Source organism: Pseudomonas sp. 008 (assembly GCF_016861935.1).
GTDB lineage: Bacteria > Pseudomonadota > Gammaproteobacteria > Pseudomonadales > Pseudomonadaceae > Aquipseudomonas.
The window spans coordinates 1-112,777 of the sequence record NZ_BOMA01000009.1 but is presented as its reverse complement, the minus strand read 5'-3'; the positions used below and the strand labels follow the sequence as shown (position 1 = coordinate 112,777).

Here is a 112,777-nt window from a genome sequence, read left to right as displayed (position 1 = left end):
TCGGCATTCGCCAAAAGCATGGTCAGTTGACCGGAGCAATTTGTCATGTTGATCTAAAGTGGTTCGCAGGGAGGTCAAGCCCCCCACTCGAAAAACTATAAATCCGATGAACCCAAGGAGAGTCTCAATGCCCTATGTTCCAGTTGCAGAGCTCAAAGATTATGTCGGCAAGGAACTCGGATGTTCCCAATGGCTCACCATCGACCAGGAACGCATCAACCTGTTCGCAGAAGCCACAGGCGATTATCAGTTCATCCATGTCGACCCGGTCAAAGCCGCGCAAACGCCTTTTGGCAGCACCATCGCCCATGGTTTCCTGTCGTTGTCGCTGATCCCCAAACTGATGGAAGACATCCTCATCCTGCCCGAAGGCGCGAAGATGGTGGTCAACTATGGCCTGGACAGCGTGCGTTTCATCCAGCCTGTGAAGGTTAATTCCAGGGTTCGACTCAAGGTCGACATGAACGACGTCACCGAGAAGAAACCCGGCCAATGGCTGCTCAAGGCCACCGCTACGCTTGAAATCGAAGGATCGGACAAACCGGCCTATATCGCCGAGCCACTGTCCCTCTGCTTCGTCTGACACATGCCTGATTGCGAAGCAGCTCATGCTGTTTCGCGCTGTGTCTGTGCCGTGTCTCTATAAATGCGACACATAGCTGCGGCATACTCCGTCGCCTAATTGCCCGGATCCCGCTATGCGCTCACTTGCACTCCTTGCCCTGACTCTGATGCTCACCGCTTGCGGCGATGGCGAATCGCTGTTGCCCCCCGACGCCCGCCTGCCGGACGGCGGACGCTATCGTGGTGATCTGGTCAACGGCTTGCTGCAAGGCGAGGGTCGCATCGATTACCCGAACGGCAGCTGGTACGCCGGTCACTTCGACAAAGGCCAATGGCATGGCCAGGGCGAATGGCACGGCAGCAACGGCGAGGTCTATCGCGGGCAGTTCCAGCAGGGGCTGTTCGACGGCCAGGGCACGCTGACCACCACCGGCAGCAGCTACACCGGCGGTTTCAAGGCCGGTCGACGGGACGGTGAAGGCACCCTCAAAGAAAACGCCATGACCTATCGTGGCGAATTCAAGGCCGACCAATATTCAGGGCTCGGTCGTCTGGAACTTGAAGACGGCAGCCAGTACCAGGGTCAGTTCGCCCACGGCAAACCCAACGGCGAAGGCCAGCGCAGCGATGCCAGCGGCAATCAGTTCACCGGGCATTTCGTCGATGGCCAACTGGAAGGCAACGGTACTTTCAACAGCGCCGATGGCGATATCTACGTCGGCGGTTTCAAGAATAATCAACTGCATGGCAAAGGCCGCTACGAAAACGCCGATGGCGATGTCTGGATCGGTCAGTTCAAGGAAGGCGTGCTGAACGGCAAGGGCGAGTTGATCGGCGCCGATGGCAGTCACTACATCGGTCAGTTCAGCGACTGGCGCTTCACCGGCCAGGGCCGCTTGAACCTGGCCGATGGCAGTTTCTATATCGGCCAGTTCGACGGCGACAATTATCAGGGCAAAGGCACGTTGGTACTGACCGATGGCACAGTGCTGAGCGGCACCTGGATCAACAGCCAGCGCGTGCGCGACGCCGACGGCAAGCTGCTGCCCGACACCCTGGAACTCGGCTTGCTGGCCCAGGGCCGCTTGCTCGACGAAGCACTGGCCAACGTGCCGGCCTCGACTCCGGCGGTCGAACTGTACACCTTGACCCTGGGCGGTGACGGCAAGCAGAGCGTGTTCCTGCGCGAATCCGACTACGTCGCCAACATGCTCGCCAGCCGTTTCGGCGCTTTCGGCCAGATTCGTCTGGTCAACCATCGCGACCACCTCGGCGACCGGCCGATGGCCACCCGGGAAAACCTGCGCCGCGCCGCCCAGACCCTGGCCGAGCGCAGTGGTCCGGAGGACTTGCTGTTCATTTACCTGACCAGCCATGGCTCCAGTGAACACGAGCTGGTACTCGACCAGCCACGCATGGAGCTGGCCGACCTGCCGGCCGACGAACTCGCCGCCGTCCTCGCGCCCCTGAAGAAGCGCGACAAGATTATCGTGATTTCGTCCTGTTATTCCGGCGGCTTCATCCCTGCCCTCAAGGATGAACACACCCTGATCATGACCGCCTCGCGCGCCGACCGGGTGTCCTTCGGGTGCTCGGAAGAAGCCAACTTCACCTATTTCGGCGACGCACTGTTCGCCCAGGCGCTGAACCAGACCGACGATCTGGAGCAAGCCTTCAAACGGGCCAGCGCCACCGTGGCCGAGCGTGAGCTGGCCGACAGCTTCGAAGCTTCCGAACCACAGATCTGGGCGCCGAAAGCCGTGCTTGCCCATTGGCAATTGTTACGCAAGCAGCAGGCACGAAAGGCATTGCAAAGTGTCTCTATCAGCAAGGATGAAAAGAGCAACTAAGCTGAACAGTATCAAGGGGGAATAACTATGTACTTGACGCCTCAGCATGTATTGCTTGCCGGAGCTACCGGGTTAACCGGTGAACATTTGCTTGACCGTCTGCTCAACGAGCCAACGATCGCACGCGTATTGGCCCCCTCACGCCGGCCACTGGCCGAACATCCTCACCTGGAAAACCCGGTCGGTGACCCGACTGTGTTTCTGCCGCAATTGAACGGTCGCGTCGACGTCGCCTACTGCTGCCTTGGCACCACGATCAAGCAAGCCGGCTCCGAGGAAGCGTTTCGCGCGGTGGACCTGGACATGGTCGTGGCCTTCGCCAAACGTGCCCGGGAAATGGGCGCACGGCACCTGATCGTGATCAGTGCCTTGGGGGCCGACCGCAGATCCCCGATTTTCTACAACCGGGTTAAAGGCGAGATGGAACACGCATTGCGCGCGCAGAATTGGCCGCAGCTGACCATCTGCCGGCCTTCGCTGTTGCTGGGCGATCGCGCCGAGCCGCGACTGGCCGAACGGGTTGCCGGTCCGTTGTCGAAATTGATTCCGGGCAAATACCACGGCATCGAAGCCTGCCAACTGGCCCGCGCCATGTGGCGCCTGGCGCTGGAAGAGCAGGATGGCGTACGGATTGTCGAGTCGGATGAGTTGCGCAAGTTAGGCAAGTAATTTCAGGTCGACATCGGACCGCGAGGGGGCGCAGCTACCCTTACAACCCTCCGGTCGCCTGAAACCCAACACCTAAAACCGTCAACAATGACAACGGCAACAGCAGCGTGTCGAGCAACGCACTGGCCGGCAGATCAACACCGGGATAACTCGGCGCTTCTGCGCCAAATCTGTCCTTGGCGCAGCAACCGCCGTTCATTGCATACAAATCCAGACGCGTCCCCGAATACACCACCGGCGCCCCAGGTTTGGCGGCATCGAGGGTGCGCGCCGTGGCGCAGCCCGCCAGTTGCACCGCCAGCAGAATGATCAGCAGCTTATTCATCACTGCTCAAATGGTGTTCACCCCAGCGCGGCAGCATGTCTTGCGGAATGTTCAGCAGATTGAGAATTCGCGCCACGACGAAGTCGATCAAGTCATCAATGGTTTGCGGCTGATGATAGAAGCCTGGCGATGCCGGCAGAATCGTCACGCCCATGTTCGACAGCTTGAGCATGTGCTCCAGATGAATGCTCGAATACGGCGCCTCGCGCGGTACCAGAATCAGCTGGCGGCGCTCCTTCAACGTCACGTCGGCCGCCCGCTCGATCAAGTTGTTGCAGGCACCGGTCGCGATAGCCGACAAGGTTCCGGTGGAACACGGCACCACCACCATCGCCGCCGGCGAGCCGGAGCCCGATGCCACCGGCGACATCCAGTCTTCCTTGCCGTACACCCGAATCTGCCCAGCGGCGGCGCCGGTGTATTCAGTGAGGAAGGCTTGCATCATCTGCGGCTTTGACGGCAGCGAGACATCGGTCTCGGTGGCCATCACCAGTTGCGCGGCCTTGGAAATCAGGAAGTGCACCTCGCGGTCTTCACGCACCAGGCAGTCGAGCAGGCGCAAGCCGTACTGAGCGCCCGAAGCGCCGGTCATCGCCAGCGTGATGCGTTCCGGACCATTGTTCATTGCAGCGCCTCGGCCAGTTTGCCGTGCAGGCCGCCGAAGCCGCCGTTGCTCATGATCACCACGTGAGTGCCGGGCTGGGCCTGGCTCTTCACCCGCTCGATGATGCCTTCCAGCGAATCGCTGACAATCGACGGCACGGTGCACAACGCCGCCGTGGCGCCCAGGTCCCAACCGAGGTTGGCCGGCGAATACCAGATCACCTGATCGGCATCGACTACGCTTTCCGGCAAGCCATCACGGTGAGCACCGAGCTTCATGGAGTTGGAGCGCGGCTCGATGATCGCGATCAGCGGCGCATCGCCGATGCGCTTGCGCAAACCGTCGAGGGTGGTGGCGATGGCGGTCGGGTGGTGGGCGAAGTCGTCGTAAATGGTGATGCCACGGACTTCCGCGACTTTTTCCATCCGGCGCTTCACGCTTTTGAACGCGCTCAGTGCCGCGATGCCCATCGACGGCACGACGCCGACGTGACGCGCGGCGGCCAAGGTGGCCAAGGCGTTGGCGACGTTGTGCTGACCGGTCATGTCCCACTCGACCACGCCTTGAGCCACGCCTTCGAACATCACTTCGAACTTCGAGCCATCTTCACTGAGCAGTTTGACCTGCCATTGACCGCCGGCGCCGGTGGTTTGCACCGGAGTCCAGCAGCCCATCTCGATCACGCGCTGCAAGGCCGGCTCGGTGGTCGGATGGATCACCAGGCCTTCGCTCGGAATGGTCCGCACCAAATGGTGGAACTGTCGCTCGATGGCCGCCAGATCAGGGAAGATGTCCGCGTGATCGAACTCCAGATTGTTCAGGATCGCCGTGCGCGGGCGGTAGTGAACGAACTTGGAGCGCTTGTCGAAGAATGCGCTGTCGTATTCGTCGGCTTCAATCACGAAGAACGGCGTATCGCCCAGACGCGCCGACACCGAGAAATTCTGCGGCACTCCGCCGATCAGGAAACCCGGGCTCATGCCGGCGTGTTCCAGGACCCAGGCGAGCATGCTGCTGGTAGTGGTTTTGCCATGCGTGCCGGCAACCGCCAGCACCCAGCGGCCTTGCAGCACGTGATCGGCCAGCCATTGCGGGCCGGAGACGTACGGCAGGCCTTTGTTCAACACGTACTCGACCGCCGGGTTGCCGCGGGACATGGCATTGCCGATCACCACCAGGTCCGGGGCCGGATCGAGCTGCGCCGGGTCGTAACCTTGCGTCAACTCAATGCCCTGGGCTTGCAGCTGAGTGCTCATCGGCGGATAGACGTTGGCATCGGAGCCGGTCACATGATGGCCTAGCTCTTTGGCCAGAACCGCCATCGAACCCATGAAAGTGCCGCAAATACCAAGAATATGAATGTGCATAGTCGACCTCGTAAAACATGGCCGCAGGTTAGCGTAGGGAGGGGAAAATCGCACTCTTTAGCTGAACGTGACACAACCGCTTGGCTGATCGAGCGCATTTTTTTGTGGCGAGGGAGCTTGCTCCCGCTCGGCTGCACAGCAGTCGTAACGTTGGCAGCCGTGATCCGGCTAATACACCACGTTGGCTGGTTTTGGGGCTGCTTCGCAACCCAGCGGGAGCAAGCTCCCTCGCCACAAAAACGCTTATCGGGCGATACCGTGTTTGCGCAGCTTCCGGTAGAGGGTATTGCGGCTCACACCCAACTGTTCGGCGGTGTGGGTCATGTGCCAGCGCTGCTGTTCCAGTGCGTTGAGCAACGCCAACCGCTCGGCATCGTCCAGCGGATACTCGGACGGCGCTTCAATCGTCGCCACCGTCACCGGCCGGGCCTGACGAATCATCGCCGGCAAATCTTCCAGCCCGATCCGACCGCCGTCACACAACGCCGCCAGGGTCCGCAGCACATTGCGCAACTGCCGCACGTTCCCCGGCCAGGCAAAATCCAGCAAGGCCTGCCGCGCCGCTGCATCAATCAATACCGTCTCCCCGCCCGCCTCTTCGGCCAACAGAAAGTCGAGCAACTGTGATTTATCCGTGCGCTCGCGCAACGCTGGCAATGCGACTTCCAGCCCATTGAGCCGGTAATACAAATCCTCGCGGAAACTGCCGTCCTGCACCCTTTCGAGCAGGTTACGGTGAGTGGCGCTGATGATCCGCACATTGACCGATTCCGGCTCGCCGCCAATCGGCACCACCTGACGGTCTTCCAGCACCCTTAATAGCCGGGTCTGCATGCTCAGCGGCATGTCACCGATTTCATCCAGGAATAAAGTTCCGCCATCGGCCTGCTGCAACTTGCCACGCATGCCCTCCTTGCGGGCACCGGTGAAGCTGCCGCCGCGATAGCCGAACAACTCGCTTTCGATCAGGCTTTCGGGGATCGCCGCGCAATTGAGGGCGACGAACGATTTTTCCGCCCGTTGACTGGCCTGATGCACGGCCTTGGCGAAAGCCTCCTTGCCTGAGCCGGTTTCGCCGTTGATCAGCAACGGCACGTCCCGTTCGAACACCCGCAAGGCCTTGCGGAAGTCTTCCTGCAACGCGGCATCGCCCAGGCAAATACCCGACAGCCGTGGACGCTCGGCCACTGCCGGGCGTTGCACCACGGGTGCAGGAATGCTGCGCGGCTGCCCGCGCAACACGGCAAACAGACGGCGCCCGTCGCGGGTGCGCAACGGCCAACTGGCGCTGGCATTGGCGCTCGCGCGGCCGAGCAACTCATTCAGCGAGCAGTCGAAAAACGCCTCCACCGGCTGGCCCAACAGCCCGCCACGAATATGCCCCAGCAAATTCAGCGCGCTCTGGTTGACCGCACAGATCCGCCCTTCCCCGTCGAACGCCAGCAGCCCTTCGCTGAACAGTCCGACGGATTCGGCCTGCAAGTGAAAACGCAGCAGCCATTGATTGTCGAAGTAACGCAGGAAATAACAGCTCTCGATCATCTTCGCCGACAGATTGACCAGGGCCATGGTGTGAAACTGGCTCTGCCGCGAAACCTCATGACGCGCCGAAGACACGTCAAGCACCGCCAACAGTTCACCATGAGGGTCGAACACCGGGCTTGCCGAGCAGGTCAGGCCGGTGTGGCGGCCACGAAAGTGTTCGTCCTGGTGAATGGTCAGGGACTGGCGCTCCACCAGGCAGGTGCCGATGCCGTTGGTACCTTCGCAGGCTTCGCTCCAGTCGGCGCCAAGCCAAAGGCCGGCGCGTTCGAAAATCTTTCGTTCGGCGGGCGCGGTGACGCAGTTGAGGATCACCCCGCGAGCGTCGGTCAGCAACACTGCGTGGCCGGCGCCGGAGAGTTGCTGGTGGAGGCTGGTCATTTCGTTGCCGGCGATCTGCAGCACTTGCTGCAAGCGTTCGCGGCTTTCCAGGATGCGGGCATGTTCCAGCACCGTCGGCGCCATGGTCAGGGCCGGGTCGAGGTGATAGTCCTCAAGGCAACGCAGCCAGGAGCGGGCAATGGACGGATCGCTGCCGGGACCGTGCAGGTGGGACTTACCCTGGGTCACGGTCAACACTTGCTGGGCATGGCGACTCAAATGGTTGTCGTGCATTTCTTATTATTCTCCCCGATAGGTGAGTGCCTACCTATAACCACTTCCTGTGGCGAGGGGGCTTGCCCCCGTTCGGCTGCGCAGCCGTCGTAAATCCTGAGCATGCGGTGTATCTGGTAAATCGAGGTGAATGGTTTGGGGGCTGCTTCGCTGCCCAACGGGGGCAAGCCCCCTCACCACGCAAGCTCCCTCGCCACAGAGGATTACCTGTGGGCCATTTGAGGCCCAGCATCCTCCAGCCATCGACGCATTGCAATGCTGGCAAGACCCATCGGTCACAGGTTGTGCCACAAGCGGTACAAAGTGTCACACGGGTTGTACCGCAAGCGTCACAAGCCCCGCCCAGCCGTCCGACAAAAAACACACAAGTCCTTGATTTAACTGACCTGCAAGGCGGTGGCCCAACCTTTGCTCTACGCTTGTTACCGCGCTCTGGCGCGTCCTCCCTTATAAGCACAAAAGCCAAGGAGAAACCCATCATGCGTTACGCTCACCCAGGCACTGAAGGCGCTATCGTTTCGTTCAAGAGCAAATACGGTAACTACATCGGCGGCGAGTTCGTCGCGCCTGTCAAAGGTCAGTACTTCACCAATACTTCGCCGGTCAACGGCCAACCGATCGCCGAATTCCCACGCTCCACTGCCGAAGACATCGAAAAAGCCCTGGACGCCGCCCATGCCGCCGCCGATGCCTGGGGCGCCACGTCCGCCCAGGCACGCTCGCTGGTGCTGCTGAAAATCGCCGATCGCATCGAACAGAACCTGGAACTGCTGGCGATCACCGAGTCCTGGGACAACGGCAAGGCCGTGCGTGAAACCCTCAACGCCGACATCCCGCTGGCCGCCGACCACTTCCGCTACTTCGCCGGTTGCATCCGCGCCCAGGAGGGCAGCGCCGCCGAGATTGACGGCAATACCGTGGCCTATCACATCCATGAACCGCTGGGCGTGGTCGGGCAGATCATCCCGTGGAACTTCCCGATTCTGATGGCCGCCTGGAAACTCGCTCCGGCCCTGGCCGCCGGTAACTGCATTGTCCTCAAACCTGCCGAGCAAACCCCGCTGGGCATTACCGTGCTGATGGAACTGATCGGCGACCTGCTGCCACCTGGCGTGCTCAACGTGGTGCAAGGCTTTGGCAAAGAAGCCGGTGAAGCCCTGGCCACCAGCAAACGCATCGCCAAGATCGCCTTCACCGGTTCGACTCCAGTCGGCTCGCACATCATGAAATGCGCCGCCGAAAACATCATTCCGTCCACCGTGGAGTTGGGAGGCAAGTCGCCGAACATCTTCTTCGAAGACGTCATGCAGGCCGAACCGTCCTTCATCGAGAAAGCCGCTGAAGGTCTGGTGCTGGCATTCTTCAACCAGGGCGAAGTTTGCACCTGCCCGTCCCGCGCCCTGGTACAGGAGTCGATCTACGACGAGTTCATGGAAGTTGTCATGAAAAAAGTCCTGCAGATCAAGCGTGGCGACCCGCTGGACACCGACACCATGGTCGGCGCCCAGGCGTCCGAGCAGCAATTCGATAAAATCCTTTCGTACCTGGACATCGCCAAGGGCGAAGGCGCCGAGCTGCTGACCGGTGGCAAGGTGGAAAAACTCGAGGGCAGCCTGGCGACCGGGTATTACATCCAGCCGACCCTGCTCAAGGGCACCAACAAAATGCGCGTGTTCCAGGAAGAAATCTTCGGCCCGGTGGTGAGCATCACCACCTTCAAGGACGAAGCCGAGGCCCTGGCCATCGCCAACGACACCGAGTTCGGCCTGGGTGCCGGCCTCTGGACCCGCGACATCAACCGCGCCTACCGCGTGGGCCGCGCCATCAAGGCCGGTCGCGTGTGGACCAACTGCTACCACCTGTACCCGGCACACGCCGCGTTCGGTGGTTACAAAAAGTCCGGCGTCGGCCGTGAAACCCACAAAATGATGCTCGATCACTATCAGCAGACCAAAAACCTGCTGGTGAGCTACGACATCAACCCGTTGGGCTTCTTCTAAAAACCGGGGGCGATACAGGTATTTCTGTGTCGCCCTTCAGAAGGCCATCGCGGGCAAGCCCGCGATGGTGTCCTTAAACCCTCCTTCATCGCCCTGCCGGTCTGGCATGGGCTTTGCGTGCCCGCTCTACACCTGAACGCCACACCCGAAAGTCCAACAGATCAAACAATAAAAAAGACAGAGAGGACTTATGACTTCTACTACACAGCTCAAACCCACACTCGGCACCCTGCATCTATGGGGCATTGCCGTCGGCCTGGTGATTTCCGGCGAGTATTTCGGCTGGAGTTATGGCTGGGGCACCGCAGGTACCCTGGGTTTTCTCGTCACCGCATTGATGGTGGCGACGATGTACACCTGCTTCATTTTCAGTTTCACCGAATTGACCACCGCCATTCCCCACGCTGGCGGGCCGTTTGCCTACAGCCGCCGAGCCTTCGGCGAGCGAGGCGGACTGATCGCCGGCATCGCCACCCTGATCGAATTCGTCTTTGCGCCACCGGCAATTGCCATGGCCATCGGCGCCTACCTCAATGTGCAATACCCGGAACTGGACCCGAAGATCGCCGCTGTTGGCGCCTATTTCGTGTTCATGACCCTGAATATCCTCGGCGTCAGCATCGCGGCCACCTTCGAACTGGTGGTCACCGTGCTCGCCGTCGCCGAATTGCTGGTGTTCATGGGTGTGGTCGCACCGGGCTTCAGCTTCAGTAACTTCGTGCTCAACGGCTGGTCGGGCGCCAATGAATTCAGCATGGCCTCGATTCCCGGCATCTTTGCGGCCATCCCGTTCGCGATCTGGTTTTTCCTCGCTATTGAAGGCGCAGCCATGGCCGCCGAAGAAGCCAAGGACCCGAAACGCACGATTCCCAAGGCTTACGTCAGCGGCATTCTGACCCTGGTGTTCCTCGCCATCGGCGTGATGGTCATGGCCGGCGGTGTCGGCGACTGGCGCCAACTGTCGAACATCAACGACCCGCTGCCTCAGGCGATGAAAGCCGTGGTCGGCAACAACTCGAGCTGGATGCACATGTTGGTGTGGATCGGTCTGTTCGGCCTGGTGGCGAGCTTCCACGGGATCATTCTGGGTTATTCGCGGCAGTTCTTCGCCCTGGCTCGCGCCGGTTACCTGCCGGCTTCCCTGGCCAAACTGTCGCGCTTCCAGACCCCGCACCGGGCGATCCTGGCGGGCGGCGTGATCGGCATCGCGGCGATCTACAGCGACGGCCTGGTCAACCTGCAAGGCATGACGCTGACGGCTGCAATGATCACCATGTCGGTATTCGGCGCCATCGTGATGTACATCATCAGTATGCTGAGCCTGTTCAAACTGCGTAAAACCGAACCCAACCTGGAGCGCACCTTCCGCGCGCCGGGCTACCCGATCGTACCGGGGATCGCGCTGTTTCTGGCGGTGGTGTGCCTGGTGGCGATGGCCTGGTTCAACGCGCTGATCGGCTGTGTGTTCCTCGGTTTCATGGTGGCCGGTTACCTGTATTTCCAACTGACCGCCAAGCAACGCGCCGATGCGCCGGCAGATGCGATGCTCGAAGGCGTCTGAAATGCACCGGCGCCGGGCTGACTCCCGGCGCCCGCCCTATTGAAGTGCACCAGAACCCGCTCCCACAGGGGTTTTAGTGGTGCATTTGAGATATTTATTGAATCAGGAGGACACCGTCCCATGGCCGTATTTGCCCATACCGTCGGCGCCCAGACCTACCGCTTCGACAGCCTCAAGGAGGTCATGGCCAAAGCCAGCCCGGCGCGCTCCGGGGACTTTCTGGCCGGCGTTGCCGCCCTCAACGATGGCGAGCGGGTGGCCGCGCAGATGGCCCTGGCCGACACCCCGCTGGCCCACTTCCTGGAGGAAGTGCTGATCCCTTACGAGGCCGATGAGGTCACCCGACTGATCATCGACACTCACGACAAACAGGCTTTTAAAGCGGTCAGCCACCTCACCGTCGGCGGTTTCCGCGACTGGCTGCTCAGCGAAGCCGCCGATGAACAAAGCCTGCGCGCCCTCGCCCCCGGCCTGACCCCGGAAATGGTCGCCGCCGTGTCGAAGATCATGCGCGTGCAGGATCTGGTGCTGGTGGCGCAGAAAATCCGCGTGGTCACCAAGTTCCGCGGCACCCTGGGCCTGCGCGGCCGGCTCTCGACGCGCCTGCAACCCAATCACCCCACCGACGAACCGGCCGGCATCGCCGCCAGCATTCTCGACGGCCTGCTGTACGGCAACGGCGACGCGATGATCGGCATCAACCCGGCCACCGACAGCATCGCTTCGATCTGCGCCATTCTGGAAATGCTCGACGCGATCATCCAGCGCTACGATATTCCGACACAGGCCTGCGTGCTGACCCACGTCACCACCTCCATCGAGGCAGTCAATCGCGGGGTTCCGCTGGACCTGGTGTTCCAGTCAATTGCCGGCACCGAAGCGGCCAACGCCAGTTTCGGCATCAACCTCAACGTTTTACAGGAAGGCTACGACGCGGGTTTGAGCCTGAATCGCGGCACATTGGGCCAAAACCTGATGTATTTCGAGACCGGCCAAGGCAGTGCCTTGTCGGCCAACGCCCACCACGGCATCGATCAACAGACCTGTGAAACCCGCGCCTACGCCGTGGCACGGCATTTCAAACCGTTTCTGGTGAACACCGTCGTAGGCTTCATCGGCCCGGAATACCTCTATAACGGTAAACAGATCATCCGCGCCGGGCTCGAAGACCACTTCTGCGGCAAGCTGCTGGGCGTACCCATGGGCTGCGATATCTGTTACACCAACCATGCCGAAGCCGACCAGGACGACATGGACACTCTGCTGACCTTGCTGGGTGTAGCCGGGATCAACTTCATCATGGGCATCCCCGGCTCCGACGACATCATGCTCAATTACCAGACCACCTCGTTCCACGATGCCCTCTACGCCCGGCAAACCCTGGGCCTGAAACCGGCGCCGGAGTTTGAACAGTGGCTGGCGAACATGGGCATCTTCACCCAGGCGGACGGCAAAATTCACTTCGGCAACAGCCTGCCACCGGCGTTCCGCCAGGCATTGGCGCAACTGGGATGAGTGTTTATATGGATAAGCCCCCCGTCGATCCGCAAAATCCGTTGCTGGAACTGCGTCGCCTGACCCCGGCGCGCATTGCACTGGGTCGCACCGGCACCAGTATGCCGACCAGCGCGCAACTGGACTTCCAGTACGCCCATGCCCAGGCCCGGGATGCGGTGCACCTGCCTTTCGATCACTCGGCGCTCAGTTCGCAACTGACCGAGCGTGGGCGTGAGAGTTTGCTGCTGCACAGTGCCGCCACGGATCGGAACAGCTATTTGCAGCGCCCCGATTTGGGGCGCAAGTTGAGTGATGAGTCAGCGCAGACTCTGCGTGATTACGCGCGAGCCCATCCAGGCGGGGTGGATCTGGCTGTTGTGGTGGCCGATGGTCTCTCGGCACTGGCCGTTCATCGCCACACCTTGCCGTTTCTGGCACGCATGGAAGAACAGACAGCTATCGAAGGCTGGTCCCTGTCGCCGGTGATTCTGGTGGAACAAGGCCGGGTTGCGGTGGCTGACGAGATTGGCGAGCTGCTGGGCGCAAAAATGGTGGTCATTCTGATCGGGGAACGCCCTGGATTAAGCTCTCCAGACAGCCTGGGGCTGTATTTCACCTATAATCCCAAGGTCGGACTGACAGATGCCTACCGCAACTGCATCTCGAATGTCCGGCTCGAAGGCTTGAGTTACGGCATGGCGGCACACCGTTTGCTGTATTTGATGCGCGAAGCCTGTCGGCGGCAGTTATCGGGGGTCAGTCTGAAGGACGAAGCCCAGGTTCAGACGCTGGAGTCGGACACAGGAGCAGGTTTGAAAGGTAATTTCCTACTCAGCCCGCCGGATGCCTGAACCGTTTCCGCATTGCGTTTCTATTCCGGTTTAAGGCAGGATCGATGCACGGCCGCCAAGGGTTTCCTATCGCCGTCACCATGTAAGACAGCCACTTGAAGACGAGACCTACCATGCGGATTATTCAAGCGACCCTCGAACACCTGGACCTGCTGACCCCGTTGTTCGTCAAATATCGCGAGTTTTACGGTTCCCTGCCGTATCCGGACTCGTCCCGAGCGTTCCTCGAAAAGCGCCTGCGGCGCAAAGAGTCGGTGATCTACCTGGCCCTGGCCGATGACGACAACAACAAACTGCTGGGTTTCTGTCAGTTGTACCCGAGCTTTTCGTCTCTTTCGCTCAAACGCGTATGGATCCTCAACGACATCTACGTCGCCGAAGACGCCCGACGCCAGTTGGTGGCCGACAACCTGATCCGCACCGCGAAGAAAATGGCCAAGGAAACCAATGCCGTGCGCATGCGCGTTTCCACCAGCAGCAACAACGAAGTCGCGCAGAAGACCTACGAATCCATCGGGTTCAGGGAAGACACCGAGTTCAAGAGCTACGTGTTGCCGATCAGTGACGAACTTTAAAGTCACCAAGAAGATCGCAGCCTTCGGCAGCGCCTGCATTGACCGAGGCAACCTCGAACCTGTAGGTGCTACCGAAGGCTGCGACCTTTTCCGACAAACCCCGTAACACATCGACATTCCTCGCTACAAACTCGACGCGTTTTTCACTTTTCACCCCGTATAATGCCCACACCTCACGACTCGTAAGAAAAATCACACCCCGCTGTAGTCTTACGCGAAGCTATCCGCACAGGCCTGCTGAGTCGGGCCATCACCACAGGTGCTTTCCATGGATTTCAACCCGATCGACGTTATTCTGCATCTCGATGTTTACCTCGAGATGCTGGTGAACAACTACGGAGCATGGATCTACGCCATCCTGTTCATGGTGATCTTCTGCGAAACCGGGCTGGTGGTGATGCCGTTCCTGCCGGGCGATTCCCTGCTGTTCATCGCGGGCGCCGTGGCGGCCGGTGGTGGCATGGATCCGGTACTGCTGGGCGGCCTGCTGATGCTGGCGGCGATCCTCGGCGACAGCACCAACTACGTGATCGGCCGCACCGTCGGCGAACGGCTGTTCAGTAACCCGAACTCGAAAATCTTCCGCCGCGATTACCTGCAACAAACCCACGATTTCTACGACAAACATGGCGGCAAAACCGTGACCCTGGCGCGTTTCATGCCAATCATCCGTACCTTTGCCCCGTTCGTCGCCGGCGTAGGCAAAATGCCTTACCCGCGTTTCTTCGCCTTCAGCATATTCGGCACCATCCTCTGGGTGGGTGGCTTGGTAACCCTCGGCTACTTCTTCGGCAACGTACCGTTCATCAAGAAAAACCTGTCGCTGCTGGTGGTGGGTATCATCCTGGTGTCGCTGCTACCGATGATCATTGGCGTAATCCGCAGCCGTCTCGCTAATGGCGCGTCCAAAGCCGAACCCCGCTGACTGACGATGTGGTCCCTTAGCGCCTGGCGACGCCGGCGCACCCTGGCCAGGCATCCGATTGCCGACGACATGTGGCAACGGGTGCGCCATCACCTGAGCTTCCTCGATGGCATCAGCGCGGCCGAAGACCAGTGGCTGCGCGAAGCCAGCGTGCTGTTCCTGCAAGACAAACACCTGACCGCCCTGCCCGGCGTCGAACTCCACCAGGAGCAGCGCCTGCTGCTCGCCGCCCAGGCCCAATTACCGCTCATGCATTTGGGTGATCTGAACTGGTATCAGGGCTTTCACGAAGTCATCCTCTACCCCGACGATTTCCTCAGCCCCCAGCGCCATCGCGATGCCAGCGGCGTCGAACACGAATGGGACGGCGAACACAGCGGCGAAGCCTGGCAGCAAGGCCCGATCATCCTCGCCTGGCCCGGCGTGATGGCCAGCGGTGGCTGGGAAGGCTACAACCTGGTGATCCACGAACTCGCGCACAAACTCGACATGCTCAACGGCTCCGCCAATGGCCTGCCACCGCTGCACGCCGACATGCGCGTCAGCGACTGGGCCAAGGTCATGCAGGAAGCCTATGACGACCTCGACCGGCAACTGGAGCGCAACCCGGACGCTGAAACCGCCATCGACCCGTACGCCGCGGAAAACCCCGCCGAGTTCTTCGCGGTCACCAGCGAATACTTCTTCAGCGCCCCGGATCTGCTGCACGAGGCTTATCCACAGGTCTACGAGCAGTTGAGGCTGTTTTACCGGCAGGATCCCTTGGCAAGGCTTAGGCAACTTCAGGCCAATGATCCGGTCTATCAAGCTCACGACTAAGGTCTACACGACCTCTGGCACATAGCAACGGTGGCGGAATATGCCTATAATCGCCGCCACTTTTTGGTCAATCCGGCCAAGTGTTTTTGGTCAACTAACGGGGGCACCGCCCAATGAGCTACAGCAAGATTCCGGCTGGCAAAGACCTGCCGAACGACATCTACGTCGCGATCGAGATCCCGGCCAACCACGCGCCGATCAAATACGAAATCGACAAAGACAGCGACTGCCTGTTCGTTGACCGTTTCATGGCCACCCCGATGTTCTACCCGGCCAACTACGGTTACATCCCGAACACCCTGGCTGACGACGGTGATCCCCTCGACGTGCTGGTCGTGACTCCTTACCCGGTTGCTCCAGGTTCGGTGATCCGCGCGCGTCCAGTCGGCATCCTGAACATGACCGACGACGGCGGCGGCGATGCCAAAGTCATCGCAGTCCCACACGACAAGCTGTCCCAGCTGTACGTGGACGTGAAGGAATACACCGACCTGCCAGCCCTGCTGATCCAGCAGATCGAGCACTTCTTCGCGAACTACAAAGACCTCGAAAAAGGCAAATGGGTGAAAATCGAAGGCTGGGACGGCGCAGACGCCGCCCGCGCCGCGATCACCAAGTCGGTTGCCGCCTACAAAGGCTGAGAAGCAACGGTTAGTTTCTAGCCTCACGCTTCAAGAAAAACCCCGGTTGATCCGGGGTTTTTTGTGCCTGCCTGGAACGCTTTTAACAATGAGTTTTGAGCATTTCGGCCTGGGTGTTTGCCTGTTTATTTTTTACGAAAAGCGTCTTACATCCGGTCTTAAATTTCCCTCGAAATTTGAACGGGTCGTTTATTCAAACCCCCAGCCTGCGCCCGTAGACTCGTGTTTATGAAAAAGAACACTAGCGGCCCACGGTTCAGAGCGCTCCTCGAAGCAGCCAACATCACAACGACAGGATTTGCCGCTTTCTTCGACACGGAAGCGCAAAATATCCACAACTGGTACACCCGTGGTGTGCCCGCTTATCGCATGGAAGAAGTCTCCCGACTTCTGTCTGTAAACAGTGACTGGCTGAAAACCGGCGAAGGCCCTAAAGAGTCCTCGCGCCTGCGTGTGCTCGACGAGTCTGGCAACACCTTCGACGCCCAGGCCATCCGGGGCATCTACACGGTGATCGAGCCCATCGACGTCGAACTGCCCTTCTTCAAAGAGACCGCCACCGCCCCAGGCTCCAACAAAACCCACGTCGTCGAAGACCCAGGCCAATCCATCCGCCTGCCCCACAGCCACCTCGACTCCCTGGAAGTCAAACATGCCAATGCCATCTGCACCCATATGATCGGCAACAGCATGGCCGAAAAGATTGAAGACGGTTCTACCCTCGCCATTGATCGCGGGCTTACGCAGATTATCGATGGCGAGATCTATGCGATCGAACATGACGGGATGTTGCGAATCAAGTACCTGCACCGGATGCCCGGGAATGCGCTGCGGCTGCGCAGCCACAACAGGGCTGAGTATCCGGATGAGATCTTCAATGCCGAACAGATCGACAAGCAGAACATCAGGGTATTGGGATGGGTGTTCTGGTGGTCCACGCTCAACAAACGCAGACCATCCGTACCGTTCCTGTAAATACGAAGCCCTGGGATCCAATGTGGCGAGGGGGCTTGTCGGAACGCCGCACCGCCCCGTTCGACTGCGCAGCAGTCGCAAACCTGAACATGCGGTGCTTCGGGATTACCCACTTCAGGGACGCTACGCGCCCCAACGGGGGCAAGCCCCCTCGCCACAGGGTCAAAGCGGCCACACAAAATCATTCCCGCAAAGCTCTACCCCGCACGCCAAGCTGGGAATTCCTCAAAAAAATCAGTATGCTGCGCCCCACATTTGCGCATCGACCCTTTCCAAGGCTCAGATCGCACCGACAAGGCAGATCACTTTCTCGCCAAGTCCCACAGCCGGACGCAAGATCCGGGTGTACGTTTTGAAGGCTGGCGCGGTTTACCAAAAATAAACCAAGCCAGTCCCCGAGAAGCCGGCCACAAGCCGGCTTTTTAATGCCCGGAATAATCCCGCGCCCTCCCTTCGAACCAACCTCAGCCCCCTCATCAAGCACCGCACTCCTTGTAGCAGCTGGCGAAGCCTGCGTCCGGCTGCGAAGCAGTCGTAAAATCAGGCAACCGGTTCTTTCAGGAAGACCGTGTACAGCGGATATGCGAGGACTTCGGTCGAGCGCGACCCCGGCTCGAACGCAGCCTCGCGGCCTCGGCAGCTGCTACGGATTGGATAGAGGTCTCAGCAGTGCCGAGACGATCTCCCCTCACGGATAACTAAACCCCTTAACCAACGTCAACTCCCCCACCGCCCGCATCGGCACCAGGAACGTTTCCATCTTTTCATCAGGCGTCCCCTCCTCCGTAATCACTGTCATTTGCGCGGTGGTCAGCGGCTGAACCGCATCCTCCTGCCCTTCGTCATCACTGCGATACCCACCACCGTAGTAGTTCACGTACACCAGGTATTGCCCCTTGATCGGCGCCGGCATGGCGAAGATTTCCGGGCCGTAGCCAGTGGTCACGTCCACATCCAGCGCCGCACCATTGGGCGCGACACGGTCGCCGTACCAGATGTGTGCGCCATCGGGGGTGATGAGGTGCAGGTCCAGGTCCGTGCCGTCGCTGTCCCAAGCCAGCAGCACGCGCAATTTGGCTGGGGTGGCGCCGCCGTTGGCGTTGAGGAACTGCGCGCGGTGGCGTTGTTGGCCATCGGGGCTGCGGACTTCAACGCTGTTGCTGCCTTTGGGGAATGAGAACGGGCGGTCGAAGCGACCGGCGGGGTCAATTTTCAACGGCATGCTGACGCCGTTGACGATCAGCTTGCCGGGTTCATTGCTCTTGGGGGTGGATTGGATCTGGCCGGTAATGCGCGCCGTGTTGGCCTGGCCCACCGGGGTGTTGACCGACGAGGCCGGGTAATTGACCGTCTGACGAAAGCTTTCGCCTTCGCCTTCAGGGGCGCCGGTACGCCAGCCGCCAATGGGCGTATCAAGTTTGACGGCGGCAAATGTCGCTGGCAGTACGCAAAAAGCGCAAAGCAACAGCAAGACCTGTGGATAACGGAGTTTCATGGCCTATTCCAGCAAGAGGTGACGGGCGAGCCCTTCGATGTAGGTTTCATCCTGGCCGTTAGGGTGTGCTTCGAAGGCCAGGTGCAGGTATTCGTGGGTCAGGTCGAGGCGGTCTTGCAACGACAGCACGCCGCGTACGTAGATGCGCTGGCGTTCACGGTCGACAAACGGACGACCAAAGGCCAGGCGGCAGACGGCGAAAGTGCTGACTTCGTTGTAGCCAACTTCGCTTTCGAGTCGTTGGCGCCAGCCGCGGCGCTGGTTTTGCAGCCAGTCTTGCGCGGCGGGCAGCGCTTCGCAGGAGGCGACCGGGTTGTCCCAGCGACTGAGGCTGGCGCGCGGGTAGGCATGCAGCAGAATGGCGTCGTAGCGTTGACCGGCATTGGCTTGTTCGACGGCTTGCTGCCAGGAGAGTTTGTCCGGCCCCGGTTGGTCGGAGTGATAGGTGACGTTGCTGCCGGCGAGAACCAGATCGCTGGTCCACGAGGCAATGTTGCGCGATTCAGTGGCGGCCGGACGTGGCGCGACGCGCTGTCGACTGCTGCTGTCATCGATGTTCAGGCAGTCGCCGTTGCGAGTGGCGTTCTGCAGCAGGTAGGTGCGGATCGCTACGGCCAGGGCTTTGGCCGCTTCGACGGGTTCAGGCCTGGCTTCACGCTGCAGGACGCGGGCGACGTATTCTTCACGATCGAGGCGCGCGACGAGCTTGTCTTTGAGCAAGAACAACTCGCCGTCGCTGTGGATATCGAGTTGATTGCCGTTGGCGAACTCGACGCGGTAGTCGCCTTGCAAAGGGCCGGGCGCTACAGCGCGATCCCCCGACAGCACGCGTTTCAGTGGATAACGCGCGAACAGACCGACCTCAACGCACTTCCCTGCCTCGGCTGGCCATGACGACGGCAGCACCGTCGCCAGCGCCTGCCCATAGGTGCGCAAGACCATCTGACTGGTGCCGCGCCCACCAGCCCAGATCGGCGTGCCGTCTACCGTCCAGCCCGCGAATCCGCCTTGGCGCGACGAAGGATCCTGATCCCCCAGCCAGCTCCAGGTTTTCACCCGCAACCGACCACCGAGTTCACCCACGACATTGCCGTCCGCGGCATTGAGCAAAACATCGAGCAACACCCTTCGGGCCTGATCCTGCGCGGGCATTACGGCCAGCACCTTCAGCAGCTCAGCCACCGAAACCCGGGTCTGGGGTTGCAACGACGGCAAGTCCAGCAACCACTTCGGCGCTTGCTTCGCCTGCCAATACTCGCGCCACTGCGTGCCGGTAATGCCCAGGCGTGCAGGCTCAAAGTACAACCCGCAGGACTTCACCAACGCCTGATCGCGCCCGATCGTACCGCCCGCCGTGCAGCAATAAACTTCTTCCTTCGATTGCCCGCGACATTCATAAGCGGGCTCGCGCGCGCCGGTGTCCACCAGCCAACCGTAGACAAACAGCTTCCACAAGCTGCCCAACGGCGTCTGCAAATCATCAGGCAATGGCTCACGCGAGATCACCTGAGTCTGGCTCAACGCAAGCAGCTCACCCTTGAAACCCAGGCGCAGCGGCTCGTCCTGCGCTGTCGCCAGCGCAGGAATCAAACACAGCAACCACCAGACCAGACACCGGGTCATGTCAGTTGACCGTGACCTGACCGAGTGCCGGTTTCTGTTCCTGAGCCTGATGCTGTGGCGCGTAGACCTGCGTGAAACGCACCGGCGGCAGGTTGAACTGGCCTTTTTGCGAGAAGCGCACCAGATGACGCAGGCGCAACTCACCGCTCAGCGCATCCACTGGCACCGCATAGGCCATTTGCCCCGGCTCGAAACGGGCCTTCTCCAGCGCGGTCGGCTCGGTGCCGGCCTTGCCCATCAGCTTGATGCCCCACGTGGTGCGCTCGACGTCCGCACCCGGTGGCAGCGGCACTTCGAGCATGCCGTAGCGCAGCGGTTTCGCCGCTTTGCTGGTGATGATCACTTCGTCCAGGTACAGGCTGTCGCTGGACAACGGCTTGGTGCCGACTGCTTCGAGTTTGAATTCGAACGCTTCATCACCCGGCACCAGACGCGACAGGCGACGGGTGATGGTCACAGCCATCGGATCGATTGCCGGTTGTTTGGTCTGGAAGCTCAACACGGCGCGTAGCGGGCGCTCTTGCGTTCCGGTCAGCGACAATGCCGCCGGCACTGGCGAAGAGCCCTGCCACGTCCAATACATCTCACCGGTATCACTGTAACGTTTCTTCCAGCCCTCACCCGGTGCCAATGCGATGGTCGGAGAGGCCTGCTCGATGCTGCGTTGCAACCAGGTCAGCGCCAACGCGCGTTCCAGGGTCGATTGCTGTGGCAACAGGCGTTGCAACAACGCTTGCGCATGAGCCTGATCGAAAGTCTGCAGCGACAGGTTCAGGGCTTCGACAAACGGTTGAGCGCTGGCGGCCACTTGCTGTTGCGCAGCATCCACTTGACGACTGAACGCCGGCGGCAGATTGACCTTGGCCTGACGCGCCAAAGACGCGGTCAACACCCGAGCACTGGCCAGCCCCAAGGCCGAATCCGGATCGTTCATGACCAGGCTCTCTGCGCCATCGTCCATCACGCTCGCGGCATTGCCTTCGCCGGCTTTCACCAGGTCGTCGATCAAACCGCTGAGCAGCGTGTTCACCGGCAATTGCATCTGTTTGGCAAACGACAGAATCAACGCCCGCTGCAACAGCGGCGTGTTCTGCGCCTGTTTCGCGTAGACCTCCAACACCCGCTGCCAGTGCTCCGGCGGCAGGCTCAGTTCCAGCACTTTGCTGGCGTGCCAGTCGGCGTAATAGGCGTAAGCGGTGAGGAACGCATCCGGCTCGCCGTCAAAGCCCCACCAAGTGAAGCACGCCGACGGCCCGGCCATTTGCACCAGACGCAGGCGGCTGTTCTGCATGATCAAACGCAAGCGATCACGGATCTGCGGGTTCGACGACAGCGTTGGATAGGCGATGCTCAGCGGCAGCAGACGGCTGGCGGTTTGTTCGACGCCGCCATACGGATAGCTCAGCAGATCATCGAGGGCTGAACGGAACACTGCTTGCGGGCTGTCATCCAGACGCAGGCGAATATCCGTGGCGTCCGCCGGCAAAGCCAACGGCGTGTCGCCGCTGAGCGCGTCCAGGCTTTGGCTCTGGGTCACCTGCCAGCCTTCGCCAGTCGCGGTCAGGCGTACGGCCAAGGCGTCAGCGGTTTTGCCATCCTGCACCAGCTCGGCGGTCCAATCGCCATTGGCCAATGTGAACGCCGGCAATGGGACGTAGTTGACGCCGTTGTTCAGTGTGACCGGCACACGTTGCTCGGCACCCGCGTAATGAATCACCAGCTCAGCCTTGACCGGTTTCTCGGCCTGACTGAAAGCGAATACGCCAAGATCCGGTTTGTCGCCGTTACGGAATTTGGTCGGGCCGCTCCACTTCAGGTACAGCGGTTTTTCCGAGCGCACGAATTGCTTCTTCTGCCCGACCTGACCGTCATCGGCGATGGCGCGGGCGGTGATGCGCCAGCGAGTCAAGGAGTCCGGCATCTTGAAGGTGAAGCGGGTTTTGCCGTTGGCGTCGGTGATCAATTCCGGCTGCCACGCGGCGGTGTCGACGTCTTCACGACGCGGCCGCTCCAACACTTTCACCCCACGCTCGCTGCGGTTGGCTTTGCCCGGCGCGCCCGGGCTGCCCGGCAGTGCCACGTCGTAGCTGATGAACGACAAACTGGCGCTGGTGCGCACGTTGTTGCGGCGCGGGTGGTAGAAGAACTGGTCGATGGTCGGCGCCACTTCCGGCTGCAGCGCGTAGATCATTTCGTCGACCACGCTGACCGTCAGGTGAGCCGGAATCGGCTTGCCGGCGAACTGGGTGGTGAGGTCCACGGACACGGTATCGCCGGGCTGATACGCCTCTTTGTCGGTAGTGATCGCCACATCGATCTGTGGCGCGACCACCTTGATACCGGCGTTCTGGAAGCTGTACTGACCGCCCTTGGTATAGAGCACGGAGAACGTCAGGTTCGGCGCGAAGTTGTCCTTCACCGCGATGCGCGCGCGGTATTGGGTGTCGCTGAGTTTTTCCATCTTCAGCCAGTCGGCGCCCTTGGACAGCAACGCCGTGGCCTCGACCTTGTCGCGCTCCAGCGACAACAACGCATCGCTGACCGGCTCGGGGAAAGTGATCAATGCGAGGGCTTCGTCGCCGGCCTTGTACTCGGGTTTGTCGAGGACGATTTCCACGGTGCCGGGCACCGCTTTGACGCCATCGCCGGTGACCGAATGGCCGGTCGCACCAAGCACGCGGCCATGATCATCCTTCAACGTCAGGTTGTAAGTACCCGGACGGTCGAAGGCCAGGGTGAAGCCTTTGTCTTTGGCGGCGAGTTTACCTTCGCCAGTGGTCTGATCTTCGAGTCGCACCCAGCTGTAGCTGCTCGGGTTGACTGCTTTGCTTTGCTCGCTGCCACCTTCGTTGGCATAGCTGAAGGCAACCTTGCCGCCCACCGCGCTGAACCGTTGCGGCGCGCTCAGGCGGAAACTGGCGGCACCACGGTCGATGAGGATTTCCTTGGTGGTCTTGACCCGATACGCCGCACCATCGCTGGCGAATACGGTGAGCATGTAGCGGCTCGGTTTCTCGGCGGCGGGCAGGTCAAGCGTCGCGTTGCCCTTGGCGTCGGTGGTCAGTTCGGCGCTGGTCAGCTCCACCGGGAATTGCCCCAGGTATTGCAGTTCGTTATCGACCATCGACAGTTGTTGGGCGCGCAGGCTCAGGCTCACCTTGGCGTCGGCCACTGGTTTACCGTCCGGGTACAACAACACCAGACTGCCCTTGACCGGTTCGCCGGTGCGGTAATCCTGCTTGGCCAGGTTCAGGGAGATCTCGAAGTGCGGCTTGATGTACTCAGCCACGCGGAAGGCACTGCTGTAGGCCTGATCCTTGTAGCTGAAACGCAGCTCATAACCACCTGCCACCGCATTGTCCGGCAACTGGAAACGGCCCTGAGTACCGGCCTTGGAATCGAGCTTCAACGCCAACGATTGCAGCGCAGTACCGGTGGCATCGAGCACCGTCACATTGACATCGGCAGCGGTCGGCGCCACGGAATCCCGGGCATTCTTGAACTCGCGACCGACGATTTTCAACGACACCCAATCACCCGGCCGGTACAGCGGCCGATCGGTAAACGCATAGAGTTTGGTGTCGTAGATTTCGCTGTCGTAGTAGAAGTTCTCGGAGACGAACACCCCGCCCTCTTCGTCCTCGCCGATCACGAACGAACGCTCCGGGCTGACGTGTTTCAGGCGCAGCAAACCATCGGCATCGGTCGCGCCACTGCTCATCACGCCCAGGCCATCGGTCCACAGCACATTAACCTTCGGCACCGAACTGCCTTCATGTTTGCGCGCGGCCCATACCAGCAATTCATCACCGGCAATCTTGCTCACGGCCACGGTATTGGAGACGAACACCATGGTGGTCGCGCGGTACTTGCCGATCAGCGCTTCCACCAGGTACAGGCCCGGTTTCAGGTTGCCCAACGGGATATAAACGTTGCCCGGCGAGACGCTGACGAACTCACTGGAAGAACCAACCAGTTTCACACCTTCAGGCGGCTGGATCGGTTTGGCTTGCCATAGCGGATAACGGAATTGGCTGACCACCGGCAGACCCGGAATCAACGCGAATTGCGGCTGTGCGTCGTAGGGCGTTGGCGCGGCGATGGCGGTGCCCATCTTCAGTTCCGGCACTTCCTCGGTGACTTGTTTACGCGACTCGTAGGAAAACGCCCGCTGCATCACCCGACGGGATTTGCGGTACCAGTTGTCCCACAGGTACGCGAGGGTGTTCGACAGGCCTTCGCCCTTGAACTGGCCGTCGCTGACCACACGGTGCAGGTTCTTCTGGCGCTTGAGGAAATCCAGCGGCTTGTCGATGCGATACACCCGAATGTCCGCACCGCCGTAAGGCTCCATACGGAACCGGCGATAGTCACGACCCGGCGCTTCGAGGCGTACCACCGCCTGTTCGTCGCTGGCGAAACTGCTGTCGGCCAACAGGAAAAAGCTTTCACCGGCCACCGGCGTATAGCCGCTCGGCTCGACGGTGTCTTCGGCGTTGACTGCCGACAGCGGCAGAACCAACGCAAGCAAAAGAGGCAGTTTTGAGCAAATGCGCAGCATGCGGGCACCGATCATTGGGAGAGAAAGTTCAGTCGATAGACGCCGATGAAGTTGGGGTTGGCTGCGTCGGGTATCCATCGGGTGTCCTTCCATGTCATGAGTTGCTGCAGGCTTGCGGAGCGCATGCCGTTGTCGGTGGGGGTAGTGGTGCCGGTGTGATAGGCAATGAAGCGGCCCATCCAGATCATCAGGTGCTGGTCGTCGCCCTGATCGAAAAACATCAAATCGCCGGGCCGGGCCTGGGCCAGATCGCGGCCGACCAGATGGCTGTTGAACTGAATCAGTTTGATCGCGTTGACGTAGGGCCCGACCTTGCCGCCGCCCTGCTGCCATTGCTGGGCGAGGCCGCGCTGGGCGTCACTCAGTTGCAACTCCGGCGGCAGGTAGCGGTTGGACAGGCCATTGCTGCGCAGCCATTTGTCGTCATGGACTTTCAGCGCTTCGTTGGCGGCAAATCGCACCAGCCCGGCGCAGTCCTGCTGATACCAGCGCGGGCTCGGGCCTTGGGTCAATTGTTCCTGGGCGATGCGCACGAACCAGGCGCGGAATACCTGGGATTGCTGCGGGTCGAGCGCGGCGGCTTCGCTGGCGAATGTGCGGGTCCCCAGCAGCAACGCCAGCAAGCCGAGGCCTCGGATGAGTGCGGTCACAGAGCTTTCCACTCCAGCGGCAGCCATTGCCAGTGGCCGTCGGGCTCGCTGCCTTTGGGCAAGGTCAGGGCGTATTTGCCATAGCCGCCGAGGGTGCGCAGTTTCGGGATCAGGTAGGTTTGCGCGGCGTTGTAGAACACCGGCTCCATGTCCTGCGGCAGGCTGTCGAGGGTTTCCTGCTGTATCAGTTGCGCCATGGAATCGGGGCCGAAATAGATCGGCATCAGCAGGTCTTTCGGCAGCACATCAGCCAGCGGCGGGAAGCGTTTGTCGAGAGTGCCCAGCGCTTTGTCGACGAGTTTGTCGTCGAGGGAGAACAACAGCGTCGAACCGTGGCGCGCGAGACTTACGCGCATGAAAGCTTTGCCGGTGATCGCGTCTGGCTGCTCGGCATCCTTGGCTTTGTAGGGGCCGAAGTTGGAGCTGACCTGGCGCTGCCACTGATGGGTTTTACCGTCCTGTTTTTCGACCACCGGGAATGCGTGCTCGGCAACATTGCCTTCGTAGGCACCGACCATCGAGCCGAACAGGTTGCCCAAGTCACCATCAAGTTTGGCGCTGTCATCGTCATTCAGGCTGGCCACCAGCAGCGGCGTGTACAGCCGCGAGTCGGCATACCAGCACAGGCCGGCGGCACCGGCCATGTGTTCAGTCAGGGCCTGGGCCACGGATTCTTCGGCGCCGAGTTTCACCAGCAGCGGTTTCTGTTGTTCGGCGGCCAGTGGCAAGGCTACGCAAGCGCTGGCGCCCATCGGCATGGCTTGCCAGATCGGTTTGAAGTCGAAGTCCGGTTGGTTGTCCAGTTCGTCCATGGCGAGGAAGCTGTGCCAGCCCTTGTCGTCCATGTCGAAACGCAGGCCGGCAAAGTTCGGGATGAAGCGCTGATAACCCATGGCCAACACGCTGGAGTTGACCGAGAGGCGTTGTTTTACCTCGGGCGCACGCGGCGGCAGGCCGAAGGCTTCGGGGAACAGTTTGTCGCCGTTGAGCAAGGCGGCGATCGCCTTGGTCGAAACGCCGCCAGTTTCCTCCAAAGCCCCGTTATCCGGGTCGTAGAGTTTGGCCGGATTGGACAGCACCACCAATTTGTCGCCATGGGAAGCGAACACCAACGCCTTGCTGGCGTTGTAGTTGAGCTGATAGAGGGTGACGGCGTCGGCGCCGACTTTCACTTCGCCGAGCTTGCTCAGCTGCGAATCATCCAGCGCCACTTTCGCCAACGGCTCCAGCACCTTGGCCAGACCGCCGCGATCCATCACCAACAGGAAATCCTTGAGACGCCCATCCGCCCCGCGCCACAGCGCCACATCCGCCGGTTGGTCGAAGAGCTGCTCGATCAGGCTGTCCTGCAACTTCAGGTCATGCTCGTAAATGATCCGCCGCAGGCTGCCAATCAAACCGAGACGGTCGGCGTGAGCTTCGTAATAGAAGACGAAATCTTCGGTCAGGGTTTCCTTGAGGAACGGCACGGCCAGCAGATCCTTGGGCAACTGGCTCAGGGAATGGGTTTCGAGCAGACCGTCCGGGCGGCTCATGCCCAGTTTGTCGCTGGCCAACTGCGCAGGCGGAGCCTTGGGTTTGTGCAGGAACCAGCCTAACCCGCCCGCTACGCCTGCCGCCAGGCACAGCCCGATCACTAGCGCTGGCCAACGACGTGGAGTTTTGGCTGCTGGTACGTCGGCGGCCGGAGTCACAGTGTTATCGCTCATGTTCACAAAACCCGATTTCATCCGTGGTGCGGGATGTTTAATAGTTGAAAGTCTTGACCAGCAGCAGGTCGCCGATTGCCCGCAAGGGCACGATGAACGTCTCGCGTTTTTCGTCGACGGTGTTTTCATTGAGCACCAGATTGATTTGCGAGGTGATCACCTCGTTCTGGTTGCTGTTCTCATCGAAGTTATAGCCGCCGCTGCCGTAGTTGCCCCAATAGTTCACGTAAACCAGATAGGTGCCGTGCATCGGCGCAGTCATGGTGAACATTTCCGGACCGGGGCCATCGACCCCGTCCGGGTCCAGCCCACCGCCGTTGCTCATCGCCGGACTGGCCCAGAACGCGTGCTGGCCGTCGGGGGTAATGATGTGCAGGTCGAGTTCGGCCTTGGGATCGTCCCAGCCCAGCACCACGCGAATCCGCGCCGGGGTGCGCAGGTTATTGGCTTCATAGAATTGAACGCGCTTGAGCGACTTGCCCTCGGAACTGCGCACTTCGACGCTGTTGGAACCGGCGCCGAACGCATACGGGCGGGCAAAACGCCCTTGATCGTCGGTGTACAGATTCAGGGGATTGCCGTTGACCGCCAGGCTGTGGGGCGGACGGAGCGTGCCGAGGGCCTTGAGCTGGCCTTCGATCATTGTGCGATTGCGCTGCACGCCACGGTCGATGGGCGGTGTGGGATAGGCGACGCGAGGGTTTTCACTGCGGTCCAGCAAGCCGTGATAGCGCCAACCACCCACCGGTTCCGATAGCTCGGCCGTGGGCTCGGCCCGCGCAACTTGAGCGCAAACCAGCGTAATCAGCAGTGAAAGAACCCAACGCATGTGACGCCTCCTGCCATGCATAACGAAACCCTGCGCCTGATCCTCGGCGCGTTACAGATCAAAAAAACTGTGTTTCGTCAGAATGACCCTGAATATAGGGTCGTTGAAGGCGCGAAGATTAGCCATTCGGCAGTTTTTTAACAATCAGATACATCTATATTTGCGGTGAGAATCACGGTGTTTGTTGGGCGTGAGCCGAATAGCGATCTTATTCGGCTCATAAAGTGAGCCGAATAATCCACACAACCTATATAGACGACATACATCTGTGGCGAGGGAGCTTGCTCCCGCTGGGTAGCGAAGCGGCCCCAAAACCATACATCGCGTTTATTCAGGCCTACCGTGTCCAGAGGTTCGCGACTGCTGCGCAGCCGAACGGGGACAAGCCCCCTCGCCACAAGGTGTGTTGTCACCCCGGAACTGCTGCTCCAAATGGCCCGCTCATTTGCCCATACCCCCCATGTCTGCTAGTGTCGCGCCGGTTTAACGTCAACCGGAAATAGCCGCCATGGCCCGCAAAAAAGCTGCACTGGATTTCGAACAATCCCTCGCTGACCTGCAAACGCTGGTAGAGCGTCTGGAGAACGGTGAATTGTCGCTGGAAGACTCGCTGACCGCTTTCGAGCAGGGCATCGGGCTGACCCGTGACTGCCAGGCGGCGCTGGCCCAGGCCGAGCAGAAGGTTCAAGTGCTGCTCGAGCGTGATGGCGAGTTGGCCGAGGAACCCTTCGACGCGGATCAGCCAGAATGATTGCAGCGTATTCGGCAGCCAGCCAGGCCCGCGTCAATGCAGCACTGGAAACCCTGTTCAACCCGCCGAGCCCTGAGCTCGCCCGCCTCTATGAAGCCATGCGCTACAGCGTGATGAATGGCGGCAAGCGTGTACGTCCGCTGCTGGCCTACGCCGCGTGTGAAGCGCTGGGCGGCAAGGCCGAGCAAGCCAACGGCGCAGCCTGCGCGGTTGAGCTGATCCATGCCTATTCGCTGGTGCACGACGATTTGCCGGCCATGGACGATGACGACCTGCGTCGCGGCCAGCCGACCACCCACAAGAAATTCGACGAAGCCTGCGCAATTCTCGCCGGCGACGGTTTGCAGAGCCTGGCCTTCAGCGCCCTGCTCGACCCGCGCCTGAGTGCGTCAGACGCCGAAACCCGTCTGCAGATGGTCAGCGCCCTGGCGCTGGCGGCAGGTCCGGCGGGCATGGTCGGCGGGCAAGCCATCGATCTTGGCTCGGTGGGTCTGAAGCTTGATCAAAAAGCCCTTGAGTACATGCATCGGCACAAGACCGGCGCGTTGATCGAAGTCAGCGTCAAACTCGGCGCCCTGGCCAGCGGTCATGCCGAGAAGGACGAACTGAAGTCGCTGCAAAGTTATGCACAGGCGATCGGCCTGGCATTTCAGGTCCAGGACGACATTCTCGACGTCGAAAGTGACACCGCCACCCTCGGTAAACGCCAGGGCGCCGACATCGCCCGGGACAAGCCGACCTACCCGGCGCTGCTCGGTCTCGACGCGGCCAAGGCCTATGCTCTGGAACTGCGCGACCAGGCCCTGCACGCGCTGCGACCGTTTGACGCGGCAGCAGAGCCCTTGCGCGATCTGGCCCGGTACATCGTTGACCGCCGCAACTGACGGCGTATCCGCCAAAAAAGACCAACGCGTGGGCAGGGGGCGATGCATCAGGTAAACTGCCGCATCTTTTATACCTATAACGATTCGCCTGATGCCCACGACGTTTCATGAGATTCCCCGTAAGCGCCCGACCACGCCCCTGCTCGACCGTGCCAACACGCCGGACGGCCTGCGCCGGTTAGGCGAAGCCGAGCTGGAAACCCTGGCTGATGAGTTGCGCCTGGAATTGCTCTACACGGTCGGCCAGACCGGTGGGCATTTCGGTGCCGGCCTGGGCGTGATCGAGCTGACCATCGCGTTGCATTACGTCTTCGACACCCCGGACGACCGGCTGGTGTGGGACGTGGGTCATCAGGCCTATCCGCACAAAATCCTCACCGATCGTCGCGCGCGCATGAGCACCCTGCGCCAGAAGGATGGCATCGCCGCCTTCCCGCGTCGCTCCGAGAGCGAGTACGACACCTTTGGCGTCGGCCACTCCAGCACCTCGATCAGCGCAGCGCTGGGCATGGCGATTGCCGCCCGTCTGCAACACAGTGATCGCAAGGCGATCGCGGTGATCGGCGACGGTGCACTGACCGCTGGCATGGCCTTCGAGGCGCTGAACCACGCGCCGGAAGTGGACGCCAACATGCTGGTGATCCTCAACGACAACGACATGTCGATCTCGCGCAACGTCGGTGGGTTGTCGAACTATCTGGCGAAAATCCTTTCCAGCCGCACTTACGCGAGCATGCGCGAAGGCAGCAAAAAGGTCCTGTCGCGCCTGCCCGGCGCCTGGGAAATCGCCCGTCGCACCGAAGAATACGCCAAAGGCATGCTGGTCCCCGGCACGCTGTTCGAAGAGCTGGGCTGGAACTACATCGGCCCGATCGATGGCCACGACCTGCCGACCCTGATCGCCACCCTGCGCAACATGCGCGATCTGAAAGGCCCGCAATTCCTGCACGTGGTCACCAAGAAAGGCAAAGGTTTCGCCCCGGCGGAAGTCGACCCGATCGGTTACCACGCCATCACCAAACTCGAACCGCTGGACGCTCCGGCCGCCGCGCCGAAAAAAGCCAGCGGGCCGAAATATTCCGGTGTGTTCGGTGAGTGGCTGTGCGACATGGCGGCGGCTGATCCGCGTCTGGTCGGGATCACCCCGGCGATGAAGGAAGGCTCCGATCTGGTGGCCTTCAGTGAACGCTTCCCGACGCGCTATTTCGACGTGGCGATTGCCGAGCAACACGCCGTGACCCTGGCAGCCGGCATGGCCTGTGAAGGCGCCAAACCGGTGGTGGCGATCTATTCGACCTTCCTGCAACGCGGTTACGACCAGCTGATTCATGACGTCGCGGTGCAAAACCTCGACGTACTGTTCGCCATCGACCGCGCCGGTCTGGTGGGCGAAGACGGCCCGACGCACGCAGGCAGCTTCGACCTGTCGTTCCTGCGTTGCATCCCCGGCATGCTGGTGATGACCCCGAGCGACGAAAACGAACTGCGCAAAATGCTCAGCACCGGCCACCTGTACAACGGCCCGGCGGCGGTGCGTTACCCGCGTGGCACCGGCCCGAATGCGCCGATCGAGAAAAACCTCGAACCGATTGAGATCGGCAAGGGTGTGGTTCGCCGTCAGGGCAACAAAGTCGCCCTGCTGGTGTTCGGCGTACAACTGGCCGAGGCACTGAAAGTCGCTGAGAAGCTGGATGCAACGGTGGTCGACATGCGCTTCGTCAAACCGCTCGACGAAGCACTGGTTCGCGAAATCGCCGGCAGTCACCAATTGCTGGTGACCGTCGAAGAGAACGCGATCATGGGCGGCGCCGGTGGCGCGGTCAGCGAATTCCTCGCCCGCGAGAACATCCTCAAGTCGGTGCTGCACCTGGGCTTGCCAGACATCTACGTCGAACACGCCAAGCCTGCGCAAATGCTCGCCGAATGCGGGCTGGATGAAGCCGGGATCGAAGAGGCGGTGCGTCAGCGCCTGCAATTGCTGAATATCTGATCCTCTGGCTACATGCAAAACCCTGTGGCGAGGGAGCAAGCTCCCTCGCCACAGGTTAAAGATCGGGTGCGATCAACTGACAGAGCTTGGCCGTCGCTTCGATCATCTGCCCACTCGGCCGTTCCAGGCCTTTATCCGTCACCAACAGCAATTGCCCCTGCGCCACCGCCGTCACCTGGGGCCAAGCCTTCCACGCCTCGAGCTGCGCCTGATCGCTGGCCAGAATCAACTCGGGATTGCGCTGCAACACCGCCTCAACACTGACCTGCGGTGCAGGCTGTGGCAGGTCGGCAAACACATTGCGCGCCCCGCAAACCTGTAGCGCATCGCTGATGATCTGCCTTCCGCCCACGGTGTACAGCGGCCGATCCCAGACTTGATAAAACACCCGCAGCGGCTCCTCCCTTCGATAGCGCTGGCGCAAGGAATCGAGTCGCTGACGCAGTTTTTCGGCCAATGCAACGCCCCGCTCCGCTCGCCCGAGTTGCGTGGCTATCGCTTCGATCTGCACAGTGAGTTGTTCGAAGTTATGAGGTTCGGCGACGTAGGTGGGAATGTTCAGCCGTTTGAGCTGTTCACGCTGAGCCGGCCCCACACTGCCCGGCCAGAGCAGCAGTAAATCGGGTTTGAGGCTGAGCAACCGTTCGATGTCCAACTGACCGTAGCGGCCCACCGAAGGAATATCTTTGAGCTCCACCGGACGCTCACCGGCATCCAGCACTCCGACCAGCAGGTCAGCCGAATTCAGTTCAATCACGATTTCGGAAAGCGACGGTGCCAGGCTGACAACCCGCTCGGCCGCAGCGGCCGGACCACCGATGGCCAGCAACAGGACTGCCAGCCAGACACAGCGCATCAGCCGAGTTGACGCGGGATACGGTAGAGGTAGAACAGCACCGCCGTCGACAATGCCAGCAGCATCAGCGGCACGGCTTCCAGACCAACGAAGACTGCCAGTGCGCCGATCCAGGCGGGCAGGCCAGCGACCAGAAACGCAGCACGGCGTTTCGCGGCCAGGGCGATCCAGGCGGCGGGTTCTTCAGGGGTGTCGAGGGCTTTTTGGGTCGCGATCAGCGCATGTTTGTAACCGCCAAAGAACTTCAGGCTGACAAACATCGACGCCACACCGGCAATGAAAAACGGCATGGCCAGCACCGGCAGAATCGCCTCGCTTTGGCCGAATAAGCCATTGACCACGAACAGCGGCAGCAAGGCCAACGCCAGATATTGCCACCAGTTGACGGCCAGTCGTCGCCGTACCTGACCGCGGGTCACGCCCGGTCAACCTCGCCCTGATGCTCGTTGCCCATCATGTGGTCGAGCTTGCTGGCCTTGGTGGCCAGGTAGAGTTTGTTGTGCGGGTTGTGCCCGGTGTGCAACGGCACGCGCTCGGCAACCACGATGCCCATGTCGGTCAAGGCTTTGACCTTGCGTGGGTTGTTGGTCATCAGACGCAGGGACTTCACGCCCAGGTGCTCCAGCATCGGCAGGCACATGGCGTAGTCGCGCTGGTCGGCGGCGAAGCCCAGACGTTCGTTGGCTTCAACGGTGTCAGCACCGCCGTCCTGCAATTCATAGGCGCGGATCTTGTTCAGCAGGCCAATGCCGCGACCTTCCTGACGCAAGTAGAGCAATACGCCACGGCCTTCACGGGCGATCGCCTGCAACGCCGCCTCGAGTTGCGAACCGCAGTCGCAACGCTGGCTGAACAAGGCATCGCCGGTCAGGCATTCGGAGTGCAACCGGCCGAGTACCGGAGCACCGTCGGCGATCTCACCCAGGCTCAGCACCACGTGCTCGCGCCCGTTTTCCTCATCGAGGAAACCGTGCATGGTGAATTGCGCAAAAGGCGTTGGCAGCTTGGAAGCGGCGACAAAAACGACAGGCACCGGTGTGCTCCTGATCTATAAGTACTGAAGATTCGCAGAGGCGGCATTGTAACAGCACGCTCCTACAGACGCTTAGGCTGAATTATCGGCCATAACGATCAAAAAGTTTGATATCTGCCCCGCGCCCGCATTGACCGCTTTCATTTCGAGCCGAACGGATAGGGCTGTTTCCAGCGTTCGAAGACCGGTTTCAGCTGACCGCTTTTTACCAGCAACTCCATACGCTGGTCGAACAGCACCATCAACTGCCGTGCCCGAGGGGTATCGGCAAAGCACAGGTACAGCGGTAAATCCGCGATGTGCGTGCGGCGAAACTGCGACGGATCCTTGGCTCGGCTGACGATAGAGTTAACCTCGTCCAGCGCGTCAATGTAGTAGTCGACGTGGTTGTGGATCAGCATCGACAGAATCCCGGTACGCCGCGCGACTTCGTTATAGCGCTGCACGTTGGGCAGGTAAGCCTGGTACTTGTAGCCACGCAGCCAGGCCAATCGATAATTACCCAGGGTTTGCGCGGTCGGCGCCGGATTGGTGGCCAGGCCCAGCGCATAGATCGGATCGGTATCGAAACTCCAGCGCGGATAGAGCACGTCACTGACTTCATCCCGATAGGCACCGACACACGCGTCCACTTCGCCACGCTGTGCCAGGCCCGCGGCACGCGTATACGGCTCGATTCGAATATCCAGCTTAACGCCTGCCGGTTCGAACACTTCGCGCAACACGTCCCAGCCCAAACCATGGCCATCGGCGGCAGTAAAGTCTTCCCACGCTTCGCTGGCCAGATGAATCACGGACGGCGTCGTCGGCGCATCCCCCGCCTGGGCGAACGAGCAAAACGTCGCGAAAACCATCACCATCAACCAGCGAACCATCTTTTATCCTCGGCTGCATTCTTCAGGCGAAGAACCACACCAGCCCCTGCATCGCCAACCACGCAAACACCCCGGCCAGCACGTCGTCGAGCATGATGCCGACGCCACCGTGCACATGCCGGTCGATCCAGCGAATCGGCCACGGCTTGAGGATGTCGAAGAAGCGGAACATCAGGAACCCCGCCAGCAACCAATACCAACCTTCCGGCACCAGCCACAGGGTGATCCACATCCCGACCATTTCGTCCCAGACGATGCCTTCGTGGTCATGCACGCGCAAATCGTCGGCAACCTTGCCGCACAGCCAGAAGCCGAACAACATGGTGATGCCGAGCATCAGCCAGTAGCCCCAGTCAGGCAGCATCTGCCACAACGGAATAAAGGGCAGCGCCACCAACGAACCCCAGGTGCCCGGCGCTTTTGGCAGGGTGCCCGAGCCGAAGCCGAACGCCAGGAAATGCCATGGATTGCGCCAGACCGACGGCGGTACGAACTCCGACGGAACCTGTTTGGGATGATCTGTCACGGTGTCTCCCGAAAATGTTGGTAACCCCGGATTGGCGGGGTGATGTCGTGTCCGTCGGCGTCCAGCAGAATCACGCCCTGCCCTGCAACCACCTGCCCGAGCACATGGATCGGCCAGCCGTCCGCCAGTAACGATGGCAACTCGGCAGGCGGCAAGGTGAAGGCCAGCACGTAATCATCACCGCCGCTCAAGGCGGCTTGCTCAGCGCCGGATTGACCGAGGAAAGCCAGCAGCGCCTTCGACAACGGCAGCCTGCTGCGCTCTACCCGAATCCCGACTTTCGACGCCAGGGCAATATGCCCGCAGTCGGCGAGCAGGCCGTCGGAGATGTCCAGCGCAGCGGTGGCCTTGCCACGCAAGGCCTGGCCCAACGCCAGTTGCGGTTGCGGCGACCAGTAGTGGGCCAGCAATGGATCGGCGATGGCCGCTTCGGCAGTCCGCTGGCCGAGCACCAGCGGCAATGCGCCCGCGCCGTTACCGAGATCACCGCCCACACAGAGCAAATCACCCGGCTGTGCGCCGCTGCGGGTCAGCGGCAGACCGGTCGGCACCCGGCCGAACACGGTCATGGTCAGGCTCAACGGCCCGCGAGTGGTATCGCCGCCCACCAGTGCCACACGGCAATTCTGCGCCATGAGGTTCAAACCACGGGCGAACGCTTCCAGCCAATCGGAAGTCCCGGTCGGCAAGGTCAAGGCAAGGGTAAAGGCAACGGGGGTGGCGCCCATGGCGGCCAGGTCGCTGACGGCCACGGCCAGCGAGCGCTGGCCGAGCAGAAACGGATCGCAGGGGTCGGCGAAATGCACACCGGCCACCAGCGTATCGGTAGAAATCGCCAACTGCTCCCCGGGAGGAATAGCCAGCAAGGCGCAGTCGTCGCCGATCCCGAGGGCAACGCCTTCACCGCCCTGCGCGCAAGGCGCGGCGGCGAAGAAGTTGCGGATCAGCTCAAACTCACCCATGGCAATGGCAATTCAAGCGCCGATCAGCGCTTGAACGCCTTCACTTCGGCTTCACGCAGACGCGGGGCCAGCTTGTCGAGCACACCGTTGACGAACTTGTGGCCGTCGGTGGAACCGAAGACCTTGGCCAGTTCGATACCTTCGTTGATCACCACGCGGTATGGCACGTCGACACGCTTGAGCAGTTCCCATGTGGACAGGCGCAGAACCGCCAGTTCAACCGGGTCCAGCTCTTCGATGGTCAAGTCCAGGCAAGGCTTGAGCGCGGTGTCGATCTCGGTCTTGAACTGCGGAACCCCGTGCAGGATTTCGCGGAAGTACGCGCCATCGACATCGGTAAAATCGTTATCGACCCGGAACTGCGCTTCGATCTCGTTCAGCGACTGCTTGGCCATATGCCATTGGTACAGTGCCTGGGTCGCGAGCTGACGGGCTTCGCGACGCTTGGCGCTTTTCGATGGCTTGCCGGCATCCGCAGGCTTTGGATCGCGCGGGTTGAAACGATCGCTATCGTCGCTAATCACTTGGCCTCCAACTGCGCCAGCAGGCTGACCATTTCCAGAGCGGACAGGGCAGCTTCAGCACCTTTGTTACCGGCCTTGGTGCCGGAACGTTCGATGGCTTGTTCGATGGAATCAACGGTCAGTACGCCGAAAGCGACCGGTACGCCGAACTCCATGGACACCTGGGCCAGGCCCTTGGTGCACTCGCCAGCCACGTATTCGAAGTGCGGAGTACCGCCACGAATGACCGCGCCCAGGGCGATGATTGCCGCGAACTCGCCCTTCTGAGCGACTTTCTGCGCAACCAGCGGGATTTCGAAGGCGCCAGGCGCACGGATGATGGTGATGTCGCTTTCGCTCACGCCATGGCGAACCAGGGCATCAACTGCACCGCTGACCAGGCTTTCAACCACGAAGCTGTTGAAACGGCCCACTACCAGAGCGTAGCGGCCTTTAGGGGCGATGAAGGTACCTTCGATGGTCTTCAGGGTCATTCGTTAGATCTCTTAAAGAGCCGGGACGCGTTTTCTACGCATCCCTCAGTGATGTGTTAGCCGCGAATCAAGGACTGGAAACAACCGGTCATTATTCGGAGGGCACGTATTCTACAACTTCCAGATCGAAACCGGATATCGCATTAAATTTCATCGGCGCAGACATCAGGCGCATTTTACGCACGCCCAGGTCCCGAAGGATCTGCGAACCGGCACCCACAGTGCTGTAGGTGGTCGGCTTTTTCACCGCCAGGTGGTCGGCGGTTTCGCGGATGTGCGCCAGCAACACGTCGCCATCGAGCGGGTGACCGAGCAACAGCACCACACCGCTGCCAGCCTCGGCAACCGCGGCCATGGCGGCGCGCAGGCTCCAGCGGCCCGGTTGCTTGACCATCAGCAGGTCACGCAGCGGGTCCATGTTGTGCACCCGAACCAGGGTCGGTTCTTCGGCGCACACGTTGCCCAGGGTCAGGGCCATGTGCACGTCGCCTTCCACCGAATCACGATAGGTCACCAGGTTGAACTGGCCCAGTTCGCTGTCCAGCGGCTGCTCGGCAATCCGCTGAACGGTACGTTCGTGGATCATCCGGTAGTGGATCAGGTCGGCAATGGTGCCGATCTTGATGTTGTGCTCGGCGGCAAACGCTTCGAGTTCGGCGCGACGGGACATGGTGCCGTCGTCGTTCATCACTTCGCAGATCACACCGCTCGGTTCAAAACCGGCCATGCGTGCCAGGTCGCAGGCCGCTTCGGTATGGCCGGCGCGGGCCAGGGTGCCGCCGGCCTGGGCCATCAGCGGGAAGATGTGGCCGGGGCTGACGATGTCTTCAGCCTTGGCGTCTTTGGCGGCAGCGGCTTGTACGGTACGCGCACGGTCAGCCGCGGAGATACCGGTGGTCACGCCTTCGGCGGCTTCGATGGACACGGTGAACTTGGTGCCGAAGCCGGAACCGTTGCGTGGCGCCATCAATGGCAGCTTGAGCAGTTCGCAGCGCTCGCGGCTCATCGGCATGCAGATCAGGCCACGGGCGTGCTTGGCCATGAAGTTGATGTGCTCAGCCTTGCAGCACTCGGCGGCCATGATCAGGTCGCCTTCGTTCTCGCGGTCTTCGTCATCCATGAGGATGACCATCTTGCCTTGGCGGATGTCTTCAACCAGTTCTTCGATGCTATTGAGCGCCACAAGGCACCCCCTTGAGTCAGGATTTGAGGTAGCCGTTTTGGGCCAGAAAGCTTTCAGTAATAGTGCCGCCAGACTTTTGTGAAGAGCCCGGTTCAGCAGCTTTGTCGCCCAGCAACAGGCGTTCCAGATAACGTGCCAGCAAGTCCACTTCCAGGTTCACCCGGCGACCTGGCTTGTAAGAAGCCATGATGGTTTCGCTCAGGGTGTGCGGAATGATCGTCAGCAGGAATTCGGCACCATCGACCGCGTTCACCGTCAGGCTGGTGCCGTCGACGGTGATCGAACCTTTATGGGCGATGTACTTGGCCAGTTCTTTCGGCGCACGAATGCGAAATTCCACGGCGCGGGCATTATCGGTGCGCGAGACCACTTCGCCGACACCATCGACATGACCGCTGACCAAGTGCCCACCGAGGCGGGTGGTCGGGGTCAGGGCTTTTTCCAGATTCACTGGGCTGCCGCTCTTGAGGTCATTCATGGCGGTGCAGTCGAGGGTTTCGCGACTGACGTCCGCCGCAAAGCCATTGCCCGGCAGTTCAACCGCCGTCAGGCACACGCCGTTGACGGCAATGCTGTCGCCCAGTTTGACGTCGCTCAGGTCGAGCTTGCCGGTTTCTACGTAAACCCGCACATCTCCGCCTTTTGGGGTCAATGCACGAATACTGCCGATGGATTCGATGATGCCGGTAAACATGGAGTCCTCCTCGAGAACAGGGCCTTCTGGGCTGCAGCCGGGAATTATACGCTGACCGTTGGGACAGGTATGGCAATGACTCGCCAGTCATCGCCAACCGCGCGGATTTCGGTAATTTTGAGCTCGGGCGCATCTTTCATCTGCGCCAGCGGCCAGTCCAGTAACGGGCGCGCCGTGGAGCCGAGAAACTTGCCGGCAATGAAAATCTGGAACTCGTCCACCAACCCTTGCTGAGCAAACGCCCCGGCCAGACGCGGACCGGCTTCGACCAGTACCTCGTTGACGTCACGGGCAGCCAGTTCAACCAGCAACTTGCGCAGGTCGACCTGGCCATCGTCGCCCGCCACGATCAGGCATTCCGGACCGTTGGCGTATTGCTCTTCGATCGCCATGCACGTCGCGACCAATGCCGGGCCGGCCTTGAAGAACGGCGCGTCCAACGGCACCCGCAGGCGACCGTCGATCAGCACGCGCAGTGGCGGACGGCTCATGGCCAAGGCGGTTTGTTCGGGATCGAGGCCCAATTCATCGGCACGCACGGTCAAGCGGGCATTGTCCGCCAGCACCGTGTCGGCGCCGGTCAGCACCACGCTGGCCTGCGCGCGCAGCCGTTGTACCGCCGAGCGCGCCGCCGGGCCGGTAATCCATTGGCTCTCGCCGCTTTCCATCGCTGTGCGACCGTCGAGGCTCATGGCCAACTTGACCCGCACGAACGGCAAGCCGTGTTCCATGCGCTTGAGGAAGCCTTCATTGAGCTTGCGCGCCTCACCTTCCAGCACGCCGCTTTCGGTGGCGATTCCCGCCTGGGCCAGACGTTGCAGACCGCGACCGGCAACTTCCGGGTTCGGGTCCTGCATCGCCGCAACGACGCGCGCCACACCGGCATTCACCAGCGCATCGGCGCAGGGCGGCGTGCGGCCGTGGTGACTGCACGGCTCCAGGGTCACATAAGCCGTGGCGCCTCGCGCCTTGTCACCGGCGGCACGCAAGGCATGGACTTCGGCATGGGGCTCGCCGGCGCGCACATGCCAGCCTTCGCCGACAATCTGCCCGTCGCGCACCACCACGCAGCCAACCCGCGGGTTGGGGTGCGTCGTGTAATGACCTTTGCGCGCCAGTTCCAGGGCACGGGCCATGTAATGGGCGTCGAGGATGGCTTGTTCCGGGGAGGTGGTCATTCTTTCACCGGTTCACGGGCGAGGCGATCTATCTCTTCGCGGAACTCGTTGAGGTCCTGGAAGCGTCGATACACCGAAGCGAAGCGGATATAGGCGACCTCATCAAGCTTTTTCAGCTCGGCCATCACCAGTTCGCCGACCACGAGGGATTTGACCTCGCGTTCGCCGGTGGCGCGCAGCTTGTGTTTGATGTGCACCAGCGACGATTCCAGGCGCTCGACACTCACCGGGCGCTTCTCCAGCGCTCGCTGCATGCCGGCACGAAGCTTTTCTTCGTCGAACGGCTGGCGACTGCCGTCGGTTTTGATCAGGCGCGGCAACACCAGTTCAGCGGTTTCGAACGTCGTGAAGCGTTCGCCGCAGGCCAGGCATTCACGCCGGCGGCGCACCTGTTCGCCCTCGGCGACCAGACGCGAGTCGATGACCTTGGTGTCGTTGGCACCGCAGAAGGGACAGTGCATGGTGGCAGGCAACAAAAAATGGGAGGGCCATGGTAGCGCATCCCCGTGGCAAGACAAGCCATAGGGTTTGCGGTATACAGACGGGCTATAATGTTTTCACCTTGCTGGAGCCGCCAATGTCGTTACGACCGCTCGTTTTGCTCAGTCTTTTCAGCCTGCTGGTGGCCTGTGGCAGCGATGCACCCAAGCCCCAGCCACCAACACCAGGCCCAGCGCCGCAACAGGCGCAGAAGAAAGCCAAGGCGTCTGCCGAGCTCGGCCCGCTGCCGGCTTACCAACGTGAAATCAGTGGCACCCTGATGGGCGTGCCGGCCGACGCTGAAGTCGAACTGGCGCTGCTGGTGATCGACGAAAAGGATCGCCCGCAACAATTGCTCGCCAGTGCCAACCTGATCGGCACCAATCAGGTGTTGCCGTTTCGCCTGCGTTTCAACCCTGAATCCTTCCCGGTTGGCGCTCGCGTTGAACTGCGCGGCCGCGCCAGCCAGTCCGGGCAGTTGATTCTGCATCTGCCGGCGCAACTCATCACCCAGCCGACAACCCAGGCCCTGGGTCAGTTGCAATTCGTCAAAGCGCCATGATTGCACCGCTCGACCTGCAACAGGCGTTGGGTGAACTGCTCGGTGACGCACAGCTTGTAGCCTGTGAGTTACCGGGCACCGAGCTGAAACTCTGGCTGATCGACGGCGACAACATGGACCGCGCCTTCAGCCCCGAAGAAACCCGACGAATTCTCCACGAGCCGCCGTACTGGAGTTTCTGCTGGGCCAGTGGGTTGGCCGTGGCCCGCTATCTCGCCAAACACCCGCACTGGGTCGAAGGCAAACGGGTGCTGGATTTCGGTGCCGGTTCCGGCGTGGCTGCGATTGCGGCTGTGAAGGCCGGGGCGCTGGAAGTGGTGGCCTGTGACCTGGACCCGCTGGCGATTGCCGCGTGTCGGGCGAATGCCGAACTCAATGATGTGCAGCTGCGCTACTCGACGGATTTTTTCGCCGAAGCGGATCGATTTGATCTGATTCTGGTGGCCGACGTGTTGTACGACCGGGAAAATCTGCCGCTACTCGACGAGTTTCTCAGCCGTGGCCGGGAAGCATTGGTAGCGGATTCACGGGTGCGGGATTTTCGCCATCCGCTGTATCAGCGCATCGAGATGCTGCAGGCGATGACCTTGCCGGACCTGGCCGAACCCGAAGAGTTTCGGCATGTGAGCCTTTACCACGCCACCCGGACATGATCACGATCACCCCGCTTTCAGCCGCCCCCCACCAAGCCTTATAGTGGCCTCATCCACGCTTTTACGAGATCCCCCATGAGTCAGGAAACGCCGTACATCTTCGACGCCACGACTGCCGATTTCGACCAGTCGGTGATCGAGAACTCTTTCCACAAACCGGTACTGGTGGATTTCTGGGCCGAATGGTGTGCGCCGTGCAAGGCCTTGATGCCGATGCTGCAAACCATCGCCGAGAGCTATCAGGGTGAGTTGCTGCTGGCCAAGGTCAACTGCGACATCGAGCAGGACATTGTTGCGCGTTTCGGCATTCGCAGCCTGCCGACCGTGGTGCTGTTCAAGGATGGTCAGCCGGTGGACGGTTTTGCCGGTGCGCAACCGGAATCCGCTGTGCGCACGATGCTCGAACCTCATGTGCAAATGCCGCCTCCAGCCGTCGCCGATCCGTTCGAACAGGCTCAGGCGCTGTTCGATGACGGTCGTTTCGCCGACGCCGAAGCCACGCTCAAAGTCTTGCTGACTGAAGACAACACCAATGCCAAAGCACTGATCCTCTACGCCCGCTGCCTCACCGAGCGCGGCGAACTGAGTGAAGCGCAAACCGTACTCGACGCGGTCAAGACCGATGAGCACAAGGCCGCGCTGGCCGGCGCCAAGGCGCAGATCCAGTTTCTCGGCCAGGCCAGGGATTTGCCGGATGCGGCAGACCTGAAAGCACGCCTGGCGAAAAACCCGCAGGACGATGAGGCGGTCTATCAATTGGCGATCCAGCAACTGGCCCGTCAGCAATACGACGCGGCGCTGGATGCCTTGCTGAAACTGTTCATCCGCAATCGCAGCTACAGCGAAGGCTTGCCACACAAGACCTTGCTGCAAGTGTTCGAACTGCTGGGCAACGATCACCCGTTGGTGACCACGTACCGTCGCAAGCTGTTTGCCGCGCTCTATTAAGCTCTTTTTTGCGGCTTACTCGATCCAGCTGTAGAGCGGCGTATCCCCGCCGCTCACTACTTTGACCTCTGCGCAGTGGCGCAAACGCACCAATAAGCGCTTGCCTGCCGCTGCACTGCCGGTCAGCCCTTCCAGTTGTTCCAGCAAATCCGGCCCGCTCAATTGCCCGGCCTTGCGCAGCAGTTCTTTAGCGATCTGCCACAGCGCCTCGTCCTGATTCACCGGTTTGGCCGGTGTCACACTCGCCTCGGGTTTGGCAGCCTGCAACTGCGCACCGAGCTGCGCCCAGTCGCCCTCATCCAGTTCCAGGGTCAAATCCACCGGCCAGTCGCCGATGCTTCCGCGTATTCGCAACATAAGTCTGCTCCAGCACATACCTGACTCGCATGCTCCCATGGGTCTTGCGCAACGCCAAGCAGACGGTCAAACTCTCGGCACTTTCGTTATAAGATTACATAACAAATTTTTCATTTTACTTTTCGGAGACCCGCCATGCGCCGTCTGCTGCTCGCTTTGCCGTTTGCCTTGTTACCGCTGGCTGTCGCCCACGCGGCTGTCGAGCAAGATCACGACCATGAGCACGGCAGCCTCGGCGCCCACGAACATGGCGTCGGTCGTTTGAATGCTGCGCTGGACGGCCAGACCCTGGAGCTGGAACTGGAAAGCCCGGCAATGAACCTGGTGGGTTTCGAGCACGCCGCCACCACCGACGCCGACAAGGCCAAAGTCGCCGCGGTCCGTGCCCAACTGGAAAAACCGCTGACGCTGTTCAACCTGCCGAAAGTAGCCGGTTGCGTGGTCGCGACCCAGGAACTGGAAAGCCCGTTGTTCGGTGACAAACCGGATGCCGACGATGAGCATGAAGAAGCCAAGGACGGTCACGAGCATCAACATGACCACAGCGAAATCCACGCCCGTTACCAATTCAGCTGCTCGGCCCCGGGCGCGCTGAAGACCCTGGACCTGGCGACTGTCTTCAACACGTTCCCGGCTACCCAGAAGATTCAGGTACAACTGATCAGCCCGAGCGGACAGCAAGGGGTTGAGGTGACGGCCAAGGCGGCTGCCCTGAAATTCTGATCCGACACCGCTCCCACAGGGTTCACCACCAACCTGACCGGTTTCACATGACCCAAGCACTCATCGAATTGTCCGACCTGGGCTTCAGCTGGCCCGGTCACCCGCCGCTGCTGGACATCCCGGCGTTTCGCCTGGAGCCAGGTGAAACCCTGTTCCTCAAAGGCCCCAGCGGCAGCGGCAAGACCACTCTGCTCGGCCTGCTTGGCGGTGTGCAAAAGCCTGATCGCGGCAGCATCCGGCTGCTCGGCCAGGAATTGACCGAACTGTCTGCCGGGGCTCGCGACCACTTCCGGGTCGATCACACCGGCTACATCTTCCAGCAATTCAACTTGCTGCCGTTTCTGTCGGTGCGGGAGAACGTCGAACTGCCCTGTCACTTCTCGAAACTGCGCGCCGAGCGGGCGAAACAGCGCCACGGCAGTGTCGATCAGGCCGCCGCCACCCTGCTCGCCCATCTGGGCCTGAAGGACGAAAACATTCTGGGCCGCCGCGCCGATTCGCTGTCCATCGGCCAGCAGCAACGGGTCGCTGCCGCGCGTGCGTTGATCGGTCAGCCGGAACTGGTGATCGCCGACGAACCGACCTCGGCACTGGACTACGACGCTCGCGAAAACTTCATTCGCCTGTTGTTCGCCGAATGCCGCGAAGCCGGCTCGAGCCTGTTGTTCGTCAGCCACGATCAGAGCCTCGCGCCGCTGTTCGATCGCCACCTGTCGCTGGCCGATCTCAATCGCGCCGCCACCCCGTCCGAGGTTTGAGATGTATTTGTTTCGTCTAGCCATGGCCAGCCTCGCTAACCGTCGCTTCACCGCGATCCTCACCGCGTTCGCCATCGCCCTGTCGGTCTGTCTGTTGCTGGCGGTAGAACGAGTGCGCACCGAAGCCAAGGCCAGTTTCGCCAGCACCATCAGCGGCACCGACCTGATCGTCGGCGCGCGTTCCGGCTCGGTGAACCTGCTGCTGTATTCGGTATTCCGTATCGGCAACGCCACCAACAACATCCGCTGGGACAGCTTCGAGCAGTTCGCCAACAACCCGAAAGTGAAGTGGGCGATCCCGATGTCCCTCGGCGATTCCCATCGTGGTTATCGGGTGATGGGCACCACTGAGGCTTACTTCGAGCATTACCAGTACGGCCATCAACAGCATCTGGAACTGGCCGACGGCCGTGCCTTCGCCAGCGATCCGTTCGAAGTGGTGCTCGGTGCCGAAGTGGCCGATGCGCTGCACTACAAACTCGGCGACAAACTGGTGCTGGCCCATGGCGTGGCGGCGATCAGCCTGGTCAAGCACGACGACAAGCCGTTCACCGTGGTCGGCATCCTCAAACGCACCGGCACCCCGGTGGACCGCACGCTGCACATCAGCCTCGGCGGCATGGAAGCGATCCACATCGACTGGCACAACGGTGTACCGGCGCGGGGTAACGGTCGGGTCAGTGCCGATCAGGCGCGCAACATGGACCTGACGCCGCAAGCGATCACCGCGTTCATGCTCGGCCTTAACAACAAGATTTCGACCTTCGCGCTGCAACGTGAAATCAACGAATTCCGTGGCGAACCGATGCTGGCGATCCTGCCGGGTGTGGCGTTGCAGGAGCTGTGGAGTTTGATGAGCACGGCGGAAAAAGCCTTGTTCGTCGTCTCGCTGTTCGTGGTGCTGACGGGGTTGATCGGCATGCTCACGGCGATTCTCACCAGCCTCAACGAGCGACGCCGGGAGATGGCGATTCTGCGTTCGGTGGGCGCGCGACCATGGCATATCGCGACTTTACTGGTGCTGGAAGCGTTTGCCCTGGCGCTGTCGGGGGTGATTGTCGGCGTGGCGTTGCTGTATGTGGGCATCGCCGTGGCGCAGGGTTACGTGCAGTCGAATTACGGTTTGTACCTGCCGCTGGCCTGGCCAAGCGAATATGAATGGACGCTGCTCGGTGGCATCCTGATCGCCGCGCTGCTGATGGGCAGCGTGCCGGCCTGGCGCGCTTATCGCCAATCCTTGGCCGATGGCCTGTCGATCCGCCTGTGAGGACGTTGAACATGCCCCGCGCTCTGCTTGCGCTGTTGATGCTGGTTGCTCTGCCGCTGTGGGCGGCCGAGCCGAAAGACCTGACCTGGTCGGAAATGATCCCGCCGGATGCCCCGCCGGAAGTGCCGAACATGACGCCGCTGCACGACCTGTCGAAGATGAGCGACGCGTTGTCCGCGGAGTCGGCCCCGGCCGCCAAACAGGACATGCCGAACGCGCCGGTGGTGAAAAGTCTCGATGGCCAGAACATTCGCTTGCCGGGGTACATCGTACCGCTGGAGGTCAGTGAAGAAGGCCGCACCACGGAGTTTCTGCTGGTGCCGTATTTCGGCGCCTGCATCCATGTACCGCCTCCGCCGTCGAACCAGATCGTGCACGTCAAAAGCGAAGTCGGCGTGAAGCTCGATGAGCTGTACCAGCCGTACTGGGTCGAAGGTGCGTTGCAGGTCAAGGCGTCCACCAGCGAATTGGCGGATGCCGGGTATCAGATGGAGGCGCAGAAGATTTATGTGTATGAACTGCCGGAGTGAATCCGGTGGTTATTTGTCGCCTACAAGACTGCCATCGCGGGTTTGCCCGCGATGAGGCCCTCAAAATCAGCCCATCACTGTTTCATTGAGCTGAGTCAAAAGACCGTATCAGTTGGATCCCTACCATTGGACATCAAGCATTTTTAACGTCCTTTGGAGCCCCCATGCACAAGTCCCTGCTCAGCGCTTCACTGCTTGCCCTCGCGCTCGCAGCCCCGCTCGCCCATGCCCACACCGCCGGCGACATCATCGTTCGGGCCGGTGCGATCACCGTGAATCCGACGGCCGACAGCTCCAGCGTCAAGGTCGATCAAGGCCCGCTGAAGGGCGCCGATCTGGGTGGCAAGGCCACCATGAGCAGCGACACGCAACTGGGCCTGAACTTTGCGTACATGATCAGCAACAACCTGGCGATCGAGCTGCTCGCGGCTTCGCCGTTCGAGCATGAGGTGAAGCTCAAAGGCACCTCGCTCGGCGCCGCCAACGGCAAACTCGGCACCCTGAAACACCTGCCGCCGACCCTGAGCCTGGTCTACTACCCGCTGGACGCCAAGTCCGCATTCCAGCCGTATGTTGGCGGCGGTATCAACTACACCTGGATCTACGACGAGCACGTCGGCAGCGAAGCCAGCGCCAACGGCTTCAGCAACTTCAACGCGAAAAACTCCTGGGGCCTGGCCTGGGAAGTCGGGGCCGACTACATGCTCACCGATAAGGTGATGATCAACGCCCAAGTGCGCTACATCGACATCGACACCCGTGCCACCGTGGAAAACAACGCCGTGGCTCCGGGCACCCGCGCACGGGTGAACGTGGACGTCGATCCGTTCATCTACATGGTCGGTCTGGGTTACAAGTTCTAAAGAACTGTGGCGAGGGGGCTTGCCCCCGTTCGCCCGCGCAGCAGGCGCCATCCAACCGATGAGGACGTCAGGCGAAATGCAGTGGGGCTGCTTCGCAACCCAACGGGGGCAAGCCCCCTCACCACAAAGAACTGCACCGGTCATATTCGACACACAAAAAAGGCGCCTTCAAGGCGCCTTTTTCACAACTGTGTAAAACCTCAGCGCCCCAGCAAACGCGCCAGGCCAACGCTCATCGGCGTCTGCTCCGGGTAGGTGAACCGCTCCAGCAAACGCCGGTTATTCGCTCGTGAATGGCGGATGTCACCGGAACGCGCCGGGCCATAGCTCACGGGCGGCAGCTTGCCGACCACGGCTTCAAGGGCTTCAAGCATCTGCTTGAGAGTCGTCGCCTGATTCCAGCCGACATTCACCGCGCCGACCTCAACCTGCGGTTTCTCGATGGCTTGTACCAGCACGTCCACCAGGTCTTCGACGTAGACAAAATCCCGAGTCTGCTCGCCATCACCGAACACGGTGATCGGCAGGCCTTTCTGCGCGCGCTCGCTGAAAATGCTGATCACCCCGGAGTACGGCGAGGACGGATCCTGGCGCGGGCCGAAGATGTTGAAGAAGCGGAAAATCACCGGTTCCAGACCATGCTGGCGGCGATAGAAATCGAAGTAATGCTCGCTCGCCAACTTGTCCGACGCATACGGCGTCAACGGTGCCTTGGGCGTGTCTTCGTCGATCGACTCGCCTTCACCGTTGTTGCCATAGACCGCTGCGCTGGACGCGTACAACACGCGTTTGACACCGGCCTGACGCATGGCTTCGCAGACGTTCAGCGAGCCGATGAAGTTGCTCTGGTGAGTTTTCACCGGGTCATCCACCGAAGCCTGCACCGAAGCCACCGCGGCCAGATGCGCCACCGCGCTGCAACCGAGCATCGCCTGCGCCACCAGGGCGGCATCAGCGACATCGCCTTCGATCAGTTCGACGAGGGGATTGTCCATCGGCAGGTTGCTGCGCTTGCCGGTGGACAAGTCATCGAGAATTCGCACCGAATGCCCTTTGGCGAGCAAGGCATCGGTCAGGTGCGAACCGATGAAACCGGCGCCGCCGGTGATTAAAACAGGGCCGTCAGCCATGGCGATAAAACCTATCCAGTAAGCCCGGGAGTGCCGCGCGCCAGGCGCGGGGTTTGATCCCGAAAGTGTGCAGAATTTTCTTGCAGGCCAGCACCGCGTGTTGCGGTTCTTCGGCTGCGTCGGGACGTGCGGCGTGAGCCTGGGCGGTCGGCGATTCGATGGCCAGCGGGTGCAGCGCGCGTGCTTCGGTAAGGATTGCCTGCCCCAGTGCCAGCGGTGTGGTCGCCTCATGCCCGGCGTAGTGGTAGGTGCCCCACAGCGGCGCCGCACAATCGAGTTGCTTGAGCACCGAGATGATCACTCGGGCGGCGTCGTCCACCGGCGTCGGATTACCGCGACGATCATCCGCCAACAGCAGTTCTTCAGCTTTCTCGGCCCGGGCGAGGAATCGCCCGAGGGTGCCCTCGGGGCTGTCATCGAGCAACCAGCCGAAACGCAGCAACACATGCTGTGGACAAGTGGCGCGCACGCTTTGCTCAATGCGCCACAAAGCTTGACCGCGTAGACCCAACGGTACCGGTTCGTCTTTTTCGCTGTAGGCGGTCGCCCGGGAGCCATCGAACACGCGATAACTCGACGGTTGCACCAGCACGATGTTGTGATGCTGGCACAATTCGGCCAGACGCTCGATGGCGCGCTCCTGCCCGGCCAGACGCTGTTCGCTGACGGTCTCCGCCTGGAACCAGTCGAAATAGTAGGCGAGATTGATCAACGCATCCGGACGGGTATCGTCGAGCAGTTGCGTCAGGCTCGCGGCGTCCCAGCCGTCTTGTGGTGGGCGGGGGGCGAGGAAACCGATGTCTTCCTCCGCACCGAGGCGAATCAGCGCCTGCCCAAGGGCATTTCCGCCGCCCAGTAACATAAGGCGCATTCGCATAGAGTCAGCAGGCCCAGTCTGATTGGAACGATGGCTTTATCGACAGCGCCCGCAGGCGATGTCCTCAATAATTGCCGGAATCGTTGCATTTTGCGGGTTTAGTGCGCAACCGTCACCCGTAAAGTGTAGTTCCCGGGGATTTGTGGTGCAGCTACTGGCCTCAGGATCAACACAGAGCCTGAGCGGTACTTGCAACTTCCCGTCCCCACCCGCATAAATTGGCTCATGAACCTGCCCATCCCCGCAGACAGCGCTCTGAACGGTTTCCACCCCGCCGTCAGCGCCTGGTTCAGCAACACCTTCGCGACGGCTACCGCCGCCCAGGCCCGGGCGTGGCCGTTGATCCGCCAGCGCCGTTCAACGCTGATTGCCGCGCCCACCGGCTCCGGCAAAACCCTCACCGCGTTTCTGGCCGTGCTCGACGATCTGGTCCATCGTGGCCTGGAAAACCCGGATGGCCTGCCAGACGAAACCCTGGTGGTCTACGTTTCGCCGCTCAAGGCCCTGTCCAACGACATCCGGATCAACCTGCAAAACCCGCTGGCCGGCATCACCGAGCAGTTACGCCTGATGGGCCTGCCCGACGTGCCGATCAGCACCGCCGTGCGCACCGGCGATACGCCGCAAAAAGACCGCTCGGCCATGCGCAAAACCGCGCCGCACATTCTTGTAACCACCCCGGAATCCCTTTACGTACTGCTCGGCTCCGATTCCGGCCGGAAAATGCTCGGCACCACGCAAACGGTGATCGTCGACGAAATCCACGCCATCGCCGCCAGCAAACGCGGCAGTCACCTGGCCCTGAGCCTGGAGCGCCTGCAAGCGCTTTGCCCGCAACCGCTGGTGCGGATCGGCCTGTCCGCCACGCAAAAACCCATCGAAGCGGTGTCGCGTTTTTTGGTTGGTCGTGATCGCGACTGCGAAATCATCGACATCGGCCATGCCCGCCCACGGGATCTCGATATCGAAGTGCCGCCCGTGCCGTTGTCAGCGGTGATGGCCAACGACGTGTGGGAACTGGTCTATGACCGCCTCGCCGCCCTCGCCCGCGAACACCGGACCACGCTGATTTTCGTCAACACCCGGCGCCTGGCCGAACGCCTGAGCCGACACTTGAGCGAACGCCTCGGCAAAGACGCGGTGGCCGCCCACCATGGCAGCCTGGCCAAGGAATTTCGCCTGGACGCCGAGCAACGGCTCAAGCGCGGCGAGCTGCAAGTGCTGATCGCCACCGCCTCGCTGGAATTGGGGATTGATATCGGCGACGTCGACCTGGTGTGCCAGATCGCTTCGCCACGCTCGATTGCCGGTTTTCTGCAACGGGTCGGCCGCTCCGGGCACCAGGTCGGCGGCACGCCCAAGGGCCGATTGTTCGCCACCACCCGCGACGACCTGATCGAATGCGCCGCTTTGCTCGATTGCGTGCGCCGTGGCGAACTCGACACCTTGCTGATCCCCGAAGCGCCGCTGGACGTGCTGGCCCAGCAGATCATCGCCGAGGTCAGTTGCCAGGAATGGCACGAGCAGGCGTTGCTGGAGATGCTGCGTAAAGCCTCGCCTTACGCCAAGCTCGACGAAAAACATTATCAGGCGCTGCTGCACATGCTCGCCGAGGGCTACAACGGTCGCCAGGGCATACGTAGCGCGTACCTGCACCGGGACGCCGTAAGCCGAACCTTGCGCGGTCGTCGGGGCGCCAAGCTGACCGCCGTGACCAGCGGCGGGACGATTCCCGACAACGCCGACTACAGCGTGTTGCTGGAGCCTCAGGGGCTGAACATCGGCAGCGTCAACGAAGACTTCGCGGTGGAAAGCATCGCCGGGGATATCTTTCAGCTGGGCAATACCTCGTACCGAATCCTGCGGGTCGAAACCGGCAAGGTCCGGGTCGAAGATGCTCAGGGCCAGCCGCCGACCATTCCGTTCTGGCTCGGTGAAGCACCCGGTCGCAGCAATGAACTGTCGTTCGCCGTGGCCCGCCTTCAAGCGCAACTCGATGAACTGCTCGCCGCCACACCCGGCGATCTGCAACCAGCCCTCGACTGGCTGACCGACACTCTCGGCTTGAACCTCGCCAGCGCCGAGCAACTGGTCGACTATCTGGTCCGAGCCCGCCTGACCCTCGGCGCCTTGCCGTCGCAAGACACACTGGTGATGGAGCGTTTTTTCGACGAGTCAGGCGGTACGCAACTGATCATCCACTCACCGTTCGGCAGCCGCATCAACCGCGCCTGGGGCCTGGCCCTGCGCAAGCGTTTCTGCCGCACCTTCAACTTCGAATTGCAGGCCGCCGCCAGCGAGGACGCCATTGTGTTGTCGCTGTCCACCAGCCACAGCTTCGAGCTGGACGACGTCTGGCGCTACCTGCACAGCAACAGCGCCGAACATATCCTGACTCAAGCGGTGCTCGAGGCCCCGCTGTTCGGCGTGCGCTGGCGCTGGAATGCCGGGGTCGCCCTCGCGCTGCCGCGCTACAGCGGCGGCCGCAAAGTGCCGCCGCAGATCCAACGGATGAAAAGCGAAGACCTGATCGCCAGCGTGTTTCCCGATCAGATCGCCTGCGTGGAAAACCTCGCCGGCGAGCGCGAGATTCCCGACCATCCGCTGGTGGAACAAACCCTCGACGATTGCCTGCACGAGGCCATGGACAGCGAAGGCTGGCTGGCGTTGTTGCGGCGCATGGAACAGGGCGATATCCGCCTGATCAGCCGCGACCTGCCGGCGCCTTCGCCACTGGCGGCGGAAATCCTCAGTGCCCGCCCCTACACCTTCCTCGACGACGCGCCGCTGGAAGAACGCCGCACTCAGGCGGTGCTCAACCGCCGCTGGAGCGATCCGCAGTCCACCAACGACCTCGGTGCGCTGGACGCCGAGGCGATTGCCGCGGTGCGCGACGAAGCCTGGCCAATGCCAACCGGCCTCGATGAAATGCATGAGGCCTTGATGAGCCTGGCGTGCATCACCGACGCCGAGGCCCGGGCCAACCCCAATTGGCTCGAATGGCTGAATACCCTGGCCGACAGTGGCCGCGCCAGCCGTTTGCAGATCAACGCCAAGCAATCGCTGTGGCTGCCACTGGAGCGACTGACCTGCCTGCGGGCGATTTATCCACAGGCCACCTTGTTTCCGTCGTTGGAGGCGTTGCCCGGTTTCGATGAAACCTGGGAGCCGGACGAAGCGGTGCTGGAAGTGATCCGCGCGCGGCTCAGCGCGTTTGGTCCGTTGTCGCTGAAGGCGATTGCCGAACCGCTTGGTTTACCGGCACTTCAAGTCACTCAGGCCCTGGCCCAACTGGAACGTGAAGGTTACGTGCTGCGCGGGCAGTTCAGCCCGGACGCCCGCGAAGAGGAATGGTGCGAACGGCATCTGCTGGCGCGGATTCATCGCTACACGGTCAAACGGCTGCGCCGAGAAATCGAGCCGGTGGCGTTGCAGGATTTCATGCGCTTTCTGTTCGACTGGCAGCATCTTTCCAGCATGAGCCGAGGCCAGGGCAGCGCAGTGTTGCCGGCGATCATCAGCCAGTTCGAAGGCTACCCCGCCGCCGCTTCGGCATGGGACAGCGACATTCTGCCGGCGCGGCTCAAAGACTATTCGGCGAGCTGGCTGGATGAGTTATGCCGCAGCGGCAAACTGGTCTGGACGCGCCTGACCGCGCGCAACAAGAGCACCGGCACGGCATTGCGCAGCACGCCGATTCTGTTGCTGCCGCGTAGTCAGGTCGGGTTGTGGAGCAGCTTGACTGAGCAGACACCGGTCAACGAACTGTCGCCCAAAACACAAAAGGTCCATGCAGCACTCAGCCAGCACGGCGCTCTGTTTTTCGATGAGCTGATGCACGAGGCCCATCTGCTGCGCTCGGAACTGGAAATCGCCTTGCAGGAACTGGTCGGCGCCGGACTGGTCAACGCCGACAGTTTCGCCGGATTGCGGGCGCTGATCACCCCGGCCAGCAAACGCCAGAATCGCAGCAGTCGACGCGGGCGTGGAGCGTTTGTCGGCGGGATGGACGACGCCGGGCGTTGGGCGTTGCTGCGCCGCAGTGCGGTCGCGCCGGTTGTGGATAAGCCGGTTGTGGATAAACAACGCCCTACGTCCACACCCACAGAAGCCCTGGAACACATCGCCATGACCTTGCTGCGCCGATACGGCGTGGTGTTCTGGCGCTTGCTGGAGCGCGAGGCGGACTGGTTGCCGAGTTGGCGGGAATTGTTGCGCACGTTCCATCGGCTGGAGGCCCGGGGCGAGATTCGTGGCGGGCGGTTTGTCAGTGGTTTGGCCGGCGAACAGTTTGCCCTGCCCGAGGCGATCCCGTTGCTGCGCGAAGTCAGGCGGCGCCCCCATGACGGTAGTTTGATTGCGGTGTGCGGGGTGGATCCGCTGAACCTCGCCGGCACCTTGCTGCCGGGCGCGAAAGTGCCGGCGCTGGCGAGCAATCGGCTGGTGTATCGCGATGGCTTGCCGGCTGCCGCCGAGATCGCCGGCAAGCAGCAGTTCTGGCTGGAGCTGGATCAGCAGGCCAGTGCTCAGGTCCGTAGCAAACTGATCCAGCATTGATGTTGTCTGGCCCTGCCCGCGATGGGGCCATCCGCGCCAACACAAATCAGCCCTCGCGATATTTGACCTGCACGCAAATATCAAATGCCCATCCCTGTATTTTTCCGCACGCCCCAAACCCCGACACTGCGCTCCATCAATCAATCCACCGGAGTTGCAGCCATGCCCATTGCCTTGCTGGCGCTGACCCTCAGCGCTTTCGCCATCGGGACGACGGAGTTCGTCATCGTTGGCCTGTTACCCACCATCGGCGCCGACCTCGGCGTCAGCCTGCCGTCCGCCGGTTTGCTGGTCAGTTTGTATGCACTCGGGGTGGCCGTCGGCGCGCCGGTGCTGACCGCCCTCACCGGCAAAGTCCCGCGTAAATTGCTGCTGTTGTCGCTGATGGTGCTGTTCACCCTCGGCAACTTGTTGGCCTGGAAAGCGCCGAGCTACGAGTCGCTGATCATTGCGCGGATCGTCACCGGCCTGGCCCACGGGGTGTTTTTCTCAATTGGCTCGATCATCGCCACCAGCCTGGTGCCGAAGGAAAAAGCCGCCAGCGCGATTGCCATCATGTTCACCGGCCTGACTGTGGCGCTGGTCACTGGCGTGCCGCTGGGGACGTTTATCGGTCAGCATTTCGGCTGGCGTGAAACCTTCCTCGCGGTGTCTGCACTGGGTGTGATCGCCTTCATCGGCAGCCTGCTCTACGTACCGAAGAACATCGCCCACAGCAAACCGGCTTCGCTGTTGCAGCAGTTGCAAGTGCTCAAGCAACCCCGCCTGTTGTTGGTGTATGCCATGACAGCGGTCGGCTACGGCGGCTCGTTCATCGCCTTCACCTTTCTGGCACCGATTCTTCAGGACATTGCGGGCTTCAGCGCCAGCACCGTCAGCCTGGTGCTGCTGGTGTACGGCATCTCGGTGGCCGTCGGCAACATCTGGGGCGGTAAGCTGGCGGACAAACGCGGCCCGATCGGCGCCCTGAGAATCATCTTCGCCCTGCTCGCCGCCGTGTTGTTCGTGCTGACCTTCACCGCCGGCAATCCATGGCTGGCCCTGGCCACTGTGCTGGTCTGGGGTGCGGTGGCGTTCGGCAACGTGCCGGGCCTGCAGGTGTATGTGGTGCGTCAGGCCGAACATCACACCCCGCATGCGGTGGACGTGGCGTCGGGCTTGAACATTGCGGCGTTCAACCTTGGCATTGCCGGTGGTGCGTGGGGTGGTGGTTTGATCGTCGCGCACATGGGGCTGATCCATACCGCGTGGATCGGTGGCCTGGTGGTGTTGGTGGCGTTGGCACTGACCGCCTGGAGTGGTCGCCTTGATCGATTGGGCCCGGTGTATGCCGAGCCGGCTGAAGGTTCGGCCCGGATCGTTGTCGGGCACTGATAGATCAAATGATCGTCGCTTTCGGCAACTCCTGCGCGCCTGTGGGAAGCTGCCGAAGGCTGCGATCTTTTGCTTTTACCGTCCGTAGCCCCGTCGAAACTTTCTCGCCCGCCTGGCAGTCATCAAAAGACAGGGCTGTCCGAGGATGGGAGGCGACATGGCGGCGATTCATATCGGTATTTCAGGCTGGCGCTACACGCCCTGGCGGGGAGGTTTCTACCCGAAGGGGCTGACCCACAAACGCGAATTGCAATTCGCGTCACGGGCAGTCAACAGCATCGAAATCAATGGATCGTTCTACGCCCTGCAACGGCCCGAACGTTACGCCCAGTGGTACGCCGAAACCCCGCCAGGCTTCGTGTTCAGCGTCAAGGCGCCGCGCTTCATCACCCACATCAAGCGTCTGCGGGAGATCCATAAACCCCTGGCGAATTTCTTCGCCTCCGGGGTGCTGGAGCTCAAGGAAAAACTCGGCCCGATCCTCTGGCAGTTTCCGCCCAGCTTCAAATTCGACCCGGAGCTGTTCGAACATTTCCTTGAACAACTGCCCCACGACACCGAACAGGCCGCCGCCCTCGCCCGCCAGCACGAAACACGTCTGAACGGTCACGCCAGCATGAAGGCCTACGGCAAAAAACCGGTGCGCCATGCCGTGGAAATTCGCCACGAAAGTTTCGTCGATCCGGCCTTCGTCCGGCTGCTCAAACGCTACAACACCGCGTTGGTGATTGCCGATACCGCCGGTAAATGGCCGTACCGCGAAGACCTCACCAGCGACTTCGTCTACCTGCGCCTGCACGGCGCCGAAGAACTCTACGCCAGCGGTTACACCCCTCAAGCGCTGCAACGCTGGAGCGAGCGGATCGAGGCCTGGCATCACGGCCAGCAACCGGCAGATCCGCAATTGATCGCGCCCCGGCAAAAACCCAAGACTCGCAGATCCCGGGAAGTGTTCTGCTATTTCGATAACGACATCAAAGTCCGCGCGCCCTTCGATGCCCGCCACCTGCTTGAGCGTTTGCATCTCGACAAAGACCTTGTCACGGCCCCCGGCGAGCCGGTTGCCGAAGGAGCGCTGCCATGAGCATTCCCGAGCCGGTCGGTGGGACGGATGAACAGCAACCCATCATCAATGCCGTGAGCCGCTTCACCGTGCTGACGGTCAACACCCACAAGGGGTTCACCGCACTCAATCGGCGCTTCATCCTGCCCGAGTTGCGCGAAGCGGTGCGCAGTGTGTCCGCCGATGTGGTGTTTTTGCAGGAGGTCCACGGCACCCACGAACAGCATCCCCAGCGCTACAACAATTGGCCGGCGATGCCCCAGTACGAATTCCTTGCCGATAGCCTGTGGCCGCAATTCGCCTACGGGCGCAACGCGGTCTACCCGGCGGGCGATCACGGCAATGCACTGTTGTCGAAATTCCAGATCATTCGCCACGACAATCTCGACGTGTCCATCAGCGGCCATGAAAACCGTGGAATCCTGCATTGCGTGTTGCGCATGCCCGGCGATGGCCGGGAAGTGCATGCCATTTGCGTCCATCTGGGGCTGCGCGAAAGCCACCGGACGGCCCAGCTCAAGCTGCTGATCCGACGCCTGGAAGAGCTACCGCAAGATGCCCCGGTGGTGGTCGCCGGCGATTTCAACGACTGGCGCCAGCGCGCCGATGCGTTGCTCAAGCCTTGCGGGTTGCGTGAGGTGTTCACCGAGTTTCACGGCAAACCGGCGCGCAGTTTCCCCGCGCGTTTGCCGGCGTTACGCCTGGACCGCATCTACGTGCGCCATCTCAAGGCCAGCCATCCGCAAGTGCTGGCGGCACGCCCCTGGTCACACCTTTCCGACCATGCGCCCCTGTCGGTGGAGATCGAGTTATGAGCAGCCCATCGATGGAAAAAACCACGGTCGAACGCATCTCCACGCCTCCACCCGTGCGCGAGCCTGCGGTGACTGAGGTTGAGTACGGCTGGCACGGTAACAACCGGGTCCAATTGCTGGAAAACGGTGAGGCGTACTTTCCACGGGTGTTTGAAGTGCTGCGCCAAGCCCAGAGTGAAATCCTGCTGGAGACGTTTATTGTGTTCGAGGACAAGGTCGGCAACGAGCTTCAACAGATCCTGATTGAAGCGGCGCAACGCGGCGTGCGTATTACCGTCAGTCTCGATGGATTCGGCTGTGGCGAACTGAGTACGGCGTTCCTCGCCGCCCTGAGCAATGCAGGTGTGCGCCTGCAAATATTCGACCCCGCCCCGCGTCACCTGGGCATCCGCACCAACTGGTTCCGCCGTCTGCACCGCAAGATTGTGGTGGTCGACGGCACGATTGCGTTCCTCGGCGGAATCAATTTTTCCGCCGACCATCTGGCCGACTTCGGCCCCGAGGCCAAGCAGGATTATTCGGTTGAAGTGCAAGGCCCGGCGGTGGCCGATATTCATCATTTCGCCTTGCTGCAAGGCGGTCGACCGGCCCGGGCCAAATACTGGTGGCAACGCCGCCGGCAGCGGCATGCTGAACTGGCGGTCGACGATCATGACGGTCAGGTACGACTGGTGTATCGCGACAACGCAGAACACCCAAAAGATATCGAAGAGGTGTATTTACAGGTGCTGCGCAGTGCCCGGCGTCGCGTGGTGATCGCCAATGCCTACTTCTTTCCAGGCTATCGGCTGCTGCACGAGATCCGCAATGCGGCACGCCGGGGGGTCGAGGTGCGCCTGATTCTTCAGGGACAACCGGACCTGCGGGTGGCCAGACTCGCCGCGCGCATGACCTACGACTACCTGCTGCGGGCCGGGGTGGTGATCTACGAATATTGCGACCGCCCCCTGCATGGCAAAGTCGCCCTGGTCGACGAGGACTGGAGCACTGTCGGCTCAAGCAACCTCGATCCGCTGAGCCTGTCCCTGAACCTGGAAGCCAACGTGCTGATCCGCGACCGTGCCTTCAACCGCGATCTGTACGAGCGTCTCGACGAGTTGAGCAGCAACCATTGCAAGGTCATGTCGGTGGACACAGCCCCTCGCGGGCGGATCTGGGACATGACCATCGGCTTTCTGGTGTTTCACTTCCTGCGGCATTTCCCCGCATGGGCCGGCTGGTTGCCGGCGCATAAACCGCGCCTGAAGCCCTTCATCCATCCACCCGGGAGCGCCAAGGCATGAGCCATTCCGAAGCGCAGCCTGCGTCGCACTCCGACACGCCGGGCAAACACCACTGGCACCGCTGGAAAAGGCCGCTGACGATGCTGTTCTTCCTGGCGCTGATCGTGTTGTTCACGATGCTCGCCCAGCGTATCGAATGGAACGAAGTGCTCGATACCCTGGCTGATTTCAAAGTGCGTACGTTGATCATTGCGTCAGGTGTGACCCTGGCAAGTTTTCTGGTCTATGCCTGTTTCGATCTGATCGGACGCACCTACATCCGGCAGAACCTGACTTGGCGGCAGATCCTCCCGGTGGGGATCATCAGCTATGCCTTCAACCTCAACCTGAGCGCCTGGGTCGGCGGCGTCGCCATGCGTTATCGGCTGTATTCGCGGCTCGGAGTGAGCAAAGGCAACATCGCAAAAATCCTCGGGCTGAGCCTGGCGACCAACTGGTTCGGCTACATGGTGATTGCCGGCGCGGTGTTCAGCAGCGGCCTGATGCGAATGCCGCCGGGCTGGAAAGTGAGCAGCAATGCACTGCAAGACGTGGGGATTTTGTTGCTGCTGTTGAGCACCGGATATCTGGCAGCCTGCCGGTATTCCAGGCGCCGGAAATGGTCGGTTCGCGGCGTGGAAATCATTCTGCCGTCGCTGCGCATGGCAATCCTGCAACTGGCCCTCGGCGCACTGAACTGGGCGCTGATGGCGGCGGTGATCTTCACGTTGCTGCCGAGCAAACTGGATTATCCGCTGGTGCTTGGTGTGTTGCTGATCAGCGCCATTGCCGGGGTCATCACCCATATCCCGGCCGGGCTCGGTGTGTTGGAGGCGGTGTTCGTGGCGCTGCTGCAGCACGAAGTATCGCGGGGCAGCCTGGTGGCGGGGTTGATCGCTTATCGGGCGATCTATTTCATTCTGCCGCTGCTGATAACCGTGGTGATGTACCTGGTGGTGGAAGCCAAGGCCAAGTCGTTGCGGATCTCGAAGAAACCTCGGTGAGATGTGGTTTGCCTGCGAACGACCGCAAGACCACCGCCTCTCTCAACTCGATTGAATGATGCTCAACCGCTCACCCACCACCATCTCGGTGATCCAATCCACCAGAATCGAGGTGTACGCCTGTTGCGAAACCGGGTCGCTCAAGGCGTGATCCGCACCATCGATGATCCGGTGAGTCAGCGAGTGAGTCTGCTGACACGCGGCGCGGTAACTCATGATCGTCGCGTGGGGTACATAGGCATCGGTCTCGGACTCCACCAGCAACACATCCCCGGTGAATTGCGAGCAGGCGTGCAACGCGCGATTGCTGTCGGCGCGCACCAGCGTGCCGCGATAGTCGCGCAAGTCGGCTTTGTCCAACTCACGCTTGGGCGTGTGCCACAAGTCGTCGCGGTACAACGCCGGTACCCGCAGCGCCAACCAGCGCACCGGACGCAACGTCGTCAGGATCGCTGCCAGATAACCGCCATAACTGGTGCCGACCACCGCAATCGCGGAGGTGTCGAGCGCCGGGTGGGCGAGCAAGCGGTCGTAGGCTGCCAGCAGGTCGCGCAGGTTGTCTTCGCGGGTGACCCTGGACAACGGAATGCCGGTCCCGCCGGTATGACCTCGCAAGTCGAACGTCAGGCACACACAACCCAACCCGGCGATGCCTTTGGCGCGCTCCAGGTCGCGCTCCTGGCTACCGCCCCAACCGTGGACGAAAAGCACCCCCGGGACTTTCGATTTGGGGCTGAGGAAGGTCCCGCTCATCTGTTCATCGTCGATGTCGATCTGAATGGTTTCGCTTCTAGCCGTCATAGGATTTGACCGTCACGTACTTGAGAAGAAAATCACTGCGCTCCGCCGGCCCGCGGTAAATCTCGATGGCGTTCTCCGGCAGCGATTGATCGCTATAGGTTTCGACCGACGACACGCGAATCGCACGCAGGCCGGGGTCGCTGACAAAGCTCTGCAACGCCGCGACTTCGGCACTGCTGGCACCGCCCAAACGCCAGGATTGTTCGAGCACGCCGCTGCGTTGTCGGTCGTTGCAATCCAGCCCCTGGGCGATGTCGTAGTTGCGCCGCGAAGCATAGAAACCGGGGTAGGCTTCATCCGCCGCACTGTCGAATACCTGTGCCTGCTGGATCGCCAGCCTCACCTCATCCAGCAGTTCCAGCGCCAGCAGGTCCTCGTAATAACCCTGCACCACCAACAGGTTGGACCCTCCATAAACCTGCTCGCCCTGAGCGTCTTCGGTCAAGTATTGATCACCGCAATAACTCAGCACTTTGTCGCCGATGAAGCTTTGGCCGACGCTGTGGGTGATCACCTCGGTCAAATCCTGCTCCAGCACAACGCCTTCGGTGAACAGTGCCTTGGCCTCGGGGCGAGCGAGGATGGCGTCGAACTGGTCGAGGCTCTTGATCACTTCCTGACCGCGCCCGGCGCAGGCGTGAATAGGCTTGATGCGGATCGGGCCGCTGTAGAGCAGGTGCTCCGCCGCCGGGCGCGCATCGTCCAGGGAGAACACGCTGAGGCCGTCGAGCACGACGCTGCGCACCCGTTCGCAAAACAACGGTGCCCAGCCTTCGGGCGCGAACGCATCGCGGTTCAACAGCCCATGACTGATGGCTTTGGTACCGATGAAATCGTGGTCGACGTAACCGCCCCACAAATCCTCCGGCCCTTTGACGCCCAGCTTCCGGGCGGTAGCGGCGCCCACCAGCGTCTGGGTCGGCAACAGATAGCGGTCACGACCGCTGTGCAGTTGCGGGTCGTAACTGCCGCCGTATTCGAGCCCGACGATCTGCGCCAGCCAGCGGGCCAGCGCGCGATTGGTTTCAACTTCGTGCAGCGGGGGCATCGGGCCGTACCGAATGGGCGAGTACCAGTTTCTTGCGATTTGTTGGGGTCATGCGTCCCCCCTTCAATCTGCGTTGGATAAATGTAGCTGGAGGGGTGCAGGGATCAGGCCAATGGCGGCTGATGAAGAACGACTGTTAAATCAGCCGGTTGCCCAGACAGTAATGGCATTACGCCTGTTTGATTCTGCACGACGCCCTTCAGGACTCCGGCATTTTGCACGACTCAAACCGCCCACATTTTCTTGATCTGGCGTGCTCTGGCTACCGGGCTACAACGGCTGGCGGCGTCACGCCAAACCGCGTCCGGTAATCACTCGGCGCCAGCCCGGTAATCTTTTTGAACGTCGCCCGAAACGCACTCGGGTCCTGATAACCCACGGTCCAGGCAATGTGATCAATGGTGCCGTTGGTGAATTCGAGCATCTCGCGCGCCTTGCCGACGCGCAGGTGCTGGCAGTACTCGGTGGGTTTCAACCCGGTCGCCGCGCGGAATCGCCGCAGGAAGGTGCGCTCTTCCAGCCCCGCCCGTTCGGCCATTGCCGCCAGCGAGACATCGACCGCCCCGGTGCTTTGCAGCCAATGCTGGACCTTGAGAATCGAGGCATCGCCATGGCTGAGAATCGGTGAAAAATTACTGCCGCATTCGCTCGCGCTGTCGCTGTGCTCCACCACCAGAAAGCGTGCCGTGCTGGTGGCGATGCTCGGCCCCAGTAAACGGTTCACCAGGCGCAATCCCAGCTCTGACCAGGCCATCAGCCCGGCGGTGGTGATCAGATCGCCGTCATCGACGATGGGCGTGTCGGCCTTGAGCTTGATCGCCGGGTAACGCTCGGCGAAGGCTTTGGCCGAGGTCCAGTGGGTGGTGGCGCTCCGACCGTCGAGCAGACCGCTTTCGGCCAACAGTATAGAACCCACGCAAACTCCGCCGAGGGTCGCGCCGCTGGCGTGTTGCTGACGAATCCAGCGAATCAGTCCCTGCGGTGCCTGGCCCTTGGAAAAACCCCCAATCGAAGGCGGGATCAACACCGCCACCAGCGCGCCGTCCGGACCGGGTTGACTGTCGTAGACCCGCTCGGGCGCCTGATCGCCCTCGACCCGCCAATGGCTGATCCGCAACAACGGCAACTGCGCCGTCTGATGCTCGGCGGCAATCCGGTTGGCCACCCCGAACAGATCCGTCAGCCCATGCACCGCCGCCATCTGCGCGCCGGGATAGATCAGCACGCCCAATTCGACGACTGCCCTTTCTACGCCCATTGTCAGTTTTCCCCCTTCTATTGTCGGTGCGGCCAATCCTCGGACGGCCTGCAGAACCTGATACTTGAATCACACCCAACAAGCACTTCGAGGAAACACTCATGGCCAAGCAAGCACTCATCGTAGTCGATATCCAGAACGACTACTTCCCCCAGGGCAAGTGGCCTTTGGCGGGCGCCGAAGCCGCCGCAGACAACGCTGCACGGCTGATCCAGGCCTTTCGCGAGGCCGGTGACGCGGTGGTACACATCCGCCACGAATTCACCTCCGACGCCGCACCGTTCTTCACCCCGGGCTCCGACGGCGCGAAGCTGCACCCCAAAGTCCTGAACCGCGCCGATGAACCGGTGGTGCTCAAGCACTTCGTCAACGCGTTCCGCGAAACCGAACTCAAGGACATCCTCGACCAGCAAGACATCGAGCACCTGGTGGTGGTCGGCAGCATGAGCCACATGTGCATCGACGGCGTCACCCGTGCCGCAGCAGACTTCGGCTATACGGTCACGGTGATCCACGACGCCTGTGCCACCCTTGACCTGGAGTTCAACGGCGTCACCGTCCCGGCCGCCCATGTGCATGCCGCGTTCATGTCGGCCTTGGGGTTTGCTCATGCGAGCGTGGTGTCCACCGATGAGTTTCTGGCTGGTTAGATGAGAGGCCCGTTCCACAGGATTACGCTTAACTGACCGGAATCATGCTGCTTCCCTTCTTTTTCATACACCTGCGCAACCGTCGAAAAAATCTCACGCGTGAGCTATTGAGGTCCGCAAATATTGCCTGTAGTGTTTCTCACGCGTGAGTTTTTTCACAACGGGATCAGCACCATGAAAAGCAGCTCTCCATCAGATCCGCCTACCGGGTCTGTTACCGATTCAGCGAGCCGCAAAGGAGAGCGCTCGAAACCCTCCGCGAAAAAACCATCGAGCTTCTACATGAAGCAGATGCGCGCGGGCCTGGGTGCCGCCGGCTATGTGAAACACGAGACTTGGGTGCTTCCCGAAAATCGAAGCCTGCTCAAGCAGATGGAGAAACAGCTACGCCAACCGATTCTGGCTGGCTCATTCATGTCGGAGAATTACATGAGCGCAGGTAATAACTGGAACATCGATCGCCTCTACAGCGCCCTCCAGGCCCTCGACGAAGTGGTTGCGAACGAAATCACCCTCTCCCTCGTTCAAGGCTCCGAATCCAGCATCAAGCTGGAAATGAACGATTTCGGTGGCTTGCCGATTTACATCGCGGTGGTTGGCGATCAGATCATCGTCGATACCGTTCTGGTCGATGTCGAGTCGATCAACGACGTCCCGGCCTTCAACGATGCCGTGCTGCGCAGCCGGGAAATGTTCCCGCTGTCCTCGATCGGTATCGAGTCCATGCCCAACGGGCAGGTCGTTTACAACATGTTCGGCGCGCTGAGCTCCGACTCCAGCCTGACCAACGTCGTGACTGAGATCAAAACCCTCGTCGACAACGTCCAGCGCGCCAGCGAAGCCTTTGAACGCTTCTTCAATTAATTATTCGGGAACAGGATATATCCAATGACTCAGTCCATCTGGAGCAAATTGTTCACCGCGTTGCGTGGCGGTGCCAATGAAGTCGGCGAATCGATCGTCGACCAACAGGCCCTGCGCATTCTCGACCAGGAAATTCGCGATGCTGACAGCGCGCTGGCCAACGCCAAGCGTGAGCTGGTCACCATCATGGCCAAGCACAAACTGTCGGCTGACCGCGTCAGCGAGTACAACGCCAAGATCAAGGACCTGGAATCCAAGGCCCTGGCCGCCATCCAGGCCAACCGCGAAGACCTGGCACTGGAGGTGGCCGAAGCCATTTCGACCCTGACCAATGAACTGGATGTCGAGCAAAAGCAGGCCACCGAATTCGGTGGATACGCCGACAACATGCGCAAAGACATCACCAAGGCTGAAAACCGCATCAAAAGCCTGCGCCAGCAAGTGGACATGGCCAAGGCTCGTGAAAGCGTACAGAAAGCCCAGGTCAGCGCCTCGATCGCCAGTGGCGGCGCCAACGGCAAGCTGGAAACCGCCGTCGGTACACTGAACCGTCTGCAGGCCAAGCAGCAGCAACGCGCCGCTGAACTGCAAGCCCAGGACGAACTGGCCGATGCGTCGACCGGCACCGACCTGGAACGCAAGCTTCGCGAAGCCGGCATCACGCCGGATGAAGGCAGCGCCAATGCGATCCTGGAACGCCTGAAGAAAAAATCGGCCGAGTAAGCAATACCCCAGCAGAAAGGGCATTCATTGCCCTGATGCCAGTCAGTCAAGTGCGCTGACCCTGTGGCGAGGGAGCTTACTCCCGCTGGACTGCGCAGCAGTCCCTTCTTTTTGGGGATAAGAGGGGCCGCTTCGCGGCCCAGCGGGAGCAAGCTCCCTCGCCACAACTTTACTCAGTGCTTGTTCTATCTCTTAACTGGCAGGCATTAATTGATCGCCCTTCTTTACTGCCGAGTCGAGGTCAAGGATGGATGCCCTGAAGGGTTTCAAGACAATCGCTGGCCTGGCCATCTTCATGGTTGCGCTGCAACTGCTCAATGTGGCGACCGGCTACAGCCTTAACGCCTTCGGCCTGGTTCCGAGAACCCTGCACGGACTGGTCGGCATCATCACCTCGCCTTTCTTGCACACATCCTTTGCGCACCTGAGTGCCAACCTGATTGCCTTTTTGATCCTCGGTACCCTGGTCATCGTCGAAGGGCTCAACCGGTTCATGGCCGTCAGCGCTATCATCATTTTGCTGGGCGGTTCGCTGATCTGGCTGTTCGGTTTTGCCGGCGTGCATATCGGTGCCAGCGGCTGGGTGTTCGGGCTGTGGGCGTATCTTCTTTCGCGCGCCTGGTTCCAGAGGAGCTGGAGCAACCTGATAACGGCCAGTGTCGTGGCCCTGCTCTATGGTGGGCTGATTGTTGGCTTCCTTCCGCGCCGGGGCATTTCCTTCGAAGGGCATATTTTTGGTGCAATCGGCGGTTTTATTGCAGCCAAGGTACTGTTATCTACGCCGCGCAGCAGGTTTAATGCCGCCCGGTAACCGCACTCGAGCACTCAGATGCCCGAGCGATTACGTCGCCAGGAATGAGCCCCCAAGGAGTCAGGGATGTAATGTCGATTTTCCTTTTATTGCGCGCGTACGCTGCGTCCTTCTTCCATCGCTTCGGCTGGGCCGGCCTGGCCATTGCGTTGGGCGTACACCTGAGCACGGCCTGGCTCGGCCTGGCGTTTCTGGGCGAACAACACCTCATCGCTCCCGCCACGTTCACCTACTTCTATCTCACCACTACGCTCACCGTCGGCTACGGCGATCTTGCGCCACAGACAGCCGCGGGACGGATTTTCGTGGCCACCTGGGTCATGCTCGGGGGCATTGCGCTGCTGACGGCAGCCATCGGCAAAACCACCAGCAGTGTCATCGATGTATGGAGAAAAGGCATGAAGGGCAAAGGCGATTTCACCGGCAAGGTCGGCCATACCGTTCTCATCGGCTGGGAAGGCGCGTCCAGCGAGCGGGTTATTGAGTTGCTGCTGCAGGACGAAACGTCCAATGACAACCTGATCGTCATTTGCGATTGCGACCTCGAAGAAAACCCCATGCCGGGCAAGGCGGCCTTTATCAAAGGTGAAAGCCTGTCATCTGCCGCGCTTTTGCTGCGTGCCGGCGTGCCTGGCGCCGAACGCGTACTGGTGCGTACCCATTCAGATGATCTGACCCTGGCCACCGTTCTGGCGGTCAATCAACTGAGCCCGGTCGGGCATGTGGTCGCCCACTTCAATGAAAGTGAAATCGCCGCGCTCGCCAGCGCCTACGCGCCCAGCCTGGAATGCACCTCAAGCATGGCCATCGAGATGTTGGTGCGCGCCTCTCAGGATCCGGGCTCGTCAGTGGTCATCAATGAATTGCTGTGCGTGGGCCAAGGCGCCACCCAATACCTGATGAGACTGCCCGAAACCTTTGAAGCAACGTTCGGCGATCTGTACGCACAAATGAAGGAACACCATAACGCGACCCTTATCGGCTACCGCGCCAAAGGCGCCCGACAGCCTTCGATCAACCCGCCCGGCGCCACTCGCGTCAAGGGCGGCGAACTCTTCTACATCGCCTCTACTCGCCTCAAGGAAATCTCCAATGGGATGGTTTAAACAGTTGCTGGGGCTTGAGGCCCCGTACGCGAATACCGAATCGAAATGGACAGCCAGCGAAACCTCGCCTGTCGCCGGGCCTCTGGGCCTGGCATTTGGCAAAGGGGTTATGTTCGACACCACCCTGAAGCTGTTGCTCGACGGCAACACCAACGTGATCATCCCTGGCTCCCAACAGATCTGGAGCGCCGGCACCGTTGATCTCGGGCAGTCGAACTGGCTGTCGCGCTATTACATGAACGACGAGGATTACTGGCTGCAAGTGCACACCACCGGCGACATTGCCGGACAGGTCGAGTCGGTGATCCTGTTCAACTACCTCAGTTACGTCACCATCAACAGTGAAGCGGAGCTGCGGCGGCTGGCCGGTCCTCAAAGCCTGATCGGCCTGCCGACCTACACCCTAAACGGGGTCGAATACACCCGCGAATGGGGCACCGAGAACGGCCAGACCGAACTGGTGCCGTTGAGCGAACACCTGAAGAATCCGGATGAGACCTACAGCATCGGGCACCGTTCGATGTTGTACGCCCGCGAAACCGGCCTGACCGATCGCCGGGAATTCCTGCTGTTTTCCGTCGAAGAAGACGCCGAAGGCACCATCAGCTTGAGCACTTCGCTTGGTATTTCGCTGTACACCACCGACCTGAACACTTTTTAAAAAGGAAGAAGTCCATGCTTGAAGCGCTCTCTATCTCCCTGAACAAAGCCGCCGTGCTCGGGTTTGTTTTGTACATCCTCGGCGCCGCCGTGCTGTTCGCGCTGTTCCAGTTCATCTACACCCGAATCACACCGCACCGGGAATTCGAATTGATCCGTGCGGGCAACGTTGCGGCCGCCATCGCCCTGGGCGGTGCCATCATCGGATTCGCCATTCCGGCCAGCAATGTGATCGCCTACTCGATCAGCATTCTGGACTTCGTCGTCTGGGCGGTGATCGCCGCTTTCGTACAACTGCTGGCGTTCCTGGTAACCAGCCTGGTGCTCAAAGGCGCCTCTGAACGCATCAAGAACGGCGAAATCGCTGCGGGTATCTATGTCGCGGCAGTGGCCATCAGCGTCGGCATGTTGAACGCCGCGTGCATGACCCCTTCCCAGAACTGATTACGCCACGGAGATTGCGATGAAACGAAGCAAGTACGTTCAGCTCTCGCTGGCGGCATCGGTCGCCATGGCCATATCAGGCTGCGGGCCGACGGAAAAAACCTACGAGATACACAAAAAGTACAATTTCCAGTCCGTTCAGCAGTGCGCCGATGAAAAGCTCCCGGTCGACATCTGTTCTGACGCCTATATGAAGGCCATGGCCCAGCATCGAAGCATTGCGCCGGTGTACGACAACCAGGCTGATTGCGACGCCGACTTTGTCGCCGACTGGTGCCAGCAGGATTCCGCCGGCAAATTCATCCCCAAGCTCGGCGGCTTCGAACTGAGTGCCGATGGCGAGGTGACGCAGTCCGAAGTGGACGCGGCCAAGGCTAAATTGCCCGCATCGGAAGCCAATGCCGCAGGGTCGGGCTTCTCCGGCAGTAGCCTGCTGACGGGACTGTTGATCGGCAACATGCTCAGCAACAACCGCAACAGTTACTACTCCGAGCCGGTCTACCGCTATCGCGATGATCGCGGTGACTACTCGTCCTCGACACTCAGTCAGCGGGTATCGTCAGGTTCAACCTTCAACAGGTCCAATCAGGCGCGGTACGGCAGCAGTGGCAGTTACACCGACACCATCACCCGCAGCAAGCCAGTGTCCGTTGCATCATCCACTTCCCGCGGCGGCTTCGGCAGCCAGGCCAGCGCACGCAGTGGCTGGGGTGGATCAGGCAAGAGCTTTGGCGGTTCAAGCAGCTAAGGGAACAAGGCCATGAAGAAAATCCTCTGCGCAGAGCGTCATGACTGGAAACAGACCGCCGAAAGTCTCGGCTTTCTGTTCCATACCATCGACGACGAACCCTATTGGGACGAGAGCGCGTACTACCAGTTCACGCTCAAGCAGATCGAGAACGACCTCGAAGACCCGACCACCGAAGTTCATGAGATGTGCATGGACCTGGTGGCGCGAGTGGTGCAAAGCGAAGAGTTGCTGGAGCGCCTGAGCATCCCCGCGCCGTTCTTCGACATGGTTCGCACTTCATGGCTCGAAGGCCACCCGCACCTGTATGGGCGCATGGACTTCTCCTACAACGGCAGCGGGCCAGCCAAGCTGCTGGAACTCAACTACGACACGCCGACCAGCCTGTATGAGGCCGCGGCGTTTCAGTGGGGCTGGCTGGAGCAATGCATCGAGCGCGGCTTGCTGCCCAAGCATGCCGACCAGTTCAACAGCATCGACACCAAGCTACATCAGGCTTTTGCCCAACTGCAGCTCAAACAGCCCTTCTATTTCGCCTCGATGAAAGACTCGGTCGAAGACAAGGGCACCACCGACTACCTGCGCCTGGTCGCGGAAAAGGTCGGCATCGAATCGCGGCACATCGATATCGAGGACATTGGCCTCACCAGTGACGGACGTTTCGTTGACCTCGAAGATCGCTGGATCCCTCACCTGTTCAAACTGCATGCCTGGGAGTTCATCTTCCACGAACCCTTCGGCACAGCGATTGCGCAGAGCGATACGCAGTTTTTCGAACCACCCTGGAAATCCATCATCTCCAACAAGGGCATCCTGCCGCTGCTGTGGGAGTTCAACCAAGGTCACCCGAACCTGCTCGCGGCGCATCTGGACTCCGATCCGAGTAAAGCGGTGCCCAAAGGTTGGGTCCGCAAGCCGTTCTTCTCACGGGAAGGCGCAAACATTGAGCTGCAAACCGCTGAGGGTCTGATCGTAAAAGAGGACGGCCCCTACACTGATGCGCCGTTTATCCTTCAGGAGTTTGCCCCGCTGCCGAAATTTGGCGACAGCTACACGCTGATCGGTTCCTGGGTGATAGGGGATCAGGCAGCCGGCATCGGCGTGCGTGAGGACAACAGTCTGATTACCAAGGATTCGAGCCGGTTCTTGCCGCATCTGATACTCGACTGAGCCCTCCATCGCCCACTAAAAAGGACTGGTGTCGACATATCGTCAGACACCCACAAGACTTACTGCGCAAATGCCGGATAATGGCGGCCATTCGTTTAGCCGTTATTCTGGTAATCCCCCATGGAAATCAAGGTCAACTTTCTCGACAACCTGCGACTTGAAGCCAAGTTCGATGACTTCACGGTGGTGGCCGATCAACCTATCCGCTACAAGGGCGATGGCTCGGCACCGGGTCCGTTCGACTACTTCCTGGCTTCGTCGGCGTTGTGTGCGGCGTATTTTGTGAAGTTGTACTGCAACACGCGCAATATCCCCACGGATAACATCCGCCTGTCGCAGAACAATATTGTTGACCCGGAAAACCGCTACAACCAGATTTTCAAGATCCAGGTCGAGTTGCCGGCGGATATCTCCGACAAGGACCGCCAGGGCATCCTGCGCTCCATCGACCGTTGCACCGTGAAAAAAGTGGTGCAAGCCGGGCCTGAGTTTGTGATCGAAGAGGTGGACAACCTCGACGCCGATGCCCAGGCGTTGTTGATGCCTGCTTCCAACTCAGGGGCGAGCACCTATATTGCCGGCAAGGATCTGCCGCTGGAGCAAACCATCGGCAATATGTCGGCCATTCTGGCGGACCTGGGCATGAAGATTGAAATCGCCTCGTGGCGCAATATCGTGCCCAATGTGTGGTCGCTGCATATCCGCGATGCGCACTCCCCGATGTGCTTTACCAACGGCAAGGGTGCGACCAAGGAAGGCGCGTTGGCGTCGGCGTTGGGCGAGTTTATCGAGCGACTCAACTGCAACTTCTTCTACAACGACCAGTTCTGGGGCGAAGACATCGCCGACGCAGCGTTTGTGCACTACCCGGACGAACGCTGGTTCAAGCCTGGCCGTAAAGATGCACTGCCGGCCGAAATCCTCGACGAGTACTGCCTGAAGATTTACAACCGCGACGGCGAGCTGCGTGGCTCCCACCTGATCGACACCAACTCGGGCAATGAAGAGCGCGGCATCTGCTCGCTGCCGTACGTGCGCCAGTCCGACGGCGAGGTGGTGTATTTCCCATCCAACCTGATTGAAAACCTGTTCCTGAGCAACGGCATGAGTGCCGGTAACACGCTGGCCGAAGCCCAGGTGCAGTGCCTGTCGGAGATCTTCGAGCGCGCGGTAAAACGCGAAATCATTGAAGGTGAATTTGCCCTGCCGGATGTGCCGGCTCACGTGCTGGCGAAGTACCCTGGAATACTGGCCGGGATTCAGGCACTGGAAGAGCAAGGGTTCCCGGTGCTGGTGAAGGATGCGTCCCTGGGAGGTGAATTCCCGGTGATGTGCGTCACGTTGATGAACCCGCGTACCGGCGGGGTGTTCGCCTCGTTCGGCGCGCACCCGAGCCTGGAAGTGGCGCTGGAACGCAGCCTGACCGAATTGCTCCAGGGCCGCAGCTTCGAAGGCCTCAACGACCTGCCCCAGCCGACGTTTGAAGGTCATGCGGTGACCGAGCCGAATAACTTCGTCGAGCACTTTATCGACTCCAGCGGCGTGGTGTCGTGGCGTTTCTTCAGCTCAAAATCGGATTACGAATTCGTGGAGTGGGACTTCTCCGGCCAGGGTGAAAACTCGAATGCCGAGGAAGCCGCGACCTTGTTCGGCATTCTCGAAGGCATGGGCAAAGAAGTGTACATGGCGGTCTACGAGCATATCGGTGCAACGGCCTGCCGTATCCTGGTGCCAGACTATTCGGAAATTTATCCAGTAGACGATCTGATCTGGGATAACACCAACAAAGCGCTGTTCTTCCGCGCCGACATCCTGAACCTGCATCGCCTGGACGAAGAGGAACTGCAAGCACTGGTTGAGCGCCTGGTGGAAAGTGAGCTGGACGACTACACCGACATCACCACCTTGATCGGCATCGAATTTGACGACAATACCGCTTGGGGTCAGCTGACGATCCTGGAGTTGAAGCTGCTGATCTATCTCGCCTTGCAACAATTTGAAGAAGCGAAAGAGGCGGTGGAAATGTTCCTGCAGTACAACGACAACACGGTTGAGCGTGGCTTGTTCTATCAGGCGGTCAATGTGGTGCTGGAGATGAAGCTGGACGAAGACCTGGAACTGGAAGACTACGAGGCCAACTTCCGCCGGATGTTTGGCAACGAGCGGATGGATGCAGCGATCGGATCGGTGGACGGCAGCGTGCGCTTCCATGGCTTGACGCCGACCAGCATGAAGCTGGAGGGGCTCGATAGACACTTGCGCCTGATCGACAGCTACAAAAAACTGCACATGGCGCGGGCCAACATGACCGCTCTGTAGGAGCCGGCTTGCTGGCGATCCAGGCGCCGCGGTTAACCAGACAAACCGAGTTATCGTTCATCGCCAGCAAGCCGGCTCCTACAATCTGGTGCGCAAAAGAAAACCCCCGACCAGTCGAGAGGACTGATCGGGGGTTCCAGACCTAAACTTTACAAAATAGTCTTAGGTAGGAATTAGAACGGAATATCGTCATCAAAGCTGTCGAAATCCGGAGCCGGTTGCGGTGCGGCCTGCGGAGGAGCCGGGCGCGACTGTTGCGGTGCCGACTGCTGCGGACGCGGAGCCTGCTGGCGTGGGGCTGGAGCGGATTGCTGGTAGTTATTGCCCCCGCCTTGTTGGTCGCCCTGCTGTGGACGGCCGCCCAGCAGTTGCATGGTGCCTTGCATGTCGACCACGATTTCAGTGGTGTAACGCTTGATACCGTCTTTTTCCCACTCGCGGGTCTGCAGCTTGCCTTCGATGTAGACCTGCGAACCTTTACGCAGGTATTCGCCGGCGATTTCGGCCACTTTGCCGAACATCGAAACACGGTGCCATTCGGTCTTCTCGACCTTCTGACCGGTTTGCTTGTCGGTCCACTGTTCGCTGGTCGCCAGACTCAGGTTGGTCACGGCGTTACCGTTAGGCAAGTAGCGAACTTCGGGATCCTGGCCGCAAGTGCCGACCAATATGACTTTGTTAACCCCACGGGCCATAACGTTCTCCTAGGCTACGCACGCTGCCTCGGCCGGGTTGTTCACCAGGCGCTCAAGGGTCGTGCGATCCAATAGTTCTGTGTCCAATTTGATGTAAATCGCCGCTTCATCAGCAACGATCACCGCATCTGTTACCCCTACGACGGCCTTCAGGCGCTCAACCAGACCCGCTTCGCGGATCGCCTCGGGCGACAACGGCAAGCGCAGGCTCGTGACGTAAGGTGGTTCGCGCATGGTAACAGCAAAGGCCAGCCAAAGTGCAGCCAGCCCGGCACATCCCAGGAACACAACCGACAAACCGCCGTGCTGAAACAGCCAGCCGCCGAGGATCCCGCCCAGTGCCGAACCGAGGAACTGACTGGTGGAATAAACCCCCATCGCCGTGCCTTTGCCGCCTGCCGGTGAAACCTTGCTGATCAGCGACGGCAAGGACGCTTCCAGCAGATTGAACGCGGTGAAAAACACCACCGTGCCGATTACCAGAGCCCGCAAGCTGTCGCCGAACTGCCAGAAGAATAGCTCAGTGAGCATCAGCGTCAGCACCGCGCCCAATAAAACTCGTTTCATTTTGCGTTTCTTCTCGCCGTAGATAATGAACGGGATCATGGCGAAGAAAGAAATCAGCAGCGCAGCGAGGTACACCCACCAGTGCTGCTCCTTGGGCAAACCGGCTTTTTCGACCAGCGCCAGGGGCAATGCAACGAAGCTCGACATCAACATCGCGTGCAACACAAAAATGCCCAGGTCCAGGCGCAGCAGGTCCGGGTGCTTGAGCGTCGGTATCAGCGCTTGACGCGCGACACCGGACTCGCGGTGCTGCAATGGCCCGGTGGCGCGCGGCACCATGAACATCACGATGACGATACCAAGCAGCGCCATGCCGCCGGTGGCGAAGAACAGCCCCGAGAGGCCGAAGGCACGGGTCAGCAATGGCCCTACCACCATGGCGATCGCGAACGACAGACCGATCGTCATGCCGATCATGGCCATGGCTTTGGTCCGATGCTGTTCCCGGGTCAGGTCCGACAGCAACGCCATGACCGCCGCGGAAATCGCCCCGGCGCCCTGCAGGATGCGTCCGGCGATAACGCCCCAGATCGAATCGGCATTGGCCGCCAGCACACTCCCCAGGGCGAAAACGATCAGCCCCAGGTAAATCACTGGACGTCGACCGATGCGGTCGGAAATGAAGCCAAAGGGAATCTGAAAAATCGCCTGGGTCAGGCCGTAAGCGCCAATCGCCAACCCGATGAGGGCCGGGGTCGCGCCCGCCAGGTCCATCCCATAGGTCGCCAGCACCGGCAACACCATGAACATGCCAAGCATACGGAAGGCGAACACCAGGGCCAGACCGCTTGCTGCGCGGGTCTCACTGCCACTCATGCGTTCGCTGTGGGGATCGTGCATGGAAAAACCTCATGTGAACCGGCGGCGATTCTACCAGTCCCATCGATTGACGGGGTATATCGCGACGCTATGACGCGTACAGATGACGCAATCTTCACGCAAGGCTGCGCGCCCCTCATTTGATAGTGTGCATCCATCCAGTATTTGGCCGTATACTCCTACGTTTTCGACGCCCGCCGAGCGAGGCCACTTTGGACAAGATCCTGATTCGTGGGGCCCGAACCCACAACCTGAAGAACATCGACCTGACCCTGCCACGGGACAAACTGATCGTCATCACCGGCCTGTCCGGATCCGGCAAGTCGTCCCTGGCCTTCGACACGCTGTACGCCGAAGGCCAGCGCCGCTATGTCGAATCGCTGTCGGCCTACGCCCGGCAATTCCTGTCGATGATGGAAAAACCTGACGTCGACACCATCGAAGGTCTGTCGCCAGCGATATCCATCGAACAGAAGTCGACCTCGCACAACCCACGCTCGACGGTTGGCACCATTACCGAAATCTACGATTACCTGCGCCTGCTCTACGCTCGCGTCGGTATTCCGCGCTGCCCGGACCACGACATTCCGCTGGAAGCCCAGACCGTCAGCCAGATGGTCGACCTGGTGCTGGCGCAACCGGAGGGCAGCAAACTGATGCTGCTGGCCCCTGTGATCCGCGAGCGCAAGGGCGAACACCTCTCGGTCTTCGAAGAACTGCGGGCCCAGGGCTTTGTGCGGGCCCGGGTCAACGGCAAGCTCTGTGAGCTGGACGAGTTGCCGAAGCTGGATAAACAGAAGAAGCATTCGATCGACGTCGTGGTCGACCGCTTCAAGGTCCGCGCCGATCTGCAACAACGCCTGGCCGAATCGTTCGAGACCGCGCTGAAACTGGCGGACGGCATCGCTCTGGTGGCGCCAATGGACGACGAGCCCGGCGAAGAAATCATCTTCTCCGCACGCTTTGCCTGCCCGATCTGCGGCCACGCCATCAGCGAGCTGGAACCCAAACTGTTTTCCTTCAACAACCCGGCCGGCGCCTGCCCGACCTGCGATGGTTTGGGGGTTAAACAGTTCTTCGACACCAAACGATTGGTGAACGGTGAACTGACCCTGGCCGAAGGCGCGATCCGCGGCTGGGACCGGCGAAACGTCTATTACTTCCAGATGCTCGGCTCGCTGGCTGCCCACTACAAGTTCAGCCTCGAAGTGCCGTTCAACGAACTGCCGGCCGATCAGCAGAAATTCATCCTGCATGGTAGCGGCTCGCAGAATGTCGACTTCAAGTACCTGAACGACCGCGGCGATATCGTCAAACGTTCGCACCCGTTTGAAGGCATCGTGCCGAACCTGGAACGTCGCTACCGCGAAACCGAATCTGCTTCGGTCCGTGAAGAACTGGCCAAGTTCCTCAGCACCCAGCCTTGCCCGGATTGCCGTGGCACCCGCCTGCGTCGCGAGGCGCGACACGTTTGGGTTGGCGAGAAGACCTTGCCGGCGGTGACCAACTTGCCGATCGGCGATGCCTGCGAATACTTCGGCGTGCTGAAGCTGACCGGCCGCCGTGGCGAAATTGCCGACAAGATCCTCAAGGAAATCCGCGAACGCCTGCAGTTTCTGGTCAACGTAGGCCTGGACTATCTGTCACTGGATCGCAGTGCCGACACGCTGTCCGGCGGTGAGGCCCAGCGTATCCGCCTGGCCAGTCAGATTGGCGCCGGCCTGGTGGGGGTTCTGTACATCCTCGATGAACCGTCAATTGGCCTGCACCAGCGGGACAACGACCGGTTGCTGGGCACCCTCAAGCATCTGCGGGACATCGGCAACACGGTAATCGTGGTCGAGCACGACGAAGACGCGATTCGTCTGGCCGACTATGTAGTGGATATCGGCCCGGGCGCGGGTGTGCACGGTGGACATATCGTTGCCGAAGGTACGCCGGACGAAGTCATGGCTCACCCTGACTCTCTGACTGGCAAGTATTTGTCGGGCCGAGTGAAGATCGCCGTTCCAGCCAAACGCACACCCCGTAACAAGAAGCTGTCGCTGTCCCTCAAGGGTGCTCGCGGCAACAATCTGCGCAATGTCGACCTGGAGATTCCAATCGGTCTGCTGACTTGCGTGACCGGCGTGTCCGGCTCGGGCAAATCGACGCTGATCAACAACACGTTGTTTCCCTTGAGCGCTACCGCACTCAACGGGGCAACGACCCTGGAAGCGGCGGCTCACGACAGCATCAAGGGCCTTGAGCACCTGGATAAAGTCGTCGACATCGATCAGAGCCCGATCGGTCGCACGCCGCGCTCCAACCCGGCGACCTACACCGGGTTGTTCACACCAATTCGCGAGTTGTTCGCCGGCGTACCGGAATCCCGCTCCCGCGGTTACGGGCCAGGGCGTTTCTCCTTCAACGTGAAGGGCGGACGCTGTGAAGCCTGCCAGGGCGATGGCCTGATCAAAGTGGAAATGCACTTCCTGCCGGACATCTATGTCCCGTGCGACGTCTGCAAGAGCAAGCGCTACAACCGCGAAACCCTTGAGATCAAGTACAAGGGCAAGAGCATCCACGAAACCCTCGAGATGACCATCGAGGAAGCCCGGGTGTTCTTCGACGCGGTTCCAGCCTTGGCGCGCAAGCTTCAGACGCTGATGGACGTAGGCCTTTCGTACATCAAGCTGGGACAATCGGCGACGACGCTGTCGGGCGGTGAGGCCCAGCGGGTGAAACTGTCCCGCGAGTTGTCCAAGCGCGATACCGGCAAGACCCTGTATATCCTCGATGAGCCGACTACCGGTCTGCACTTTGCAGATATCCAGCAACTGCTCGATGTTTTGCATCGCTTGCGCGACCATGGCAATACCGTGGTGGTGATCGAACACAACCTGGATGTGATCAAGACTGCCGACTGGTTGGTGGACCTGGGGCCGGAAGGCGGCTCCAAGGGCGGCCAGATCATTGCCGTCGGTACGCCGGAAGACGTGTCCGAGATGAAGCAGTCTCACACTGGCTACTACCTCAAACCACTGCTGGCTCGCGACAAGGCCTGAATCAGGCCCATGAAAAAGCCCCTGTCACTTTGTCGGTGACAGGGGCTTTTTTGTGCGTCGCCGGTCTAAAAATCAGAACTGCGATTGCAGGTAATTCTCCAGACCGATCAACTTGATCAAACCCAGCTGTTTCTCCAGCCAATAGGTGTGATCTTCCTCGGTGTCGTTCAGCTGAATGCGCAGGATCTCGCGGGTGACATAGTCCTTGTGCAACTCGCAAAGCTCGATGCCTTTGCACAGAGCTGCACGAACTTTATATTCCAGACGCAGGTCAGCGGCGAGCATGTCAGGCACAGTGGTGCCAACATCGAGATCGTCCGGACGCATGCGCGGCGTACCTTCGAGCATCAGGATCCGACGCATCAGCGCATCAGCGTGCTGAGCCTCTTCTTCCATCTCGTGGTTGATACGCTCGTAGAGCTCGGTGAACCCCCAGTCCTCGTACATCCGCGAATGGATGAAATATTGATCACGCGCTGCCAGTTCGCCTGTCAGCAACGTGTTGAGGTAATCGATTACGTCTGGGTGACCTTGCATCGCCCTACATCTCCCTGCTTGAAAGGCTGTAGTTTGAACCAACCTGACCTGAAGGTCACTCGCCCGTCGCAATAAAAGCGAAGATATTCTGAGAAAATGGGTTCAAATAACGCAAAAAACCGCCCTAATGAGGGCGGTTCTGCTTCTCGTTTAGACTTCGTTAAGCTGTACGCCCAACGCCTTCGCGATGCCTTCTCCATAAGCCGGATCGGCCTTGAAGAAATGCTGCAGCTGACGATCAACCACGTCGCCGGAAACCCCAGCCATCGCACCGGCAATGTTGTTGATCAGCAGCGCTTTCTGCTCATCGTTCATCAGACGGAACAGCGCACCCGCGTGGCTGTAGTAGTCGGTATCCTCACGATGATCGTAGCGGTCAGCCGCACCGCTCAAGGCCAAGGCAGGTTCCGCGTAGTGCGGTGCCTGTTTCGGTGATTCAACGTAGCTGTTCGGCTCGTAGTTCGGCGCCGCACCACCATTACTGCCAAACGCCATCGAACCATCGCGCTGGTAAGTGTTGACCGGACTGCGAGGTGCATTCACTGGCAGCTGCTGGTGATTGGTGCCCACACGATAGCGGTGAGCATCCGCGTAAGCGAACACACGCCCCTGCAGCATGCGATCAGGTGACAGGCCGACGCCTGGGACCATGTTGCTCGGACCGAACGCGGCCTGCTCGACTTCAGCGAAGTAGTTCAGCGGATTGCGGTTGAGCTCAAGCTCGCCCACTTCGATCAACGGAAACTCTTTCTGCGACCAGGTCTTGGTCACGTCAAACGGGTTCTCGTAGTGAGCCGAGGCCTGAGCCTCGGTCATGATCTGAATGTTGACACTCCATTTCGGGAAGTCACCGCGCTCAATGGCGCCGAACAGGTCACGTTGTGCGTAATCCGGATCGGTACCGGCCAGGCGCGCCGCTTCTGCCGGAGCGAGGTTCTTGATCCCTTGCTTGGTTTTATAATGCCACTTCACCCAATGACGCTCGCCATTGGCGTTGATCAAGCTGTAGGTGTGGCTGCCGAAACCGTGCATGTGACGGTAACCGTCAGGGATGCCGCGGTCCGAAAACAGGATAGTGACCTGGTGCAGCGCCTCAGGCGAATGCGACCAGAAATCCCACATCATCTGCGCGCTTTTCAGGTTGCTTTGCGGCAGACGCTTCTGGGTGTGGATAAAGTCAGGGAATTTCAGCGGATCACGGATGAAGAACACCGGCGTGTTGTTACCGACGATGTCCCAGTTGCCTTCCTCGGTATAGAACTTCAGGGCAAAACCGCGTGGATCACGCTCGGTGTCAGCCGAGCCGCGCTCGCCACCCACTGTGGAGAACCGCAGGAAGGTCGGGGTTTGTTTGCCAACAGACTCAAACAGCTTGGCGCTGGAGTATTGAGTGATATCGCGAGTCACAGTGAACGTGCCGTAAGCACCCGAGCCTTTGGCGTGTACGCGACGCTCCGGGATGTTTTCACGATTGAAGTGGGCAAGCTTCTCGATCAGGTGGAAATCGTCGAGCAGCAGAGGGCCACGAGGGCCGGCGGAGCGGGAATTCTGGTTGTCGGCGACAGGAGCGCCGCTGGCGGTCGTAAGTGTTTTGTTTTGGCTCATGCGATCTCTTCCTCTGTCAGTCTTGAACTGCCGGCTAAATCGGCTTGGTGGGAAGTATTGATCATCAACATGACAGTCACAAATTCATTAATTTGCAGACATCAATAGAAAATTACTAATGATCAACCCAAGCATATAGTGCCTATAGGGAAGGGTTTGAAGCTTGTACGCAGGGCGCATTTCTTGCGGGCACAAAAAACCGGGCACTAGGCCCGGTTCTTTGTTTCAGACTGACGTCTTACTCAGCGGATACAGCTTCACCGCCGACAGCACGATCAACCAACTCGACGTACGCCATAGGCGCGTTGTCGCCAGCGCGGAAACCGCACTTGAGGATGCGCAGGTAGCCACCCTCACGGGTAGCGTAACGCTTGCCCAGGTCGTTGAAGAGCTTACCAACGATAGCTTTCGAACGAGTACGGTCGAAAGCCAGACGGCGGTTAGCCAGGCTGTCTGTCTTGGCCAAAGTGATCAGCGGCTCAGCAACGCGGCGCAGTTCTTTGGCTTTTGGCAGTGTAGTTTTGATCAGCTCGTGCTCGAACAGCGACACCGCCATGTTTTGAAACATGGCCTTGCGGTGCGAGCTGGTGCGGCTCAGGTGACGACCACTTTTACGATGACGCATGGTTCATTCCTTACCAAACACAACGTTCGGTGATTACGACGATCAGGCAGTCGCCTTGTCGTCCTTCTTAAGACTTGCAGGCGGCCAGTTGTCGAGGCGCATGCCGAGGGACAGACCGCGGGAGGCCAGAACGTCCTTGATTTCAGTCAAGGATTTCTTGCCAAGGTTCGGAGTCTTCAACAGCTCTACTTCGGTACGCTGAATCAGGTCGCCGATGTAGTAGATGTTTTCCGCCTTAAGGCAGTTAGCCGAACGTACAGTCAGTTCCAGATCGTCAACCGGGCGAAGCAGGATCGGATCGATCTCGTCTTCCTGCTCGACAACCACTGGCTCACTGTCACCTTTGAGATCGACGAACGCAGCCAACTGCTGTTGCAGAATGGTTGCAGCACGGCGGATAGCCTCTTCAGGATCCAGGGTACCGTTGGTTTCCAGATCAATAACCAGCTTGTCCAGGTTAGTACGCTGTTCGACACGGGCGTTTTCCACCACGTATGCGATACGGCGAACCGGGCTGAACGAAGAGTCGAGCTGCAAGCGACCGATGCTGCGGCTTTCGTCTTCATCGCTCTGACGCGAGTCTGCCGGTTCATAACCACGACCACGAGCTACGGTGAGCTTCATGTTCAGGGCGCCGTTAGACGCCAGGTTAGCGATTACGTGATCGGGGTTAACGATCTCGACATCATGATCCAGCTGAATATCGGCAGCGGTAACCACCCCCGAACCCTTCTTCGACAAGGTCAGCGTAACTTCGTCTCGACCGTGCAGCTTGATAGCCAGACCTTTAAGGTTCAACAGGATTTCAATTACGTCTTCCTGTACACCTTCGATGGCGCTGTACTCGTGGAGCACACCGTCAATCTCGGCCTCGACTACTGCACAGCCGGGCATTGAGGACAACAGGATGCGGCGCAGCGCGTTGCCCAGGGTGTGGCCGAAACCACGCTCGAGAGGCTCGAGTGTGATCTTGGCGCGGGTTGGACTGACAACCTGCACATCAATATGGCGGGGTGTCAGGAACTCATTTACCGAAATCTGCATGGATGCACCTATTTTCTAGCCCTTACTTGGAGTAGAGCTCGACAATCAGGCTTTCGTTGATGTCGGCGGACAGATCACTGCGAGCAGGAACGTTCTTGAAAACGCCCGACTTCTTCTCAGTGTCTACTTCTACCCATTCTACGCGGCCACGTTGGGCACACAGATCGAGAGCTTGGACAATGCGAAGTTGGTTCTTTGCTTTCTCGCGAACTGCGACCACGTCACCAGCACGAACCTGGTAGGACGGAACGTTTACGGTCTGACCGTTAACGCTGATCGACTTGTGCGATACCAGCTGACGGGATTCGGCACGAGTAGAGCCAAAACCCATACGGTATACAACGTTGTCCAGACGGCATTCGAGCAGTTGCAACAGGTTTTCGCCAGTTGCGCCTTTCTTGCCAGCAGCTTCTTTGTAGTAGCCGCTGAATTGACGCTCGAGAACGCCGTAGATACGACGGACCTTCTGCTTTTCACGCAGTTGGGTGCCGTAATCGGACTGGCGACCGCGGCGTTGGCCGTGGATACCAGGTGCTGCTTCGATGTTGCACTTCGATTCGATCGCGCGCACGCCGCTCTTCAGAAAGAGATCGGTGCCTTCGCGACGAGCGAGTTTGCATTTTGGACCAATGTAACGAGCCATTCTTTACAATCTCCTGGATTACACGCGGCGCTTCTTCGGCGGACGGCACCCGTTGTGCGGGATTGGCGTCACGTCGGTGATGCTGGCGATCTTGTAGCCACAGCCGTTCAAAGCGCGGACTGCGGATTCACGACCTGGACCTGGACCTTTGACGTTAACGTCGAGGTTTTTCAGGCCGTATTCCAGCGCAGCTTGACCAGCACGTTCAGCAGCTACTTGAGCAGCGAACGGGGTGGACTTGCGGGAACCGCGGAAACCCGAACCACCGGAGGTAGCCCAGGAAAGAGCGTTACCTTGACGGTCGGTGATGGTCACGATGGTGTTGTTAAAAGAAGCATGGATGTGGGCGATGCCATCAACCACTGTCTTTTTAACTTTTTTACGAGGACGAGCAGCAGGTTTTGCCATGATTAATTTCCTGTCGATTCGCTGGGGCGATTACTTGCGGATCGGCTTACGCGGACCTTTACGGGTACGCGCGTTGGTCTTGGTACGCTGACCGCGTACTGGCAGACCACGACGATGACGCAGACCGCGATAGCAACCGAGGTCCATCAAACGCTTGATTTTCATGTTGATTTCGCGACGCAGGTCACCTTCAGTGGTGAACTTCGCCACTTCGCCACGCAGCTGTTCAATCTGCTCGTCGCTCAGATCTTTGATCTTTGCCGCTGGGTTTACCCCAGTCACTGCACAAATTTTCTGTGCAGTAGTGCGACCAACACCATAGATGTAGGTCAGCGAGATAACAGTATGCTTGTTATCTGGAATGTTAACGCCTGCAATACGGGCCATTCAGTGGGACTCCAATTGACAGCTACCTACGCCCCGGAAGCCAAGAAATAGGGCGCGAGATAATATCGCTGTAATAACAAATAATCAACCCGGCAGCGCACTAGCTGCCGGGCTTGAAGCACAATCACACTCAGCCTTGGCGCTGTTTGTGACGCGGTTCCGCGCTGCAAATTACTCGAACAACACCTTCGCGGCGAATAATCTTGCAGTTACGGCACAGCTTTTTCACCGATGCACGAACTTTCATCACCAACTCCTCGAACCTTATGGGTACTCAGCGCAACATGCCGCTGCCGTAACCCTTCAGGTTGGCTTTCTTCATCAGGGATTCGTACTGGTGCGAAACGAGGTGCGATTGTACTTGGGACATGAAGTCCATCACAACCACGACCACGATCAGCAACGAGGTCCCGCCAAGGTAGAACGGTACGTTTGCTGCAACCACCAGGAACTGGGGCAACAGGCAGACGGCCGTCATGTAAAGAGCACCGAACATGGTCAAGCGAGTCAGAACGCCATCAATGTAGCGCGCAGACTGCTCACCTGGACGGATGCCCGGAATAAAGGCACCGGACTTCTTCAGGTTTTCCGCTACGTCTTTCGGATTGAACATCAACGCCGTATAGAAGAAGCAGAAGAAAATAATCCCTGCACTAAACAGCAGAATATTCAACGGCTGACCAGGAGCGATCGACTGCGAGATGTCCTGCAACCAGCCCATACCTTCAGACTGACCGAACCAGGCACCCAACGAAGCCGGGAACAGCAAAATGCTGCTCGCGAAAATAGCCGGAATAACACCGGCCATGTTCACCTTCAGCGGCAAGTGGCTGGTCTGCGCAGCGAAGACCTTACGGCCCTGCTGACGCTTGGCGTAGTGAACAGCAATACGACGCTGGCCACGCTCAATGAACACCACGAAACCGATAATCGCTACTGCCAGCAAACCGATGGCAACCAGGGCGAAGATGTTGATATCACCCTGACGTGCAGACTCGAAAGACTGCCCGATCGCTCTCGGAAGACCGGCGACGATACCCGAAAAAATCAACATCGAGATACCGTTGCCAACACCACGCTCAGTAATCTGCTCACCCAGCCACATCATGAACATCGCACCAGCCACAAAAGTGGATACCGCGACGAAATGGAAGCCAAAGTCACCAGTGAACGCAACGCCCTGCCCCGCCAGACCAATGGACATGCCAATAGCCTGGACGAGAGCGAGGACGACAGTGCCGTAGCGGGTGTACTGGCTGATCTTGCGACGGCCAGCTTCACCTTCCTTCTTCAACTGTTCCAGCTGCGGGCTGACGGCGGTCATCAGTTGCATGATGATCGATGCCGAAATGTACGGCATGATCCCCAGTGCAAAGATGCTCATCCGTTCCAGCGCGCCGCCGGAAAACATGTTGAACAAGCTAAGAATGGTCCCCTCATTCTGTCGAAACAGGTCCGCGAGTCGGTCCGGGTTGATACCTGGAACCGGGATGTGTGCGCCTATTCGGTAGACGATAATCGCCAGGAACAGAAAACGCAGACGAGCCCAGAGTTCAGACATACCGCCTTTGCCGAGCGCAGAGAGAGCACCTTGCTTAGCCATTTATTCCTCGAACTTGCCGCCAGCTGCTTCGATAGCCGCACGCGCACCTTTGGTGGCGCCGATTCCCTTTCCGATGGTGACAGCGCGAGTAACTTCGCCGGACAGCATGATTTTCACACGCTGAACGTTGACGTTGATCACGTTGGCATCTTTCAGGGACTGCACGGTGACGATGTCGCCTTCCACTTTAGCCAACTCGGACAGACGCACTTCTGCGCGGTCCATGGCTTTCAGGGAAACGAAACCAAACTTCGGCAGGCGACGATGCAGCGGCTGTTGACCGCCTTCAAAGCCTGGAGCAATGGTGCCACCGGAGCGGGAGGTTTGACCTTTGTGGCCACGGCCACCAGTCTTACCCAAACCGCTACCGATACCACGGCCCGGACGATGCTTTTCGCGACGGGAACCCGGCGCTGGACTCAGATCATTGAGTTTCATCGATTAACCCTCGACACGCAGCATGTAGTAAGCCTTGTTGATCATCCCGCGATTCTCGGGAGTATCCTGGACTTCTACAGTGTGACCGATGCGACGCAGACCCAGACCCTTAACGCACAGTTTGTGGTTAGGGATGCGGCCGGTCATGCTTTTGATCAGCGTAACTTTAACGGTAGCCATGATCAGAAGATCTCCTTGACGCTTTTGCCACGCTTGGCGGCAATGGATTCAGGAGACTGCATTGCTTTCAAACCTTTGAAAGTGGCGTGAACCACGTTTACCGGGTTAGTCGAGCCGTAGCACTTGGCCAGAACGTTCTGAACGCCAGCAACTTCGAGGACAGCACGCATAGCGCCGCCAGCGATGATACCGGTACCTTCAGAAGCAGGCTGCATGTACACCTTCGAAGCGCCGTGAGCGGACTTCATTGCGTACTGCAGAGTGGTGCCGTTCAGATCAACTTGGATCATGTTGCGGCGAGCAGCTTCCATTGCCTTCTGGATCGCAGCAGGCACTTCACGCGACTTGCCACGGCCGAAGCCAACGCGCCCTTTACCATCACCAACCACGGTCAACGCGGTGAAAGTGAAGATACGGCCGCCTTTAACGGTTTTGGCTACGCGGTTAACTTGAACCAGCTTCTCGATGTAGCCTTCGTCGCGCTTTTGGTCGTTATTTGACATAACTTAGAACTCCAGCCCAGCTTCACGAGCAGCATCAGCCAGCGCCTTGACGCGGCCGTGGTACTTGAAGCCAGAGCGGTCGAAAGCCACCTGCGAGACGCCAGCGGCTTTAGCACGCGTAGCGACCAGCTGGCCAACCTTAGTGGCCGCGTCGATGTTGCCGGTGGCACCATCACGCAGTTCTTTATCCAAAGTCGAGGCACTTGCCAGGACTTTGTTGCCGTCGGCCGAAATGACCTGGGCGTAGATGTGCTGCGACGAGCGGAACACGCAGAGACGCACGACTTCGAGTTCGTGCATTTTCAGGCGTGCTTTGCGAGCGCGACGCAGTCGAGTAACTTTTTTGTCGGTCATTTGCTATGCCCTACTTCTTCTTGGCTTCTTTACGACGGACGACTTCGTCCGCGTAGCGCACACCTTTGCCTTTGTACGGCTCTGGTGGACGGAAGTCGCGGATCTCGGCGGCCACTTGACCTACCAGCTGCTTGTCGATGCCCTTGATCAGGATATCGGTCTGGCTAGGAGTCTCAGCGGTGATGCCTTCCGGCAGTTCATAATCCACTGGGTGCGAGAAGCCAAGAGCCAGGTTCAGCACTGTGCCTTTTGCTTGCGCTTTGTAACCAACACCGACCAGCTGGAGCTTACGCTCGAAGCCTTGGCTTACGCCTTGGACCATGTTGTTTACCAACGCACGAGTGGTACCAGCCATTGCGCGAGTTTGTTGATCGCCATTGCGAGCAGCGAAACGCAGCTCACCAGCCTCTTCAACGATCTCAACGGACGAATGGATGTTCAGTTCGAGAGTGCCCTTGGCACCCTTCACCGAAAGCTGTTGGCCTGCGAATTTGACTTCGACACCGGCTGGCAGCTTAACGGGGTTCTTAGCGACGCGTGACATGCTTATCCCCCCTTAGAACACAGTGCAAAGAACTTCGCCGCCGACACCGGCAGCGCGCGCAGCACGATCCGTCATCACACCTTTGTTGGTGGAGACGATAGACACACCGAGACCGCCACGAACTTTTGGCAGATCATCGACGGACTTGTACTGACGCAGGCCTGGACGGCTAACGCGCTTCACTTCCTCGATGACCGGACGGCCTTCGAAGTACTTCAGCTCGATGGACAGCAGTGGCTTGATTTCGCTGCTGATCTGATAACCCGCAATGTAACCTTCGTCCTTCAGGACTTTGGCAACAGCTACCTTCAAAGTAGAAGATGGCATGCTTACGACGGACTTTTCAGCCATCTGGGCATTACGGATTCGAGTTAGCATGTCCGCTAACGGGTCCTGCATACTCATGGGCTAGACGCTCCTAATACACAAAAAATTAGCCTTGCGGCTACTACGTGTCGCCGAGTACATCCGCGCAAAAAAACACGGGCTCAGGCGAGCCGGGTATTCTAGACACACCCCACAAATGAATCAAGCCCCAATAGGGGCTTGATTCAAGTTCAAGGTCACCGATGGTCAGGATCTTGCGACCCCGAACACCGAGACTTCGACAGTGCTTACCAGCTGGCTTTAACCAGACCAGGTACGTCACCACGCATTGCAGCTTCACGCAGTTTGTTACGGCCAAGGCCGAACTTGCGGTAAACGCCGTGTGGACGACCGGTCAGGCGGCAGCGGTTACGCATGCGCGAAGCGCTTGCGTCACGTGGCTGCTTCTGCAGGGCTACTGTAGCTTCCCAACGCGCTTCTGGACTTGCGCTCAGATCAACGATGATAGCTTTCAGTGCTGCACGCTTTTTGGCGTACTTGGCAACCGTGAGCTGACGCTTCAGCTCGCGGTTTTTCATGCTCATCTTGGCCATTTTCCTACTCCAATCAGTTGCGGAACGGGAATTTGAAAGCACGCAACAGGGCGCGACCTTCATCATCGTTCTTGGCAGTGGTGGTCAGGGTAATGTCCAGACCGCGGAGAGCATCGATCTTGTCGTAGTCGATTTCCGGGAAGATGATCTGCTCTTTAACGCCCATGCTGTAGTTACCACGACCATCGAAGGACTTGGCATTCAGGCCGCGGAAGTCGCGAACCCGAGGCAGGGAGATCGACAGCAGACGATCCAGGAACTCGTACATACGCTCACGGCGCAGGGTCACTTTGACGCCGATCGGCCAACCTTCACGGACTTTAAAGCCAGCGATGGATTTCCGAGCGTAGGTCACAACGACTTTCTGGCCGGTGATCTTTTCCAGGTCAGCAACAGCGTGCTCGATGACTTTTTTGTCGCCGATCGCTTCGCCCAGACCCATGTTCAGGGTGATTTTGGTAACGCGCGGAACTTCCATCACGTTCGAAAGCTTAAGTTCTTCCTTAAGTTTCGGTGCGATTTCCTTCCGGTAAATCTCTTTTAGTCGTGCCATGGTCTTCTACCTAGCAGTGTTCAAGCATCAACCGCTTTTTGGGTCGACTTGAAGACACGAATTTTCTTACCGTCTTCTACTTTGAAACCAACGCGGTCAGCCTTGTTGGTTTCGCCGTTGAAGATGGCGACGTTGGAAGCGTGCAGTGGCGCTTCTTTCTCGACGATACCGCCCTGTACGCCCGACATCGGGTTAGGCTTGGTATGACGCTTGACCAGGTTCAGACCACCAACGACCAGACGGTCATCAGCAAGAACCTTCAGCACCTTACCGCGCTTACCTTTGTCTTTGCCGGCGATCACGATGATCTCGTCGTCACGACGAATCTTTTGCATGTCGGATCTCCTTACAGCACTTCTGGGGCGAGCGAGACGATCTTCATGAACTTCTCAGTACGAAGTTCACGGGTCACTGGCCCAAAGATACGGGTGCCGATCGGCTCTTGCTTGTTGTTCAGAAGAACAGCAGCGTTGCCATCAAAGCGGATAATGGAGCCATCTGCACGGCGAACGCCGTGACGAGTGCGGACTACAACAGCAGTCATCACTTGGCCTTTTTTCACCTTACCGCGAGGAATTGCTTCCTTCACGGTAACTTTGATGATGTCACCGATACCAGCGTAACGACGATGGGAGCCACCCAGCACCTTGATGCACATAACGCGGCGAGCGCCGCTGTTATCGGCCACATCGAGCATGGATTGAGTCTGAATCATATAATTTCTCCGACCCCTAGTCCTTAGACTTCCACAGCGCGTTCGAGAACATCAACCAGCGCCCAAGACTTGGTCTTGGCCAAAGGACGAGTTTCACGAATAGTGACTTTGTCGCCGATGTGGCACTGATTGGTTTCGTCGTGCGCGTGCAGCTTAGTCGAACGCTTAACGTATTTACCGTAGATCGGGTGCTTAACGCGACGCTCGATCAGAACGGTGATGGTTTTGTCCATCTTGTCGCTGACAACACGGCCAGTCAGCGTACGGACAGTTTTTTCGGCTTCAGCCATGATTACTTACCTGCCTGCTGGTTGAGCACAGTCTTCACGCGAGCGATGTCACGCTTAACTTGCGAGAGCAGATGAGACTGCCCCAACTGGCCAGTTGCTTTCTGCATACGCAGATTGAACTGGTCGCGCAGCAGGCCGAGCAGTTGCTCGTTCAGCTGCTGTGCGGATTTTTCACGAAGTTCATTCGCTTTCATCACATCACCGTCCGTTTAACAAAGGAGGTGGCGAGCGGCAGCTTTGCAGCAGCCAGGGCGAAAGCCTCACGCGCCAGCTCTTCAGAAACACCCTCGATTTCATACAGGACTTTGCCTGGCTGAATCTGGGCAACCCAGTATTCCACGTTACCCTTACCTTTACCCATCCGAACTTCGAGTGGCTTTTTGGAAATAGGCTTGTCCGGGAATACACGGATCCAGATCTTGCCGCCACGTTTAACGTGACGGGTCAGTGCACGACGCGCTGACTCGATCTGACGAGCGGTGAGACGACCACGAGCAACAGACTTCAGCGCGAACTCGCCGAAGCTGACTTTGCTACCGCGCAATGCCAGGCCACGGTTGTGACCAGTCATTTGCTTGCGGAACTTCGTACGCTTTGGTTGCAACATTTGGCGTACCCCTTACTTAGCAGCTTTTTTACGAGGCGCTGGTGCTTGTGGTTTCAGTTCTTCTTGGCGACCACCAATTACTTCGCCTTTGAAGATCCAAACCTTTACACCGATCACACCATAAGTGGTGTGAGCTTCGTAGTTGGCATAGTCGATGTCGGCACGCAGGGTGTGCAGAGGCACACGACCTTCGCGATACCATTCAGTACGTGCGATTTCAGCACCGCCGAGACGACCGCTCACTTGGATTTTGATGCCTTTGGCACCAATGCGCATGGCGTTCTGAACAGCGCGCTTCATAGCGCGACGGAACATTACGCGACGCTCCAGCTGCTGAGCTACGCTCTGCGCAACCAGCATACCGTCGAGCTCCGGCTTGCGGATCTCTTCGATATTGATGTGCACAGGCACACCCATTTGCTTGGTCAGGTCCTGACGCAGTTTCTCAACATCTTCACCTTTCTTCCCGATAACGATACCTGGACGAGCGGTGTGGATGGTGATACGTGCAGTTTGGGCCGGACGATGGATATCGATACGGCTTACGGACGCGCTTTTTAGTTTGTCTTGGAGATACTCACGCACCTTCAGATCAGCGAACAAGTAGTCCGCATAAGTCCGACCGTCTGCGTACCAGACGGAGGTGTGCTCCTTGACGATTCCCAGGCGAATGCCAATGGGATGTACTTTCTGACCCATCTCTTCGACTCCGTTACTTGTCAGCAACCTTGACAGTGATATGGCAAGACCGCTTGACGATGCGATCAGCACGGCCTTTGGCACGTGGCATGATGCGCTTCAGCGAACGCCCTTCGTTGACGAAAACGGTGCTGACCTTAAGGTCATCAACGTCTGCGCCTTCGTTATGCTCGGCGTTGGCTACGGCCGACTCCAGCACTTTCTTCATGATCTCGGCGGCTTTCTTACTGCTGAAAGCCAACAGGTTGAGCGCTTCGCCCACCTTCTTCCCGCGGATCTGGTCGGCGACCAAGCGGGCTTTCTGGGCGGAGATTCGAGCGCCCGACAACTTAGCGGCTACTTCCATTTCCTAACCCCTTAACGCTTGGCTTTCTTGTCTGCCACGTGCCCACGATATGTGCGGGTACCGGCGAACTCGCCCAGTTTGTGGCCGACCATGTCTTCGTTAACGAGAACTGGGACGTGTTGACGACCGTTGTGTACTGCGATGGTCAGACCGACCATTTGTGGCAGGATCATCGAGCGACGCGACCAGGTTTTAACTGGTTTGCGATCGTTCTTTTCCGCCGCCACTTCGATCTTCTTCAGTAGGTGAAGATCGATAAAAGGACCTTTTTTCAGAGAACGTGGCACTGTCGTATCCCTCTATTTACTTGCGACGACGGACGATCATTTTGTCGGTACGCTTATTACCACGAGTCTTCGCGCCCTTAGTCGGGAAGCCCCATGGCGATACCGGATGACGACCACCAGAGGTACGACCTTCACCACCACCATGTGGGTGGTCAACCGGGTTCATGGCAACACCACGAACGGTTGGGCGAACGCCACGCCAGCGTTTGGCACCAGCTTTACCCAGCGAACGCAGGCTGTGCTCGGAGTTCGAGACTTCGCCCAGGGTCGCGCGGCATTCAGCCAGCACTTTACGCATCTCACCAGAACGCAGACGCAGGGTCACGTAGACACCTTCACGAGCGATCAGCTGAGCCGAAGCACCAGCGGAACGAGCGATTTGCGCGCCTTTACCTGGCTTCAATTCGATGCCGTGTACGGTGCTACCAACTGGAATGTTACGCAGTTGCAGAGCGTTGCCCGGCTTGATCGGTGCCAGAGCACCTGCGATCAGCTGGTCGCCAGCACTCACGCCTTTAGGCGCGATGATGTAGCGACGCTCGCCATCTGCGTACAGCAGCAGAGCGATGTGAGCAGTACGGTTTGGATCGTATTCGATACGCTCAACAGTGGCAGCGATGCCATCTTTGTCGTTGCGACGGAAATCGACCAGACGATAATGCTGCTTATGGCCACCACCGATGTGACGAGTGGTAATACGACCATTGTTGTTACGACCACCAGACTTCGATTTTTTCTCGAGCAGCGGTGCGTGAGGAGCGCCTTTATGCAGCTCCTGGTTGACCACCTTGACCACAAAACGGCGGCCAGGGGAAGTCGGTTTGCATTTAACGATTGCCATGATGCACCCCTTCCTTACTCAGCACTGCTGCTGAAATCGAGATCTTGGCCTGGCTGAAGGGAGATAACTGCCTTCTTCCAGTCATTACGCTTGCCCAGACCGCGAGCAGTGCGCTTGCTCTTACCCAGAACATTCAGGGTAGTAACACGCTCTACTTTCACGCTGAACAGGCTTTCGACGGCCTTCTTGATTTCCAGCTTGGTTGCGTCAGTGGCAACCTTGAAAACGAACTGGCCTTTCTTGTCTGCCAGAACCGTAGCCTTCTCGGAAACGTGCGGGCCAAGCAGAACTTTAAATACGCGTTCCTGGTTCATCCCAGCAGCTCCTCGAATTTCTTCACGGCCGACACGGTGATCAACACCTTGTCGTATGCGATCAGACTAACTGGATCGGAACCTTGCACATCACGTACATCAACGTGCGGCAGGTTACGAGCAGCCAGGTACAGGTTCTGATCAACAGCGTCCGACACGATCAGAACGTCGGTCAGGCTCATGTTGTTCAGTTTGCCCAGCAGGTCTTTGGTTTTCGGCGTTTCAACAGCGAAATCCTGAACCACGACCAGACGATCAGTACGCACCAGCTCAGCAAGGATGGAACGCATTGCTGCGCGATACATCTTCTTGTTCAGCTTCTGGGAGTGATCCTGAGGACGAGCTGCGAAAGTGGTACCGCCGCCACGCCAGATTGGGCTACGGATAGTACCGGCACGAGCACGGCCAGTACCTTTCTGACGCCATGGGCGCTTACCGCCACCACGAACGTCGGAACGGGTCTTTTGCTGCTTGCTACCTTGACGGCCGCCGGCCATGTAGGCCACGACTGCTTGGTGAACCAGCGTCTCGTTGAATTCGCCGCCAAATGTCAGTTCGGAAACTTCGATCGCTTGAGCGTCATTTACATTTAATTGCATGTCAGCTTCCCCTTAACCGCGAGCCTTGGCTGCTGGACGTACAACCAAGTTGCCGCCAGTAGCGCCAGGAACAGCGCCCTTGACCAACAACAGATTGCGTTCAGCGTCCACGCGCACTACTTCGAGGGACTGCACGGTCACGCGCTCAGCGCCCATATGACCGGACATTTTTTTGCCCTTGAATACACGACCAGGAGTCTGGCACTGGCCGATAGAGCCTGGAACGCGGTGGGATACGGAGTTACCGTGGGTATTATCTTGCCCGCGGAAATTCCAACGCTTGATCGTACCCTGGAAGCCTTTACCTTTGGACTGACCGGTTACATCAACCAGTTGACCAGCAGCGAAGATTTCAGCGTTGATCAGATCGCCGGCCTGGTACTCGCCTTCTTCAAGGCGGAATTCCATTACGGTACGACCAGCGGCAACGTTCGCCTTAGCGAAGTGGCCAGCTTGCGCAGCTGTAACACGCGAAGCACGACGCTCGCCTACAGTGACTTGCACTGCACGATAGCCATCGGTCTCTTCAGTTTTGAACTGGGTGACGCGATTCGGTTCGATCTCAATGACCGTGACCGGAATGGAGACACCTTCTTCGGTGAAAATACGGGTCATACCGCATTTACGACCGACTACACCAATAGTCATGTTGTAAACCTCATGAGTGTACGGGGCTTTCACCCGCTATGGCCGCCCATTTCAGAGCGTTACACGACTAAGACCGAGTCTTAGCCGAGGCTGATCTGCACTTCCACACCGGCCGCAAGATCAAGCTTCATAAGAGCATCAACGGTTTTATCCGTTGGCTGGACGATGTCCAGAACGCGCTTATGAGTACGGATCTCGTACTGGTCACGCGCGTCTTTGTTGACGTGCGGGGAGACCAGAACGGTGAACCGCTCTTTACGGGTAGGCAGTGGAATTGGACCACGCACTTGAGCACCAGTACGTTTCGCGGTTTCCACGATTTCCTGGGTGGATTGGTCGATCAGGCGATGGTCAAAAGCCTTCAACCTGATACGGATTTGCTGATTTTGCATTGGATTTCAGACTCCGGCTGCTATTCCCACCGGGCGCAATACGCCCGTTAAAAGGAGGCGCAATTCTATAGACGCCCCCGATAGGTGTCAACCCAATAAAAAAGCCCCCGCTAAGCGGGGGCTTTTTCAAAGCATCGAAGCTATCTCAAAAGAGAAGCTTACTCGATGATTTTAGCTACAACGCCAGCACCAACGGTACGGCCGCCTTCGCGAATAGCGAAACGCAGACCGTCTTCCATTGCGATGGTTTTGATCAGGGTAACAGTCATTTGAATGTTATCGCCTGGCATTACCATTTCAACGCCTTCTGGCAGTTCGCAGTTACCAGTCACGTCAGTAGTACGGAAGTAGAACTGTGGACGGTAGCCTTTGAAGAACGGAGTGTGACGACCGCCTTCTTCCTTGCTCAGAACGTAAACTTCTGCGGTGAACTTGGTGTGCGGCTTAACGGTACCCGGCTTAACCAGAACCTGACCACGCTCCACGTCATCACGCTTGGTGCCGCGCAGCAGCACGCCGCAGTTCTCGCCAGCACGACCTTCGTCGAGCAGCTTGCGGAACATTTCAACACCGGTGCAGGTGGTGACGGTAGTGTCACGCAGACCAACGATTTCCAGTGGGTCCTGAACGCGAACGATACCGCGCTCGATACGACCAGTCACAACAGTACCGCGACCCGAGATCGAGAATACGTCTTCGATTGGCATCAGGAACGGCTTGTCAGTCAGACGAACTGGTTCTGGGATGTAGCTGTCCAGAGTTTCAACCAGTTTCTTGACGGCAGTGGTGCCCATCTCGTTATCGTCCAGACCATCCAGCGCCATACGAGCGGAGCCGATGATGATTGGAGTGTCGTCGCCTGGGAAGTCGTAAGTGCTCAGCAGATCGCGCACTTCCATCTCAACCAGTTCCAGCAGCTCAGCGTCGTCTACCAGGTCAGCCTTGTTCAGGAAAACCACGATGTACGGAACGCCTACCTGACGGGACAGCAGGATGTGCTCACGGGTTTGTGGCATCGGACCATCAGCGGCCGAGCAAACCAGGATAGCGCCGTCCATTTGAGCAGCGCCGGTGATCATGTTCTTCACATAGTCAGCGTGACCTGGGCAGTCAACGTGAGCGTAGTGACGGATCTTCGAGTTGTACTCAACGTGAGCGGTGTTGATGGTGATACCGCGAGCTTTCTCTTCTGGTGCGCTGTCGATCTTGTCGAAGTCAACACGAGCCGAACCGAAAACTTCGGAGCAGACGCGAGTCAGAGCAGCGGTCAGAGTGGTTTTACCGTGGTCAACGTGACCGATAGTGCCAACGTTGACGTGCGGTAGGGAACGATCAAATTTTTCTTTAGCCACGACAATTAACTCCTTGCCTAAAGGACTGAATCAGCCTTGTTTTTTGGTAACGGTTTCGACGATGTGCGACGGAGCCGTATTGTATTTTTTGAATTCCATAGAGTAGCTTGCGCGACCCTGAGACATGGAACGAACGTCGGTCGCATAACCGAACATCTCGCCCAACGGAACCTCGGCACGAATTACTTTACCGGAAACCGTATCTTCCATACCCAGAATCATGCCGCGACGACGGTTAAGGTCGCCCATCACGTCACCCATATAGTCTTCAGGCGTAACAACCTCTACCGCCATGATCGGCTCAAGCAACTCACCACCACCCTTCTGGGCCAGTTGCTTGGTCGCCATGGAAGCAGCCACCTTAAACGCCATCTCGTTCGAGTCGACGTCGTGGTAAGAACCATCAAACACGGTAGCCTTCAGGCCGATCAGCGGATAGCCGGCAACAACACCGTTCTTCATCTGCTCTTCGATACCCTTCTGGATAGCCGGGATGTATTCCTTAGGAACCACACCACCCACTACTTCGTTCAGGAATTGCAGACCTTCCTGACCTTCGTCAGCAGGTGCAAAACGGATCCAGCAATGACCAAACTGGCCACGACCGCCGGACTGACGAACGAACTTGCCTTCGATTTCGCAGCTCTTCGTGATGCGCTCACGGTACGAAACTTGAGGCTTACCGATGTTGGCTTCGACGTTGAACTCACGGCGCATCCGGTCAACCAGGATGTCCAGGTGCAGCTCGCCCATGCCGGAGATGATCGTTTGACCAGTCTCTTCATCAGTTTTGACGCGGAAAGACGGGTCTTCCTGAGCAAGCTTGCCCAGAGCGATACCCATTTTTTCCTGGTCATCCTTGGTCTTAGGCTCTACGGCAACCGAAATAACCGGCTCCGGGAAGTCCATGCGAACCAGGATGATTGGCTTGTCAGCGTTGCACAAAGTTTCACCAGTGGTGACGTCCTTCATGCCGATCAAGGCCGCGATGTCACCAGCGCGTACTTCCTTGATTTCTTCACGGGCGTTTGCGTGCATTTGCACCATACGACCCACGCGCTCTTTCTTGCCTTTTACCGAGTTGATCACGCCGTCGCCGGAGGCCAACACGCCCGAGTAAACCCGAACAAAGGTCAAGGTACCCACGAATGGGTCGGTAGCGATCTTGAACGCCAGAGCCGCGAAAGGCTCGTCGTCGCTTGCATGACGCTCCATTTCCTCTTCCTCGTTATCCGGGTTGGAACCCTTGATAGCAGGAATGTCGGTTGGAGCAGGCAGGAAGTCGATAACGGCGTCGAGAACCAGGGGAACACCCTTGTTCTTGAAGGAAGAACCGCAAACAGCCAGAACGATCTCACCAGCGATAGTACGCTGACGCAGAGCGGCCTTGATTTCCTCGATGGAGAGCTCTTCCCCTTCGAGATACTTGTTCATCAGCTCTTCGTTGGCTTCGGCCGCAGCCTCAACCATGTTGCTGCGCCACTCTTCAGCCAGCTCTTGCAGCTCAGCAGGAATGTCCTTGCGAACAGGGACCATACCCTTGTCAGAGTCATTCCAGTAGACAGCTTGCATGTTGATCAGATCGATCTGACCCTGGAAGTTGTCTTCGGAACCGATAGCCAACTGGATTGGCACCGGAGTGTGACCCAGACGCTGCTTGATCTGACCGATCACGCGCAGGAAGTTAGCGCCAGCACGGTCCATCTTGTTTACGTAAACAAGACGTGGAACGCCGTACTTGTTGGCCTGACGCCATACGGTTTCCGACTGAGGCTCAACACCCGAAGTACCGCAGAACACAACGACAGCGCCGTCGAGTACGCGCAGGGAGCGTTCAACTTCAATAGTGAAGTCTACGTGGCCCGGGGTATCGATAACGTTGAAACGGTGTTCGTGCGAGTACTGCTTCTCAGAACCTTTCCAGAAGGCGGTGATTGCAGCAGAAGTAATGGTAATACCACGCTCCTGCTCCTGCACCATCCAGTCTGTGGTCGCGGCGCCGTCATGCACCTCGCCCATTTTGTGACTTTTGCCAGTGTAAAAAAGGACGCGCTCGGTGGTGGTGGTTTTACCAGCATCCACGTGAGCAACGATACCGATGTTACGGTAGCGGCTAATCGGAGTAGTACGAGCCATAAAGCCCTCGCAAAATTAGTGAAGCTAAAATTAGAAGCGGTAGTGCGAGAAAGCCTTGTTGGCTTCAGCCATACGGTGCACGTCTTCACGCTTCTTAACAGCAGCACCTTTACCTTCAGCAGCGTCCAACAGTTCGCCAGCCAAACGCAGAGCCATAGACTTCTCGCCGCGCTTACGGGCGAAGTCTACCAACCAGCGCATTGCCAGCGCGTTACGACGGGACGGACGAACTTCGACCGGAACCTGGTAAGTAGCACCGCCTACACGGCGCGACTTTACTTCGACCAGCGGAGCGATGGCGTCGAGAGCTTTCTCGAAGATTTCCAGGGGGTCGCTGTTCTTGCGTTCTTTAACCTTTTCCAGCGCGCCATAAACGATACGCTCGGCAACGGCTTTTTTGCCGCTTTCCATCACGTGGTTCATGAACTTGGCCAGGATTTGGCTTCCGTATTTTGGATCGTCAAGCACTTCGCGCTTGGCTGCTACGCGTCTTCTTGGCATGGATAAGCCCTCAAACGGTCTTCAGGTTCGCTCGGAATCGGTGCCCTTTCGGGACGCCTCCGACCTTACTCTTATCGACTCAGAAAAATAGAAATCGGTTTTTTGCTGCAAGCGACTATTACTTCGGACGCTTGGTACCGTACTTCGAACGACCTTGGTTACGACCTTTAACGCCGGAAGTATCCAAAGAGCCGCGAACGGTGTGGTAACGAACACCTGGCAAGTCTTTTACACGACCGCCGCGGATCAGTACCACGCTGTGCTCTTGCAGGTTGTGGCCTTCACCGCCGATGTACGAGGAAACCTCGAAACCGTTGGTCAGACGCACACGGCATACTTTACGCAGTGCCGAGTTAGGTTTTTTCGGCGTAGTGGTATACACACGGGTGCATACGCCACGACGTTGCGGGCAGTTCTGCAGCGCAGGCACGTCGGATTTCTCGACGATACGCTTACGCGGCTGACGTACCAGCTGGTTGATAGTTGCCATCTACTAGCTCCACTGTTGTCTTGCGACGCTATTGTCTTGCAAGAAAAGCAAAATGGCAGGAACGAATCCCCGCCAAATTTAGGGGTACAAGAGTCTAAAGAGGATCTTGCCCCCAGTCAAGGCAAGGCCCCGACCTCTCCCCCCATCCAACCTCGACAAATTGTCTCGACTGGATGAACGGAGCGATCAGGGCCTGCACTCATTTACTACCGCAGAACTCAGTTACCGCTCGAGTTCAGCGCTTCGGTCAGTGCAGCTTCCACTTCACTGGCGCTCACGCGCAACGGTTTGTCAGCATCACGGCGGCGCTTGCGCTCGCTGTGATAAGCCAGACCGGTACCGGCCGGGATCAGACGACCCACGACCACGTTTTCTTTCAGGCCGCGCAGGTAATCGCGCTTGCCGGTTACCGCCGCCTCGGTCAGTACGCGAGTGGTTTCCTGGAAGGAAGCCGCCGAGATGAACGATTCGGTGGACAACGACGCCTTGGTGATACCCAGCAGAACGCGAGTGAACTTGGAGACAAATTTGTCTTCATTGCTCAGACGCTCGTTCTCTACCAGCACGTGAGTCAATTCCATCTGGTCGCCCTTGATGAAACTGGAATCGCCGGATTCAGCGATCTCAACTTTACGCAGCATCTGACGCAGGATGGTCTCGATGTGCTTGTCGTTGATCTTCACGCCTTGCAGACGGTAAACGTCCTGGATCTCGTTCACAATGTACTTGGCCAGCGCACTCACACCCAGCAGACGCAGGATGTCGTGTGGATCGCTCGGACCGTCGGAGATAACTTCGCCGCGGTTTACCTGTTCGCCTTCGAAGACGTTCAAGTGACGCCACTTCGGAATCAGCTCTTCGTACGGATCGCTACCGTCGTTCGGGGTGATAACCAGACGGCGCTTGCCTTTGGTCTCTTTACCGAACGCGATGGTGCCGCTGACTTCAGCCAGAATCGAGGCTTCTTTCGGACGACGGGCTTCGAACAAGTCGGCAACACGCGGCAGACCACCGGTGATGTCACGGGTCTTCGAAGTCTCTTGCGGAATACGAGCGATAACATCACCGATCGCGATTTTCGCACCGTCCGCTACACCGACCAGGGCGTTAGCAGGCAGGAAGTACTGAGCAATTACGTCGGTACCCGGCAGCAAGAGATCCTTGCCGTTGTCATCAACCATCTTCACAGCAGGACGGATATCTTTACCGGCAGCTGGACGGTCTTTGGCATCGAGTACTTCAATGTTGGTCATACCGGTCAATTCGTCAGTCTGACGCTTGATCGTGATGCCTTCTTCCATGCCCACGTAGGTCACGGTACCTTTCATTTCGGTAACGATTGGGTGAGTGTGCGGATCCCACTTGGCCACGATTGCGCCAGCGTCGACCTTGTCACCTTCTTTAACCGAAATCACAGCACCGTACGGCAGCTTGTAGCGCTCACGCTCACGACCGAAGTCATCAGCGATTGCCAGCTCACCGGAACGGGACACAGCAACCAGGCAACCGTCCACTCGCTCAACGTGCTTCAGGTTATGCAGACGGACGGTACCGCCATTCTTCACCTGAACGCTGTCGGCTGCGGAGGTCCGGCTTGCCGCACCACCGATGTGGAACGTACGCATGGTCAGCTGGGTACCCGGCTCACCGATGGACTGGGCAGCGATAACGCCGACCGCTTCACCGATGTTCACCTGGTGACCACGAGCCAAGTCACGGCCGTAGCACTTGGCGCAAATGCCGTAGCGGGTTTCGCAGCTGATCGGCGAACGCACGATCACTTCGTCGATGCTGTTCAGCTCGATGAACTCGACCCACTTCTCGTCTACCAGAGTGCCGGCAGGAACGATAACTTCCTCGGTACCTGGCTTGAATACGTCACGGGCAATGACACGACCCAATACGCGCTCACCCAACGGCTCAACAACGTCACCGCCTTCAATGTGCGGAGTCATTACCAGGCCATGTTCGGTACCGCAATCGATCTCGGTCACAACCAGATCCTGCGCCACGTCTACCAGACGACGAGTCAGGTAACCGGAGTTCGCAGTTTTCAACGCGGTATCCGCCAGACCTTTACGAGCACCGTGAGTAGAGATGAAGTACTGAAGTACGCTCAAACCTTCACGGAAGTTCGCAGTAATCGGCGTTTCGATGATGGAACCGTCCGGCTTGGCCATCAGGCCACGCATACCGGCGAGCTGACGGATCTGCGCAGCAGAACCCCGTGCGCCCGAGTCGGCCATCATGTACATCGAGTTGAAGGATTCCTGGTCAACTTCGACGCCATGGCGGTCAATGACTTTCTCTTTCGAGAGGTTGGCCATCATCGCCTTGGATACTTCGTCGTTCGCCTTGGACCAAAGGTCGATCACTTTGTTGTACTTCTCGCCCTGGGTTACCAGGCCGGAGGCGTACTGACTTTCGATCTCTTTCACTTCGTCGGTGGCGGCACCGATGATGCGGGCTTTTTCATCCGGGATAACGAAGTCGTTAACACCGATGGAAACGCCGGAGATGGTCGAATAGGCAAAACCGGTGTACATCAACTGGTCAGCGAAGATCACGGTCTCTTTCAAACCAACCACGCGGTAGCACTGGTTGATCAGTTTGGAGATCGCTTTCTTCTTCATCGGCAGGTTGACGACGTCGAAGGACAGACCTTTTGGCACAACCTGGAACAACAGCGCACGGCCGACGGTAGTGTCGACGATACGAGTGTTGGTCACGCTGCCGCCATCACGATCGTTCACGGTTTCGTTGATCCGCACCTTGACCTTGGCGTGCAGTGCGGCTTCGCCGGCACGGAACACACGGTCAACTTCCTGCAGATCCGCAAACACACGACCTTCGCCTTTGGCGTTGATCGCTTCACGAGTCATGTAGTACAGACCCAATACAACGTCCTGCGAAGGAACGATGATTGGCTCACCGTTGGCTGGCGACAGAATGTTGTTGGTCGACATCATCAACGCGCGCGCTTCCAGCTGGGCTTCCAGCGTCAGCGGTACGTGCACGGCCATTTGGTCGCCGTCGAAGTCGGCGTTGTACGCAGCACAGACCAGAGGGTGCAGCTGGATAGCCTTACCTTCGATCAGTACCGGTTCAAACGCCTGGATACCCAGACGGTGAAGGGTCGGTGCACGGTTGAGGAGAACCGGGTGTTCGCGAATTACTTCAGCGAGAACGTCCCAAACCTCTGGCAGCTCGCGCTCGACCATCTTCTTGGCCGCTTTGATGGTGGTAGCAAGACCACGCATTTCCAGCTTGCCAAAAATGAACGGCTTGAACAGCTCGAGAGCCATCTTCTTCGGCAGACCGCACTGGTGCAGACGCAGAGTCGGACCTACGGTAATTACCGAACGACCGGAGTAGTCAACACGCTTACCGAGCAAGTTCTGACGGAAACGACCTTGTTTACCCTTGATCATGTCAGCCAGGGATTTCAGAGGACGCTTGTTGGAACCGGTGATAGCGCGGCCACGACGACCGTTGTCGAGCAGTGCGTCGACGGCTTCCTGCAACATACGCTTTTCGTTGCGCACGATGATGTCCGGAGCGGACAGATCAAGCAGGCGCTTCAAACGGTTGTTACGGTTGATCACTCGACGATATAGATCGTTGAGGTCGGAAGTCGCGAAACGACCGCCATCCAATGGGACCAGTGGACGCAGATCTGGCGGCAGAACCGGCAGAACGGTCAGCACCATCCACTCTGGCAGGTTGCCGGAACCCTGGAAGGCTTCCATCAACTTCAGACGCTTGGACAGCTTTTTGATTTTGGTTTCGGAGTTGGTTTGCGGAATCTCTTCACGCAGACGGCCAATCTCGTGTTCCAGGTCGATAGCGTGCAGCAGTTCACGGACAGCTTCGGCACCCATGCGGGCATCGAAATCGTCGCCGAACTCTTCCAGCGCTTCGAAGTACTGCTCGTCGTTGAGCAGCTGACCCTTTTCAAGGGTGGTCATGCCTGGATCGATAACGACATAGCTCTCGAAGTAGAGAACGCGTTCGATATCACGCAGGGTCATGTCCATCAGCAAGCCGATACGGGACGGCAGCGATTTCAGGAACCAGATGTGGGCTACTGGCGAGGCCAGTTCGATGTGCGCCATGCGCTCACGACGAACTTTTGCCAGCGCGACTTCAACGCCGCACTTCTCGCAGATCACACCACGGTGCTTCAAGCGCTTGTACTTACCGCACAGGCACTCGTAATCCTTTACCGGGCCAAAGATCTTGGCGCAGAACAGGCCGTCACGCTCAGGTTTGAACGTACGGTAGTTGATGGTTTCCGGCTTTTTAACTTCACCGAACGACCACGAACGGATCATCTCAGGCGATGCCAATCCAATACGGATGGCGTCGAACTCTTCGACTTGACCCTGGTTTTTCAGCAAATTCAGTAGGTCTTTCAAGGCCTTTCCTCCTGGCGGAGCAGAGAGCGGGCAATCCTGCCCCGCTCTCGATTCGCGTCACGTGTTATTCGGTTTCCAGATCGATATCGATGCCGAGGGAACGAATTTCCTTGATCAACACGTTGAAGGACTCGGGCATGCCCGGCTCCATACGGTGATCGCCGTCCACGATGTTTTTGTACATCTTGGTCCGGCCGTTCACATCGTCCGACTTCACTGTGAGCATTTCTTGCAGAGTGTAAGCAGCACCGTATGCTTCCAGTGCCCAGACCTCCATCTCCCCGAAACGCTGACCACCGAACTGCGCCTTACCACCCAGCGGCTGCTGGGTAACCAGGCTGTACGAACCGGTAGAACGAGCGTGCATCTTGTCGTCTACCAAGTGGTTCAGCTTCAGCATGTACATGTAGCCAACAGTAACCGGGCGCTCGAACTTGTTGCCGGTACGGCCGTCGGTCAGCTGCATCTGGCCGCTTTCTGGCAGGTCTGCCAGTTTCAGCATGGCCTTGATTTCACTTTCCTTGGCGCCGTCGAACACTGGAGTGGCCATTGGAACGCCGCCACGCAGGTTCTTCGCCAGATCCAGGATTTCCTGGTCGGAGAAGCTATCCAGATCTTCGTTACGACCGCCGATCTGGTTGTAGATCTCGTCCAGGAAGGTGCGAAGTTCAGCAACCTTACGTTGCTCTTCGACCATCCGGTTGATCTTCTCGCCCAGACCTTTGGCCGCGAGGCCCAGGTGGGTTTCAAGGATCTGACCAACGTTCATACGCGAAGGTACGCCCAACGGGTTGAGGACGACGTCGACCGGGGTGCCATTGGCATCGTGCGGCATGTCTTCAACCGGCATGATCACGGAGACCACACCCTTGTTACCGTGACGACCGGCCATCTTGTCGCCCGGCTGGATGCGACGACGGATTGCCAGGTAAACCTTGACGATTTTCAGCACGCCTGGAGCCAGGTCATCGCCCTGCTGCAGCTTGCGCTTCTTGTCTTCGAACTTGTCGTCCAGCAGACGGCGGCGATCAACGATGTAGGCCTGAGCCTTCTCGAGCTGCTCGTTCAGAGCATCTTCAGCCATGCGCAGTTTGAACCACTGGCCGTGCTCAAGACCGTCGAGAACTTCGTCGGTGATTTCCTGACCTTTCTTCAGACCGGCACCGCCTTCGGCTTTGTGGCCGACCAGAGCGGAACGCAGACGTTCGAAAGTAGCGCCTTCAACGATACGGAACTCTTCGTTCAGGTCCTTGCGGATCTCGTCGAGTTGAGTCTTCTCGATCGACAGTGCACGAGCATCACGCTCAACGCCGTCACGGGTGAAGACCTGTACGTCGATGACAGTACCCTTGGTGCCGGTAGGCACACGCAGGGAGGTGTCTTTAACGTCGCTGGCTTTTTCACCGAAGATCGCACGCAGCAGTTTTTCTTCCGGAGTCAGCTGGGTCTCGCCTTTCGGAGTGACCTTACCTACCAGGATGTCGCCTGCGCCTACTTCAGCACCTACGTAAACGATACCGGCTTCGTCCAGCTTGTTCAGTGCAGCTTCACCCACGTTCGGGATGTCTGCAGTGATTTCCTCTGGCCCAAGCTTGGTGTCACGCGCCACACAGGTCAGTTCCTGGATGTGGATCGTGGTGAAACGGTCTTCCTGAACAACACGCTCGGACAGGCAGATGGAGTCTTCGAAGTTGAAGCCGTTCCATGCCATGAACGCGATGCGCATGTTCTGACCCAGAGCCAGTTCACCCATATCGGTGGACGGACCGTCGGCCATGATGTCGCTGCGCTGAACCCGATCACCTTTGCTCACCAACGGACGCTGGTTGATGCAGGTGTTCTGGTTGGAGCGGGTGTACTTGGTCAGGTTGTAGATGTCGACACCAGCTTCGCCGGTTTCAACTTCATCATCAGCAACACGAACCACGATACGGCTGGCGTCGACGGAATCGATCACGCCACCACGACGAGCCACGACGCAAACGCCGGAGTCGCGAGCCACGTTACGCTCCATGCCGGTACCTACCAGCGGCTTGTCAGCACGCAGGGTTGGTACAGCTTGACGCTGCATGTTCGAACCCATCAACGCACGGTTGGCGTCGTCGTGCTCGAGGAACGGGATCAGCGACGCAGCAACCGAAACTACCTGCTTCGGCGACACGTCCATCAAGGTGACGTCTTCCGGCGCCTTGACGGTGAACTCGTTCAAGTGACGAACAGCTACCAGCTCGTCGATCAGGACTTTCTTGTCGTTCATCGTGGCCGAAGCCTGAGCGATCACGTGATCAGCTTCTTCGATGGCGGACAGGAAAACGATCTCGTCGGTGACCAGAGCGTCTTTCACCACGCGGTACGGGCTCTCGAGGAAGCCGTACTGGTTGGTGCGCGCATAGGCGGCCAGGGAGTTGATCAGACCGATGTTCGGACCTTCCGGCGTTTCAATCGGGCATACACGACCGTAGTGAGTCGGGTGTACGTCACGGACTTCGAAGCCTGCACGTTCGCGAGTCAAACCGCCTGGGCCGAGTGCAGAGACACGACGCTTGTGGGTGATCTCGGACAGCGGGTTGTTCTGGTCCATGAACTGGGACAGCTGGCTGGAACCGAAGAACTCTTTCACCGCCGCAGCCACTGGCTTGGCGTTGATCAGGTCTTGCGGCATCAGGCCTTCGCTTTCCGCCATCGACAGACGCTCTTTGACCGCACGTTCAACACGTACCAGGCCAACGCGGAACTGGTTCTCGGCCATTTCGCCTACGCAGCGAACACGACGGTTACCCAGGTGGTCGATGTCATCGACGATGCCTTTACCGTTACGGATGTCGACCAGAGTCTTCAGAACCGCGACGATGTCTTCTTTGCACAACACGCCCGAACCTTCGATCTCGGTACGACCGATACGACGGTTGAACTTCATCCGGCCGACCGCAGACAGGTCATAGCGCTCAGGACTGAAGAACAGGTTGTTGAACAGTGTCTCGGCAGCGTCCTTGGTTGGCGGCTCGCCTGGACGCATCATGCGATAGATCTCGACCAGCGCTTCCAATTGGTTGCTGGTGGAGTCGATCTTCAGGGTGTCGGAGACGAACGGACCGCAGTCGATATCGTTGGTGTACAGAGTTTCGATGCGAACAACGCCCGCCTTGGCAATTTTTGCCAGGATTTCGGTGTTCAGCTCGGTGTTGCACTCTGCCAGGATTTCGCCGGTAGCCGGATGCACGATGACCTTGGCAGTAGTGCGACCCAGGACGTAGTCCAGAGGCACTTGCAGCTCTTTGATCCCGGCTTTTTCCAGCTGGTTGATGTGGCGAGCGGTGATACGACGACCTTGCTCGACAATAACCTTGCCTTTGTCATCCTGAATATCGAGGACAGCAATTTCACCACGCAGGCGTTGAGGCACCAGTTCCAGGCTGAGGTTTTCACCCTGCACGTGGAAGACGTTGGTGGTGTAGAACGCGTCCAGCACTTCTTCAGTGGTATAGCCCAGCGCACGCAGCAGTACCGATGCAGGCAGCTTGCGACGACGGTCGATACGCACAAATACGCAATCTTTCGGGTCGAACTCGAAGTCCAGCCACGAACCGCGGTAAGGAATGATGCGCGCGGAGTACAGCAGCTTGCCGGAGCTGTGCGTCTTGCCACGGTCGTGGTCGAAGAACACGCCCGGGGAACGGTGCAGCTGGGAAACGATTACACGCTCGGTACCGTTGATTACGAAGGTACCGTTCTCAGTCATCAGGGGGATTTCACCCATGTAGACTTCTTGCTCTTTGATGTCCTTGATCGCTTTGTTCGACGATTCTTTGTCGAAAATGATCAGGCGCACTTTTACCCGCAAAGGTACGGCGTAAGTTACACCGCGCAATACGCATTCTTTGACATCAAATGCCGGTTCGCCCAGGCGATAACCGACGTACTCCAGCGCAGCATTGCCGGAGTAGCTGATGATCGGGAAAACGGATTTGAAGGCCGCATGCAGGCCCACGTCGCGGAACTGATCTTTAGTCGCTCCCGCTTGCAAGAATTCACGATACGAATCCAGCTGGATGGCCAGGAGGTACGGCACATCCATGACGTCCGGCAACTTGCTAAAGTCCTTGCGGATACGTTTTTTCTCAGTATATGAGTAAGCCATCAGCGTTCCCCAGCTTGGTCACCTGCTTGTTTGGCCCCTCCCGACGGGAGCAGCCAGAAAATCGTGCAAACCCCATGGTTTGCGCCACCACATCGGGTGGATACAGCTCGTTACCAGCACCGACCCAGTCGGCTGCCAATAACGGAAAAAGGCCGGTGGCAAGAGCCACCAGCCATCAGCCTTTCGCTTAACGCTCGGGCTGGAGGAGCAAAGTCGATGCTTATTTCAGCTCGACTTTAGCGCCTGCTTCTTCCAGAGCTGCTTTGGCTTTGTCAGCTGCGTCTTTGGCAACAGCTTCCAGAACCATGGCAGGAGCGCCGTCAACTACAGCCTTGGCTTCTTTCAGGCCCAGACCGGTCAGTTCACGTACAGCCTTGATCACGTTAACTTTCTTCTCGCCAGCTTCGGTCAGCATGACGTTGAATTCAGTTTGCTCTTCAACAACAGCGGCAGCAGCAGCTGGACCAGCAGCAGCAACAGCAGCGGTAACGCCGAAGGTTTCTTCCATTGCTTTGATCAGCTCAACAACTTCCAGAACGGTTTTCTGGCCGATTGCTTCGATGATTTGTTCGTTAGTCAGAGACATGACTTGAATCCTGTATTGGGGTGACAGCTTACGCAGCCATCAAATTAAACATATGATTTTGAAAGGTCTCGCTGTGCCTTAGGCAGCAGCTGCTTCTTTCTGGTCGCGAACGGCTGCCAGGGTACGAGCCAGCTTGCTGGTAGCGCCTTGGATCACGCTCATCAGTTTCGCAATAGCTTCGTCGCGGGTCGGCAGGGTAGCCAACACGTCGATCTGGTTAGCGGCAAGGAACTTGCCATCAAACGCAGCTGCCTTGATCTCGAACTTGTCCTGACCCTTGGCGAACTCTTTGAAAATCCGGGCAGCAGCGCCTGGATGTTCTTTGGAGAATGCAATCAGGGTAGGGCCGGTGAACACGTCGTTGAGGACACTGAATTCAGTGTCAGCAACAGCGCGCTTGAGCAGGGTGTTACGTACGACACGTACATAAACGCCAGCTTCACGAGCCTCTTTACGGAGTCCGGTCATCGCGCCTACTGTTACGCCACGGGCATCAGCCACGACAGCGGACAGAGCGACTTTGGCAGCCTCGTTGACTTCAGCGACGATGGCCTTCTTGTCTTCGAGTTTAATTGCCACGGGTTTAACTCCTGCTTGTTACCGTTTCATCCAGTCGAAACCGGATGTCGTTTTGGTGTCTGATTCGGTAAGGAACCGGGAGCACCATCTGCGTAGGCTTGAGGTTTAAGACTTGCGTCGCCTACGGTCTTGGATAGCCCCCGCCAGGCAGGGACCCCAATCTTTCAATTGGCGCAATTACTTGCGCCAACCTGCGTCTTACGCGTCGAGCGAACCCTGGTCGATGACCAGACCTGGGCCCATAGTAGTGCTCAGGGTAACGCGCTTGACGTAAATACCTTTCGAGGAAGCTGGCTTGATACGCTTCAGATCAGCGATCAGGGCTTCAACGTTTTCCTTCAGCTTGACGGCATCGAAGCCGACTTTGCCAACGGAAGTGTGGATGATGCCGTTTTTGTCGGTGCGATAACGAACCTGACCAGCCTTGGCGTTTTTAACCGCGGTAGCTACGTCTGGAGTTACAGTGCCGACTTTAGGGTTAGGCATCAGACCACGTGGACCGAGGATCTGACCCAACTGACCTACAACGCGCATTGCATCCGGGGATGCGATCACTACGTCATAGTTCAGGTCGCCGCCTTTCATTTCGGCAGCCAGGTCGTCCATACCTACACGGTCAGCGCCGGCAGCCAGAGCGGCCTCGGCAGCTGGACCCTGAGTGAACACAGCAACGCGAACGGTCTTGCCGGTACCGTGCGGCAGCACGGTAGCGCTACGAACGACCTGGTCGGATTTACGCGGGTCAACACCCAGATTCACAGCTACGTCGAACGACTCGCTGAACTTGACAGTCGACAGCTCGGACAGCAGAGCAGCAGCGTCTACAAAGTTGTAGGCCTTGCCTGCTTCGATTTTGCCGGCGATAGCCTTTTGACGCTTGGTCAGCTTAGCCATTACACACCCTCCACGTTAAGGCCCATGCTACGAGCAGAACCGGCGATAGTACGCACGGCTGCTTCCATATCAGCTGCAGTCAGATCCGCGTTTTTGGTTTTCGCGATTTCTTCCAGCTGAGCACGAGTCACAGTGCCAACCTTAACGGTGTTCGGACGAGCGGAACCGCTAGTCAGACCAGCAGCCTTCTTCAGCAAAACCGAAGCAGGAGTGGATTTAGTTTCGAACGTGAAGCTACGGTCGCTGTAGACAGTGATGATCACTGGAGTCGGCAGACCTGGCTCAAGACCCTGAGTACGGGCGTTGAAAGCCTTGCAGAATTCCATGATGTTCACGCCGTGCTGACCCAGAGCAGGACCAACAGGTGGGCTTGGGTTAGCCTGAGCGGCCTTCACTTGCAGCTTGATGTAAGCGGTAATCTTCTTGGCCATGAGGCACTCCAATTACGGGTTCAAACGCCTCGAAAGGCTCCCCGGTTACTTGCGCGTTTATCCCAGTGACGACAAAACCCCACAGCCTAGGGCTGCGGGGTTGGGATGCTTGCTCAGCTAGACCTTTTCGACCTGGCTGAACTCCAACTCTACCGGAGTAGAGCGACCGAAAATGAGCACCGCCACTTGGATCCGGCTCTTTTCGTAGTTAACCTCTTCAACCGTGCCGGTAAAATCGGCAAACGGCCCGTCGTTGACACGTACCGACTCACCCGGCTCGAACAACGTCTTCGGCTTCGGCTTGTCGCTACCATCAGCAACGCGACGCAGAATCGCTTCTGCTTCTTTATCTGTGATTGGTGCAGGCTTGTCGGCAGTACCACCGATGAAACCCATCACCCGAGGAGTATCCTTGACCAAGTGCCAAGTACCCTCGTTCATGTCCATCTGAACCAGCACATAACCTGGGAAGAATTTGCGCTCGCTTTTGCGCTTCTGGCCATTACGCATTTCAACCACTTCTTCAGTGGGAACCAGAATTTCGCCGAAGCCATCTTCCATGCCAGCCAGCTTTACGCGCTCGATCAACGAACGCATGACATGCTTCTCGTAACCGGAGTAAGCATGCACAACGTACCAACGCTTAGCCACGGGACACCCTTAGCCGACGATCAAGGAAACAAGCCAGCCGAGCAGGGAATCAAGCCCCCACAACAGCAACGCCATAACCAGAACAACAGCCACAACGATCAACGTGGTCTGCGTAGTTTCTTGGCGAGTTGGCCAAACGACTTTACGAATCTCGGTGCGCGCTTCCTTAACCAGTACAAAGAAAGACTTGCCCTTAACCGTCTGCAGGCCTACAAAGGCAGCTACAGTAGCAATGACCAGCAAAGCGAGCACGCGGTACAGGATCGGCGAAGCAGAGTAATACTGATTGCCAACAACGCCAACAATCACCAAAGCAACTACTACCAGCCACTTAAGTAGATCGAAGCGAGAGCCTTGAGCTTCAGCTTTAGGAGTCATCTATGAAGATCCTGTGAAAAGAAAGCCAGACACACCTGGTGAATCTGGCAGGTCAGGAGGGAATCGAACCCCCAACCTACGGTTTTGGAGACCGTCGCTCTGCCAATTGAGCTACTGACCTAAAACAAAATCAGGCCGACCATTATGCCGGCCCGAAAAAGACTTTACAACAACTTACTCATCGATCCTGGCCATGCACACCAGCACCTAAGACGCACAACACCCTCTCAGGCACAACGCACATCTACAAGCCATTAAAACAAAGGCAGATATTTTCATATCTGCCTTGTTATATGGAGCTCTTGAGCGGATTTGAACCGCTGACCTCACCCTTACCAAGGGTGTGCTCTACCAACTGAGCTACAAGAGCGCAACACTTTGCAGGACCTGCAAACCTGGAGCGGGTAGCGGGAATCGAACCCGCATCATCAGCTTGGAAGGCTGAGGTTCTACCACTAAACTATACCCGCGGAGCTTGCAGCTCTCGCTAAAAATGGTGGAGGGGGAAGGATTCGAACCTTCGAAGTCGTAGACGTCAGATTTACAGTCTGATCCCTTTGGCCGCTCGGGAACCCCTCCTAAGCGAGCCGGCATTCTATACTATGCCAGCCTTCTGTCAAGCATTTTCTCATTAAAAACCTGAGGTTAGCTGCGTTGACCTCGCTTCGCACCGTCAACCTTTAAAAGGTCTTCACTGCGAAGCGGGCGCCATTCTATGCAAACTATTCGACAGGTGCAACCCCCTCGCACGGCATTATTTTATGTTTTAACTCATTGAATTCTTTAGAAAGGCTTTGCAACTGCAAGTCATCCAGCAAACGCCGGCTTTCCGGCGCCACACGCACCCAGTAACCCGCATATTCAGGGAGATCCTTCGGCAAGGACTGAAACTTGATGTCCATGCCACTCAATCGATGTTCGATTGCCTGAGCGACTTCCTGCCGGGCAGAACCGCCCAGATAGAGACAACTGCTTTCCGTCTGCGTGGATTTTCCTTTGTCTCGGGTCGTATCAGTCGCCTCGCTCAACAAACGAATGTCCTGCTGAGAGCCCCGATACAAACTCAAGGGGGTCACATCCTTCGCGCGAAGCGGAGCCTCCTGTTGGTGCCAGACGTAATAGAACACATTGAGAACAAGCAGTAGCAGGAACAACCAACGCATAAAAACCTCAAGACAAGGGACACGCCATAGCCAACCCTACAAACACCAGATCTGGAACCACCCTGGCCTCAGGCACAATCTCGGAGACCAGATCAGCATCTCCTCCTGTGAGGAATACAGCGAAATCCTCCCCCCAATAGCTGCGCGCCAACTCTAGCTGAGCCTGAACAAAGCCCCTCAACATCAGCAAGCAACCTCGCTCGACCGCCTCGACGGTAGTACGCCCGGGAACAAGACTCTCCAAAGCGCGCTCGGCAGCAAGGTCGCCATAGCGGATTCTACGGGTATGAGTACGCAACTGGTTACGCATTAAGGGCATTCCCGGACAGATGAACCCTCCAAGATGCTCGCCATCCCTAGCGACAAAATCAGCAGTGACTGCGGTACCGAAGTCGAGCACCAGACAAGCACCTGAAGCCAGGTGAAATCCTCCGAGCATTGCTAGCCAGCGATCAAGCCCTAGCCGCTCGAACTCTTCATAGCCATTACGAACCCCGGACATTTCCCGAGCCGGTGTGGCGCACACCACGGAAACACCGAAAGCCTCTGACAACAAAGAGATCAAGGCTCCGGTTTCTTCAGCGGTTCTGACGCTCACTAACCGACAATGCTTGAGAGCGAGCCCCTTGAGCCCCCTCAAGCTCTCAAGCAGCGCGAGATCCGAATCAACGACACCCTCACCAACCACCCGCCCGACATCCGCGCCGAGCACACGCCACTTGATGAAACTGTTTCCACAATCGAGCTCAAGAATCATCACGCAACCTCAGGCTGAGCTCACCACCACTAAAGACTTTTTCCACGCCATCCACCTTCAAGCGCAAGGCACCCTGACCATCGATACCCAACACCTCTCCATCTATCTGACTAGCTCCAGCAATCAACGACACGGCGCGTCCCTGCCATAGATGATTTTGCTCCCACTCCGCCCGGATAGCCGGAAATCCGCCGACCTGGTGGCGACTCAAGTAGGCCCGGAGCATCACCCCCAACTTCGCAACCAGGTGATTGCGATCAACCGCCTTGCCCGACTCGAGCCGCATGGACGTCCACTGCTGGTCAACCTCATCAGTCATCTGCATGTTCACATTGATCCCGACACCGATCACTACGTGACACACATCTGCAGGATCGCCCACTAATTCGAGCAATATTCCAGCAATTTTTTTCTGACCAACCAGAACATCATTGGGCCACTTCAACCCCGCGCCTGAAATACCAAGCTCTCGCAAGGCCTGCAGTACGGCGAGCCCAACAACTAGACTCAAGCCTTCCAGCTGCCGCATCCCACCCTCAATGCGCAGCACCAGGCTGTAATAGATGTTTTCTGCGAACGGACTCACCCACTTGCGTCCACGCCGTCCGCGACCGGCCGTTTGCCGCTCAGCAAGCACCAGAAATGGCGCGACCTGGCCACGCTCAATAGCGCGCAAGGCTTCAGCATTGGTAGAGTCAATTGAGTCGAGGACCAGGATGGGCCACTCACAGGAAGGCTCACGCGCGCATATCTCGACAGGATCAAGCAGCGTCAATGGCGCAGCCAGCTGATAGCCGCGACCGCGCACTTTATGAATGGACAAGCCGAGCTCAGCCTCCAAATGCTGAAGCTGCTTCCATACAGCACTACGACTGACGCCCAAGGCGACGCCCAGGGCCTGGCCCGAATGGAATCGACCATCCTTAAGAAGCTTTAACAACGTCAGCATGCAAGTCTCGCCTCACAATGAGGCCCGCATGATAGCCATGCACCGAGCAGTTGCATAGAAACCCTAAACGTCAGTTTTCCTGCGGGCAAAACAAAACCCCTACCTGCGTAAGCAGATAGGGGTTTCGGAATTCAATCTTGACG

General features: G+C 59.0%; 114 protein-coding genes, 4 tRNA genes and 1 pseudogene. 40 read left to right on the top strand and 79 right to left on the bottom strand.

Annotated features, from left to right (window positions below; genetic code table 11):
- Positions 1-127 precede the first annotated feature (127 nt).
- From JUI81_RS19260 to JUI81_RS19250, 3 genes are all read left to right on the top strand, one after another.
- Positions 128-583 carry a MaoC family dehydratase gene (locus JUI81_RS19260; RefSeq protein ID WP_018925744.1) on the top strand — a complete coding sequence of 152 codons (456 nt, stop codon included), beginning with the start codon at positions 128-130 and terminating at the stop codon, positions 581-583.
- A 115-nt stretch (positions 584-698) separates the two neighbouring features.
- Complete coding sequence (locus JUI81_RS19255; RefSeq protein WP_018925743.1) at positions 699-2,414, top strand: C13 family peptidase; 1,716 nt, start codon at positions 699-701, stop codon at positions 2,412-2,414.
- Positions 2,415-2,441: 27 nt separating this feature from the next.
- On the top strand, positions 2,442-3,083 hold the full coding sequence (locus JUI81_RS19250) for an oxidoreductase (protein ID WP_019650883.1): 642 nt from the start codon (positions 2,442-2,444) through the stop codon (positions 3,081-3,083).
- Positions 3,084-3,123: 40 nt separating this feature from the next.
- Here the strand turns inward: JUI81_RS19250 and JUI81_RS19245 are convergent, their stop codons facing one another.
- The 4 genes from JUI81_RS19245 to JUI81_RS19230 all read right to left on the bottom strand — a co-directional run bounded on the left by JUI81_RS19245 (position 3,124) and on the right by JUI81_RS19230 (position 7,536).
- A complete protein-coding gene (locus JUI81_RS19245) occupies positions 3,124-3,408 on the bottom strand; it encodes a YceK/YidQ family lipoprotein (protein ID WP_028938834.1) in 285 nt (94 codons plus the stop codon).
- Complete coding sequence (gene ubiX, locus JUI81_RS19240) at positions 3,401-4,033, bottom strand: flavin prenyltransferase UbiX (RefSeq protein ID WP_007937469.1); 633 nt, start codon at positions 4,031-4,033, stop codon at positions 3,401-3,403. Before ubiX ends, JUI81_RS19245 begins: the two co-directional genes overlap by 8 nt.
- A complete protein-coding gene (mpl, locus tag JUI81_RS19235) occupies positions 4,030-5,379 on the bottom strand; it encodes a UDP-N-acetylmuramate:L-alanyl-gamma-D-glutamyl-meso-diaminopimelate ligase (RefSeq protein WP_086945943.1) in 1,350 nt (449 codons plus the stop codon). The genes ubiX and mpl overlap by 4 nt, the downstream gene beginning before the upstream one ends.
- A 243-nt stretch (positions 5,380-5,622) precedes the next feature.
- The gene (locus tag JUI81_RS19230; RefSeq protein WP_204124833.1) at positions 5,623-7,536 is read right to left on the bottom strand and encodes a sigma-54-dependent Fis family transcriptional regulator; all 1,914 of its coding nucleotides are present in this window, start codon (positions 7,534-7,536) and stop codon (positions 5,623-5,625) included.
- Between the two features lie 479 nt (positions 7,537-8,015).
- On the opposite strand from JUI81_RS19230, the gene JUI81_RS19225 reads away from it, so the two are divergent.
- From JUI81_RS19225 to JUI81_RS19185, 9 genes are all read left to right on the top strand, one after another.
- Positions 8,016-9,536: an aldehyde dehydrogenase family protein gene (locus tag JUI81_RS19225; protein ID WP_018925737.1), complete on the top strand. Its 1,521-nt coding sequence runs from the start codon at positions 8,016-8,018 to the stop codon at positions 9,534-9,536.
- A 190-nt stretch (positions 9,537-9,726) separates the two neighbouring features.
- Entirely contained in the window at positions 9,727-11,097 is a 1,371-nt protein-coding gene (gene eat / locus JUI81_RS19220; protein WP_019581359.1) for an ethanolamine permease, read from the top strand.
- 120 nt (positions 11,098-11,217) lie between these two features.
- The gene (locus JUI81_RS19215) at positions 11,218-12,612 is read left to right on the top strand and encodes an ethanolamine ammonia-lyase subunit EutB (RefSeq protein ID WP_018925735.1); all 1,395 of its coding nucleotides are present in this window, start codon (positions 11,218-11,220) and stop codon (positions 12,610-12,612) included.
- A gap of 8 nt (positions 12,613-12,620) precedes the next feature.
- The gene (gene eutC / locus JUI81_RS19210) at positions 12,621-13,445 is read left to right on the top strand and encodes an ethanolamine ammonia-lyase subunit EutC (protein ID WP_204124832.1); all 825 of its coding nucleotides are present in this window, start codon (positions 12,621-12,623) and stop codon (positions 13,443-13,445) included.
- 113 nt (positions 13,446-13,558) lie between these two features.
- Positions 13,559-14,020: an N-acetyltransferase gene (locus JUI81_RS19205; RefSeq protein ID WP_028938831.1), complete on the top strand. Its 462-nt coding sequence runs from the start codon at positions 13,559-13,561 to the stop codon at positions 14,018-14,020.
- A gap of 268 nt (positions 14,021-14,288) precedes the next feature.
- On the top strand, positions 14,289-14,945 hold the full coding sequence (locus JUI81_RS19200) for a DedA family protein (protein ID WP_096479485.1): 657 nt from the start codon (positions 14,289-14,291) through the stop codon (positions 14,943-14,945).
- A gap of 6 nt (positions 14,946-14,951) precedes the next feature.
- Positions 14,952-15,764, top strand: a complete 813-nt coding sequence (locus JUI81_RS19195; RefSeq protein ID WP_204124831.1) for a zinc-dependent peptidase — start codon at positions 14,952-14,954, stop codon at positions 15,762-15,764.
- 113 nt (positions 15,765-15,877) lie between these two features.
- Positions 15,878-16,405, top strand: a complete 528-nt coding sequence (gene ppa, locus JUI81_RS19190) for an inorganic diphosphatase (RefSeq protein WP_007933577.1) — start codon at positions 15,878-15,880, stop codon at positions 16,403-16,405.
- Positions 16,406-16,633: 228 nt separating this feature from the next.
- Positions 16,634-17,380, top strand: coding sequence for a helix-turn-helix transcriptional regulator (locus JUI81_RS19185; RefSeq protein WP_204124830.1), 747 nt, complete (start codon positions 16,634-16,636; stop codon positions 17,378-17,380).
- A gap of 688 nt (positions 17,381-18,068) precedes the next feature.
- Here the strand turns inward: JUI81_RS19185 and JUI81_RS19180 are convergent.
- The 6 genes from JUI81_RS19180 to JUI81_RS19155 are packed head-to-tail and all read right to left on the bottom strand — an operon-like array spanning position 18,069 to position 28,247.
- Positions 18,069-18,875, bottom strand: a complete 807-nt coding sequence (locus tag JUI81_RS19180; protein ID WP_204124829.1) for a YfaP family protein — start codon at positions 18,873-18,875, stop codon at positions 18,069-18,071.
- Positions 18,876-18,878: 3 nt separating this feature from the next.
- Positions 18,879-20,498: a DUF2300 domain-containing protein gene (locus JUI81_RS19175; protein WP_204124828.1), complete on the bottom strand. Its 1,620-nt coding sequence runs from the start codon at positions 20,496-20,498 to the stop codon at positions 18,879-18,881.
- 1 nt (position 20,499) lies between these two features.
- Entirely contained in the window at positions 20,500-25,059 is a 4,560-nt protein-coding gene (locus JUI81_RS19170) for an alpha-2-macroglobulin (protein WP_374707268.1), read from the bottom strand.
- A gap of 11 nt (positions 25,060-25,070) precedes the next feature.
- Positions 25,071-25,736, bottom strand: coding sequence for a DUF1175 family protein (locus JUI81_RS19165; RefSeq protein WP_032833720.1), 666 nt, complete (start codon positions 25,734-25,736; stop codon positions 25,071-25,073).
- Positions 25,706-27,418, bottom strand: a complete 1,713-nt coding sequence (locus JUI81_RS19160) for a DUF2138 domain-containing protein (protein WP_204124826.1) — start codon at positions 27,416-27,418, stop codon at positions 25,706-25,708. The genes JUI81_RS19165 and JUI81_RS19160 overlap by 31 nt, the downstream gene beginning before the upstream one ends.
- A 37-nt stretch (positions 27,419-27,455) precedes the next feature.
- The gene (locus JUI81_RS19155; protein ID WP_018925700.1) at positions 27,456-28,247 is read right to left on the bottom strand and encodes a YfaP family protein; all 792 of its coding nucleotides are present in this window, start codon (positions 28,245-28,247) and stop codon (positions 27,456-27,458) included.
- A 508-nt stretch (positions 28,248-28,755) separates the two neighbouring features.
- Between JUI81_RS19155 and JUI81_RS19150 the strand changes: the two genes are divergently transcribed.
- From JUI81_RS19150 to dxs, 3 genes are all read left to right on the top strand, one after another.
- Positions 28,756-28,998 (top strand): exodeoxyribonuclease VII small subunit, encoded by a 243-nt coding sequence (locus JUI81_RS19150; protein ID WP_007894317.1) that lies wholly within the window; start codon positions 28,756-28,758, stop codon positions 28,996-28,998.
- Positions 28,995-29,882, top strand: a complete 888-nt coding sequence (gene ispA / locus JUI81_RS19145) for a (2E,6E)-farnesyl diphosphate synthase (protein ID WP_019581373.1) — start codon at positions 28,995-28,997, stop codon at positions 29,880-29,882. Before JUI81_RS19150 ends, ispA begins: the two co-directional genes overlap by 4 nt.
- 91 nt (positions 29,883-29,973) lie before the next feature.
- Positions 29,974-31,872 (top strand): 1-deoxy-D-xylulose-5-phosphate synthase, encoded by a 1,899-nt coding sequence (gene dxs, locus JUI81_RS19140; protein ID WP_204124825.1) that lies wholly within the window; start codon positions 29,974-29,976, stop codon positions 31,870-31,872.
- 55 nt (positions 31,873-31,927) lie between these two features.
- Here the strand turns inward: dxs and JUI81_RS19135 are convergent, their stop codons facing one another.
- The 12 genes from JUI81_RS19135 to nrdR all read right to left on the bottom strand — a co-directional run bounded on the left by JUI81_RS19135 (position 31,928) and on the right by nrdR (position 40,637).
- Entirely contained in the window at positions 31,928-32,728 is an 801-nt protein-coding gene (locus tag JUI81_RS19135; protein ID WP_204124824.1) for a cobalamin-binding protein, read from the bottom strand.
- Positions 32,728-33,147: a hypothetical protein gene (locus tag JUI81_RS19130; protein ID WP_019581376.1), complete on the bottom strand. Its 420-nt coding sequence runs from the start codon at positions 33,145-33,147 to the stop codon at positions 32,728-32,730. Before JUI81_RS19130 ends, JUI81_RS19135 begins: the two co-directional genes overlap by 1 nt.
- On the bottom strand, positions 33,144-33,761 hold the full coding sequence (gene ribA / locus JUI81_RS19125) for a GTP cyclohydrolase II (protein WP_007933624.1): 618 nt from the start codon (positions 33,759-33,761) through the stop codon (positions 33,144-33,146). Before ribA ends, JUI81_RS19130 begins: the two co-directional genes overlap by 4 nt.
- Before the next feature lie 140 nt (positions 33,762-33,901).
- On the bottom strand, positions 33,902-34,636 hold the full coding sequence (locus JUI81_RS19120; protein ID WP_019581377.1) for an ABC transporter substrate-binding protein: 735 nt from the start codon (positions 34,634-34,636) through the stop codon (positions 33,902-33,904).
- 22 nt (positions 34,637-34,658) lie between these two features.
- Positions 34,659-35,162, bottom strand: a complete 504-nt coding sequence (locus tag JUI81_RS19115) for a phosphatidylglycerophosphatase A (protein ID WP_019581378.1) — start codon at positions 35,160-35,162, stop codon at positions 34,659-34,661.
- A complete protein-coding gene (gene thiL / locus JUI81_RS19110) occupies positions 35,159-36,124 on the bottom strand; it encodes a thiamine-phosphate kinase (protein WP_204124823.1) in 966 nt (321 codons plus the stop codon). Before thiL ends, JUI81_RS19115 begins: the two co-directional genes overlap by 4 nt.
- A gap of 23 nt (positions 36,125-36,147) precedes the next feature.
- Positions 36,148-36,648, bottom strand: coding sequence for a transcription antitermination factor NusB (gene nusB, locus JUI81_RS19105; RefSeq protein WP_007933632.1), 501 nt, complete (start codon positions 36,646-36,648; stop codon positions 36,148-36,150).
- Positions 36,645-37,121, bottom strand: coding sequence for a 6,7-dimethyl-8-ribityllumazine synthase (gene ribE / locus JUI81_RS19100; protein ID WP_003228649.1), 477 nt, complete (start codon positions 37,119-37,121; stop codon positions 36,645-36,647). The genes nusB and ribE overlap by 4 nt, the downstream gene beginning before the upstream one ends.
- 91 nt (positions 37,122-37,212) lie before the next feature.
- Positions 37,213-38,304: a bifunctional 3,4-dihydroxy-2-butanone-4-phosphate synthase/GTP cyclohydrolase II gene (gene ribBA / locus JUI81_RS19095; RefSeq protein ID WP_019581380.1), complete on the bottom strand. Its 1,092-nt coding sequence runs from the start codon at positions 38,302-38,304 to the stop codon at positions 37,213-37,215.
- 16 nt (positions 38,305-38,320) lie between these two features.
- Positions 38,321-38,998 carry a riboflavin synthase gene (locus JUI81_RS19090; protein WP_064620656.1) on the bottom strand — a complete coding sequence of 226 codons (678 nt, stop codon included), beginning with the start codon at positions 38,996-38,998 and terminating at the stop codon, positions 38,321-38,323.
- Positions 38,999-39,042: 44 nt separating this feature from the next.
- A complete protein-coding gene (gene ribD / locus JUI81_RS19085) occupies positions 39,043-40,176 on the bottom strand; it encodes a bifunctional diaminohydroxyphosphoribosylaminopyrimidine deaminase/5-amino-6-(5-phosphoribosylamino)uracil reductase RibD (protein WP_018925688.1) in 1,134 nt (377 codons plus the stop codon).
- Entirely contained in the window at positions 40,173-40,637 is a 465-nt protein-coding gene (gene nrdR, locus JUI81_RS19080) for a transcriptional regulator NrdR (RefSeq protein WP_007906838.1), read from the bottom strand. The genes ribD and nrdR overlap by 4 nt, the downstream gene beginning before the upstream one ends.
- Before the next feature lie 116 nt (positions 40,638-40,753).
- Between nrdR and JUI81_RS19075 the strand changes: the two genes are divergently transcribed.
- From JUI81_RS19075 to trxA, 3 genes are all read left to right on the top strand, one after another.
- A complete protein-coding gene (locus tag JUI81_RS19075; RefSeq protein ID WP_018925687.1) occupies positions 40,754-41,218 on the top strand; it encodes a YbaY family lipoprotein in 465 nt (154 codons plus the stop codon).
- Positions 41,215-41,871: a methyltransferase gene (locus tag JUI81_RS19070; protein ID WP_204124822.1), complete on the top strand. Its 657-nt coding sequence runs from the start codon at positions 41,215-41,217 to the stop codon at positions 41,869-41,871. Before JUI81_RS19075 ends, JUI81_RS19070 begins: the two co-directional genes overlap by 4 nt.
- Positions 41,872-41,946: 75 nt before the next feature.
- Positions 41,947-42,819 carry a thioredoxin gene (gene trxA, locus JUI81_RS19065; protein WP_019581385.1) on the top strand — a complete coding sequence of 291 codons (873 nt, stop codon included), beginning with the start codon at positions 41,947-41,949 and terminating at the stop codon, positions 42,817-42,819.
- Positions 42,820-42,834: 15 nt separating this feature from the next.
- Here the strand turns inward: trxA and JUI81_RS19060 are convergent, their stop codons facing one another.
- Positions 42,835-43,176 carry a hypothetical protein gene (locus JUI81_RS19060; protein ID WP_019581386.1) on the bottom strand — a complete coding sequence of 114 codons (342 nt, stop codon included), beginning with the start codon at positions 43,174-43,176 and terminating at the stop codon, positions 42,835-42,837.
- A 135-nt stretch (positions 43,177-43,311) separates the two neighbouring features.
- On the opposite strand from JUI81_RS19060, the gene JUI81_RS19055 reads away from it, so the two are divergent.
- From JUI81_RS19055 to JUI81_RS19035, 5 genes are all read left to right on the top strand, one after another.
- Positions 43,312-43,899: a DUF2796 domain-containing protein gene (locus JUI81_RS19055; protein ID WP_028938818.1), complete on the top strand. Its 588-nt coding sequence runs from the start codon at positions 43,312-43,314 to the stop codon at positions 43,897-43,899.
- 47 nt (positions 43,900-43,946) lie between these two features.
- The gene (locus JUI81_RS19050) at positions 43,947-44,657 is read left to right on the top strand and encodes an ABC transporter ATP-binding protein (RefSeq protein WP_019650853.1); all 711 of its coding nucleotides are present in this window, start codon (positions 43,947-43,949) and stop codon (positions 44,655-44,657) included.
- 1 nt (position 44,658) lies between these two features.
- Positions 44,659-45,924 carry an ABC transporter permease gene (locus JUI81_RS19045; protein ID WP_028938817.1) on the top strand — a complete coding sequence of 422 codons (1,266 nt, stop codon included), beginning with the start codon at positions 44,659-44,661 and terminating at the stop codon, positions 45,922-45,924.
- An 11-nt stretch (positions 45,925-45,935) separates the two neighbouring features.
- Entirely contained in the window at positions 45,936-46,454 is a 519-nt protein-coding gene (locus JUI81_RS19040) for a DUF3299 domain-containing protein (protein ID WP_018925681.1), read from the top strand.
- 164 nt (positions 46,455-46,618) lie between these two features.
- A complete protein-coding gene (locus JUI81_RS19035; protein ID WP_204124821.1) occupies positions 46,619-47,317 on the top strand; it encodes an OmpW family protein in 699 nt (232 codons plus the stop codon).
- A gap of 200 nt (positions 47,318-47,517) precedes the next feature.
- On the opposite strand, the gene JUI81_RS19030 is transcribed toward JUI81_RS19035, so the two are convergent.
- Both JUI81_RS19030 and JUI81_RS19025 read right to left on the bottom strand, forming a co-directional pair.
- Positions 47,518-48,447, bottom strand: coding sequence for an NAD-dependent epimerase/dehydratase family protein (locus tag JUI81_RS19030; protein ID WP_096479476.1), 930 nt, complete (start codon positions 48,445-48,447; stop codon positions 47,518-47,520).
- Positions 48,440-49,324 carry a sugar nucleotide-binding protein gene (locus JUI81_RS19025; protein WP_138866371.1) on the bottom strand — a complete coding sequence of 295 codons (885 nt, stop codon included), beginning with the start codon at positions 49,322-49,324 and terminating at the stop codon, positions 48,440-48,442. Before JUI81_RS19025 ends, JUI81_RS19030 begins: the two co-directional genes overlap by 8 nt.
- A 225-nt stretch (positions 49,325-49,549) precedes the next feature.
- Here JUI81_RS19025 and JUI81_RS19020 point away from each other — a divergent pair, with 225 nt between their 5' ends.
- From JUI81_RS19020 to JUI81_RS18995, 6 genes are all read left to right on the top strand, one after another.
- Positions 49,550-53,881 carry a DEAD/DEAH box helicase gene (locus JUI81_RS19020; RefSeq protein ID WP_204124820.1) on the top strand — a complete coding sequence of 1,444 codons (4,332 nt, stop codon included), beginning with the start codon at positions 49,550-49,552 and terminating at the stop codon, positions 53,879-53,881.
- Positions 53,882-54,043: 162 nt separating this feature from the next.
- A complete protein-coding gene (locus JUI81_RS19015) occupies positions 54,044-55,255 on the top strand; it encodes an MFS transporter (protein WP_204124819.1) in 1,212 nt (403 codons plus the stop codon).
- A gap of 157 nt (positions 55,256-55,412) precedes the next feature.
- A complete protein-coding gene (locus JUI81_RS19010; protein ID WP_019581395.1) occupies positions 55,413-56,339 on the top strand; it encodes a DUF72 domain-containing protein in 927 nt (308 codons plus the stop codon).
- Positions 56,336-57,133, top strand: a complete 798-nt coding sequence (locus tag JUI81_RS19005; protein ID WP_204124818.1) for an endonuclease/exonuclease/phosphatase family protein — start codon at positions 56,336-56,338, stop codon at positions 57,131-57,133. Before JUI81_RS19010 ends, JUI81_RS19005 begins: the two co-directional genes overlap by 4 nt.
- The gene (gene clsB / locus JUI81_RS19000) at positions 57,130-58,416 is read left to right on the top strand and encodes a cardiolipin synthase ClsB (protein ID WP_204124817.1); all 1,287 of its coding nucleotides are present in this window, start codon (positions 57,130-57,132) and stop codon (positions 58,414-58,416) included. The genes JUI81_RS19005 and clsB overlap by 4 nt, the downstream gene beginning before the upstream one ends.
- The gene (locus JUI81_RS18995; protein WP_204124816.1) at positions 58,413-59,399 is read left to right on the top strand and encodes a lysylphosphatidylglycerol synthase domain-containing protein; all 987 of its coding nucleotides are present in this window, start codon (positions 58,413-58,415) and stop codon (positions 59,397-59,399) included. Before clsB ends, JUI81_RS18995 begins: the two co-directional genes overlap by 4 nt.
- Positions 59,400-59,441: 42 nt before the next feature.
- Here the strand turns inward: JUI81_RS18995 and JUI81_RS18990 are convergent, their stop codons facing one another.
- The 3 genes and pseudogenes from JUI81_RS18990 to JUI81_RS18980 all read right to left on the bottom strand — a co-directional run bounded on the left by JUI81_RS18990 (position 59,442) and on the right by JUI81_RS18980 (position 62,506).
- The gene (locus tag JUI81_RS18990) at positions 59,442-60,200 is read right to left on the bottom strand and encodes a S9 family peptidase (protein WP_018925671.1); all 759 of its coding nucleotides are present in this window, start codon (positions 60,198-60,200) and stop codon (positions 59,442-59,444) included.
- A pseudogene (locus JUI81_RS18985) lies at positions 60,190-61,300 on the bottom strand (DUF3182 family protein). The gene JUI81_RS18990 and the pseudogene JUI81_RS18985 overlap by 11 nt, the downstream one beginning before the upstream one ends.
- A 210-nt stretch (positions 61,301-61,510) precedes the next feature.
- Positions 61,511-62,506, bottom strand: coding sequence for a GlxA family transcriptional regulator (locus JUI81_RS18980; protein WP_019581401.1), 996 nt, complete (start codon positions 62,504-62,506; stop codon positions 61,511-61,513).
- Positions 62,507-62,607: 101 nt separating this feature from the next.
- Between JUI81_RS18980 and JUI81_RS18975 the strand changes: the two genes are divergently transcribed.
- From JUI81_RS18975 to JUI81_RS18930, 10 genes are all read left to right on the top strand, one after another.
- Entirely contained in the window at positions 62,608-63,156 is a 549-nt protein-coding gene (locus JUI81_RS18975) for a cysteine hydrolase family protein (protein WP_204124815.1), read from the top strand.
- Positions 63,157-63,438: 282 nt separating this feature from the next.
- Positions 63,439-64,020 carry a YjfI family protein gene (locus JUI81_RS18970; protein WP_018925667.1) on the top strand — a complete coding sequence of 194 codons (582 nt, stop codon included), beginning with the start codon at positions 63,439-63,441 and terminating at the stop codon, positions 64,018-64,020.
- Between the two features lie 24 nt (positions 64,021-64,044).
- Positions 64,045-64,743 carry a PspA/IM30 family protein gene (locus tag JUI81_RS18965; RefSeq protein ID WP_007933675.1) on the top strand — a complete coding sequence of 233 codons (699 nt, stop codon included), beginning with the start codon at positions 64,045-64,047 and terminating at the stop codon, positions 64,741-64,743.
- Positions 64,744-64,990: 247 nt separating this feature from the next.
- Complete coding sequence (locus JUI81_RS18960) at positions 64,991-65,554, top strand: rhomboid family intramembrane serine protease (protein WP_028938804.1); 564 nt, start codon at positions 64,991-64,993, stop codon at positions 65,552-65,554.
- A gap of 71 nt (positions 65,555-65,625) precedes the next feature.
- Complete coding sequence (locus tag JUI81_RS18955) at positions 65,626-66,660, top strand: ion channel (RefSeq protein WP_204124814.1); 1,035 nt, start codon at positions 65,626-65,628, stop codon at positions 66,658-66,660.
- The gene (locus JUI81_RS18950) at positions 66,647-67,321 is read left to right on the top strand and encodes a DUF2491 family protein (protein WP_204124813.1); all 675 of its coding nucleotides are present in this window, start codon (positions 66,647-66,649) and stop codon (positions 67,319-67,321) included. The genes JUI81_RS18955 and JUI81_RS18950 overlap by 14 nt, the downstream gene beginning before the upstream one ends.
- Before the next feature lie 14 nt (positions 67,322-67,335).
- Positions 67,336-67,764 (top strand): DUF350 domain-containing protein, encoded by a 429-nt coding sequence (locus JUI81_RS18945; protein ID WP_018925663.1) that lies wholly within the window; start codon positions 67,336-67,338, stop codon positions 67,762-67,764.
- A 19-nt stretch (positions 67,765-67,783) separates the two neighbouring features.
- Positions 67,784-68,512 carry a DUF1190 domain-containing protein gene (locus tag JUI81_RS18940; RefSeq protein WP_019581406.1) on the top strand — a complete coding sequence of 243 codons (729 nt, stop codon included), beginning with the start codon at positions 67,784-67,786 and terminating at the stop codon, positions 68,510-68,512.
- 12 nt (positions 68,513-68,524) lie between these two features.
- Positions 68,525-69,682: a glutathionylspermidine synthase family protein gene (locus JUI81_RS18935; RefSeq protein WP_204124812.1), complete on the top strand. Its 1,158-nt coding sequence runs from the start codon at positions 68,525-68,527 to the stop codon at positions 69,680-69,682.
- Positions 69,683-69,802: 120 nt separating this feature from the next.
- Complete coding sequence (locus JUI81_RS18930; RefSeq protein ID WP_096479467.1) at positions 69,803-72,001, top strand: OsmC domain/YcaO domain-containing protein; 2,199 nt, start codon at positions 69,803-69,805, stop codon at positions 71,999-72,001.
- A 173-nt stretch (positions 72,002-72,174) separates the two neighbouring features.
- On the opposite strand, the gene JUI81_RS18925 is transcribed toward JUI81_RS18930, so the two are convergent.
- Together JUI81_RS18925 and JUI81_RS18920 are read right to left on the bottom strand one after the other, a co-directional pair.
- A complete protein-coding gene (locus tag JUI81_RS18925; RefSeq protein WP_007933689.1) occupies positions 72,175-72,696 on the bottom strand; it encodes a single-stranded DNA-binding protein in 522 nt (173 codons plus the stop codon).
- A 9-nt stretch (positions 72,697-72,705) separates the two neighbouring features.
- Positions 72,706-74,103 carry an MFS transporter gene (locus tag JUI81_RS18920; RefSeq protein WP_019650831.1) on the bottom strand — a complete coding sequence of 466 codons (1,398 nt, stop codon included), beginning with the start codon at positions 74,101-74,103 and terminating at the stop codon, positions 72,706-72,708.
- A gap of 191 nt (positions 74,104-74,294) precedes the next feature.
- On the opposite strand from JUI81_RS18920, the gene uvrA reads away from it, so the two are divergent.
- On the top strand, positions 74,295-77,129 hold the full coding sequence (gene uvrA / locus JUI81_RS18915) for an excinuclease ABC subunit UvrA (protein ID WP_018925658.1): 2,835 nt from the start codon (positions 74,295-74,297) through the stop codon (positions 77,127-77,129).
- A gap of 72 nt (positions 77,130-77,201) precedes the next feature.
- Here the strand turns inward: uvrA and bfr are convergent, their stop codons facing one another.
- From bfr to birA, 49 genes are all read right to left on the bottom strand, one after another.
- Positions 77,202-77,666: a bacterioferritin gene (bfr, locus tag JUI81_RS18910; RefSeq protein ID WP_019581411.1), complete on the bottom strand. Its 465-nt coding sequence runs from the start codon at positions 77,664-77,666 to the stop codon at positions 77,202-77,204.
- Between the two features lie 150 nt (positions 77,667-77,816).
- A complete protein-coding gene (locus JUI81_RS18905) occupies positions 77,817-79,271 on the bottom strand; it encodes a catalase (protein WP_018925656.1) in 1,455 nt (484 codons plus the stop codon).
- Positions 79,272-79,509: 238 nt separating this feature from the next.
- Entirely contained in the window at positions 79,510-79,896 is a 387-nt protein-coding gene (rplQ, locus tag JUI81_RS18900; RefSeq protein ID WP_007924175.1) for a 50S ribosomal protein L17, read from the bottom strand.
- 42 nt (positions 79,897-79,938) lie between these two features.
- A complete protein-coding gene (locus JUI81_RS18895; RefSeq protein WP_003186012.1) occupies positions 79,939-80,940 on the bottom strand; it encodes a DNA-directed RNA polymerase subunit alpha in 1,002 nt (333 codons plus the stop codon).
- Positions 80,941-80,962: 22 nt separating this feature from the next.
- Positions 80,963-81,583, bottom strand: coding sequence for a 30S ribosomal protein S4 (gene rpsD, locus JUI81_RS18890; RefSeq protein ID WP_003176404.1), 621 nt, complete (start codon positions 81,581-81,583; stop codon positions 80,963-80,965).
- A gap of 18 nt (positions 81,584-81,601) precedes the next feature.
- Positions 81,602-81,991, bottom strand: coding sequence for a 30S ribosomal protein S11 (gene rpsK / locus JUI81_RS18885; RefSeq protein ID WP_002555466.1), 390 nt, complete (start codon positions 81,989-81,991; stop codon positions 81,602-81,604).
- 30 nt (positions 81,992-82,021) lie between these two features.
- Positions 82,022-82,378, bottom strand: coding sequence for a 30S ribosomal protein S13 (rpsM, locus tag JUI81_RS18880; RefSeq protein ID WP_003186020.1), 357 nt, complete (start codon positions 82,376-82,378; stop codon positions 82,022-82,024).
- A gap of 130 nt (positions 82,379-82,508) precedes the next feature.
- Positions 82,509-82,625: a 50S ribosomal protein L36 gene (gene rpmJ, locus JUI81_RS18875; protein ID WP_002555468.1), complete on the bottom strand. Its 117-nt coding sequence runs from the start codon at positions 82,623-82,625 to the stop codon at positions 82,509-82,511.
- 27 nt (positions 82,626-82,652) lie between these two features.
- A complete protein-coding gene (gene secY, locus JUI81_RS18870) occupies positions 82,653-83,981 on the bottom strand; it encodes a preprotein translocase subunit SecY (protein ID WP_003228718.1) in 1,329 nt (442 codons plus the stop codon).
- Complete coding sequence (gene rplO, locus JUI81_RS18865; RefSeq protein ID WP_003228720.1) at positions 83,982-84,419, bottom strand: 50S ribosomal protein L15; 438 nt, start codon at positions 84,417-84,419, stop codon at positions 83,982-83,984.
- 3 nt (positions 84,420-84,422) lie between these two features.
- Positions 84,423-84,599 carry a 50S ribosomal protein L30 gene (gene rpmD, locus JUI81_RS18860; protein ID WP_003176408.1) on the bottom strand — a complete coding sequence of 59 codons (177 nt, stop codon included), beginning with the start codon at positions 84,597-84,599 and terminating at the stop codon, positions 84,423-84,425.
- A 2-nt stretch (positions 84,600-84,601) separates the two neighbouring features.
- Entirely contained in the window at positions 84,602-85,102 is a 501-nt protein-coding gene (gene rpsE, locus JUI81_RS18855; protein WP_003186035.1) for a 30S ribosomal protein S5, read from the bottom strand.
- Between the two features lie 3 nt (positions 85,103-85,105).
- Complete coding sequence (gene rplR / locus JUI81_RS18850) at positions 85,106-85,456, bottom strand: 50S ribosomal protein L18 (RefSeq protein WP_003186037.1); 351 nt, start codon at positions 85,454-85,456, stop codon at positions 85,106-85,108.
- A 10-nt stretch (positions 85,457-85,466) separates the two neighbouring features.
- Positions 85,467-86,000 carry a 50S ribosomal protein L6 gene (rplF, locus tag JUI81_RS18845; RefSeq protein ID WP_003176412.1) on the bottom strand — a complete coding sequence of 178 codons (534 nt, stop codon included), beginning with the start codon at positions 85,998-86,000 and terminating at the stop codon, positions 85,467-85,469.
- Between the two features lie 12 nt (positions 86,001-86,012).
- Positions 86,013-86,405: a 30S ribosomal protein S8 gene (rpsH, locus tag JUI81_RS18840; protein ID WP_003186040.1), complete on the bottom strand. Its 393-nt coding sequence runs from the start codon at positions 86,403-86,405 to the stop codon at positions 86,013-86,015.
- 209 nt (positions 86,406-86,614) lie between these two features.
- Positions 86,615-86,920: a 30S ribosomal protein S14 gene (gene rpsN / locus JUI81_RS18835; RefSeq protein ID WP_104911011.1), complete on the bottom strand. Its 306-nt coding sequence runs from the start codon at positions 86,918-86,920 to the stop codon at positions 86,615-86,617.
- Between the two features lie 13 nt (positions 86,921-86,933).
- A complete protein-coding gene (rplE, locus tag JUI81_RS18830; RefSeq protein WP_003210069.1) occupies positions 86,934-87,473 on the bottom strand; it encodes a 50S ribosomal protein L5 in 540 nt (179 codons plus the stop codon).
- Positions 87,474-87,493: 20 nt separating this feature from the next.
- Positions 87,494-87,808 carry a 50S ribosomal protein L24 gene (gene rplX / locus JUI81_RS18825; protein WP_007896770.1) on the bottom strand — a complete coding sequence of 105 codons (315 nt, stop codon included), beginning with the start codon at positions 87,806-87,808 and terminating at the stop codon, positions 87,494-87,496.
- 11 nt (positions 87,809-87,819) lie between these two features.
- Entirely contained in the window at positions 87,820-88,188 is a 369-nt protein-coding gene (gene rplN / locus JUI81_RS18820) for a 50S ribosomal protein L14 (protein WP_002555479.1), read from the bottom strand.
- A 23-nt stretch (positions 88,189-88,211) separates the two neighbouring features.
- Positions 88,212-88,478: a 30S ribosomal protein S17 gene (gene rpsQ / locus JUI81_RS18815; RefSeq protein WP_003176419.1), complete on the bottom strand. Its 267-nt coding sequence runs from the start codon at positions 88,476-88,478 to the stop codon at positions 88,212-88,214.
- A 2-nt stretch (positions 88,479-88,480) separates the two neighbouring features.
- The gene (rpmC, locus tag JUI81_RS18810) at positions 88,481-88,672 is read right to left on the bottom strand and encodes a 50S ribosomal protein L29 (RefSeq protein WP_002555481.1); all 192 of its coding nucleotides are present in this window, start codon (positions 88,670-88,672) and stop codon (positions 88,481-88,483) included.
- Positions 88,672-89,085, bottom strand: a complete 414-nt coding sequence (gene rplP / locus JUI81_RS18805; protein ID WP_003228729.1) for a 50S ribosomal protein L16 — start codon at positions 89,083-89,085, stop codon at positions 88,672-88,674. Before rplP ends, rpmC begins: the two co-directional genes overlap by 1 nt.
- A gap of 12 nt (positions 89,086-89,097) precedes the next feature.
- A complete protein-coding gene (gene rpsC / locus JUI81_RS18800; RefSeq protein ID WP_003176422.1) occupies positions 89,098-89,784 on the bottom strand; it encodes a 30S ribosomal protein S3 in 687 nt (228 codons plus the stop codon).
- Between the two features lie 13 nt (positions 89,785-89,797).
- Complete coding sequence (rplV, locus tag JUI81_RS18795; RefSeq protein WP_003103908.1) at positions 89,798-90,130, bottom strand: 50S ribosomal protein L22; 333 nt, start codon at positions 90,128-90,130, stop codon at positions 89,798-89,800.
- A gap of 11 nt (positions 90,131-90,141) precedes the next feature.
- Positions 90,142-90,417 carry a 30S ribosomal protein S19 gene (gene rpsS, locus JUI81_RS18790; protein WP_002555486.1) on the bottom strand — a complete coding sequence of 92 codons (276 nt, stop codon included), beginning with the start codon at positions 90,415-90,417 and terminating at the stop codon, positions 90,142-90,144.
- Between the two features lie 16 nt (positions 90,418-90,433).
- Complete coding sequence (rplB, locus tag JUI81_RS18785; protein WP_003186055.1) at positions 90,434-91,258, bottom strand: 50S ribosomal protein L2; 825 nt, start codon at positions 91,256-91,258, stop codon at positions 90,434-90,436.
- A gap of 14 nt (positions 91,259-91,272) precedes the next feature.
- Complete coding sequence (rplW, locus tag JUI81_RS18780) at positions 91,273-91,572, bottom strand: 50S ribosomal protein L23 (RefSeq protein WP_002555488.1); 300 nt, start codon at positions 91,570-91,572, stop codon at positions 91,273-91,275.
- Entirely contained in the window at positions 91,569-92,171 is a 603-nt protein-coding gene (rplD, locus tag JUI81_RS18775; protein ID WP_003228735.1) for a 50S ribosomal protein L4, read from the bottom strand. Before rplD ends, rplW begins: the two co-directional genes overlap by 4 nt.
- Positions 92,172-92,183: 12 nt before the next feature.
- Positions 92,184-92,819: a 50S ribosomal protein L3 gene (rplC, locus tag JUI81_RS18770; RefSeq protein ID WP_003186059.1), complete on the bottom strand. Its 636-nt coding sequence runs from the start codon at positions 92,817-92,819 to the stop codon at positions 92,184-92,186.
- 80 nt (positions 92,820-92,899) lie between these two features.
- Positions 92,900-93,211, bottom strand: coding sequence for a 30S ribosomal protein S10 (gene rpsJ / locus JUI81_RS18765; protein ID WP_003186070.1), 312 nt, complete (start codon positions 93,209-93,211; stop codon positions 92,900-92,902).
- Between the two features lie 158 nt (positions 93,212-93,369).
- Positions 93,370-94,563: an elongation factor Tu gene (tuf, locus tag JUI81_RS18760; RefSeq protein WP_007933700.1), complete on the bottom strand. Its 1,194-nt coding sequence runs from the start codon at positions 94,561-94,563 to the stop codon at positions 93,370-93,372.
- A 30-nt stretch (positions 94,564-94,593) separates the two neighbouring features.
- A complete protein-coding gene (gene fusA / locus JUI81_RS18755; protein WP_007933703.1) occupies positions 94,594-96,699 on the bottom strand; it encodes an elongation factor G in 2,106 nt (701 codons plus the stop codon).
- Positions 96,700-96,729: 30 nt separating this feature from the next.
- Complete coding sequence (gene rpsG, locus JUI81_RS18750) at positions 96,730-97,200, bottom strand: 30S ribosomal protein S7 (RefSeq protein WP_002555493.1); 471 nt, start codon at positions 97,198-97,200, stop codon at positions 96,730-96,732.
- Positions 97,201-97,318: 118 nt separating this feature from the next.
- Complete coding sequence (rpsL, locus tag JUI81_RS18745; protein ID WP_003186084.1) at positions 97,319-97,690, bottom strand: 30S ribosomal protein S12; 372 nt, start codon at positions 97,688-97,690, stop codon at positions 97,319-97,321.
- A gap of 218 nt (positions 97,691-97,908) precedes the next feature.
- Complete coding sequence (gene rpoC / locus JUI81_RS18740) at positions 97,909-102,108, bottom strand: DNA-directed RNA polymerase subunit beta' (protein WP_007933713.1); 4,200 nt, start codon at positions 102,106-102,108, stop codon at positions 97,909-97,911.
- A 64-nt stretch (positions 102,109-102,172) separates the two neighbouring features.
- Positions 102,173-106,246 carry a DNA-directed RNA polymerase subunit beta gene (gene rpoB / locus JUI81_RS18735; protein WP_018925655.1) on the bottom strand — a complete coding sequence of 1,358 codons (4,074 nt, stop codon included), beginning with the start codon at positions 106,244-106,246 and terminating at the stop codon, positions 102,173-102,175.
- Positions 106,247-106,466: 220 nt separating this feature from the next.
- A complete protein-coding gene (gene rplL / locus JUI81_RS18730) occupies positions 106,467-106,832 on the bottom strand; it encodes a 50S ribosomal protein L7/L12 (RefSeq protein ID WP_018925654.1) in 366 nt (121 codons plus the stop codon).
- A 78-nt stretch (positions 106,833-106,910) separates the two neighbouring features.
- The gene (gene rplJ / locus JUI81_RS18725; protein WP_018925653.1) at positions 106,911-107,411 is read right to left on the bottom strand and encodes a 50S ribosomal protein L10; all 501 of its coding nucleotides are present in this window, start codon (positions 107,409-107,411) and stop codon (positions 106,911-106,913) included.
- Between the two features lie 198 nt (positions 107,412-107,609).
- Entirely contained in the window at positions 107,610-108,305 is a 696-nt protein-coding gene (gene rplA / locus JUI81_RS18720) for a 50S ribosomal protein L1 (protein ID WP_007933725.1), read from the bottom strand.
- Positions 108,305-108,736 (bottom strand): 50S ribosomal protein L11, encoded by a 432-nt coding sequence (gene rplK, locus JUI81_RS18715; protein ID WP_007933726.1) that lies wholly within the window; start codon positions 108,734-108,736, stop codon positions 108,305-108,307. The genes rplA and rplK overlap by 1 nt, the downstream gene beginning before the upstream one ends.
- Positions 108,737-108,853: 117 nt before the next feature.
- Positions 108,854-109,387, bottom strand: coding sequence for a transcription termination/antitermination protein NusG (gene nusG, locus JUI81_RS18710; protein WP_007933727.1), 534 nt, complete (start codon positions 109,385-109,387; stop codon positions 108,854-108,856).
- A gap of 9 nt (positions 109,388-109,396) precedes the next feature.
- Positions 109,397-109,765: a preprotein translocase subunit SecE gene (gene secE, locus JUI81_RS18705; RefSeq protein WP_204124811.1), complete on the bottom strand. Its 369-nt coding sequence runs from the start codon at positions 109,763-109,765 to the stop codon at positions 109,397-109,399.
- 45 nt (positions 109,766-109,810) lie between these two features.
- Positions 109,811-109,886, bottom strand: a tRNA-Trp gene (locus JUI81_RS18700).
- Positions 109,887-110,059: 173 nt separating this feature from the next.
- Positions 110,060-110,135 (bottom strand) — tRNA-Thr (locus JUI81_RS18695).
- A 26-nt stretch (positions 110,136-110,161) separates the two neighbouring features.
- Positions 110,162-110,235 (bottom strand) — tRNA-Gly (locus tag JUI81_RS18690).
- A 24-nt stretch (positions 110,236-110,259) separates the two neighbouring features.
- A tRNA-Tyr gene (locus tag JUI81_RS18685) sits at positions 110,260-110,344 on the bottom strand.
- A 143-nt stretch (positions 110,345-110,487) separates the two neighbouring features.
- Positions 110,488-110,928, bottom strand: a complete 441-nt coding sequence (locus tag JUI81_RS18680) for a hypothetical protein (RefSeq protein ID WP_019581413.1) — start codon at positions 110,926-110,928, stop codon at positions 110,488-110,490.
- A gap of 7 nt (positions 110,929-110,935) precedes the next feature.
- Positions 110,936-111,685: a pantothenate kinase gene (locus tag JUI81_RS18675; protein ID WP_019581414.1), complete on the bottom strand. Its 750-nt coding sequence runs from the start codon at positions 111,683-111,685 to the stop codon at positions 110,936-110,938.
- On the bottom strand, positions 111,675-112,634 hold the full coding sequence (birA, locus tag JUI81_RS18670; protein WP_019581415.1) for a bifunctional biotin--[acetyl-CoA-carboxylase] ligase/biotin operon repressor BirA: 960 nt from the start codon (positions 112,632-112,634) through the stop codon (positions 111,675-111,677). Before birA ends, JUI81_RS18675 begins: the two co-directional genes overlap by 11 nt.
- Positions 112,635-112,777 lie beyond the last annotated feature (143 nt).

What these genes read in the sequence shown, in the direction of transcription:
- JUI81_RS19260 (WP_018925744.1), top strand. Translation starts at nt 128, where the DNA reads ATGCCCTATGTTCCAGTTGCAGAGCTCAAAGATTATGTCGGCAAGGAA.
- JUI81_RS19255 (WP_018925743.1), top strand. Translation starts at nt 699, where the DNA reads ATGCGCTCACTTGCACTCCTTGCCCTGACTCTGATGCTCACCGCTTGC.
- JUI81_RS19250 (WP_019650883.1), top strand. Translation starts at nt 2,442, where the DNA reads ATGTACTTGACGCCTCAGCATGTATTGCTTGCCGGAGCTACCGGGTTA.
- JUI81_RS19245 (WP_028938834.1), bottom strand. Translation starts at nt 3,408, where the DNA reads ATGAATAAGCTGCTGATCATTCTGCTGGCGGTGCAACTGGCGGGCTGC.
- ubiX (WP_007937469.1), bottom strand. Translation starts at nt 4,033, where the DNA reads ATGAACAATGGTCCGGAACGCATCACGCTGGCGATGACCGGCGCTTCG.
- mpl (WP_086945943.1), bottom strand. Translation starts at nt 5,379, where the DNA reads ATGCACATTCATATTCTTGGTATTTGCGGCACTTTCATGGGTTCGATG.
- JUI81_RS19230 (WP_204124833.1), bottom strand. Translation starts at nt 7,536, where the DNA reads ATGCACGACAACCATTTGAGTCGCCATGCCCAGCAAGTGTTGACCGTG.
- JUI81_RS19225 (WP_018925737.1), top strand. Translation starts at nt 8,016, where the DNA reads ATGCGTTACGCTCACCCAGGCACTGAAGGCGCTATCGTTTCGTTCAAG.
- eat (WP_019581359.1), top strand. Translation starts at nt 9,727, where the DNA reads ATGACTTCTACTACACAGCTCAAACCCACACTCGGCACCCTGCATCTA.
- JUI81_RS19215 (WP_018925735.1), top strand. Translation starts at nt 11,218, where the DNA reads ATGGCCGTATTTGCCCATACCGTCGGCGCCCAGACCTACCGCTTCGAC.
- eutC (WP_204124832.1), top strand. Translation starts at nt 12,621, where the DNA reads ATGGATAAGCCCCCCGTCGATCCGCAAAATCCGTTGCTGGAACTGCGT.
- JUI81_RS19205 (WP_028938831.1), top strand. Translation starts at nt 13,559, where the DNA reads ATGCGGATTATTCAAGCGACCCTCGAACACCTGGACCTGCTGACCCCG.
- JUI81_RS19200 (WP_096479485.1), top strand. Translation starts at nt 14,289, where the DNA reads ATGGATTTCAACCCGATCGACGTTATTCTGCATCTCGATGTTTACCTC.
- JUI81_RS19195 (WP_204124831.1), top strand. Translation starts at nt 14,952, where the DNA reads ATGTGGTCCCTTAGCGCCTGGCGACGCCGGCGCACCCTGGCCAGGCAT.
- ppa (WP_007933577.1), top strand. Translation starts at nt 15,878, where the DNA reads ATGAGCTACAGCAAGATTCCGGCTGGCAAAGACCTGCCGAACGACATC.
- JUI81_RS19185 (WP_204124830.1), top strand. Translation starts at nt 16,634, where the DNA reads ATGAAAAAGAACACTAGCGGCCCACGGTTCAGAGCGCTCCTCGAAGCA.
- JUI81_RS19180 (WP_204124829.1), bottom strand. Translation starts at nt 18,875, where the DNA reads ATGAAACTCCGTTATCCACAGGTCTTGCTGTTGCTTTGCGCTTTTTGC.
- JUI81_RS19175 (WP_204124828.1), bottom strand. Translation starts at nt 20,498, where the DNA reads ATGACCCGGTGTCTGGTCTGGTGGTTGCTGTGTTTGATTCCTGCGCTG.
- JUI81_RS19170 (WP_374707268.1), bottom strand. Translation starts at nt 25,059, where the DNA reads ATGCTGCGCATTTGCTCAAAACTGCCTCTTTTGCTTGCGTTGGTTCTG.
- JUI81_RS19165 (WP_032833720.1), bottom strand. Translation starts at nt 25,736, where the DNA reads ATGGCTGCCGCTGGAGTGGAAAGCTCTGTGACCGCACTCATCCGAGGC.
- JUI81_RS19160 (WP_204124826.1), bottom strand. Translation starts at nt 27,418, where the DNA reads ATGAGCGATAACACTGTGACTCCGGCCGCCGACGTACCAGCAGCCAAA.
- JUI81_RS19155 (WP_018925700.1), bottom strand. Translation starts at nt 28,247, where the DNA reads ATGCGTTGGGTTCTTTCACTGCTGATTACGCTGGTTTGCGCTCAAGTT.
- JUI81_RS19150 (WP_007894317.1), top strand. Translation starts at nt 28,756, where the DNA reads ATGGCCCGCAAAAAAGCTGCACTGGATTTCGAACAATCCCTCGCTGAC.
- ispA (WP_019581373.1), top strand. Translation starts at nt 28,995, where the DNA reads ATGATTGCAGCGTATTCGGCAGCCAGCCAGGCCCGCGTCAATGCAGCA.
- dxs (WP_204124825.1), top strand. Translation starts at nt 29,974, where the DNA reads ATGCCCACGACGTTTCATGAGATTCCCCGTAAGCGCCCGACCACGCCC.
- JUI81_RS19135 (WP_204124824.1), bottom strand. Translation starts at nt 32,728, where the DNA reads ATGCGCTGTGTCTGGCTGGCAGTCCTGTTGCTGGCCATCGGTGGTCCG.
- JUI81_RS19120 (WP_019581377.1), bottom strand. Translation starts at nt 34,636, where the DNA reads ATGGTTCGCTGGTTGATGGTGATGGTTTTCGCGACGTTTTGCTCGTTC.
- thiL (WP_204124823.1), bottom strand. Translation starts at nt 36,124, where the DNA reads ATGGGTGAGTTTGAGCTGATCCGCAACTTCTTCGCCGCCGCGCCTTGC.
- ribE (WP_003228649.1), bottom strand. Translation starts at nt 37,121, where the DNA reads ATGACCCTGAAGACCATCGAAGGTACCTTCATCGCCCCTAAAGGCCGC.
- JUI81_RS19090 (WP_064620656.1), bottom strand. Translation starts at nt 38,998, where the DNA reads ATGTTTACCGGCATCATCGAATCCATCGGCAGTATTCGTGCATTGACC.
- ribD (WP_018925688.1), bottom strand. Translation starts at nt 40,176, where the DNA reads ATGACCACCTCCCCGGAACAAGCCATCCTCGACGCCCATTACATGGCC.
- nrdR (WP_007906838.1), bottom strand. Translation starts at nt 40,637, where the DNA reads ATGCACTGTCCCTTCTGCGGTGCCAACGACACCAAGGTCATCGACTCG.
- JUI81_RS19075 (WP_018925687.1), top strand. Translation starts at nt 40,754, where the DNA reads ATGTCGTTACGACCGCTCGTTTTGCTCAGTCTTTTCAGCCTGCTGGTG.
- JUI81_RS19070 (WP_204124822.1), top strand. Translation starts at nt 41,215, where the DNA reads ATGATTGCACCGCTCGACCTGCAACAGGCGTTGGGTGAACTGCTCGGT.
- trxA (WP_019581385.1), top strand. Translation starts at nt 41,947, where the DNA reads ATGAGTCAGGAAACGCCGTACATCTTCGACGCCACGACTGCCGATTTC.
- JUI81_RS19060 (WP_019581386.1), bottom strand. Translation starts at nt 43,176, where the DNA reads ATGTTGCGAATACGCGGAAGCATCGGCGACTGGCCGGTGGATTTGACC.
- JUI81_RS19055 (WP_028938818.1), top strand. Translation starts at nt 43,312, where the DNA reads ATGCGCCGTCTGCTGCTCGCTTTGCCGTTTGCCTTGTTACCGCTGGCT.
- JUI81_RS19050 (WP_019650853.1), top strand. Translation starts at nt 43,947, where the DNA reads ATGACCCAAGCACTCATCGAATTGTCCGACCTGGGCTTCAGCTGGCCC.
- JUI81_RS19045 (WP_028938817.1), top strand. Translation starts at nt 44,659, where the DNA reads ATGTATTTGTTTCGTCTAGCCATGGCCAGCCTCGCTAACCGTCGCTTC.
- JUI81_RS19040 (WP_018925681.1), top strand. Translation starts at nt 45,936, where the DNA reads ATGCCCCGCGCTCTGCTTGCGCTGTTGATGCTGGTTGCTCTGCCGCTG.
- JUI81_RS19035 (WP_204124821.1), top strand. Translation starts at nt 46,619, where the DNA reads ATGCACAAGTCCCTGCTCAGCGCTTCACTGCTTGCCCTCGCGCTCGCA.
- JUI81_RS19030 (WP_096479476.1), bottom strand. Translation starts at nt 48,447, where the DNA reads ATGGCTGACGGCCCTGTTTTAATCACCGGCGGCGCCGGTTTCATCGGT.
- JUI81_RS19025 (WP_138866371.1), bottom strand. Translation starts at nt 49,324, where the DNA reads ATGCGAATGCGCCTTATGTTACTGGGCGGCGGAAATGCCCTTGGGCAG.
- JUI81_RS19020 (WP_204124820.1), top strand. Translation starts at nt 49,550, where the DNA reads ATGAACCTGCCCATCCCCGCAGACAGCGCTCTGAACGGTTTCCACCCC.
- JUI81_RS19015 (WP_204124819.1), top strand. Translation starts at nt 54,044, where the DNA reads ATGCCCATTGCCTTGCTGGCGCTGACCCTCAGCGCTTTCGCCATCGGG.
- JUI81_RS19010 (WP_019581395.1), top strand. Translation starts at nt 55,413, where the DNA reads ATGGCGGCGATTCATATCGGTATTTCAGGCTGGCGCTACACGCCCTGG.
- JUI81_RS19005 (WP_204124818.1), top strand. Translation starts at nt 56,336, where the DNA reads ATGAGCATTCCCGAGCCGGTCGGTGGGACGGATGAACAGCAACCCATC.
- clsB (WP_204124817.1), top strand. Translation starts at nt 57,130, where the DNA reads ATGAGCAGCCCATCGATGGAAAAAACCACGGTCGAACGCATCTCCACG.
- JUI81_RS18995 (WP_204124816.1), top strand. Translation starts at nt 58,413, where the DNA reads ATGAGCCATTCCGAAGCGCAGCCTGCGTCGCACTCCGACACGCCGGGC.
- JUI81_RS18990 (WP_018925671.1), bottom strand. Translation starts at nt 60,200, where the DNA reads ATGACGGCTAGAAGCGAAACCATTCAGATCGACATCGACGATGAACAG.
- JUI81_RS18980 (WP_019581401.1), bottom strand. Translation starts at nt 62,506, where the DNA reads ATGGGCGTAGAAAGGGCAGTCGTCGAATTGGGCGTGCTGATCTATCCC.
- JUI81_RS18975 (WP_204124815.1), top strand. Translation starts at nt 62,608, where the DNA reads ATGGCCAAGCAAGCACTCATCGTAGTCGATATCCAGAACGACTACTTC.
- JUI81_RS18970 (WP_018925667.1), top strand. Translation starts at nt 63,439, where the DNA reads ATGAAGCAGATGCGCGCGGGCCTGGGTGCCGCCGGCTATGTGAAACAC.
- JUI81_RS18965 (WP_007933675.1), top strand. Translation starts at nt 64,045, where the DNA reads ATGACTCAGTCCATCTGGAGCAAATTGTTCACCGCGTTGCGTGGCGGT.
- JUI81_RS18960 (WP_028938804.1), top strand. Translation starts at nt 64,991, where the DNA reads ATGGATGCCCTGAAGGGTTTCAAGACAATCGCTGGCCTGGCCATCTTC.
- JUI81_RS18955 (WP_204124814.1), top strand. Translation starts at nt 65,626, where the DNA reads ATGTCGATTTTCCTTTTATTGCGCGCGTACGCTGCGTCCTTCTTCCAT.
- JUI81_RS18950 (WP_204124813.1), top strand. Translation starts at nt 66,647, where the DNA reads ATGGGATGGTTTAAACAGTTGCTGGGGCTTGAGGCCCCGTACGCGAAT.
- JUI81_RS18945 (WP_018925663.1), top strand. Translation starts at nt 67,336, where the DNA reads ATGCTTGAAGCGCTCTCTATCTCCCTGAACAAAGCCGCCGTGCTCGGG.
- JUI81_RS18940 (WP_019581406.1), top strand. Translation starts at nt 67,784, where the DNA reads ATGAAACGAAGCAAGTACGTTCAGCTCTCGCTGGCGGCATCGGTCGCC.
- JUI81_RS18935 (WP_204124812.1), top strand. Translation starts at nt 68,525, where the DNA reads ATGAAGAAAATCCTCTGCGCAGAGCGTCATGACTGGAAACAGACCGCC.
- JUI81_RS18930 (WP_096479467.1), top strand. Translation starts at nt 69,803, where the DNA reads ATGGAAATCAAGGTCAACTTTCTCGACAACCTGCGACTTGAAGCCAAG.
- JUI81_RS18925 (WP_007933689.1), bottom strand. Translation starts at nt 72,696, where the DNA reads ATGGCCCGTGGGGTTAACAAAGTCATATTGGTCGGCACTTGCGGCCAG.
- JUI81_RS18920 (WP_019650831.1), bottom strand. Translation starts at nt 74,103, where the DNA reads ATGCACGATCCCCACAGCGAACGCATGAGTGGCAGTGAGACCCGCGCA.
- bfr (WP_019581411.1), bottom strand. Translation starts at nt 77,666, where the DNA reads ATGCAAGGTCACCCAGACGTAATCGATTACCTCAACACGTTGCTGACA.
- JUI81_RS18905 (WP_018925656.1), bottom strand. Translation starts at nt 79,271, where the DNA reads ATGAGCCAAAACAAAACACTTACGACCGCCAGCGGCGCTCCTGTCGCC.
- rplQ (WP_007924175.1), bottom strand. Translation starts at nt 79,896, where the DNA reads ATGCGTCATCGTAAAAGTGGTCGTCACCTGAGCCGCACCAGCTCGCAC.
- JUI81_RS18895 (WP_003186012.1), bottom strand. Translation starts at nt 80,940, where the DNA reads ATGCAGATTTCGGTAAATGAGTTCCTGACACCCCGCCATATTGATGTG.
- rpsD (WP_003176404.1), bottom strand. Translation starts at nt 81,583, where the DNA reads ATGGCTCGTTACATTGGTCCAAAATGCAAACTCGCTCGTCGCGAAGGC.
- rpsK (WP_002555466.1), bottom strand. Translation starts at nt 81,991, where the DNA reads ATGGCAAAACCTGCTGCTCGTCCTCGTAAAAAAGTTAAAAAGACAGTG.
- rpsM (WP_003186020.1), bottom strand. Translation starts at nt 82,378, where the DNA reads ATGGCCCGTATTGCAGGCGTTAACATTCCAGATAACAAGCATACTGTT.
- rpmJ (WP_002555468.1), bottom strand. Translation starts at nt 82,625, where the DNA reads ATGAAAGTTCGTGCATCGGTGAAAAAGCTGTGCCGTAACTGCAAGATT.
- secY (WP_003228718.1), bottom strand. Translation starts at nt 83,981, where the DNA reads ATGGCTAAGCAAGGTGCTCTCTCTGCGCTCGGCAAAGGCGGTATGTCT.
- rplO (WP_003228720.1), bottom strand. Translation starts at nt 84,419, where the DNA reads ATGAAACTCAATGATCTGAGTCCAGCGCCGGGTTCCCGTCGCGAAAAG.
- rpmD (WP_003176408.1), bottom strand. Translation starts at nt 84,599, where the DNA reads ATGGCTACCGTTAAAGTTACGCTGATCAAAAGCATGACCGGCCGCATC.
- rpsE (WP_003186035.1), bottom strand. Translation starts at nt 85,102, where the DNA reads ATGTCAAATAACGACCAAAAGCGCGACGAAGGCTACATCGAGAAGCTG.
- rplR (WP_003186037.1), bottom strand. Translation starts at nt 85,456, where the DNA reads ATGACCGACAAAAAAGTTACTCGACTGCGTCGCGCTCGCAAAGCACGC.
- rplF (WP_003176412.1), bottom strand. Translation starts at nt 86,000, where the DNA reads ATGTCACGCGTCGCTAAGAACCCCGTTAAGCTGCCAGCCGGTGTCGAA.
- rpsH (WP_003186040.1), bottom strand. Translation starts at nt 86,405, where the DNA reads ATGAGTATGCAGGACCCGTTAGCGGACATGCTAACTCGAATCCGTAAT.
- rpsN (WP_104911011.1), bottom strand. Translation starts at nt 86,920, where the DNA reads ATGGCCAAGATGAGCATGAAAAACCGCGAGCTGAAGCGTCAGCTCACG.
- rplE (WP_003210069.1), bottom strand. Translation starts at nt 87,473, where the DNA reads ATGGCACGACTAAAAGAGATTTACCGGAAGGAAATCGCACCGAAACTT.
- rplX (WP_007896770.1), bottom strand. Translation starts at nt 87,808, where the DNA reads ATGCAAAAGATTCGTCGTGACGACGAGATCATCGTGATCGCCGGCAAA.
- rplN (WP_002555479.1), bottom strand. Translation starts at nt 88,188, where the DNA reads ATGATTCAGACTCAATCCATGCTCGATGTGGCCGATAACAGCGGCGCT.
- rpsQ (WP_003176419.1), bottom strand. Translation starts at nt 88,478, where the DNA reads ATGGCTGAAGCCGAAAAAACTGTCCGTACGCTGACTGGCCGTGTTGTC.
- rpmC (WP_002555481.1), bottom strand. Translation starts at nt 88,672, where the DNA reads ATGAAAGCGAATGAACTTCGTGAAAAATCCGCACAGCAGCTGAACGAG.
- rplP (WP_003228729.1), bottom strand. Translation starts at nt 89,085, where the DNA reads ATGTTGCAACCAAAGCGTACGAAGTTCCGCAAGCAAATGACTGGTCAC.
- rpsC (WP_003176422.1), bottom strand. Translation starts at nt 89,784, where the DNA reads ATGGGTCAGAAAGTACATCCCATTGGCATTCGCCTGGGAATCGTCAAG.
- rplV (WP_003103908.1), bottom strand. Translation starts at nt 90,130, where the DNA reads ATGGAAGTAGCCGCTAAGTTGTCGGGCGCTCGAATCTCCGCCCAGAAA.
- rplB (WP_003186055.1), bottom strand. Translation starts at nt 91,258, where the DNA reads ATGGCAATCGTTAAATGCAAACCGACTTCCCCTGGCCGCCGTTTTGTG.
- rplW (WP_002555488.1), bottom strand. Translation starts at nt 91,572, where the DNA reads ATGAACCAGGAACGCGTATTTAAAGTTCTGCTTGGCCCGCACGTTTCC.
- rplD (WP_003228735.1), bottom strand. Translation starts at nt 92,171, where the DNA reads ATGCAATTAAATGTAAATGACGCTCAAGCGATCGAAGTTTCCGAACTG.
- rplC (WP_003186059.1), bottom strand. Translation starts at nt 92,819, where the DNA reads ATGACTATTGGTGTAGTCGGTCGTAAATGCGGTATGACCCGTATTTTC.
- rpsJ (WP_003186070.1), bottom strand. Translation starts at nt 93,211, where the DNA reads ATGCAAAATCAGCAAATCCGTATCAGGTTGAAGGCTTTTGACCATCGC.
- fusA (WP_007933703.1), bottom strand. Translation starts at nt 96,699, where the DNA reads ATGGCTCGTACTACTCCGATTAGCCGCTACCGTAACATCGGTATCGTT.
- rpsG (WP_002555493.1), bottom strand. Translation starts at nt 97,200, where the DNA reads ATGCCAAGAAGACGCGTAGCAGCCAAGCGCGAAGTGCTTGACGATCCA.
- rpsL (WP_003186084.1), bottom strand. Translation starts at nt 97,690, where the DNA reads ATGGCAACTATCAACCAGCTGGTACGTCAGCCGCGTAAGCGTATCGTC.
- rpoB (WP_018925655.1), bottom strand. Translation starts at nt 106,246, where the DNA reads ATGGCTTACTCATATACTGAGAAAAAACGTATCCGCAAGGACTTTAGC.
- rplL (WP_018925654.1), bottom strand. Translation starts at nt 106,832, where the DNA reads ATGTCTCTGACTAACGAACAAATCATCGAAGCAATCGGCCAGAAAACC.
- rplA (WP_007933725.1), bottom strand. Translation starts at nt 108,305, where the DNA reads ATGGCTAAGCTGACCAAGCGTCAAAAGGCTATCGCCGGCAAAATCGAA.
- rplK (WP_007933726.1), bottom strand. Translation starts at nt 108,736, where the DNA reads ATGGCCAAGAAGATTACCGCTTACATCAAGCTGCAAGTGAAGGCCGCT.
- secE (WP_204124811.1), bottom strand. Translation starts at nt 109,765, where the DNA reads ATGACTCCTAAAGCTGAAGCTCAAGGCTCTCGCTTCGATCTACTTAAG.
- JUI81_RS18680 (WP_019581413.1), bottom strand. Translation starts at nt 110,928, where the DNA reads ATGCGTTGGTTGTTCCTGCTACTGCTTGTTCTCAATGTGTTCTATTAC.
- JUI81_RS18675 (WP_019581414.1), bottom strand. Translation starts at nt 111,685, where the DNA reads ATGATTCTTGAGCTCGATTGTGGAAACAGTTTCATCAAGTGGCGTGTG.
- birA (WP_019581415.1), bottom strand. Translation starts at nt 112,634, where the DNA reads ATGCTGACGTTGTTAAAGCTTCTTAAGGATGGTCGATTCCATTCGGGC.